Source organism: Sphingomonas sp. NBWT7, from assembly GCF_014217605.1.
In the GTDB taxonomy this organism is placed as follows: Bacteria; Pseudomonadota; Alphaproteobacteria; order Sphingomonadales; family Sphingomonadaceae; genus Sphingomonas.
The window spans coordinates 1237608-1350911 of the sequence record NZ_CP043639.1; the positions used below are offsets into that span (position 1 = coordinate 1237608).

The window sequence follows — 113304 nt, forward strand, 5'->3', positions numbered from 1 at the left end:
TACCGCGTCTTGGCGGAGAACGACACGCCGATGATCCGCGGCTCGTTGTAAACCGCGGCGTTGTAGTTCTCGATCACGCCCTTCAGGTTGCGCTCGTTCGTCACGTTGCGGGCGAAGGCGGCGATCTCGTAACGGTCGTCGGGATCAGTGAAGCCCGCTTTCAGCCCAAGCTCGAAATTGCCGTCGGCATAGAATTCGCGCGTCCGGTAGAGAACGAAATTGGTGTAGCCCTGCGCGTTGAAGTCGGTCGACACGAAGAAGTTGCCGCGGTCGACGACGGGAATGTCGTAGCGGATACCGGCATTCAGCTGCCACTTGGGCGCGTTGGGCAGCGGGTTGCCGTCGACCTGCGCGAGCACCGCCGGCGCGCCGAAGATCGTCCGGTTCACGGTAGGATCGAGCACGGTGCAGGTGACGCGGCCGTTGAGCGCGCAGACCTGCGCGAAGACGCGATCGTCCTTGATCTTGGTCTTCAGTACGTTGCCGCCGAGCGAGAAGCTGATGTTGCGGATCGGCCGCCACTCGATCTCGCCCTCGACGCCCCAAGCGTCCGCCTTGTCGGCGTTGAACAGCACGCCGTTGCCGTCGGCGTCGTTGCCGTTGAGCTGGATGTCGTCGACGCGCCAATGGAACGCCGCGGCGTTGATGCGCAGGTTGCGCGTCGGCTCGCTCTTGAAGCCGAGCTCGTACGACATGATCGTCTCCGAATCGGCGGTGGTGAAGGCGCTGCCAAACACCGCCGAGCGGCCCTGGATCGTCGGCCCGCGGAAACCGCGCGCGACGCGCGCGTAGACGTTCACCTCGGGCATCACCTGGTACAGCGCCGACAGATCCCAGCTCGGCTCCTTGCCGACTAGGCGCACGTCGCGGTCCGCGCCGGCCGGGAAGTTCACCGTCGCACCCGTCATCGCCGGCTTCACCAGCGTCGTGCGCTTGCGATCCTCGGTATAGCGCGCGCCCGCCGTCAGCGTCAGCTGGTCGGTCACCGCATAGCTCGCCTGACCGAACACCGCCCACGACGTGTTGACGTCGCGCAGCCGCACCCAATTGTCGGGATTGTTGGTATTGGGGTTGGTCGCGACGAACGGCGCGGTCAGGAAGAAGCGCCGCTGGTAGAATTCGGTCGTGTCGCGATTGTCGAAATAGAAGCCGCCGACCTGCCACTTGAACGCGGTATTGCCGCTGCTGGCGAGGCGCAGTTCCTGCGTCCACTGGTCAAGATCGCGAATATTGCCCTGGCTCTGGCCATAGCCGTTGGGCACGCCGTTGAACGGGAACGCCACTGCCGCGCCGCCGTCGGTATCGCCGCGGCTATACCCCTCGGTCGTCTCGTAGCCGGTGATCGACGTCAGCGTCACGCCGCCGAAATCCCACGCGACGTTGGCCGATGCGCCGTAGGTCGTATAGCCCTGCGGGTTGTTCATCGCCTCGTCCTGGTTGGTGACAGAGCGCGGCTTGGTCGGGTTGTTGCTGCCCAGCGGCAACGCGCCGCGATAAAAGACGGTCGAGGTGCCGTCGTAATCACGCGCGTGGCCCGACAGGTTGATCGACAGCGTCTCGGTCGGCGTGAACAGCAGCTGGAGCCGCGCGTTGCGATCCTCGAAGCCGCCCATCACGTCCTTGCCGCCGCGCGTCCCGTCGAAGCTTGCGCCGGCGTAGAGGCTGCTGATCCAGTCGTCGCGCCGCTGGTACAGGCCCGAGACGCGGAACGCGACTCTGTCCGCCACGATCGGCCCACCGACGCCGGCGTCGGCCGATACGGTGTTGTACGTGCCCCACGAAACCGAGCCGCGCGCCTGGAAGTCCATCGACGGGCGCACCGTGTCGAACTTGACGATGCCTGCGGTGGTGTTGCGCCCGAACAGCGAGCCCTGCGGCCCGCGCAGCACCTCGACCTGCGCGACGTCATAGACCGGGTTCGACTTCAGCACGACATGCTCGAGCACGATATCGTCCTGAATGATCGAAACCGGCTGCGAGGCGCCGAGGTAAAAATCGACGTTGCCGAGGCCGCGGATGTAGAAGCGCGGGAAGATGCGCCCGGTGGTCGTCTCGGCGTACAGCCCCGGCACGCGCCCGGCGAGCGCCAGGATGCCCTCGCCGCCCGACTGGATGTCGCGCAGCGTGTCGCCGCGCACCGCGCTCAGCGAGATCGGCACCGACTGCTGGTTCGCCTCGCGGCGCTCCGCGGTGACGACGATGTCGTCGAGCCCGTCGGAGGTGCCCGCCGTCTCACCGCCCTGGCTCGCCTGTGCCGGATCGGCAGGACCGGATGCCTGCGCGCCCGCAAGCGTCGGCAGCGCGAGCATCGCGGTTGCGGAAAGAAGCAGAGCACGGCGAGCGATCGTCAGCGACACGGTATAACCCTCTTTGAAAGTGAAACGCTGGCGGGGCGCGTGCCGCCGTTGCACCGGGGCTCTCCTGCCCCGGCTCGGCGAATCGATTGCTGGATGACCCCCGCCATCTCCCGCCCCCGCTGCTAGGCGAAGATTGCGACGGGTTTGTGACGCAATGTGTCTGATCGCCCGATACGCGGTCCGTTTCGTTGCGCTGCAATAGCTGCTAACGGCGCGCGCATGCTTACGATCAACGGCATCACCGTGCGCCTAGGCGGGCGCGCGATCCTCGACGGCGCGTCGGCCTCGCTGCCGCCGGGCAGCCGCGTCGGGCTGATCGGCCGCAATGGCGCGGGCAAGTCGACGATGGTTAAGGTCATCGCCGGCCAGATCGAGCCCGACGGCGGGTCGATCGACATGCCGCGCGGCGCGCGCATCGGCTATATCGCGCAGGAGGCGCCGGCTGGCGATGCGACCCCGTTCGACACCGTGCTCGCCGCGGATACCGAACGCGCGCGCCTGATGGAGCAGAGCGAGACCGAGGCAGATCCCGAAAAGCTCGGCGACATCTACGAGCGACTGATCGCGATCGACGCCTATACCGCGCCCGCCCGCGCGTCGCAGATCCTACTCGGCCTCGGGTTCGACGACGACGCGCAGAACCGTCCGCTCGACAGTTTCTCGGGCGGCTGGAAGATGCGCGTCGCGCTTGCCGCGCTACTGTTTTCGCAGCCCGATCTGCTGCTGCTCGACGAACCGTCGAACCACCTCGATCTCGAAGCGGTAATGTGGCTGGAGGATTTCCTGCGTGCGTACCGGGCGACGATCGTCGTCGTCAGCCACGAGCGTGATTTCCTCAACAACGTCGTCGATCACATCCTGCACCTGCAGGGCGGCAAGACGACGCTCTACGCCGGCGGCTATGATTCGTTCGAGCGCCAGCGCGCCGAGCGGATGGCGCAGCTCGCCGCCGCCAAGGCGAACCAGGACGCGCAGCGCGCCAAGCTGCAGGACTACGTCGCGCGCAACTCGGCGCGCGCATCGACCGCCAAGCAGGCGCAGAGCCGCGCCAAGATGCTCGCCAAGATGCAGCCGATCGCGGAGCTCGCCAACGATCCCACGCTGTCGTTCGGCTTTCCCGATCCCGAACCGCTGCGCCCGCCGCTCGTCACGCTGGATCACGCCAGCGTCGGCTACGGCGACACGCCGATCCTGCGCAAGCTCAACCTGCGAATGGATCCCGACGATCGCATCGCGCTGCTCGGCCGCAACGGCAACGGCAAGACGACGTTCGCGCGGCTGATCGCGGCGCAGCTCACTCCGATGGAAGGCGGCATGGCGGCGACCGGCCGGATGCGCGTCGGCTATTTCACGCAATATCAGGTCGAGGAGCTCGAGGCGGACGATACCCCGCTCGCGCACATGACGCGGGTGATGAAGGGCGCCACCCCCGCCGCAGTGCGCGCGCAGCTCGGCCGCTTCGGCTTCTCGGGCGATCGCGCGACCGCCAAGGTCGGCAAAATGTCGGGCGGGGAGAAGGCGCGGCTCGCGCTCGCGCTAATCACGCGCGAGGCGCCGCACCTCCTGATCCTCGACGAGCCGACCAACCACCTCGACGTCGACGCGCGCGAGGCGCTGGTCCAGGCGCTCAACGACTATAAGGGCGCGGTGCTGATCGTCAGCCACGATCGCCACATGGTCGAGCTGACCGCCGATCGCCTGGTGCTGGTCGACGACGGCACGGCGCGCGAGTTCGACGGCAGCCTCGACGATTATGTCGCGCTGGTCCTCGCCAAGGAGCCGAAGGGCGAAGGCAAGGCGGCACGCAAGGAAGCCGCCAAGGATCGCAAGGCCGCCGCCGAGAAGCGCGAGAGCGAGAAGGCGTGGCGCAAGGTCGCCAAGGAGATGGAGGGTGAGATTGCCTCGCTCAACGCCGATCGCTCGGCGATCGAGCGCGCGATGTTCGATCCCGCCAGCGCCAGCGGCGCGCTCGCCAAGCTGGCGATGGGTGATCTCATGAAGCGCCGCTCTGCGCTGACCGAGCGGATCGAGGCCGCCGAGGCGCGCTGGCTGGAGGCGACCGCAGCGCTCGAGGAAGCCTGAAGGCGCGCCGCCCGGCTGCCGCCGGGCGCTCGTCTTCAGAACGCCATCGCGAGCCGCTGCATCATCTGCCGCGCCGGGCTTTCCTCCGGCGTGCCGACCACCTGCGCCGCGTCGAGCCGGGCGACGCGGCGGTGGAGGTCGATGCTCGCGGCGACCATCATGCGCGCCTGCTCGGGCAGCTCGCGCACCGACGTCGCCTCCGACACCGGCTGCTCGCCCAGCCGCCGCGACGGATCGAGCGCATCGCGCGGCCTAAGCTCGCCCGCGAGCACCGCGCGCTGCGTCAGCAGCCAGGCGATGACGTGCATCAGCCGCGTGGTGACCTTGAGCGATTCGCAGCTGAACGTCACCCGCGCCATCGGCGCCAGCGCCTCGCGCTCGACGCGCCCGCCCTCATCAAAATAGCCGCGCGCATCGTCCGCGAGCACCATCGCCTCGACATATAAGGCGTCGATCAGGCGGCGGTGAACCGGCGAGTCTGCGAGCGGGCGCACGGGCATGGCCATCGTGTTACACGCTTCCCCGATCGGCGCGACGGGTGCAAAACGGCGCGGCGACGATGCCGCGTCCCAAAGCGATACTCACGCGATGATGTCCGGGATCAAATGATCCTCTAGCGCAGCGATCTCGTCGCGCAGCCGCAGCTTGCGCTTCTTCAGCCGGGCAAGCTGCATCTGGTCGCCCGCCGCCTCGCCGGCCAGCGCGGCGATCGCCGAATCGAGATCGCGATGCTCTAGTCGCAGCGCAGCGAGCCGCGCGATGATCTGACTGTCGTCCACCGATGCTCCCCCGCAGCCCCGTCCGAGCCCTCCCGGAGCCCCCCGAAACCACCCGTTCTGGCTACGCCCGCCCATAGCAGAACGGCGCATCCCGCAAGGCGAAAAGTCGTTCCGCCTGCAAGACGTCTGGCCCGATCATCGATCGGCCGCAGCACGCCGGATTTCGATGGGGACTTTTGCGTCCGGGCGTGTTGTACTCCCTATCCCCGCAACAGGCACACGGAGACATCTGTTATGCAGACCGCGCATCTTTCGGCACTCGAAGCCAAGCATGCCGTGCTCGATCAGCGCATCGCGGCCGAGAATCACCGGCCGCATCCCGACGACCTGCTGATCGCGGACCTCAAGAAGCAGAAGCTGCGCCTGAAGGAGGAGATCGCCGCGGCGCACTGATCGCGCACGGCGATACGGGGCCGGCACGGATCACGCCGTGCCGGGCCCGACCGCCGATCGACGCATCAGCCGATCTGCCGCGCCACCGCCTTGCGCGTCGCGGCGCCGTACGGCGGCTTTAACCCCGCGAGCTTGGCGACGTCGATCCGCGCCTGCTTGTACACCGCCTTGGCGTGGCTGAACGTGCGAAAGCCGTCGTAGCCGTGATAGGCGCCCATGCCCGACGGCCCGACCCCGCCGAACGGCAGATCTTCCATCGATACGTGGAACACGACGTCGTCGAGCGTCACCCCGCCCGATATCGTCCGGTCGAGCACGCGGCGCCGCTCGCCTTCGTCGCTGCCGAAATAATACAGGCCCAGCGGCCGATCGCGCCGGTTGACCTCTGCGATCGCGCCGTCGATCCCGTCGTAGCGCCGCACCGGCAGCACCGGGCCGAAGATCTCCTCCTGCATCAGCGTCATGTCATCGGTCACGTCGCGCACGATGTGCAGCGGCATCTTGCGGCTGTTGGTGCTGCCGAAATCCTCGTTCGCGGGATTAACCACTTCGACCCGCGCACCCTTCGCCCGCGCATCTTCGATCCAGTCGTTCAGCCGCTGGAAATGCCGGTCGTTGACGACGCTGGTATAGTCGGGGTTGGCGAGCAGCGTCGGATACATCGCGCTCGCGGCCGCCTTCAGTCCGTCGACCACCGCCTCTTCCTGATCCGACGGCACGAGGACATAGTCAGGCGCAAGGCAGATCTGCCCGGCGTTGAGCATCTTGCCGATCGCGACGCGTTCGCTGGTCTGCTTCACGTCGGCGCCCTTGCCGACGATCACCGGCGATTTGCCGCCGAGTTCGAGCGTCACCGGCGTCAGATTGTCCGCGGCCGCGTGCAGGATGTGGCGCCCGATCCCGGTCGCGCCGGTGAACAGAAGATGGTCGAACGGCAGCGCGGCGAACGCCTGCCCAACCTCCGGCCCGCCCGAGACGAAGACGAGTTCGGCGGGATCGAAATAGCGCCCGACGATCTCCTCGAACAGCGCCGCCGTCACCGGCGTGTACTCGCTGGTCTTCACCATCGCGCGGTTGCCGGCCGCGAACACGCCCGCTAGCGGTGACATGACGAGGTTGACCGGGAAGTTCCACGGCGCGATCACGCCGATCACGCCCTTGGGCTGATACTCGACCCACGCCTTTGCGCCGAGCAGCCCGAGCGGGAACTGCACCGTTCTTTTCTCCGTCCGCGACCATCGATCGAGGTTCTTCAGCGCGTGCTCGATCGGGCCGATCGACCCGGCGATATCGGTCACCATCGACTGCTCACGGCTGCGATGGCCGAAATCCTCGCTCAGCGCGTCGCAGAAGCGGTCGGCATGGTCGCGGATCATCGCGGCGGCGCGTTTCAGCCGATCCTTGCGCACCGACAATGGCTCCGGGAGCGCCGCCATGAAGCTCTCGCGCTGCGCCGCCAACATATCCATCATGCCACCCACTCCCCTCGTGTTCGTCGTCCTGCTCAGGCCGCGCAGCCGATCAGCCCCGCGACCGGCAGGACAATCGTGTCCTTGCCCGTCCGATCGATCCGCAGCGTACCGGCGTCGATCACCGCGCCCTGCGTCACGTCGCGTCGCGTCGCGATCGTCAGGTCGAGCGTCGCGACCACCTCGCCGCCGCGATACTCGGTCGTCGTGCCGAAGCCGAAACCCGCCGCGCCGCGCTGCGTCGCCAGCGCGAAGCTCGTCGGCTTGCCGTCGAGCGCGAGCTGCAGCGATCCCGCCGCGGCGCTCGCCATCGCGACCAGTGAGCGCGTCGTCCCCGTGCTGAATAGATAGGCCGCGCACCCGCTTGCCGGCAGCGCTTGGCGCGGCAGCGCGGCGATCGGCAGGCCGTCGATCGACGCGGGCGGCTTGGGCGGCTCGGCAACCGCCAGTGCGAGGATGAACGCGATCATGCCACCAACCCTATCATCAGCAGTAGCGCCGGGTAAGCCGCCAGCGCGAGGTACGCGCCGAACGGCACCGCGTCGTCCCGCGTCACCGCCCGCCCCGTCGCTGCGCGCCACGCGACGATCCCGAGCCCGATCAGCGCCGCGAAGAGCAGCACCGGCGGCAGCGTCCGCCAGCCGAGCCACAAGCCTATGCCGCCGAACAATTTAGGGTCTGCGCCGCCCAATCCTTCCTGCCCGCGCAGCCGCCGATAGGCGAAGCCGATCGCCCACAGCGCACCGAAGCCCGCCGCGCCGCCCACCAATCGCTCACCCAACGTCGGCGGCAGGATCGTCGCGGAAAGAACGCCACTGATCGCGATCGCGCCGGTCAGCACGTCGGGTATCCACAGCTCGGTCGCATCGAGTGCGACGACGAGCGCCAACAACCAGCCAATCCCAGCCACCGCCAACCCTGCCGGACCGGGCACCACCAAGCTGGCGAGCGCACCGACCACCGCGCACCCGAGCTCGATCTGCCAATGCAGGCGCGAGATTTGCGCGCCGCAGCACGCTGCCCTGCCGCGCAGCAGCACGCCGCTGACCAATGGTATCAGATGCTGCGGTGCAACCGACTGGCCGCACGCATCGCACAGCGATCGACCGCGGAGCGCGGAGCGGCCCTTTGGCCAGCGCACCGCGACCGTGGCGAGGAAACTGCCGACGATCGCACCCAGGAAACCTAAAACGACGGGCCAGAAGAGGTCAGACACCCGTCTTTCGTATCAGATAGCGGTACACGCCGAACAGGTTGATCGCGAACAGCACGACGTTCTGCGTCCCCAGCGCCCAGTCCCCGGTCAGCGCCGCGCCGCTGATCCAGCAGATCGACGATCCGACGAACAGGACGAAGCCCCACCCCGTCACGCGCCGCCCGAAATCGAGCGAGACCATGAACGCGGCGATCATGCCGCTGATCGAAGCGCTCCATTTCAGCACGTCGGTGAGGCTGTCCATGCGCTCATCTAGACAAAGCCGCCGCCTTTGTAATTACGCCGCATCAGTCTTACACTCGGACCATCAGATTTTTGCGGAGCAGCATTGCAATGGCCACCGATCCCGTCGTGATCCTATCGTACGCGCGCACCCCGATGGGCGGCATGCAGGGCGCACTCGCCGACGTCTCCGCCACCGATCTGGGCGCGACGGCGGTCAAGGCGGCGGTCGAGCGGGCGGGCGTCGACGGCGGCGATATCGAGCGGATCTACATGGGCTGCGTGCTGCCCGCCGGGCTCGGTCAGGCGCCGGCGCGTCAGGCGGCGATCAAGGCCGGACTGCCCAAATCGGTACAGGCGACGACGGTCAACAAGGTGTGCGGCTCGGGCATGCAAACCGTCATCATGGGCGCCGAGGCGCTCGCCGCCGGGTCCGTCGACGTCGTTGTCGCCGGGGGCATGGAAAGCATGACCAACGCGCCGTACATTCTCAAGAAGCACCGCTCGGGCGCGCGGATCGGCCACGATACCGCCTACGACCACATGTTCCTCGACGGGCTCGAGGACGCGTACGAGGCCGGCCGCGCGATGGGCACCTTCGCGCAGGATACCGCCAACGACTATCAGCTGACGCGGCAGGCGCAGGACGATTACTCGATCGAATCGCTGCGTCGTGCGCAGTCCGCGATCGCGTCGGGCGCGTTCGCGGGAGAGATCGTCCCAGTTACCGTCGCAACGCGCAAGGGCGACGTGGTGGTCGACACCGACGAGCAGCCCGGCCGCGGCATGCCCGACAAGATCCCGACGCTGAAGCCGGCGTTCGCCAAGGACGGCACCATCACCGCTGCGACCAGCTCGTCGATCTCCGACGGCGCCGCCGCGCTGGTACTGACGCGTGCCAGCGTCGCTGAAGCGAAGGGGCAGACGCCCGTCGCGCGGATCGTCGCACACGCCGCGCACGCGCAGGAGCCCGCCGCCTTCACCACCGCCCCGGTCGGCGCGATCGAGAAGCTGCTGAAAAAGGCCGGCTGGACGATCGACGAGGTCGACCTGTTCGAGATCAACGAGGCGTTCGCGTGCGTCGCGATGTTCGCGATGCGCGATCTCGGCATCCCGCACGACAAGATCAACGTCCACGGCGGCGCGACCGCGCTCGGGCACCCGATCGGCGCGTCGGGCGCGCGGATCATCACCACGCTCGTCGCCGCGCTGAAGACGCACGGCAAGAAGCGCGGCGTCGCCAGCTTGTGCATTGGCGGCGGCGAGGCGACGGCGGTCGCGATCGAGTTGGTCTGAGCAATTGAGCAAGGATCACGCCGAGGAGGATCACGACCTTCAGGTCGCGCTCGTCCGCTACCAGCAATGGGCGGCGGAGAGCGGCGAGCGTGCCGTCGTCGTACTCGAAGGACGCGACACGGCGGGCAAGGACGGCACGATCCGCACCCTCACCCGCCATCTCGCGGTGCGCCAAACGCGCGTCATTGCGCTGCCCAAGCCGAGCGAGCACGAGCGGACGCAATGGTATTTCCAGCGCTACGTCGCGCATCTGCCCTCGGCGGGCGAGCTCGTGATCTTCAACCGCAGCTGGTACAATCGTGCCGGTGTCGAGGTGGTCAACGGCTTCTCGACGCCCGAGCAGCAGGAACGCTTCCTTGAGGACGTGCCCGGGTTCGAGGCGATGCTGGTCGGCGACGGCATCAGGCTCGTGAAGCTGTGGCTCGACATTTCGCGGGGCGAGCAGGCCGATCGGCTCGCGTCGCGGCGTGACGATCCGCTCAAGGCGCTCAAGATCTCCGCGCTCGATGCCGTCGCGCAGGACAAGTGGGACGACTACACCGTCGCGCGTGACACGATGCTGACGCGGACGAGCACGCCGCAGGCGCCGTGGGTGTGCGTGCGCGCCGATCACAAGAAGCGCGCGCGACGTGCGATCATTCAGCACCTGCTTCGCGAGCTTGCCCCCGCCAAGGTCAGCGGTGAGGTCGCCGCACCCGAACGCGATACGCTGTTCGCGTTCGAGGCGAGTGCGATCGGCGACGGCCGGCTGGAGCGCTGATCCCAGCCGGCACCGCCCAGCGCAACTTTCGCTACCTCTCCGCCGATGGCCGAGCCATAATGCGTTCCAAAGATAGGAACGGAGAGGCAGGATGACACTCGAGTCGCAGGCGGTGCACGGCGCGCCCGACATGACGCTGGATTTCGATCCGACAGCGCTCAAGGCCAAGTATCTCGCCGAGCGCGACAAGCGGCTACGCACTGACGCGAACGAGCAGTATGTCGAGATGAAGGGCAAGTTCGCCCATTATCTCGAAGACCCTTATCTCGAACAGCCGATCGATCGCGCGCCGCTGGCGGACGAGAAGGACGTCGTGGTGATCGGCGGCGGGTTCGGCGGGCTGCTCGCCGGTGCCAAACTGCGCGAGGCGGGCATCGCCGACGTGCGCATCATCGAGAAGGGCGGCGAGTTCGGCGGCACCTGGTATTGGAACCGCTATCCCGGCGCGGCGTGCGATATCGAGAGCTACGTTTATCTGCCGCTGCTCGAACAGACGGGTTTCGTGCCCGAGCGCAAGTACAGCCAGGGCCCCGAAATCCGCGCCTATTCGCGGCGCATCGCGGAAACGTACGACCTTTATCGCGACGTGCTGTTCCAGACCGAAGTCACCGACATGCGCTGGGACGAGGACAGCCGCCGCTGGACGATCTCGACCAACCGCGGCGATGCGATCTGCGCGCGCTTCGTCGTCATGGCCAACGGCCCGCTGCACCGCCCGAAGCTTCCGGGCATTCCGGGCATCGAGCAGTTCGAGGGCCACACCTTCCACACCAGCCGCTGGGACTACGACTATACCGGCGGCGACCAGAACGGCGGGCTCGACCGGCTGGGCGACAAGGTGGTCGGCATCATCGGCACCGGGGCGACCGCGGTGCAGTGCGTGCCGCACCTCGGCGCGGCGGCGAAGGAGTTGCTCGTCTTCCAGCGCACGCCCTCCTCGATCGACGTGCGCGGCGATCGACCGACCGATCCGCGATGGGCGCAGGCGCTCACCCCCGGCTGGCACCAGCACCGAATGGAGAATTTCAACACGCTCGTCTCGGGCGGTTGGGCCGAGGAGGATCTGGTCAACGACGGGTGGACCGACATCATCCGCAACCTCGGCATGATCGCGCGGATGAAGGCGGCGCGCAGCGGGGCGCAGAACCCCGACGAGCTCGTCCAGCTCGCCGATTTCCAGAAGATGGAATCGATCCGTGCGCGCGTCGACGAGGTCGTCACCGACAAGGCGACCGCCGACGCGCTCAAGCCGTGGTACAACCAGTTCTGCAAGCGCCCCTGCTTCCACGACGATTACCTGCCGACGTTCAATCGACCCAACGTGTCGCTGGTCGACACGGGCGGTCAGGGCGTCGAGCGGATCACGCGCGACGGCGTCGTCGTCGCGGGCAAGGAGTACAAGCTCGACTGCCTGATCTTCGCGACCGGCTTCGAGGTCGGGACGAGCTATGCGCGGCGGGCGGGCTACGACGTCCACGGCATCGGCGGTCGGACGCTCGAGGAGAAGTGGGCCGAAGGCGGCAAGACGCTGCACGGGATGACCGTGAACGGCTTTCCCAACATGTTCATCTTCTCGGTCGTCCAGTCGGGCTTCACCGCCAATTATCCGCACGCGCTGCTCGAGCAGGCGGGCCATGCCGCACACATCATCGGCCACGCCCTCGCCACACAGAAGTCGCGCGTCGAGCCGACCGAGGAAGCCGAGGAGGCGTGGACGCAGGAGATCCTCTCCGCCGTGCTCGATCGCCGCAAGTTCCTCGAGGATTGCACGCCGGGCTATTACAACGGCGAGGGGCAGCTGAGCCCCAAGGCGGCGAGCTTTTCGAGCTACGGCAAGGGCCCCAATGCCTTCTTCGCGACGATCAAGGCGTGGCGCGAGGCGGGCGACATGAAGGGGCTGACGCTGGCCTGAGCCTGCCCTGCCCGCCATCGCATTCCGCCACAGCCTGCCGTTCGCCCTTCCGTGTCGACATTGCTCGACACGGGGCGTGCGGTTGTGAACAAGGCACCACTGATCAAAGGAGCGACCATGACCGATCTGCCCGCCACCCACCGCCGCCTCGTATCCACCGTGACGAAGGACGGCCAGGCTCGCCTGTCGATCCAGGACGTGCCGCTGCCCGTCCCCGGCGACGACGAGGTGCTCGTCCGGGTCGAGGCAACGCCGATCAACCCGTCCGATCTCGCCGTGCTGCTCGCGCTCACCGATCCGGCGGGCTACACCCGGCAGGACGACGGCACCACCGCCGCCCCGCTCGCCCCCGCGGTGCAGCGCGCGCTGTCGGCGCGTGCGGGGATCGACCTTCCCGTGGGTAACGAAGGCGCCGGCACCGTCGTCGCGGCGGGCGCGTCCGACGCCGCGCAGGCGCTGCTCGGCAAGACCGTCGCGCTCGCCGGCGGCGGCTTCTACGCGCAATATCGCAAGGTGCCCGCCGCCGCGTGCATGATCGTGCCCGAGGGGACGAGCGCGGAGGAAGGCGCCTCGTCCTACGTCAATCCGCTGACCGCGCTCGGCATGGTCGGCACGATGAAGCGCGAGGGCTATTCGGGCCTCGTCCACACCGCCGCCGCGTCGAACCTCGGGCAGATGCTCGTCAAGCTATGCGCCGCGGATGGCGTGCCGCTGGTCAACATCGTGCGCAGCGACGCGCAGGCGCAGATCCTGCGCGATCTCGGCGCCGAGCATGTCGTCGACATGACGGCGGACGATTTCATGGCCAAGCTGATCGATGCGATCGCGGCAACGGGCGCGTATCTCGCGTTCGACGCAGTCGGCGGTGGCAAGCTCGCCGGCCAGATTCTCGCGGCGATGGAGCAGGCGGCGCTGCGCACGCAGAAGGCCGACGGCCCCTACGGCTCGCGCCAGATGAAGCAGGTCTATGTCTATGGCGGCCTCTCGACCGCGCCGACCGAACTGACGCGCAGCTTCGGCATGCGCTGGCGGATGGGCGGCTGGCTGCTGACCTATTTCCTTGAGGATATCGGGGCGGCCGAAGCCGCGGGGCTGCGCGACCGCGTCGCGCGCGAACTCAAGACGACGTTCGCCAGCAAATACACGCAGCGCATCACGCTCGACCAGGCGATCGATCCCGCGATCATCGCCGCCTATGGCAAGCGTGCGACGGGCGAGAAGTATCTCATCACCCCGCAGGCGTGACCTGATCCGGGCCGGGGATCAGCGATAGCGTTCCTCGGCCCACGGATCGCCGCGCATGTGATAGCCGTTGACCTCCCAGAAGCCTGGACGGTCGGCGCCGATGAACTCGATGCCGCTAATCCACTTGGCGCTTTTCCAGAAATAAAGGTGCGGGATCACCGCCCGCGCCGGCCCGCCATGGTCGCGCGTGATCGGCTTGCCTGACCAGCGATGCGCGATCAACGCGTCGGCCGCGGCAAAGTCGGCGAGCGGCACGTTGGTGGTATAGCCATCCGAGCCGTGCAGCATGACGAACCGCGCCTCGTCGCGCGGCTCGACGAGGTCGATCAGGTCGCGCGTGGTGACGCCAACCCATTCGTTGTCGTAGCGCGACCATGTCGTGACGCAGTGAATGTCGGACACGACATGCGCCTGCGGCAAGGCGAGAAACGCCGCCCAGTCGAGCGTCACCGGACGCGCAACCATCCCCTTGATGGACAAACGCCAGCGCTCGATCGGCACGTCGGGCTTGCGCCCGAGATCGAGGATCGGCCAGTCCTTCACCAGATGCTGACCCGGCGGCAGACGATCATCGCCGGTGCGCGCGGGCGCGTCGGTGATGAACTTGCGCTCGCTCGCCCAGCGCTGCTTCGATCGCGTCAGTTTGCTGTCCGCCGGCGGCGTTTCGTCGACCATTGCTCGTCCTCGTCCCCATCGCTTTGTCTTGCCGCGTCGTCGTGCCGCGCCGCCAGCGTACCAAGCAATCCGGCGATGATCCATTTGCGGGTCACATGCGTTAGGCTCGCGGGGCGGTCTGCATGTCGGCGGATCACGGCCGGAAGCCAGAAGGAAAGCACGTGACCGACGAGAGCGAAACCGTTCATTATTCCGGCTCGGCCGGCGGCTGGGGATCGATGCGCGGCATGGTGGAGACGTTCGCGCGCGAACGCCCCCGCCCCGCTGTGCTCGACACGCTCCGGCGCCAGAACAAGCCCGGCGGGTTCATGTGCGTATCGTGCGCTTGGGGCAAACCGGCCAAGCCTCACTCCTTCGAATTCTGCGAGAATGGCGCCAAGGCGACACTGTGGGAGAATACCACCAAGCGCTGCACGCCGGAGTTCTTCGCCAGGCACACCATCACCGAGCTCAAGCAATGGCGCGACTATGATCTCGAACAGGAAGGGCGGCTAACCCATCCGATGCGCTACGATCCGGCGAGCGACCGCTACGTCGAATGCAGCTGGGACGAGGCGTTCACCGCGATCGGCGCGGAGCTGAAAGCGCTTGATCCCAAGTCGACCGTCTTCTACGCCTCGGGCCGCGCCAGCCTCGAGACGAGCTACCTCTGGGCGCTCTACGCCCGCATGTACGGGCACAACAACCTGCCCGACAGTTCGAACATGTGCCACGAGACGACGTCCGTCGGGCTGAAAAAGGTGATCGGCTCGCCCGTCGGCACCTGCGTGCTCGACGATTTCGAGCTGTGCGACGCGATCTTCTTCTTCGGGCACAACACCGGCACCAACGCGCCGCGTCTGCTCCATCCGCTCCAGGAAGCGGTGAAGCGCGGGTGCAAGATCGTCACCTTCAACCCGATCCGTGAGACGGGGCTCGAGCGGTTCAAGAACCCGCAGAGCCCGGTCGAGATGCTGACGCCCAAGCACACCGACATTTCGTCGCTGTACCTGCAGGTCAAGACCGGCGGCGATATCGCGGCGATCACCGGCATGGTGAAGCATGTCCTCGCGGTGGAGGAACGCAGCTGGCGCGAAGAGAAGCGCCACATCCTCGACGTGGATTTCATCGCGCAGCACACCGCCGGCTTCGAAGCGGTCAAAGAGCATGCCGACGCGCTGTCGTGGGACGAGATCGAGCGCGAGAGCGGCCTCGCACGCGCGGACATCGAGCAGGCGGCGGACGTCTATATCGCCGCGCCACGCACCATCTTCATGTACGGCATGGGGCTGACGCAGCACGTCCACGGGTTCGAGAACCTCGCGACGCTTGTCAATTTCGCGCTGCTCAAGGGCAATATCGGGCGCGACGGCGCGGGCGTCTCGCCGATCCGCGGCCATTCCAACGTCCAGGGTCAGCGCACCGTCGGCATCTCGGAAAAGCCCGAGCTCGTCCCGCTCGACAAGTTCGCCGAACAGTTCGGCTTTGAGCCGCCGCGTGACGAAGGAATGAACACCGTCGCGGCGTGCGAGAAGATCCTCTCGGGCGAGGTCAAGGCGTTCCTCAGCCTCGGCGGCAACTTCGTCCGCGCGATCCCGGAGACGGAGAAGATGGAGGCGGCGTGGACGCGGATGCGCCTCACCGTCCAGATCGCGACTAAGCTCAACCGCAGCCACCTCATCAACGGCGAGGTCGCCTACCTCCTTCCCTGCCTCGGCCGGTCGGAGCAGGATATGCAGGTGACGGGCGCGCAAGCGGTGACGATGGAGGATTCGCTGTCGTGCATTCACGGCTCGCTCGGCAACATCACGCCGGCGAGCGAGCATCTGAAATCCGAGATGGCAATCGTCTGCGGGCTCGCCAAGGCGACGCTGCCGCCCAATCCCAAGGCGAAGTGGGACGATTGGACCGCCGACTACGGCATCGTGCGCGATCTGATCGAAGAGACGTATCCTGAGCAGTTCCGCGACTTCAACGCGCGTGTCTTCACCCCCGGCGGCTTCTATCGCGGCAATTCGGCGCGCGAGCGCATATGGAAGACCGAGAGCGGCAAGGCGGATTTCACCGTTCCCAAGACGCTGTCGGCGATGGGCGTCGGCGATGCGCCGGGGCGCTGGCGACTGATGACGTTGCGCTCGAACGATCAATTCAACACCACGATCTACGGCTTCTCCGATCGCCTGCGCGGGATCGAGGGGACGCGCGACGTCGTGCTGATGAACCCGGAGGATATCGCCGCCGCGGGTCTAGCCGAGGGGCAGACGGTGACGCTCGCAAGCGACGCGGAGGATGGCGAGACGCGGCAGGTCGGCGGGCTCGTCATCACGCCCTATCTGCTGCCGCGCGGCTGCATCGGTGCTTATTATCCCGAAACCAACCCGCTGATGCCGCTCTGGTACCACGACGAGGAATCAAAGACTCCCGCCGCGAAGGGCGTCCCCGTCCGCATCATCGCCTGACGATAAGGCGCGCGCGGCCAGTCTGTGCCGCGTGCGTCGCCGCGGCCGATACGAGCAACGGGCAGGCTGGCGCGAATTCGGCGTCAAAGGCGGTCGGCAACTCAAACCCTTAGCTGCCCGACCAGCTGGCCGATCGCGCGCGGCCGTCCCCTGCATCGATTATCGCCACGCCTTCTTCTGAGCCTTCAAAGCGACGACAAGGCGCAACAACCTTTGTTCGGCGGGGCCCGCTGCGGCCGACCAGTAACATGCGGCATGACTCAAGAAGTGATCGCGGTAGGGCATTAGACGCCTCACCGGACGTTTCGATACGCGCCTTACCCGATCTGCTCCGGCGCTGGGTGTTCTGCGACAACGGGCGGCGTCGCCTGCACATGGATCGTAACGGATCGCGTCCAACCGCAACGCTCGGCACCGGACCACCTTCGGCGTGCTGCGCCAAGCCACCGATCCACCGGTCGCATTTCCCGCAGTCCTTTTACGTACTACCGCCTTCCAAGCTCGCCCCCTCTTTTGCGCCCGGCGGCCTCCGCGGGAACACCGGCGTCGGACGTCGGTTGATCAATTCGACCGCCTGCCGCCCGGGCGCCAAGGAGATTCCCCGATGAACGAAGCTGTTACGCTCGAGCGCGCGGCCGCGGCCCAGGTCGCGGCGACGCCCATCGGCACGGTACCCGTCACGCTCACGATCAACGATACCAGGCGCGAGTTGACGATCGAGCCGTGGGTCACGCTGCTCGATCTGCTGCGCGACACGCTCGATCTCACCGGCAGCAAGAAGGGGTGCGATCATGGCCAGTGCGGCGCGTGCACCGTGCTGGTCGACGGCAACCGGATAAATGCCTGCCTGAAGCTCGCGGTAACGCTCGACGGCAGCAGCATCACGACGATCGAGGGCCTGGCGGATGGCGGTGAGCTGCACCCGCTGCAGCAGGCGTTCATCGATCACGATGCCTTCCAGTGTGGCTATTGCACGCCCGGCCAGATCTGCTCGGGAGTCGCGCTGATCAAGGAAGGACGCGCTACGACGCGGGAAGAAGTACGCGAGCAGATGAGCGGCAACATCTGCCGCTGCGGCGCCTACACCAATATCGCCGACGCGGTGCTCGACGTTCTCGGCAAGGGTGATGCACGATGATCCGCTTCGACTACAAGCGCCCCGACGCCGTCGACGCGGCGGTCGCGGCGGGCAGCGAACGCAACGCCGCCTTCCTCGCCGGCGGTACCAATCTCGTCGATCTGATGAAGGAGAATGTTGCGCGGCCGCTCGAGGTCGTCGACATCAATCGCCTGCCGCTGGGTGATATCACGGAGATCGATGGTGGCGGGCTGCGTCTCGGCGCGCTCGCGACGAACAACGACACCGCATACCACCCGATCGTCCAGCAGCATTATCCGCTGCTCGCGTCCGCGATCCTCGCCGGCGCCTCGCCGCAGCTGCGCAACGCGGCCACCAACGGCGGCAACATCAACCAGCGCACGCGCTGCTATTATTTCTACGACGTCGACACGCCGTGCACCAAGCGCAACCGCGAGGAGCGTTGCGGCGCGATCGGCGGCGTCAACAGAATCCACGCGATCCTCGGCGCGTCGGACAAGTGCATCGCCACCCACCCATCGGACATGGCCGTTGCGCTTGCCGCGCTCGACGCCGAGGTGCGCGTCACCGGGATCGGCGGCGAGCGGGTCATTCCGATCGGCGAATATCACCGGCTGCCCGGCGACGAGCCGTGGCGCGACAATACGCTCAAGCCCGGCGAACTCGTTACCGCGATCGATCTGCCGGCCGAGCATTTCACCACCAACTACACCTATCTCAAGTTGCGCGATCGGCTGTCTTACGCCTTCGCAATCGTTTCAGTCGCGGTCGCGATGCGGCTCGAGGAAGGCAAGATCGCCGATGTGCGCGTCGCGCTCGGGGGCGTTGCGCACAAGCCGTGGCGCAATGCACCGGCGGAGGATCTGCTGATCGGCGAAGCACCCGGCGTCGAGGCGTTTGCGACCGCCGCGCGCGCGATCACCGAGGGCGCGGTCGGTCAGGGCGACAATGACTTTAAGATCCCGCTCGCCCGCAAGGCGATCGTCCGCGCGCTCGGTCAGGCCGCCGCGGGCACGCCGCAATCGCAGACCGACAAGCGCATCGCCTGAGGAGCCGACCCATGAACGCACCAGCAAAGATCGGCACCAAGATCGGCATCGGTACACCGCTCAGCCGCGTCGATGGCCCCGACAAGGTAACCGGCCGCGCCAAATATGCCGCCGAATATCACATTTCCGGCCTGCTCTACGGCGTGGCTGTCGTCAGCCGCATCGCGCGCGGCCGGATCACCGCGGTCGGGGAGGACGAAGCACGCAGCGTGCCCGGCGTCGTCGATATCGTCACGCACGAAAATCGCCCCAAGCAGGCGTGGCTCGATCGCAGCTGGCGCGATGAGCTGAGCATCCCCGGCGATCCGTTCCGTGCCTTCGCCGACGAGACGATCCAGTTTGCCGGCCAGCCCGTCGCGCTGGTTGTTGCCGAGACATTCGAGGCGGCGCGCTTCGCTGCCAGCCTCGTACGCGTCAGCTACGAGGAAGAGCCGCACAACATCGATTTCGAGGCGTCGCTCGCCAAGCGGTTTCTCCCCTCGAAGCTCAATCGTCGCAATACCTTCCACCCGCCGAAGAACCGCGGCGACGCCGACGAGGCCTATGCGTCGGCGCCGAAGCGCACCGAAGGGCGCTATCACCTGGCACCCGAGCATCACAATCCGATGGAGATGCACGCCAGCACCGTCGAATGGCACGGTGACGGCACGATCACCGTCTACGACAAGGTGCAGGGATCGCAGAATACGCAGGCCTATCTCGCCAGTGCGTTCAAGCTCGGCGAAAAGAACGTCCGCGTCGTCAACGCCTATGTCGGCGGCGGCTTCGGGTCGGGGCTGCGCCCACAATGGCAGGTGCAGCTCGCGACGATGGCCGCGATCCATCTCGAACGCTCGGTGCGCGTCGTGATGACGCGCCAGCAGATGTTCACCCACGGCCATCGTCCCGAGTGCGTCTACGACATCAAGCTCGGCGCCGAGGACGGTGGTCAGCTCACCGCGATGATCAATTCGGCCACCACCTCCACCTCGCGGTTCGAGAACAATATGGAGGATATCGTCACCTGGGGCATGATGAACTACGCGTGCCCCAACGCCAGCGGCGAATATGCGATCGCCCCGCGCGACACCTATACCTCGGCGGACATGCGCGCGCCCGGCGCTGCGACAGGCATGGCGCTGTTCGAGATCGCGATCGACGAAATGGCCTATGAAGCCGGCGTCGATCCGCTCGAGATGCGCCTCGTCAACTATTCCGACATTGATGCGATGAACGAAACGCCGTTCACGTCAAAAGCACTGCGCGAGGCGTATCACGAGGGCGCGGCGCGCTTCGGCTGGGACAAGCGCTCGCCCAAGCCGCGCTCCATGAAGGAAGGGCGCGAGCTGATCGGCTGGGGCGTCGCCACCGGCATGTGGGACGCGCAATTCACCAAGCACAGTGCATCGGCGAAGCTGACGCCCGACGGCAAGCTCGTCGTATCGTGCGCCACGTCGGACATCGGCACCGGCACGTACACGATGATGACGCAGGTCGCCGCCGACACACTCGGGATCCCAATCGGTGACATCACCGCGAAGCTCGGCGACAGCGATCTGCCCGCCGCCCCGGTGCAGGGCGGCTCGTGGGTCGCGGCGTCAGCCGGCGCGGCAGTGCAGCTCGCCTGCCAGGGGGTCGCGAAGAAGCTCCTCGACGCGGCGGACAAGCTCGACGGCAAGCCGCTGCATGGCGCCAATTCGATCGAGGATCTGATCTTCGAGGACGGCCGCGTCGGACTGAAGAATGATATCCACAGCAACGTCGGCATCACCGAGATCATGCAGGCGGCCGGGCTGGACGCGATAGAGGTGGAGGAAACGGCAAAACCCGGCCTCTCCGACATGGCATCGATGATGCGCAAGTCGCGCAACACGCACAGCGCGGTATTCGTCGAGGTGCGTGTCGATGAGGAACTCGATCAGGTTCGCGTGACGCGCGTCGTCAACGCGGTTGCGGCGGGCAGGATCATCAACCCAAAGACGGCGCGCAGCCAGATCCTGGGCGGCGTCGTGATGGGGATCGGCATGGCGCTGCACGAGGAGACGCTGGCCGACACGACGCTCGGCAAGTGGATGAACCACAATCTTGCCGAATATCACGTGCCCGCACACGCCGACATCGCGGACATCGACGTCATCTTCGTCAAGGAAGTCGACGAAGAGGTGTCACCGCTCGGCGTCAAGGGATTGGGCGAGATCGGCATCGTCGGCACAGCCGCCGCGGTCGCCAATGCCATCTATCACGCGACGGGCAAGCGCGTCCGCTCGCTGCCCGTCACGATCGACAAACTGCTCGCACTCGACTGATCGCCCCGCCCCGGCGCGCCTCGACGCGCCGGGCGGCAGCTGCCAGCATCAGCGCTGCGCCGCAGTCCAGTCGGCGAGCTTCTTTTCGAGCACCGGCATCGGCAGCGCGCCGGTATCGAGCACTGCCGCATGGAAGGCGCGCGGATCGAAGCGCGCCGCCAGCGTGTCGCGTGCCTGCTTCTTCAGCCGCAGGATCGTCAGCTGCCCGATCTTGTACGCTAGCGCTTGCCCGGGGATGGCGATGTAGCGCTCGACCTCGGCGGTCGCGTCGCTCTCGGGCATCGGCGAATTGTCGAGCATGTAGCGGATTGCCTGATCGCGGCCCCACCCCTTCGCGTGCAGCCCGGTATCGACCACCAGCCGCATCGCACGCAGCATTTCGTCGCTCAGCCCGCCCATCCGCTGGTACGGATCGGTCTCGACGCCGAGCTCGGGATAGAGCGACTCGGCGTACAGCGCCCAGCCCTCGACGAACGCGGTGTTGCCACCGAAGCGCATGAACGCGGGTAGGCTCTCGTTCTCCTGCGCCAGGCTGATCTGGAAGTGATGCCCGGGCACCGCCTCGTGCAGGTACAGCGTCTCCATCCCCCACAGGTAACGGTTCGGCAGGTCGTAGGTGTTGTAGTAGAACACGCCCGGTCGCGATCCGTCGGGCGTACCCGACTGGTACGATCCCGCCGCGTCGGTCTTCTCCTTGAACGGCGGCACCGCGCGGATCTCGAGCGGCGTCTTGGGGATCAGCGCGAACTGCTCGCGCACCCGCGCGTCGACGCGCTTGCCGATCGCCTGATAGCCGGCGGCGACTTCCGCGGCGGTTTTGGGCTGGAAGCGCTTGTCGGTGCGCAGGTAGGTGAAGAATTCGGGCAGCGTGCCCTTGAAGCCGGCGCGCGTCTTCTGCGCCTCCATCTCGCCCAGGATGCGCTTCACCTCCGATAGGCCGAGCTGGTGCACCTCCTCCGCCTTCAGCGGCAGCGTCGTGCTCGCCTCGATCGCGTAATCGTACAGCGCCGCCCCGCCCGGCAGCGCCGAAAGCCCCACCGTGTCGCGCGCCTTGGGCAGATATTCGGTTTGCAGGAAATCGCGCAAGCGGCGGTGTGCCGGATCGAGCACGTCGCGCACCTGCGCCGCATAGGCCTTGGTCAGCCGCGTGCGATCCGCCGCGGGCACGGCATCGGGGAACTTCAGCACCGGCGCGTAGAACAGCGACTTTTCAACTGGCTCCGCGAGCAGATGATCGAGCTGCCCAACGACGTTGCGCACGACCAGCTTGGGCGCGGTGATGCCCTGCGCCATGCCCTCGCGCGCGCGCGCGATCATACGATCGACGACTCGGCCGTATTCGACGTTACGCTTCAGGTTGTTGTCATAGTCCGCCACCGTCTTGAACGGTGCCGCGCCCTGCCCCGAAGCAAATTCGGGATAGAAGGTCTGGAACCCCTGGAAGTGGTTGATCGGCAGCAGGTCCGCGATCCGCTTGATCGTGGGCGCATAGCCGCGCAGCTCGCGCTCGTTGTCGGTCTTGAACACGTCATAGGCGATCTGGTCGACGGGCGACAGCTTCGCGCGGTCGATCGTGCCAAGGGCGGCGAGATTGTCGACCAGCGCCTGCCGCTCGGCCGCGTCATATTCGGGCGTCAGATACGGGCTCAGCCGGTCGGCATAGCGCAGGTCGCCGCGGAAGATCGCGTTGAGCGGATTGCGCTTCAGCGACGCTTCGTCGCTGTCGGCGAAGATCTTGCGCAGCTTCGCGCCTTCCGCGTTCGTCGGCGCGGCCGGCTTGGCGGCGGTCGGCGCCTGCGCGCCGGAGGCGGGAACGGTGAGGGTCAGCGCGGGCACGGACAGAAGCAGAGCGATGGCGAGACGCAAGTGGGCACCCTTTCGATCGATGGATGCGCCGCCCTACGCGATCGTGCGCCGTGCTGGCAATCGAGTGCCTTACAAATATGACACACCCGCCGCCTCATTCGGCGGCAAGCAGCCCCTCGTCGACATCGGGCTCGTCCTCCGCGTCCGCGCCGTCGTCGAGCATCGCTTCGTCCGCGGCGAACGCCGCCGCATCCGCCGCAGTGATGCCGAAGCGTGCAGCGACATCGGGCGCGAAGCGTAGCAGATCGGGCCGCAGCCGCAGCAGGCTCAAATCCTTCGACTTGCCCTCCAGCATGACGTCGAAGAACAGCCCCTCCGCCATCCGCATGAAGGTCGCGAACTCGAACGGGTTGGTGAAGTCGGCATGCCCGGTCCAGATCGGCGGGCGCAGCACGGTCTTGATCCGCGCCGCCGCCTTGACCGGTGCCTTCAGGATCTCGTCGCTCTTGCGCGCCTTGCCGGCCTTCGCCGCCGCGCGCTGCTTGGGCGTGATCTTCTGCTTCACCTCGCGCAACTCGGTGCGCGGCGACGAGAAGTGAATCTTGGGCCGCACCCCCGCCGGCCACGTCGCCAGGAACCGCTCGAGCGTGTCACGCATGTCGAGCCGTTCCTGGTTGAGGCACCAGAAATGCTGGTAATCGAACACCAGCCGCACGCCCGTACGCTCGTGGATCCACAATGCGTCGGCGGCGGAGAAGCGGATATCGTCATTCTCCAGCACCAGCCGCCGCCGCACGTGCTCGGGGCACTGCTCCCACCCCTCGATCCAACGCGCGCGGCTCGCCGCATGATCGTCGTACACCCCGCCGACATGGGTGATCATCACCGCCTCGTCATCGAGCTCCATTCGGTCGAGCATCTCCGCCTGGCTCGACAGATCCCAGATGCTCTTGCGCGTCAGCTCCGGATTGGGCGCATTGAGCAGCACGTACTGCGAAGGGTGGAACGACAGGCGGATGTCGTACTCCTTCGCCTTGGCGCCGAACGCGCGCAGCTCGGCGTCGCTCTCCGCCACCATGTTGTGGAACTGCGGCATGTCGGGGTGCGTCGCATAGGGCGCGATGTCCGACGACAGGCGATACATGTCGAGCTTCTCGGCCTTGAGGTAATCGAGCACCGCGTCGAGCAGCGCGAGCGAACATTTGAGGTGCGGGTTCTTCTGCCAGCGGCGCGTGTCCTGCGATTTTAGATCGGGCCGACCCATCACCTTCACTGGGAAGCCCAGGCGGAGCGGGCGGCTGTCGTCGGTCATCGGGGGGCACCTTGCGTTTGCGATCGCTGGCAAAACGTTCCGCTGACGTCCGGGCTCCCTAGCGCCGGCGCAGCCATTGCCCGATGCGGAAGTGCTAGTGCTAATAACGACGATTGCGACGTACCTCCTCGCGCTCGCCCTATCCCGCCGCCACGGCACGCGGTTCGTGCGACGAAATCGATCGCCGCGAGTTAACCGCCTCGACTGCCAAGGGGGAAGCCGTCGTGAACGATCGTCATCGCTACCTGTTTGCCGTGGATCAGGCGTGAGCCACTTTGCCGACCGGCTCCAGCCCGGCGCCTCCTACCCGCTCGGCGCCACTTTCGACGGCCTAGGCGTCAACTTCGCCGTCTTCTCCGCCAACGCCGACGCGATCGAGCTGTGCCTGTTCGACCCCGCGGGCAAGCGCGAGCTCCAGCGCTTCTGGCTGCCCGAATGCACCGACGAGGTGTTCCACGGCTACCTCCCCGACGTCGAACCAGGCCTCGTCTACGGCTATCGCGCGCACGGCCGCTACGAACCGGAGGCCGGCCACCGCTTCAATCCCAACAAGCTGCTGCTCGATCCCTATGCCCGCAAGCTGCAGGGCCAAATCAAATGGACCGACGCGCTCCACGGCTACCGCATCGGCCACCGCCGCGAAGACCTCTCTTTCGACAAGCGCGACAGCGCCCCCGCCATGCCCAAGAGCGTGGTGGTCGATGATCACTGGGACTGGTCGCGCGATCGCCGCCCCAATACGCCATGGTCCGAAACCGTCATCTACGAGGCGCATACCAAGGGCCTCACCAAGCTGATGGAGGAAGTGCCCGCGCGCGAACGCGGCACCTATGCCGCGCTCGGCCACCCCGCGGTGATCCGTCACCTCCAGCGCATCGGCGTCACCGCGATCGAATTGCTCCCGATCCAGGCCTTCACGCAGGACCGCTTTCTGCAGGAAAAAGGCCTGCGTAATTACTGGGGCTACAACACGCTCGGCTTCTTCGCCCCAGAACAGGCATATATGGCGAGCGCGCACCAGGACGAGCTGCGCCGCGCCGTCCACCGCCTCCACAAGGCCGGCATCGAAGTCATCATGGACGTGGTCTACAACCACACCTGCGAAGGCTCAGAGAAAGGACCTACCCTATCCTGGCGCGGTCTAGACAACGCCAGTTACTACCGCCTCGTCGCCGATAAGCCGCGCTACACGATCAACGACACCGGCACCGGTAACACGCTCAACATGAGCAAAGCGCGCGTGATCCAGATGGTCGCGGACAGCTTGCGCTATTGGGCGACCAGCTTCGGCATCGACGGCTTCCGCTTCGATCTCGGCCTGACGCTCGGCCGTGAGGCGACCGGCTTCGACCCCGGCGCCGCCTTCTTCGATGTCGTCCGCCAGGATCCCGTCTTGAGCCAGCTCAAGCTGATCTCCGAGCCATGGGATGTCGGCCCCGGCGGCTACCAACTCGGCAACTTCCCGCCCGGCTTCGCCGAGTGGAACGACAAATATCGCGACACCGTGCGCAGCTATTGGAAGGGCGCCCCCGGCACGCGCGGCGATCTCGCCGCGCGCCTCGCCGGCTCGGGCGACCTCTTCGACCGCCGCGCGCGTCGCCCGTGGGCCAGCGTCAATTTCCTCGTCGCGCACGACGGCTTCACCCTCGCCGACACGGTGATGTACGAGGACCGCCACAACGAGGCCAATGGCGAGGACAATCGCGACGGCCACGACAACAACCATTCGCGCAACTGGGGCGCCGAAGGCCCGACCGACGATCCCGCGATCAACGACGCGCGCGGCCGCGTGATGCGATCGATGATGACCACGCTGCTCGCGTCGCTCGGCACGCCGATGCTCGTCGCCGGCGACGAGTTCGGCCGCACGCAGGGCGGCAACAACAACGCCTATTGCCAGGACAACGAGATCAGCTGGCTCGACTGGCGGGCCGCCGCCTCCCCCGAGGCCCAGCAGCAGATCGACTTCACCGCGCGCCTGACCGAGCTGCGCCGCCGCTACCCCGTGCTGCGCGCGGCGACCTTCCTCTACGGTCAGAATTCTCCCGGCCACGGCGTCAACGACGTCGAATGGTGGGACGAGCGCGGGCAACGCCTAAGCGACGAGGATTGGCAGAACCCCGAGGGCCGCGCGCTGATGATGCGCCGCGCGACGCGCACCGAGGACGGCGAGGTTGAGGCCGTTTCGCTGCTGCTGAACGCCAGCGAGGCCCCGATCACCTTCCGCCTCCCCGCCCCCGAAACCCACCGCCGCGTCCTGATCGACAGCGCCAAGCCCGATCAGGGCGAGGTCGAGATCGGCAACGAGTACGAAGTCGCCCCGCAAGGCGCCGTCCTGCTTACCTGGACGAATTCGTGGGAAGCGTGAACAGCTGGGGTCCCGAACCGCTCGCCGACGGCACCACCCGCTTCCGCCTCTGGGCGCCGGATGTGGAAGCGGTGACGATTGAGATTGGCACGACCGAGCAGGATGCCCCCTCCCCGTTCGTACTAAGCCTGTCGAAGCACGTGCCCTCACCCGAAACCGAGGATGTGGAAGCGCCCTTCGACAAGCTCGGGGCGAACGGAGGATCTGCTGCCCTCGCTTCCACCGAGAACGGCTGGTGGCACATCACCCTGCCGGTCGGCGCGGGCACCCGCTACCGCTTCCGTATCGGCGACACCCCGGTTCCCGATCCCGCCTCACACCGCCAGTGGGGCGGCGTCCACGGCTGGAGCATCGTCCCCGACCACGCCTACCACTGGCGCACCGAAGACTGGCGCGGCCGCCCGTGGCACGAGATGGTCATCATGGAGCTCCACGCCGGCACGCTTGGCGGCTTCAGCGGCGTCACCGCGCGCCTGCCTGCCATCGCAGCGCTCGGCGTCACCGCGTTCGAACTCATGCCGATCAACGCCTTCGGTGGCGACCGCGGCTGGGGCTATGATGGCGTGCTCCCCTATGCCGTCCACGAGGCATACGGCTCCCCCGACGAGCTACGCGCGCTGATCGACGCCGCGCACGAACTCGGCCTCAGCGTCTTCCTCGACGTGGTGTACAATCACTTCGGCCCCGACGGTAACTACCTCGGCCTCTACGCCGACCGCTTCTTCCACCGCGACGTCGCAACCCCCTGGGGCGGCGCGGTCGCAGTCGACGAGCCCCCCATCGCCCGCTTCTTCATCGACAACGCCCTGATGTGGCTACGCGACTACCGCTTCGACGGCCTGCGCTTCGACGCCGTCCACGCAATCGACAACTCCGTGTTCCTCGACACGATGGCCTCCGAAATCCGCGACGCGCTTCCTGATCGACACACCCATCTCGTCCTCGAAAACGAGGCGAACGACGCCGCCCGCCTCCGCCCCGATGCGTACGACGCACAATGGAACGACGACTTCCACAACGTTCTTCACGTCCTGCTCACCGGTGAGACCAACGCCTATTACGGCGACTTCGCCGACCGCCCTGCCGAGCGCCTCGCGCGCTGCCTCTCCGAAGGCTTCATCTACCAGGGCGACCCCTCGCCCAACCACGATGGCAAGCCCCGCGGCACCCCAAGCGCACACCTGCCGCCGACGCGCTTTGTCAGCTTCCTCCAGAACCACGACCAGATCGGCAACCGCGCACTTGGCGAGCGCCTCACCCGCCTCACCGATCCTGCCAAGCTTCGCGCCGCCACCGCGCTGCTTCTGCTGAGCCCGCAGATCCCACTGCTCTTCATGGGCGAGGAGGACGGCAGCGAGACGCCGTTCCTCTTCTTCACCGACTTCCACGACGATCTCGCCGACGCGGTTCGCGAAGGCCGTCGCCGCGAATTCGCCAAGTTTCCCGCCTTCGCCGACGAAAAGGCGCGCGAGACGATCCCCGACCCGAACGACCTCGCGACGTTCGATCGTTCCCGCCCGCTGCCCGGCGCCGACGCGGAAAGCTGGCGCGCGCTCTATCGCGACTTACTCGCAATCCGCCGAGATAGGATCGTCCCACATCTTGGCGACGTGCGTGCGATCGGAGCGCAAGCGACCGGCGATGCATCGGTCGTCGCGCGCTGGCGCCTGGGTAACGGCGCTTGCCTGGGTATCGCGATCGACCTGTCCGACACGCCGACGCTGCACGCGATTCAGGGCGAACCGATCTACACCGACGGCGCGCGCTTCGCCGCCTGGCTCGGATCGTGACCGCCCCCGCCGACGCTGCGCAGGCGGTCGGCCTGCAACGCGACTGGACCGATGCGAAGGGCCACGCCCATCGCGTCGACGATGAAGTCTTGGAAGCGATCGCCGCCTGTCTCGATCCGACCCCGCCCGACCAGCCCTTCCTATCCGCCGACGCGGGCGACGCCATCGCACTGCCAGCGTGGGCATCGGGCAAGGCGGTCCTGTGCCTCGAAGCGGGATCGACGCGCGAGCTGACGATCGAAAACGGATCGATGCCGCCGATCGTCGAGACCGGCTACCATCGCCTTGAGATCGCCGGCCGAACGGTGACCCTTGCGATCGCCCCCACCCACTGCCCGCAACCGCCCGGTCACGGCTGGGGCGTGGCGATACAGATCCCCTCGCTTCGCGGCGCCGCGCAAACCGCGTTCGGCGATTTCGGCGCCCTCTGCGAGGCGGCATCGGCCTTCGCGGACGTCGGCGCATCGGCGGTGGCGATCAGCCCGACGCACGCGATCCTCACGCACGGCAGCGGTGCGTACAGCCCCTATTCGCCCTCCTCGCGCCTGTTCCACAACACGCTGTTCGCCAACGCGGCACGCCTCGGTGCCGCTCTGCGCGTCGATCACGTCGATCCGCTGATCGACTGGCACCGCGCCATTCCCGATCGACTGGCCGATCTGCGCCGCGCGTTCGACATGCGGTCCGACGCCGTTCGCACGGCGGTCGAAACCTATCGCGCGCCGCGCGCGACGCCACTCGATCGACACGCGCTATTCGAGGCGCTGCATGCACATTTCGGCGGCGGCTGGCGCGACTGGCCGATAGCCTATCACGATCCTGCCGGCCCGGCGGTCTCCGACTTCGCCGCCAGCCACCGCGACGCAATCGACTTTCACGTTTTCCTGCAGTGGCTCGCCGACGACAGCCTCGCCGGGGCGCAGCGGCGCGCGCGATCAGGCATGCCGATCGGTCTCGTCGCCGATCTCGCCGTCGGCATGATCACCGACGGCGGCCACGCCTGGTCTCGCCGCGACGAATTGCTGTCGGGGCTGACGATCGGCGCGCCGCCCGATCCACTCGGGCCGCAGGGGCAGAATTGGGGCATCACCGCGCTCGATCCCTTCGCGCTCGGGCGCACGGGTTTCGCCCCCTTCATCGAGACGATCCGCGCTACGCTCGCGCACGCCGGCGGGATCCGTATCGATCACGCGCTCGGGCTCGATCGCCTATGGGTCATTCCCGAAGGCGCGACGGCGGCGCAAGGCGCCTATCTCACCATGCCCGGGGCGCATCTGAAGCGCATCGTCGCGATCGAGGCGCAGCGCGCGAATGCAATCGTCATCGCCGAGGATCTCGGTACGGTTCCGCCCGGCTTTCGCACGGATCTCGCCCGGCGCGGGATGCTCGGCATGCGCGTCCTGCCGTTCGAGCGGGACGAGGAGGGCCATTTCGTCCCGCCGCGCCGATGGGACGCCGATGCCGTCGCAATGACCGGGACGCACGATACGCCGACGCTCGCCGGCTGGTGGAGTGGCCGCGACATCGAATGGCGCCGCACGCTCGGACACGACGTACCCGCGGACGCCGAAGCGGCGCGGCAGGCCGAACGCATCGATCTTTGCGCCAGGCTCGACCTGCCCGTTCAGGGCGCCGACGACGCCGCGCCGATCGACGCGATCCTAAGCAGTGTGGCACAGGCGCCCGCACCGCTCGCGATCGTCCCACTCGAGGACCTGCTCGGCCTCGTCGAACAGCCCAACATTCCCGGCACGGTCACCGAACACCCCAATTGGCGCCGCCGCATGCCGGCGCCAACCGCCACGCTGCTCGACGATCCATCCGTCGCCGCACGCGTCGCGCGGCTCACCAGCGAGAGACCCGGATGATCCCGCGCGCCACCTACCGCCTGCAATTTCACGCCGGCTTCACCTTCGCGGATGCCGAGGCTATCGTGCCCTATCTCGATCGGCTCGGGATCAGCCACATCTACGCCTCGCCCGTCACCACGGCAGCGCCGGGCTCGACGCACGGGTACGACGTCGTCGATCCGACGACGATCAACCCGGAACTCGGCGGCGAAGACGGCTTCCGCCGCTTGGTCGCCGCGCTGCGCGCCCGCGGCATGGGAATCGTCATCGATATCGTGCCCAATCACATGGGGGTGGCCGGCGATACCAACGCCTGGTGGCGCGACGTCCTGCGGCGCGGCAAGGCGAGCGACTTCGCCGACGTGTTCGACATCGACTGGTCGCGCCCGATCATGCTGCCGATACTCGGCACGTCGTTGGACGAGGCGCTCGAGCAAGGCGCGATCGGCGTGGCGCAGCACGCCGGGCGCTGGTCGATTACCGCCTACGACGAACACCGGTTCCCGATCCGTGACGAGGATCAGGACGGCGCGGCGCAGCTACCGATCGCGACGCTACTCGCACGGCAGCATTATCGCCTAGCCTGGTGGCGCGCAGCGAACGACGAACTCAACTGGCGCCGCTTCTTCGCGATCAACGAATTGGCCGGCGTGCGCGTCGAGGATCCAGCCGTGTTCGCGCGCACGCACGCGCTATACTTCCGGCTGCACGACGAGGGGCTGATCGACGGCGTGCGCATCGACCACGTCGACGGGCTGACCGACCCGGCGGGCTATTGCCGCTTGCTCCGCGAGCGCCTCGGCCCCGAAGCGTGGATCATCGTTGAGAAAATCCTCGCGCCCGAAGAGCAGCTCGCGCGCGACTGGGGCATCGACGGGACGAGCGGCTACGACTTCATGGAACAGGTCACCGCGCTGATCCACGATCCTGCCGGCGCCGCGCCGCTCGGCGATCTGTGGCGGGACGTCAGCGGCCGTCCGGACGAGCTCGCCCCCCAGGAGCTGCTGGCGCGGCAGCAACTGCTCGCCTGGCAGTTCAGCGGCCAGCTGGAAGGCTGCACCGACGCGTTCGCAAGCCTCGCGCATAGCGCCGCCGCCACCGACGGCCTCACGCGGCAGATGCTTCGCCGCGCGATCGAACGCTTGCTGTGGGTGTTTCCGGTCTATCGCACCTACGGTACCGGCGACGCCGCACCGGCGGGCGATGCCTCGATCCGCGCCACCGTGCGTCGCCGCGTCGCACCGCACATTCCGCCGGGCGAAGCGATGGTCGTAGATCACATCCTCGAATGGCTCGCCAGCACCGGTCCCGGCGATCGTGGCCTCGCGGCCGAGGCGGTCCGCCGCTTTCAGCAACTCTCCGCACCGATTGCCGCCAAGGCGCTCGAGGATACGGCATTCTATCGCTACGGCCGCTTGCTGTCGCGCAACGATGTCGGGTTCGACGCCGTGCGCATGAGCCTGCCCGTCGCCGAGTTCCACGCGATCATGGCGGATCGCGCGGCGCACTGGCTCAAAGCGATGCTGACCACCGCCACGCACGATCACAAGCGCGGCGAGGATAGTCGCGCCCGGCTCGCCGCGCTGAGTGCGAAGCCCGAACAGTGGCGTGCCGCCGTCGAGCAGTGGGAAAGGATCGCCGCGCCGTTCCCCGACGGCGTCGATCGCGGTGATCGCTACATGCTGTTCCAGGCGCTGCTCGGCGCCTGGCCGGCTGGCGAGCCCGACGCTAGCTTCGCCGATCGGATCGCCGCGTGGCAGACCAAGGCGCTGCGCGAAGCCAAGCTGCGCTCGTCGTGGGAAGCGCCCGATACCGAATACGAGGATCGCTGCAACAATCTCTGCGCGACGCTTATCGCTACGCCCGCGTTCGTTGCGGCAGTGGAAGCCTTCCTCAAGGAAATCGACTCGATCGCGCGCCGCAACATGCTGGTGACTACAGCGCTGCGGTGCGTCGTGCCGGGCGTTCCCGATCTCTATCAGGGGACCGAACTCGGCGACTTCAGCCTGGTCGATCCCGACAATCGGGCACCGGTCGATTATCAGCGCTGCGCCGCGGCGATCGCTGCGCCGCCCGAGAAGATGCGGCTGATCCTCGCGCTGCTCGATCTGCGCCGGGCTTATCAGCCGCTGTTCGCGCACGGCACGTACGAGCCCGCAACGATCAACGACGACAGCCGGATCGTGGCGTTCGAACGCCACCACGATGGAACAACACTGCGCTTCGCCGCGAAACTCGGCGACCATTCACCGAGCACCCGGATCGCCTTTCCGTCCACCCGCGAAGAGAAAGCGGCGACGCTCTTCACGGATGGCCCGGTCTGGTTCGAGGTTGTTTCCGCCTAAAGGAGCCAGTCGAACGCCTGCCGCACCCTTGCCGCGCCGCGCCCGCGAAAGATGTCGCCGTGCGCGAAGACGACGGTTTCCGGCTCGGTCGCGATTGCGGCGCTGATTGCCGCCACGGCCTCCCCGCGATTGAGCAGCAGGGCCGCGCGGGCGTGAAGCGCGCAGGTGCCGCGCGTCGCCAGCGTCGCGCGCATCACCGCCGCCGCCGCGGGGCGTAGCTTGCCGGGATCGAGGTTCTCGATCAGGTCGGTCAGCACCAGCGTCCGGCTGGCGGCGTGGAAGAACCACGCTTCCTCGAAGCCCGCGCCGCCGCGCACCAGCCCCTGGCGTATCTCGTCCGCCCAATCCGCGGGCGCCGCCTCGCCGAGCTCGGCGTCGATCCGTAGGCCGGCGTCGCGCACCGCGCGCCGGTCTCGCAAGCCCGGCACAGCCCAGCACGTCGCCGACGGATAGGCGCGCTGCCATTCCTCGAGATACGCCCAGTGCGCGATCGTCGGCGCAACGATATGACGCACCGTCCCGATCGCATCGAGTGCGGCGCCGAGTGCCGCGGTATGCCGTGTCGGCGAATGGAGGATCAGGCTGCCGTCGCGCAGCCGCATCACCGTCATGCGCACAGGCAATTTGAACCCCAGCGCGCTGATCGGCCCGCTGTCGACGATCCATATATCGTCGCCGAGCGACTTGGGCGTGTCGAGCGGCGGGTAGACGATCGCCGCGTCGTCACGCGCCGCGCCGCGCGTTAAAAACAGCGCGCCGCCGATCAATCCCAGCGCCGCGCCCGCACCCAGCAGCGTTGCTCGCTCGTTCGCCCGTTCCTTCATCAGACGCGTTCCCTTCTGTCCGGCGTTATTCGGAAGAGCCCGCATTGGGCTGCTCGCCCGTCTTCTCCTCACCCAGGCGGCCGCTGCCATGATAGGCGCGCTCGGACTGGCCGCCGTCGAACCCGCCCGGCTTCTTGCCGCTGTGTGGGTTGGGATAGGCGCCGCCCTGGCTTTCGCCCTCGGCCTTCGGCTTGCGCGACTCCTGCGGATCGGCCGCGTCGCTCGTTCCCGCACCATCGGCCTGCATCGGCTGCTTATCGGTCATCGTCTCTCTCCATGCATGCGCTAGCTCAACGCCCCGCCGCCGCGTTCGTGCCGTACCGTCGCCGCCGCATCGACGGTCGGCGAAGCGCTAATCGAAACTCTTCGGTTCGATCCGCGGCCTTGCGGCGTGCCGCGCGAGCACCGAGCTTCCCTGCAACTGATCATCGCATGGGAATGTGCGTCATGAAGAAGATCGGCTTTCTGTCGTTCGGCCATTGGTCGTCCTCCCCGCATTCGGCGACGCGCTCTGCGGCGGACGTGCTGCTGCAATCGATCGACCTCGCGGTCGCCGCGGAGGAACTTGGCGTCGACGGCGCCTATTTTCGCGTGCACCATTTCGCGCAGCAGCTCGCGTCGCCCTTTCCGCTGCTCGCCGCGGTCGGCTCGCGGACGAAGCGGATCGAGATCGGCACCGGCGTCATCGACATGCGATACGAGAATCCGTTCTACATGGCGGAGGATGCGGGCGCCGCGGACCTGATCGGCGGCGGACGGCTGCAGCTGGGGCTAAGCCGCGGCTCGCCCGAGCAGGTCATCGATGGCTGGCGCCATTTCGGCTACGCACCGGCGGAGGGTGAGAGCGATGCCGACATGGGCCGACGCCATGCCGAGGTGTTTCTGGAACTCCTGGATGGCAAAGGCTTCGCGCGCGCCAATCCGCGGCCTATGTTCCCCAATCCGCCGGGGCTCCTGCGGCTCGAGCCGCATTCGCCGGGCTTGCGCGAGCGGATCTGGTGGGGCTCCGCCTCGAACGCGACCGCCGTGTGGGCGGCGCAGATGGGTATGAACCTGCAGAGTTCGACGCTGAAGGCCGACGAGACGGGCGAGCCGTTCCACGTCCAGCAGGCGCGGCAGATCCGCGCCTATCGCAAAGCCTGGAAGGACGCCGGGCACACCCGAACGCCGCGCGTGTCGGTATCGCGGTCGATCTTCGCACTGGTCGACGATCGCGACCGGGCCTATTTCGGGCGCGGCGCGGACAGCGACCAGATCGGCGTGATCGACAATATGCGCGCCGTCTTCGGCCGCAGCTACGCCAACGGGCCCGATCGCCTGGTCGAGCAGCTGCGCGGCGACGAGGCAATCGCCGAGGCCGACACGCTACTCGTCACCGTTCCCAACCAGCTTGGGGTGGCGTACAACACGCACGTGCTCGAGGCGCTCATGACGCATGTCGCCCCAGCACTGGGCTGGACGGACACGCGCCTCGCCGCCTGATCGGAGATGCTCGCCGCCGGGCGCCCTATGCGCGCCCGGCGATCGATCAGGCCTTCGGCGTGCTCAGATGCGCGCTGAGGTGCTTGTTCATCTCGAACATGCTGACCGACTTCTTGCCGAAGATCTTCGCCAGCTTGTCGTCGCCGTTGATCTGCCGCCGATCCTTGGCATCCTGCAGGTCGTGCTTCTTGATATAGTCCCACACCTTTTTCACGACTTCGCTGCGCGGAAGATCGCCCTTGCCGACGATCTCGGCGAGATCGGCGGAGGGCGTGACCGGCGCGGTGATCCCGCCGCGCGCGCCGCCAGCGGACTTGCCGGTTGCCTTGACCTTCTTTTCCGCCGCCGCGGTCTCGTCCTTGCCGCGCTTCTCTGCCGAACGTGCCATTTTTCTCTCCGGTCCTGCCCGCCCGATTCCGGGCGCAGCGAGTGGTGGGCGCGATTGTGTCGTATGAAAAGCGAAACATCGCAAGGCGCAACGCATTGGCTCGTCCGCCAAACACGCGGCAGACGCCGCCGTTGCGGTTCTGTCACTGGGCCCAGATGACGCACGGGCGGTCGGCGGCTTGCAGTTCGCGCGCCCGGCGCTAGGACGGTGCCGCGCCGTTCGACGGCGCATCAAGGCGTGCCGGTACCGGGAACGCAGTGCGCATGCCTCGGCATGCAATTCTGCGGCTGACCCTGCAACTGTGAGCGGCGAGTGCGATGTGCAGGCGGGATGGCATCACTCCGCAGTCACTGGATCGATCGGTTCACCCGAACCGGTCGTCTGGGAAGGCGCAGATCGCGCGGTGATCCGCGAGCCAGGAGACCGCCCGGCGCGCGTCGCTCTTGTTCGGTTCATGGGATTGGGCGGGCGCGAAGCTCTTCGACTGAGCGACGAATATGCGGCCGGGGCCGCACCGGTGACCGTTAGCGGCGCGAACGCGCGCGCCGCTTCGATCGTCCGGCCGTTCGCGCGGACGCCCCGGCATGGTCGCTCGACGCGTGGAGCCTGCCTGATGACCCTCCCCCGTACCTCCGATGCCGGCATCGCCTGGCCCCTAGCGCTTGCCGCTGCCGCCGTGCTCGGCACGCTGGCGATCGCCTGCATGATGCCGTTCGTCGCGCTTGCGGTCGCGGCCGCCCTGTCGATGTCGCGCGCGCGCGCGGCGGTGACGATCTCCGGCATCTGGGCGACCAACCAACTTATCGGCTTCGGACTGCTCAGCTATCCCTTGACCGGCTACGCGCTGTCGTGGGGCGGCGCGCTGCTTGGCGCCAGCCTCGGTGCGATGCTGCTCGCAGCCCGGCTGTCGCAGAAACCTCGCTCGCATGGCTACGCGCTGCCGCTGGTCTTCCTCGCCGCCTTCGCCGCCTTCGAAGTCGCCCTATTGGGCTTCGCACTCGTCGTCGGCGGGACCGAGACGTTCACGCCGACGATCGTGCTCCAGCTGCTCACCAACGACGTGCTGTGGTTTGCAGGGCTGTTCGCGCTCCACGTCGTGCTCACTCGCGCGGCGCCGCGCGTGTTCGGCCCGGGCCTCGCACTGCGGGCGGCGTGATGGCCGCGCCGCGCGTCGTCTCGCTGCTGCCCAGCGCGACCGAGATCGCGGTCGCCGTCGGCATGGAGCATGAAATCGTCGGACGCTCGCACGAGTGCGATTTCCCGCCGTTCATCAAGGCGCTGCCGATCTGCACCGCGACCAAGCTCGAAAAGGGTCTGACGTCGCTGCAGATCGACGATTGCGTGCAGGAAATCGTGCGCCAGGGCCTGTCGGTCTACGAAGTCGACGCCGCGCTGCTGAAATCGCTGCGCCCCGACGTCATCCTGACACAGTCGCAATGCGCCGTTTGCGCGGTCACGCCGCGCGATCTCGAGGAAGCGCTGTCGTCCTGGATCGGCACGCCGCCGACGCTGCTGTCGCTTGCGCCCGACAATCTCGACGACGTCTGGGGTGATCTGCGCCGCGTCGGTGAGGCAGTCGGCGCGCCGGCCGCCGCTGAAGCTTCGATCACCGCCCTTCAGGCGCGGCTCGACACGCTGCGCTCGCGGGCGGCAAAGCGCGCGCATCGCCCGACGATCGCCGCGATCGAGTGGATCGATCCGCTGATGGCGGCGGGAAACTGGGTGCCCCAACTGATTCAGATCGCCGGCGGGGAGCCGCTGTTTGCGACGCCCGGCCAGCATTCGCCATGGCTCGAATGGGACGCGCTGGTCGCCGCCGATCCCGACATGATCGTGCTGATGCCGTGCGGCTTCCAGATCCCGCAGACGATGGCCGATCTTGCCCCGCTCACCGCGCGGGACGGGTGGAATCGGCTCGCCGCGGTGCGCGCCGGCCGCGTGTTCGTTGCCGACGGCCACCATTTCTTCAATCGCCCCGGCCCGCGGCTCGTCGAATCCGCCGCGATCATCGCCGAGACGATCGATGCCGGACGGGGCGTCGATGCCGGCGCGGGGTGGCGGAGACTGTGACGGCGCGCCCCGCCCCTTAAGCGTCACCCGATCAACGCGTCGAGATCGAGCCGATAGAAGCGCGCTGCCGCCCCGGCGAAGAGTTCGCGTTTCTCCGCCGCGCTCGCGCCCGCCGCGATACGCTTGAACGCGTTCCACAGCGTCGCATAATCCGCGCCCCAGCGATCGACCGGAAAGTTGCTCTCGAACATCGCGCGTTCGGCACCGAACGCCTCGATGCACGTCTCGACATACGGGCGGAACAGCTCGGCGAGTATGTCGGACGTCGGTCGCGCGTCGGGTCCGAGATCGCCCAGCGCGCAGAACGGCATCGCCAGCCCACCGAGCTTGACCGTCACATTGGGGCATTGCGCAAGATCGCGGATCGCCGCCGCCCAGCCATCGAAGCGCTCGCGCTGCCGCCCGTCGTAGCTGCCGAGCCCGAGCGGCGTGCCGACGTGGTCGAGCACGATCGGCTGGTCCGGGAACGCACGGGCCAGCGCCGCGACCTCGCCGATCTGCGGCTCGAGCACCCACGCGTCGAACGTCAGGCCAAGCGGCCCAAGCTGGGCGAAGCCGGCGCGGAACGTCGCGTCGGCGTAGAGCCCGGCCGGCGCATGGCCGAGCGGACCTAGCACCGTCGGATCGGCATCCCACGCACCGATATGGCGTATCCCGCGAAACCGCCCGTTGCCCGCCGCGATCTCCGCCTCCAGCACCGCGGTGACGGTGTCGCCAAGCATCAGATCGGCCTGTCCCACGATCCCGGCGCAGGCGCGAAACGGCCCGTAGATCCCGCTCGCCGACTGCGCCGCGACGCCGTTGACGAACTCCACCTCGCCCACCGGCTTCAGTTCCGCCGGCCCATTGGCGCGATAGAAGGCACCGCATTGCAGGAACACGGTGGCGAAGACGTTGTGCCCGCTCGCGCGGCAATCGGCGTAGAGTTCGTCGAATAGATAACGCGGCGACTGGCGCGATATCCGCCCGAACGGATGCGCGATCTCGGGCATCCGCGGCAGCATCGGCTGGAAATCCCACAAATGGTGGTGCGGATCGATGATCGGCAGATCCGGCTCGATGATCGGCTCGGCGTCGCGCATGCTGCCCTCTCCTTGTCCTGTCGTTGTTTGGCAGCAGCGTGCCGCACACCGTCGGTGAATTCGATGCCCGCTGCTTTACGCTACGTCACTGCCCGGCCATACCGGCACAAGAACGACGAACGAGCATGGAGAGTGATGATGGGCGATCTGGTCACCCGCGACGATCGAGACGGCTGGGCGCTACTGACGCTCAACCGCCCCGACAAGCTCAACGCGCTGACCGTGGGCGTCTTTCGCGAACTTCGCGCGCATGTCGTCGATCTTAAAACCGATAAGTCGGTCGTTTGCGTCGTCCTGCGCGGGGCGGGCAAATGCTTTTCCGCCGGACACGATCTCGCCGATATCGCGAGCGGCGAGGACGTGCCGTCGCGCGGCTGGCATAGCGAGACGCTGCGGTTCCTGGAGAAGCTGCCGATGCCGGTGATCGCCGCCGTCCACGGCCACTGCTACACCGGCGCGCTCGAAGTCGCGCTCGCGTGCGACTTCATCGTTGCCGCGGACAATGCGCGCTTCGGCGACACGCACGCCAAATGGGCGCTGACCCCGATCTGGGGAATGAGCCAGCGGCTGCCACGACGGGTCGGCGTCGCCACCGCCAAGCGGCTGATGTTCACTGCCGACATGATCGATGCGGCCGAGGCGCACCGTATTGGGCTCGCCGAGCAGGTCGTCCCGCTCGACCGGTTCGATGACGAGATCGCCGCGCTCGCCGGCCGCATCGCCGCCAATTCTGCGTTCAGCCACGCTGCCAACAAGCGGCTGCTCGACGTCACCGACGGCCAGGTGCTCGACGCCGGGCTGCAATATGAGGTGCTCGAGAACGAGGGCGTCGGGCCCGACATGCGCGATCGCATCGCCGCCTTCACCGGCAAGTCGGCGAAGGCCTGATCGCTCGCGTTGCCGGCTTTGTCGCCCGGCGATGGAACGCGGCGTTCACCCGCGCTTTGAACCGGTAACGGCGCGCGGCCGCCTGCCGCGGCGCCTTCTCGGCACAAGGACGGCGCGGCAGATGGCAGAACAGGGTGGCGGCCGGGCTGTGCCGAGCGGACGGATGGCACGCTTCGGGCGCTTCGGGCGGCTGGCTGGCGGCGTCGCCGGCGGCATGCTCGCGGAAGGGACGCGCCGCATTGCCGCCGGCGAGCGTCCGCGCATGGGCGATCTGCTGCTGACGCCGGGCAACGCCGCGCGCGTTGCCGATCAGCTGGCACATTTGCGCGGCGCGGCGATGAAGCTTGGGCAGATGATCTCGATGGACGCGGGCGACCTGCTCCCGCCCGAACTCACCGCAATTCTCGCCCGGCTACGCGACAATGCGCACCACATGCCGCCGCCGCAGCTTGATCGCGTGCTGGTGCAGGAATGGGGCCGCGACTGGCGCCGGCGTTTCCGCCACTTCCAGGCGCATCCGATCGCTGCCGCCTCGATCGGGCAGGTGCATCGCGCGGACCTTCCCGACGGCCGCACGATCGCGATCAAGGTGCAATATCCCGGCGTCGCGGAGAGCATCGACGCCGACGTCGACAATGTCGCGACGCTGCTGCGCGTGTCGGGCCTGCTCCCGCGCGAGCTCGACGTCGCGACGCTGCTCGTCGAAGCCAAGCGCCAGCTGCACGAGGAAGCCGATTACCTGCGCGAGCGCGAGATGCTCGAGCGGTATCGCGCGCGGATCGGCGACGATCCCGCCTATGTCGTCCCGGCCGCCGTTCCCGAACTCAGCACCGCGCGCGTGCTGGCGATGGAGTTCGTCGCCGGCAGCCCGATCGAGACGCTGGAGGACGCTCCGCAGGAAGTGCGCGATCGCGCCGCCACCGCGCTGGTCACCCTCGTCCTGCGCGAGTTGTTCGGCTGGGGCCTGATGCAGACCGATCCCAATTTCGCCAACTATCGCTGGCAGACGGATACGGGCCGCCTCGTCCTGCTCGATTTCGGTGCCGCTCGCCCGGTCCAGCCGCGGACGCAGGCGGGCTATCACCGTCTGCTAATGGCGGGACTCGACGAGAATGCGGCCGAGATTCGCACCGCGGCGATCGAAGCGGGCTTCCTCGGCGACGCTGCCGCCGATCGCCACGCCGCGATCGTCGCGCGGATGATCGACGTTATCGTCGCCGAACTCCACCGTCCCGGCCCGTTCGATTTCGGCGACCGCGCCTTCGTCCAGGTACTGCGCGAGGAGGCCATGGCGATGGCGCAGGATCGCAGCACCTGGCATCTGCCACCGATCGACACGCTGTTCGTCCAGCGCAAGGTTAGCGGCACTGCGCTGCTGTGCGCGCGGCTGAAGGCCAAGGTCGACCTGCGCGGCCTGATCGGTGCGCATCGCGACGCGATTTTCGACTGACCGCGCGCGTGTCTCGGAACGCTTGCCCCGGGCGCGCGTCGTCCCGGCTACACCTTCAAAAGGCAGAACGATGGCGATCTTCAACAAGGACATGGTCGAGCTCGCGACCCGCAACACACTGTGGCAGAAGGAAGTGTATCGCGATCGCAAGGTTCAGATCGTACTGATGAGTATCCCCGCCGGTGAAGAGATCGGCGCCGAGACGCACCCCGCCGACCAAACGACCTTCATCGTGTCAGGCGAAGCCAAGGTCGTCATCGACGGCCACACGACGACAGCGGGGGCGAACCACCTCGTCGTCGTGCCGAAGGGCGCGGAGCACAATATCGTCAACAAGGGCAGCGGTGAGCTGAAACTGTTCTCGGTCTACGCTCCGCCGGCCGAACCGGAAGGCGCGGCATTCAAGACGAAGGCGGAAGCGGAGGAGGCCGAGAAAGGCGTGATTGCCAAGGCGGCCGACAAGGTGAAGGAAGCTCTGCGCGACTGATCCATTTCGGGTCGGACGCTGCGCCTCTGCTTTCAGTAGGTTGCAGCGTCGACCACGCATCAGGCCAAGCGCTAGTCGCATTGTCACGGCTTCCCCCCTCCGCTACGTTTCGGCAATGATTGACGGCATGATCCCCTTCCGTGAGGCGGCTCGCCGTCCGGGCGCGAACAGCGCGGCGACCTGGCCGGCTCGGGGCGAGCCCAACCGCCTCGAGCCTGAATGCTGGCCCGTGCTGCGCCCCAGCTTCACCGTTGCGAAGGGCGCAACCGTGTTCACGATGGGCAGCTGCTTCGCACGCAACATCGAGACGCATCTCGACCGGCTCGGCTTCGCCGTCCCCGCCGTCACGCTGACGCGGTCGAACAGCGCGCTGACCGCAGCCTACGGCGCGGAGATCTTCAACAAATATACGCCCACCTCGATCGCGCAGGAGCTCGAATGGGCACGTACGATCTATGATCGTGACGACACGCTGACCGAGCAGGACGTGATGCCCCTGCTGCTGCAACTGGCCGAGGATCGCTACGTCGATCTGCACGCGCGCGCCGATCCCGGCTTTGGCCTGCCGTTCGACGAACAGATGGCACGGCGCCGGCTGATCTATTCGTGGCTACGCACCGCGTTCGACTGCGATCTCGCCGTCGTCACGCTCGGGCTGATCGAGACATGGTGGGATACACGCGTCGACCAGTCGATCGAGATGCACCCGCGCGTGCTGCGCCATCCGGACGCGAAGCATTTTGGTTTCAAGCCGCTCGATTACGCGCGCGCATTGTCGGCGACGCGTCAGGCGCTCAGCGTTCTGCTCCGCAATCCGCGTACCAAGGTGCTCATCACCACCTCCCCGGTGCCGCTGGAAACCACCTTTACCACCGACGACGTCATCGTCGCCAACATGATGTCGAAAAGCGTTCTGCGCGCGGTGGCAGGCACGGTTACGCAGGACAATGATCGCGTCGATTATTTCCCGTCGTACGAGAGCGTGATGCTCACCAAACAGGCGTCGGTATGGATGAACGACCTCATCCATATCGAACAGGCGTTCGTGGGCCGCATCATGGCGCGCGTCGTCGAGGCCTATGTCGTCGACGCGGCGACCAGCCAGTACGAGCAGGCGATGGCGTTCAGCACCGCGGTGATGGGCGGCGCGATCGACGATGCAGCGCCGCTCTATCAGGGACTGCGCGATGGCCCCGCCGATCCGACGCTGCACGGATTGCCGCTCGACCTCGCCCATTATGAAATCGCCACCGGGGATACCGAGACCGCACGGAAGCGCCTGTGCACGCTGCACGGTTCGGGTGCGGAAACGGCAGAGGGATTTCGCTTCGCCTGGCTGCTCCAGTCGGTCGGCGAGGATGCCGCGGCGGAAGAGCAGCGGGAGCGTGCCTTCGCGCAGATCGCCGGCAATTGGGCGATGCTCGAGGCGGTGATGGTGCAGATGCAGCGTCAGGGCCGCGATGATGAACACCGCCGCCTGATGCAGAAGGCCGAGACGACCTTCGTCGCCAATCCCGACGTCCTGGCGCGGCTCGCGCTATTCTATCGCGATCGCGGTGAGGAAGCCGAACACCAGCGGCTGCTGCAGGCCGCGGCGCTGGCCGGCGGGACGCCCGAGCAGATCACCTATTACGCGCAGCAGTTTCTCGGTGCCGGCGATCACGATGCGGCGCACGCGATCGTCTCGCTGCTCAAGTCGCCGGAACAATCCCCCGAAGCATCGCGGCAACTCGCCACGATCGCGTCCACTCGGCAGCGCTTCGACGAGGCGGCGGCGCATCTAAAGCGGCGCCTCGACGTGGCGCCGGACGACGTGATCGCGCTCGGCATGTACGCCGTCGCATTGAGCCAGGCGGGACGCGAGGTCGAGGCGCTCGTGGCCGGGCGGCGCGCGCTGTCGCTGGATTCCGGCGATTCGCGCATTCCCGATCTTGTCGCGCGGTTGGAAGCGCGCGGCGACGATTTGCGCGCGTGACGCGCACCGATCGAATATCGGCCAGGAACGACGGTTGGATTATGGTTTTAATATATGCGCTTGCCCGCCGATCATCATTGCATCTCCGCATAGCAACAAAACGATATGAACAATGCGATTGCGAACGACTTGCAATAGCACCGATGCCTGGCTAGTCCGCGTCTCGACCCTTGGGGGGAGTAGAGACGTTGTTGACGATTTTCGGGCTGCTAGCATCGGCAGCCGCCATTACCACCGCACCCGCAGAAGCCGCTGAACCGCAGACCGTTGCCGATATCGTCGTCACCGGACAGCGAACCGAAGGTAACGACGATTATACGATCCGCGGCGAGACGACCGCGACGCGCCTCAACCTGACGCAGCGCGAGACGCCGCAGTCGATCAGCGTCGTCACGCGCGCCCAGATCGAGGACTTCCAGCTGAACGACGTCAACACGCTGCTGACGACCGTGCCGGGCGTCAACGTCCAGGCGAACGAGACCGATCGCGTCTATTTCTCGGCGCGCGGCTTCGACATCCAGACGTTCCAGATCGACGGCATCGGCGTGCCCTTCGCCTTCGGCATCCAGACCGGGTCGATCGACACCGCCTTCTACGATCATATCGAGGTGGTGCGCGGCGCCCCCGGCCTGCTCTCGTCGACCGGTAACCCGTCGGCAGTGGTCAACTTCATCCGCAAGCGCCCGACGCGCGACACGCAGGTGCGCGCCTCGGCGCAATACGGTTCGTTCGACAACGTCCGGCTAGAGGCGGACGTCAGCGTGCCGTTGACCAGCGACGGCAGCGTCCGCGCGCGCGCGGTGGGCGCTTTCACCGATACTGACAGCCATCTCGACCGCTACGGCCTGCGCCGTTGGGTCGGCTACGGCATCGTCGAGGCCGATATCGGGCCAAGCACCGTCGTCAGCGCGGGCTACGGCCATCAAGATCACCAGAGCCGCGGCGCGATGTGGGGCGCACTGCCGCTCAACTACACCGACGGCACGCGGATCGACTATGATCGCTCGGCCAATGTCGCGCCCGACTGGTCGAACTGGAACATCATCGATCGGCAGATCTTCGGCGACATCACGCACCGCTTCGACAATGGCTGGATCGCGCGGTTCAGCGCGGTCCGCCGCGCGACGAGCGAGGCCGACGAGCTGTTCTACGTCTACGATGCGCCCGTTCGCGGCGCACCGGGCGGCATCGACCTGCGCGATCCGGCGAATCCGTTCGATGATCTTGGCATTAAAGCCTATCCCGGCGCCTTTCGCGCGCAGACGCGCAACCTGACGATGGAAGGCTATATCACCGGCCCGGTGACACTGTTCGGTCGCCAGCATGACGTGAACATCGGCGTCAACCGCAGCGCGCAGGATTACAAGCAGTCGTCGAGCTACGACAATGCACTGATCGGCCAGCTGCTGCCCTTCCCCGATCTGCTCGACGGCAATTTCCCGAAGCCGAACTTCCCGACCGAATTCTCAACCGCCTATGCATCAAGCCAGAACACGCAGACGCGGCGCCAGACGGTCTATGGCCTCGTCCGGCTAAACCTCGCCGATCCGCTCAAGGTGATGCTCGGCGGCAACGTCACCCACGCCGTCAGCAAGGGCTTTTCCTACGGCGTCGACACCAATTTCGACAACACGCGCTTCCTGCCGTTCGCCGGCGCGACGTTCGACGTGACGCCGAACCTCAGCCTGTACGCAAGCTATGCCACGATCTTCAATCCGCAGACGGCGATCGGCGCGGACTTCCGCATCCTCGATCCGATCCGCGGCAACAATCTCGAAGCCGGTATAAAGGGCGAATGGTTCGACGGGCGGCTCAACGCCACCGTCGCGCTGTTCCGCACGCGGCAGGACAACACTGCGGAGGCGATCGACTTCGTCGGCGGCCGCACGATCTCGCGCGGCGTCGACGCGCGCTCCGAAGGCATTGAGATCGAGGTCGGCGGGCAGCTCGCGCCCGGGCTGCAAGCGACCGGCGGTTATACGCTGATGCGGATCGAGGATGAGAATGGCGACGCCGCTCGCCTGTTCGTGCCGCGCAACACCGGCCGACTGAATGTCAGCTACTCGCCCCCCGCCCTGCCACAGCTGAAGCTCGGCGCCTCTGGCCAGTATCAGAGCCGCATCTTCACGCCGACGCGGACGGCGCGCCAGGGCAGCTACGCGCTGCTCGATCTGCTCGCCCGCTACGAACTGACCCCAAATGTCGCCGCAGGTATCAACGTACGCAACGTCACCAACGCCAAATATCTGACCGCGGTGAACTTCGACGGCGGCTATTTCGGCGCGCCCCGCACGGTGCTTGGCACGATCAGCGTGCGCTTCGGGCCCGGCATCGGCTTCTGACGTGATCGCCGCCCCGCTCCTCGTCATCGTCGCCGCGACGCTGCTGATCCGCGCCGGATGGAGCGGGCGGCGCAGCCTCGGCGTCGTCGGCTGGGCGCTCGGCGGCGTCGCGCTCTGCTGGCTGGCTTGGGCGGACGGCGCGTGGGGCATCGCGCTCGGCACCGTCGCCGGGATTGTCGTCGCACTCGCGCTCATTTTCTACGCCGGCACCACTGCCCCCGCCCGCACGCGCCGCGCGCCGCGCGAGGCGCCCGCGATAGCGCTGCCGCGCAACGGTGGCGATCTCAGTCGCCGCGTCGCCGTCTTCCTCCTGGTCGTGCCGGTCGCATTCGTCGCCGCGCAGTGGTGCGCCTATGGTGCCCAGGCGCTTGCCCGGCGCGCAGGGAGCGGGGAAGCGGACGCGATCGTCCTCACGCTTTTCCTGCAGCCGATGATCTGGAGCGCGCTGATGGTATGGCAGATGACCCGGCCCGGCCCGGTACAGATGATCGCCCCCGTAGCCCTGACCGCGCTGTCCGGCACGCTGCTCTGGCTCGTCGCATGAGCGGGCCGCCGCGTCAGACGCTGGTGCAACGCGCGTTGGGCGGCCATGCCGCACTCGGCCTGCTCGCGGGCGCGCTGATCTACATCATCGCGCTGACCGGCTCGATCATTGTCATCCACGATCGCTGGCAACGGTGGGAAGAGCCCAGTGTCGTGGAGAGCGCGGTCCTCTCGCCGACCGCGGCGCAGGCGGCGATGACGGCGGTGGTCGCGGGCGAAGCCGGCAAGCCGCCCACGACGCACCTCTATATCCGCATGCCGACGCCCGATCTGCCCCGCGCCGTCGTCACCACCGATCACGCCGCCTGGTACGTCGACGGCGCCGGCCGCATCGTCGCGCCCGAAGCGCACAGCTGGACCGAATTCCTCATCGGGCTGCACGAGTATCTGCACCTCCCGATGACATGGGGCATGATTCTCGTCGGGGCGCTTGGCGTGGCGCTGGCCGCGCTCGTCGTCACCGGCGTGCTCGCGCACCCGCGCATCGTGCGCGACGCCTTTCTGCTGCGCACGCGCCATGATCCGCAGATCGCGCGCGCCGATTGGCACAACAGGCTGGGCGTGTGGACGCTGCCCTTCGCGCTCGCCGTGACGCTGACGGGGGCCTTTATCGGGCTCGGCAGTGTCGGGGTCAGCGCATTGGCGCGCGGCTATACCGGGGGCGACCTCGAAAAGGTCTACGCGCGCGTGTTCGGCGACGAGCCGGCGCCGAATGCGGCGCGCGGGTCGCTGCCGAACGTCGCGGCGGCGCTGCATGCGGTGCATGATCGCGTGCCGCAGGCGACACCGACCTACGTCATCGTTCACGATCCCGGCACGCGCGGGCAGCACGTTCAGGTGATTGCCGAGCATCCCCGGCGACTGATCTACGGCGAGACCTATCGTTTCGACGGCGAAGGCCGCTGGCATGGGCCGGTCGGTCTGTCCGACGGCGCGCTGGGGCAGCAGGCCGCCGCGTCCGCCTACAATCTTCATTTCGGCAACTATGCCGGCCTGCCGGTCGAGATCGCCTATATCCTGCTCGGCTTAGCGCTGTGCATCGTCACCGCGACGGGAACCACCTTGTGGCTCGGCAAGCGCCGCCGCCGCGGGCATGGCAGCCACCGGCTCGAGGCGAGCTGGACAGTGATCGTCTGGGGTACGCCGCTGGGGCTGATCCTCGCCTATTGGCTGCGCGCGACAGTCGGCCCGCAGGCACCGCTCGTCACCTGCTTCTGGCTGTTCCTCGCCGCGCTGCTGCTTGCCGCCGGCGTGCGGCCCGCGCTCATCGCGGCGCTGCACCTGCGTACAGTGACGGTCGGTGCGCTCGGTGTGACTGCACTCGGCCACGCCGCCGCGACCTATCCCGGCCCGACTGCAAACTTCGCGCTCGACGCCGCGATCCTGGCGATGGCGGGGCTGATCTGGGCAGTGGGTCGTCGCTCGTCGGCTGCGGCGACGGTGGCGGGTGCTGAGCGAACGCGGATGGCCGCCGCGCAGCACTGAAGCGTGCAGGTCAGCCGCGCGACGTGCCGGGATAGGTCCTCTGCTGCGCCCATTCGGCGATGCCGAGCCGTTTGGGTAGGGTCCGCAGCACGGCCTCTAGTGCTGCACCCTCGCCGTCCCGACACCCGCCGGCGGCGTGGATCACGTGCCTTGCACCAGCGGCACCGGTCCACGTCACGTCGTACGACGCCTGATCGCATACCTTCACCCGGCACGCGACCTCGCGCTGTTCCTCGGCTCGCGGTCGAAATCGGGCAAGCTCGGCAGCGATGGCACGGTAGACCGCTGCATCGATCTTCCGACGGCGCTCGCCCAGCGCCGCCGTATGCCGTGCGTCGTCGAACACCACCTCGCCATTCGCGGCCATGCTGACGGTATAGACCAGGCAGAAGCCGAAACATGGCCCAACCGAAACCGTGATCGTCTCCGCGGTCCTGGTCGCGGAATGCGGCGCGGGAAGATTGCCCGCGCATCCCGCCAGCACCGCGCTCATCGCAAGCAGCAACCGTCGGATCATCGCGCATACTCGCGAAGGTCGGCAGGCAGTTGCGCGATCGGACAGTAGCGGAAGGTCGAGGCCGACGCGCCGCGACGCAGCGTGAAGGTCGTCGCATCGCGTACCGTCACCACCTGCCGCTCGCTCGATCGCGGCGCAGGCCCGGCGCCGGCATCGATGCAACTTTGCGACACGCTGTACCGATTGCCCCTGCGCGACAGCATCGTGACGCGGCAAGCTCGCGAATGGGCGCCGCTGATCCCCCGACCGTCGTAGCGCCGGATCGATGCATTGGGCGGCGCGGCACAGCCGGTCCCCTGCTCGACATAGATCCCCGGTGTCAGCCGATAGACCCCGCGCGGCTCGGGCGAGCGGGTTACCTGCGCTGCCGCCGAGATCGTTACGCCCAGCCCGCACAGCGCGGCCAACCACTTCACACGAACAGCCACCTGATCGCCTTCCTCACCGTGCTTCGCCGCATCTCGCTAAACGGCCTAAGCTGAACCGGCGCTGCGATGTCGCTGTCCAACGCCCGCCCGGCGCACAGTACGGCCCCTGTACGCCCGGCATTCGGCCATGATATGTTCCGCCGATGATCGTTCCGGCCGACGCGCCCGCCTTCTCACCCGATCCCGCCGTGCCCGATTTCGTGGTCGTCGACGTGGAGACCGCCTGCGCGCGCGTCAGCAGCATCTGCCAGATCGGCATCGTCGGCTTTCGCGCCGGCCGGGAGCTGTTCGCGTACGAATCGCTCGTCGATCCGTGTGACGAATTCTCGCCCTTCAACACGCGGATCCACGGCCTGTGCGAGGATCACGTGATGAACCAGCCGACCTTTGCCGGCATTCATGCCGCGGTCGACGGCCACCTCGGTGGTCGCGTCACCGTTGCGCACTCACTGTTCGACAAGAGCGCGCTCGCAGCGGCGTGCCGCGCGCACGAGAAGCCCGCGATCGAGGCGACGTGGCTCGACAGCGTGCGCGTCGCACAGCGCGCCTGGCCCGATCTGCCGAGCCACCGTCTGAGCGCGCTCGCCAAGTTCCTTGGCCTGCGCCACAAGCACCACGACGCGCTTAGCGACGCGCGCGCGGCGGGCATGGTGATCGTCCGCGCAATCGAACATACCGGCATCGACCTTGCAGCATGGCTCAAGCCCGCCGCCACCCGCGCCGCCCCCGTGCCCCGGCCCGCCGCCGACGGCCCACTGAAGGGTGAGCGGATCGCCCTGCTCGGCGCCAAACGCAACGGCACCTTGGCGCAGGCACTCGCGCAGGCCGGCGCCCGCGTCGTCGCCTCGGTCGGCCCGACGACCACGATGCTCGTCGTTGCGAACGACCAACCCTACGGCCGCTTCTTCCACGCCAGCCCCGCCCACCGACGGGCGGACGAGCTTCGCGCTGCCGGCTCTCCGATCGCGATCGTGCGCGAAGACGATCTGCTACAGCGTATCGCCTTGACCGCGGCGTCGACCGACGAGGCGTGCGCCAGCGCGTGATGCCGCCGGCGACACCGCTGCGCAATCGCACTTGCCTAGTGCGCGGACGATGGCCACCCCTGAGCAACGTAGCTCATTCGCAACGAGGCTTCTTCCGTGACCCATATCGCCAAGATCATGCTGCTCGGGTCGGGGGAACTCGGCCGCGAATTCACCATCTCGGCCAAGCGCCTCGGTGCCTATGTCGTGGCGTGCGACAGCTACGCGCACGCCCCGGCGATGCAGATGGCCGACGAGGCCGACGTCTTCTCGATGCTCGATCCCGATCTGCTGCGCGCCGCGATCGCCCGCCATCGCCCCGACTATATTGTTCCCGAGGTTGAGGCGATCCGCACCGAGATCCTCGCCGAAGTCGAGGCGCAAGGCATCACCGTCGTGCCTTCGGCCCGCGCCACGCAGATGACGATGAACCGCGATGCGATCCGCGACGTCGCCGCGCGCGATCTGGGCCTCGTCACGTCGCGCTACGACTATGCGGAGAGCCTGGCCGAAGCACGCGCGGCTGCTGCGACGGTGGGCTTCCCGTGCGTCGTCAAACCCGTGATGTCCTCGTCGGGCAAGGGCCAGAGCATGGTCCGTGACGCGGACGGGCTCGACCGCGCCTGGACCTACGCGGTCGACAACATGCGCGGCGACCGGCGACGGGTCATCGTCGAGCAGTTCGTCGACTTCGATTACGAGATCACGCTACTGACGGTGCGAACGCGCGTCGGCGTGTGCTTCTGCCCGCCGATCGGTCACCGCCAGGAACGCGGCGACTATCGCGAATCGTGGCAGCCCGCCGCGATGTCCGCCACGGCGCTCGCCAACGCGCAGGACATGGCGCGCCGCGTCGTCGACGATCTCGGCGGCTACGGACTGTTCGGGGTCGAGTTCTTCGTTGCCGGCGACCGCGTCATCTTCTCCGAACTTTCGCCGCGCCCGCACGACACTGGTATGGTGACGCTGATCTCGCAGACGTTGAGCGAGTTCGAGTTGCACGCGCGCGCGATCCTCGGCCTGCCGATTCCCGACGTAACCGTGGTCGGCCCCGCCGCCTCCGCCGTGATCCTCGCCGATCGCGACGCGACGCGCTTCAGCTATCGCGGGCTGGCCGATGCACTGGCGACAGAGGCGCAGGCGGTCGACGTCCGGCTGTTCGGCAAGCCGACGACGCGGCCCTATCGTCGGATGGGTGTCGCACTCGCGCGCGCTGCCGATGTCGACGAGGCACGTGCCGCCGCGCGCACCGCCGCCGACGCGATCGTCATAGATTACGAGTGAACTGCCGCGCGGCGTTTGCCGCGGGCAAAGAAAAAGGGGCGGCTTTCGCCACCCCTGTATCCTCCACCGCTTCCGAAGAAGAATGGCGCGCCCGGAACGATTCGAACGTCCGACCCTCAGATTCGTAGTCTGATGCTCTATCCAGCTGAGCTACGGGCGCCCGGTGGAGGCGCGCTAATATAAGCGGGTTCGGGTTTGCGCAAGGGCGTTGCGCCACTCTTTTTCGCTTCGTAAGCATCACGGCATGTCACCGCATCGCACGCTCCTGCCCCTGATGCTCGGCGTCGCGCTTGCCGGGTGCAGCGCGACGGGCCGATCCTATCCCCCCCTGCTTCCCCGCGCGGCAGAGCAGCAGAGCTTTGCGGAGCCGACAGCGCCGCCTCCGGTGCCCGCAGCGCCCGATCCCGCGCTCGACACCCGGATCGCCGCGACCAGCGCTACCCTCGCCGCGCGCGTCAAGGCGTTCGATGCCGCGAGCGCAACCGCGCGGCAGAAGGTGGCCTCCGCCGGGCGCGCGCCGGCTGGCAGCGAATCGTGGCTCGATGCGCAGGTGACCTTGGCTGAACTCGATTCGCTCCGCTCGGCGACGCTCGAGGTAGTCACCGATCTCGAGACGATCGCCGGCGAGCGTGCGGCCGATCTCGCGGCGCCTTATGCGCCCTTGGAGACGACGATCGCACAAGCCCGCGCTGCGGCGGCGAAACAGGCGGCGACGATCGCCGAGCTACAGGGTCGGCTGTCGCCCGCCTGACTATTTCGGCGCTACCCCACGGGGCGAAGTGCACCGCCACTAAGATACATCGCGGTGATCGTGATCTCGGTCACGCCGCGCCCAACAGTGACTGCGGTAACCTTGGGCGACGGCTTGCGACCGAACACAAAATCGAGCAGCGTCACGCGCGGATTGCCCGATGCGCCACCCCCATCGCTTCGATCGGTGTTGCCATTACCGTTCACGTCGTGCCGCAGATCGACGGCGTAGCTGCCCGGCGCCGGCACCGGCATGCAAATGCGGATCGGGCCTGCCGAGGGCGTCGGCACTTCGACACGATCGAGCCACGTCTTCTTTTCGAACCACTTGGCGGGCGCCCCGCCGAAGGTACGTACGCGGATCGCGCCGGTACGGCTCTTGAGCCCAACCACGGTAACAAGGATCGCCGAGCCACCGCCCGAGCAGCGCGCCGCGTGCGGGCCAAGAACCGCGCCGCCCTGCGCCGCTGACGGCGTCGCCATGAGAAGGGCGGTACCAAAAGCAAGCGCGCTATAGAACGAACCGTGATGGAATGACGTCATCAGGCCAACGTCGCATCAACTCATGGCACCAACGTGGCATAGCCGCGTCAACGGCATGAAATGTCGCGCATTGTTTGAATTGGTGGGCGCTGACGGGTTCGAACCGCCGACCTACTCGGTGTAAACGAGCCGCTCTACCAGCTGAGCTAAGCGCCCCCTTGCGGGAGAAGCGGCGGTGTAGCGTGGTTTGCGCGCGGCACAAGACCGATCGTCAGACCAGCGGCAGCCCCATCGCGCGCAGGGACGCGATATAGCGGCGCATGCCCTCCAACCCGCGCGGGGTCAGGAACATGAAGGCACGGCGGCGATCGAACGGGTCCGGTTCACGACGGAAGATGCCCGCGTCGGTCATGCGCGCGATCCAGCGCAGCGCCGTCGTCGGCGCCACCGCGGCCGCGATGCACAGGCTGGATACCGACACCTGCGCGCGCTCGAGATGCGCTGCATACAGGTCGAGCATCATGTCCCAGCCGGGATCCTCGAACAGCCCCGGCCCGAGATGGCGATCGCGCTGCCGGCGCGCCCGAACGATCTGGCGGATCTCGCTGGACGAACCGGCATCTTCCGCCGCCGAGGCGAAATCGTCACTGCGATCGATCGGCGCCGCCCCGGATGCCGCCCCGCGCGTCGACAATCGAGCGAGCACCTCGGCGATTCGCGCCACTTCGGCGTTCAGCCGCGCAAGTCGCGCCGCCTCGTTCTCGCGCACGGTCTCGCCCAGGCTGAAGCGGTCCGACAGGCCGCAGGCCGCGATCGCTGCGATCCAGTCCAAAGCTGATGGATCGCACACGATTTCGTACCGCGCGGCGGCGAGCGACGCGGCGACGACGTCGATTCGCGCCATGTCCGTGCCGATAACCAGCGGCAACCCGCGCCCTGCGGCCTCATGATCGATCGCCGGAAGAATGTCGGCGAGCGTATCCTCGGCTACTCCGCAGGCGTTAAGCACCACCACCGGTACGGCCGACAAGGTCTGCAAACGATCAAGCGCGTCGTTCCACGATACGCCCGGCAGCACACGGCCCCCGGCCTGCGCGATCACCGCCGATACGGTATCAGCGGCATCGTCGCTGCCGACGATCAGTGCGTCGAACCGTCGTCCCGCGTCGGACCCATAGTCCCAATTGGTTCCCAGCATATCCCACCCTGAACCGGATCAGAACATGTCGTCTGACCCATTGAGGCCATGCAATGATCAACCTCCGGAACGGCGCCGCGTATCCGCGTTTCGGCCGTAAAACCTCCGCTTCGGATGATTCACATTAGTCGATCGCCTTAACGATTTCCTCGACCATTTTCTTGGCGTCGGCCAGCAGCATCATCGTGTTGTCCATGTAGAAGACGTCGTTGTCGACACCGGCGTAGCCGACGCCGCCCATCGATCGCTTCACGAACAGCACCGTTTTCGCTTTCTCTACGTCGAGGATCGGCATGCCGTAGATCGGCGACGTCTTGTCGGTCTTCGCCGCCGGATTGGTCACGTCGTTCGCCCCGATCACGAACGCGACGTCGGTCTGCGCGAATTCCGAATTGATGTCCTCCAGTTCGAACACCTCATCGTACGGCACGTTGGCCTCGGCCAGCAGCACGTTCATGTGGCCGGGCATGCGGCCGGCGACCGGGTGAATCGCGTATTTCACGCGCACGCCGGCCTCCTTCAGCTTGTCCGCCATCTCGCGCAGGACGTGCTGCGCCTGCGCCACCGCCATGCCGTATCCTGGCACGATGATGACCTGTTCGGCCTGCGTCATCAGGAACGCGGCGTCCTCCGCCGAGCCGCGCTTCCACGGGCGTTGCTCCTTCGCCGCGCCGTCACCGCTGCCGCCGCTCTCCGCACCGAAGCCGCCCGCGATCACGCTGATGAAGCTGCGGTTCATCGCGCGGCACATGATGTAACTGAGGATCGCGCCTGAAGAGCCGACGAGCGCGCCGGTGATGATCATCGCGCTGTTGTGCAGCGTGAAGCCCATCGCCGCCGCCGCCCAGCCCGAATAGCTGTTGAGCATGCTGACGACGACCGGCATGTCCGCGCCGCCGATCGGCACGATCAGCAGGAAACCGATCGCGAACGACAGCGCGACGACGATCCAGAAGTTGGCGGGCGCCTCGGTCAGCCAGAAGGCGAAGGCGAAATAGGCGATCATCAGCGCGACACCGAGATTGATCGCGTGACGCATCGGCAGCAGGATCGGCGCGCCGCCCATGTTGCCGTTGAGCTTGAGGAACGCGATCACCGACCCGGAAAAGGTGATTGCGCCGATCGCGACACCCAGGATCATCTCGACCCGGCTGACGGGATGGATCGTCGCGAACGGCTGGCCGATCAGCGGGGTAACGACGTCGGCGATCCCGAAGGCGACCGGGTTGAGATAGGCGGCGACCGCCACGAGCACCGCGGCGAGCCCGACGAGGCTGTGGAAGGCGGCGACGAGCTGCGGCATCGCCGTCATCGCGATGCGCCTTGCGGTGACGATCCCGATGATCGCGCCAACCCCGATCGCCGCCAGGATCTCGATCACCGCCAGCGTGTCAACGCGCTGCAGCAGTGCGGCGTAGTCATAGCCGCCCACCTCGCCCAGCGCGACGACCGGCATCGTCGGCACATGCGTCAGCAGCGTCGTCACCACTGCGATCGTCATGCCGATCATTCCGTAGCGATTGCCGCGCTGGCTGGATGCCGGGCTCGACAGCCCGCGCAGTGCGAGGATGAAGCAGACCCCCGCCACAAGGTAGGCGAGCGCCGCCCAGGGATTGTCCGCGACCTGTTCCACTACCCTCGATCCCCCCGCTTCATGTGCGTCCGGCGGCGCCCGCCGCCGGTATGCCGATCAGTGCTTCGCAGCCGCCGGCCGCTCCTTCTTCTTGTACATCGCGAGCATGCGCTGCGTGACGGCGAAACCGCCGAAGATGTTGATGCTGGCGAGCACGACGCCCAGCAGCCCCAGCCATTTGGCGCTCGGGCTGCCGCTCGCCGCCGCGGCGATTAGCGCGCCGACGATGATGACGGAGGAGATCGCATTGGTCACCGCCATCAGCGGCGTGTGGAGTGCCGGCGTCACCGACCAGACGACGAAATAGCCGACGAAGCACGCCAATACGAAGATCGACAGGATCGCGATGAAGCTCAACTTCCCCTCCTCACCCGGAACGCACGATACGATGGTCGAGATCGCGGCGCGCCTGTTCGAAACGTTTCACTGCTGCCCGCACCGGATCTCAGCGGTGCCGAGCATATGCATCAGACGCCCAGCAGCCGTTCGTTGACGACCTTGCCGCCCTGCGTCAGTCGCACCGCGTCGCCGATTTCCGCATCGAGCACCGGCCGCCCGGCCTCCTTGTTCCAGAAGGCGGACAGGAAGTTGAACAGGTTGCGCGCGAACAGCGCCGAGGCATCCGCCGCGAGTCGTGAGGGCACGTTGCGATGCCCGACGATCTTGACGCCATGCCGCTCGACCACTTGGCCAGCGACCGCACCCTCGACGTTGCCGCCCTGCTCGACGGCGAGGTCGACGATCACGCTGCCCGCGCGCATCGTCGCGATCTGCGCATCGCTGATCAGCCGCGGCGCGGGGCGGCCGGGGATCAGCGCGGTGGTGATGACGATGTCCTGCTTGGCGATGTGCGCCGACACCAGTTCGGCCTGCGCCGCCTGATATTCGGCGCTCATCTCGGTCGCGTAACCGCCCGAGCCTTCGCCCTCGATGCCCTTCACATTCTCGACGAAGATCGGCTTGGCGCCGAGCGACTGGATCTGCTCCTTGGTCGCGGATCGAACGTCGGTTGCCGACACTTGCGCGCCGAGCCGCCGCGCGGTGGCGATCGCCTGCAGCCCAGCGACGCCCACGCCCATCACGAAGACCTTGGCGGCGGAGACTGTGCCGGCCGCGGTCATCATCATCGGAAAGGCGCGGCCATATTCGCCCGCCGCGTCGAGCACTGCCTTGTACCCCGACAGGTTCGACTGCGACGACAGGATGTCCATCGATTGCGCGCGGGTGATGCGCGGCATGAATTCCATCGCCAGCGCCTCGATCCCCGCCGCGGCATAGCCGTCGACGCGCGCGCGTTCACCAAAGGGGTTAAGCCCGGCGACGAGCCACGCGCCCGGCTTCATGCCGGCGAGCGACGCAGGCTCGGGGCCCTGCACGCCGAGCACGATATCCGCGCCCGCCAACACCGCGGCACGATCGGCCACCGTCGCGCCGGCATCGGCATAGGCCTGATCGGTGATCGACGCCGCAGCGCCGGCGCCCGTCTCGACGGCCAGATCGGCACCGAGCGATGTGAACTTCTTCACCGTCTCCGGTGTCGCCGCCACCCGCCGTTCGCCGTCCGCCCCCTCCTTGAGGACAGCGATCTTCATGGTCAGGCGATCAGCCAGACCACGAAGGCGGCGACGATGACGCAGGCGACCGTGCCCCACTTCATCAGCCCCATGACGCCCTCGTAGGTCGCGGCATGCGCCTTGATGTCGTTGGACTGCGCACCGTGATCGGCCATGGTCACCCTCTTGTTGTACTCTGGTCTGCCACGCTCTTATCCGGGGCCCCTGCCCGTCTCAACCCTGCTTAAGCGAGCTTTTACTTCAGCGTCCTAAAGCCGGTCGAATGAGGCGGGACGACAGATGACGCGCAACGGCCAGCGCATGCTGATGCTGATCGACGACGAGCCCGCGCAGCGGCGGCTGGTGGCGGCGCTTGCCGCGCGCGGCGGCTGGCGCACGCTATTCGCCGGCGATTCCGATACGGCGATCGCGATGCTCGGCACGCAGGACGGGATGCAGCTCGATGCGATCCTGTTCGATCACTGGGGCGAGGACGACGACGCCTCGGCACTGATCGCGGAGCTGCGCGCGCGCCGGCCTGCGCTGCCGATCCTGGTGCTCACCGCCAACGGCTCCGTCAGCCATGCAGTCAACGCGATGCGCGCGGGCGCGACCGATTTCCTAGTCAAGCCGCTCGCGCCGGAACGGATGCTGCGCGCGCTCGACGCCGCGGTTGCCGGCACGCAGGCGGGCGAGCTGCGGCCGCTGACGGAGAAAATTCCGGCGATGCTCGGTTTCGACGAGATCGTCGGCTCGGCACCGCAGTTTCGCGCCGCACTCGCGATCGCGGCGAAGGCGGCGCGCGCGCGCGTTGCCGTGCTGATCGAAGGCGAGAGCGGCGTCGGCAAGGAAGTCGTCGCGGAGGCGGTGCACGCCGCCAGCCCGCGCGCGAAGAAGCCGATGGTCACCGTCAATTGCGGCGCGCTGCCGGCGAATCAGATCGAGAGCGAGTTGTTCGGCCACGAGCCAGGCGCGTTCACCGGCGCGTTCGAGCGCAAGATCGGCAAGTTCGTCGACGCCGATGGCGGCACGATCTTCCTCGACGAGATCGGCGAGATGCCGCTCGAGGCGCAGCAGCGGCTGCTGCGCGTGCTGCAAGCAGGCGAGATCCATCCGCTCGGCGCGCGGCACCCGCGCGAGGTCGACGTGCGGATCATCGCGGCCACCAACAAGCGGCTTGCCGACGAGGTGGAGGCGGGCACGTTCCGCGAGGACCTCTACTATCGGCTCAACCTGGTGCAGGTGCCGATCCCGCCGTTGCGCGAGCGCGCGCAGGACATTCCGGCGCTGGCCCGCCACCTGCTGGCGCGGATCGCGCAGCAGCCGGGGCTCAAGGAACTCGGCATCACCGACGACGCGCTGGCGCTGCTCGTTGACTATGACTGGCCCGGCAACGTGCGCCAGCTGCAAAACGCGCTCTTCCGCGCCGCGGTGTTGTGCGAGGGTGATGCGCTGACCCGCACCGACTTCCCCCAGATCGCGACCTACAGCGCGCGCCGCAGCCGCACCCCGCAACCGCAGCAGATGGCGACATCGGGCGGCGTCACGCTGTTCCGCGCCGACGGCAATCTGCGCGCGCTCGAAGAGATCGAGGCCGACGTCATCCGTCTCGCCATCGGCCATTACCGCGGCCGCATGACCGAAGTGGCGCGGCGGCTGGGGATCGGGCGCTCGACGCTCTACCGCAAGCTCAGCGAGCTCGGCATCGAGAACGCCGCCTGACTAGTCGATCTGCGCGATCCATTCCGGCAGCTCGGCAAGGCTAGTGAGCTGGCGGAACCGCGCGGCGTCGACCGGCGGCGGCGCAGCCTCGTGGCTCCAGCCGCCGTCCTGCGGCACATAGGCGGCCCACGCCCCGGCAGCGAGCGCGGGCAGCACGTCCGACCGCATCGAATCGCCTGCCATCACCGCCCGCTGCGGCGCGACGCCGTAGTGCGCGAACAGCCGCGCGAAGGTGGCCGGCTGCTTGTCGCTGACGATCTCGATGCCGGCGAAGCGCTCGCCGAGCCCGGACGCGGCGAGCTTCATCTCCTGGTGCAGCAGATCGCCCTTGGTCACCAGCACCAGCCGCCCGAGCGCTGCGAGCCGATCGAGCGTGTCCTCGATCCCGTCGAGTAGTTCCACCGGATGCGCCAACAGCGTCCGCCCGGCATCGAGGATCTCGCGCACCGCCGTTGCGGGCAGTGCCGCACCGCCGAGCTCAAGCGCGGTCTCGATCATCGACAGCGTGAAGCTCTTCGCGCCGTAGCCGTACAGCGGCAGGTTGCGCACCTCGACCTCGGCGAGCGTATCGCGCGCGATCCCGGCCGCCGCGAAGGGTACCAGCATCGCGACGAACGCTTCCTCGGCCGCGGCGAAGAAGCGCATGTTATGCCACAAAGTATCGTCGGCATCGAGGCAGATGAGATCGATCGGCATGCCCGCCGATTAGCCGCCCGCCGGATGCGGCGAAAGCACGGCCTGCACTTGACGGGAACGTAAACCGTACTTACTGACATATCTGTCAATAAGGAGCAGTATCGATGGCCGCCAAGCTTCCCCCCTTCCCCGGCACGACGGGCAAGCGCGACTGGCGCACCGCGTTCGACGCGATCAAGAAGCTGCTGAACAACGGCGACGATACGGTGCAGGTGTTCCGCATCATGCGCGCGCTCAACACCGGCAGCACCGAATGGGGCTACGCCAAGCTGCTCGAGACCGAGAACGGCGGCCGCATCGCGCTGGAGCAGGCCAATCTCGCCGAGCGTTTTTCCGATCGGTCGTGGGTGGATACTTTCGCGCCCGGCACCGTCGGCGCGGCCTATCGCGACTTCCTCGACAGCACGGGCTATTCGGCCGATGGCCTCGTCGAGGTCAGCAAGGTCGGCAACGACAATGCCGAGATCGAGCATCCCTACGCCTGGTTCGGCCGCCGCACGCGCGATATGCACGATATCTGGCACGTGCTGACCGGCTACAAGGCGGACGAAAGCCTGGGCGAGGCGGCGCTGGTCGCGTTCAGCTACGCGCAGGTCGGCGGGCTCGGCTGGGCATTCATCGGCAGCGCGGCGGCGCTCAAGAGCTTCGGCGTCACCAAGAACACGCTCTTCGCACGCGCGGTCGCCGAAGGGTTCAAGCGCGGCAAGCAGGCGAAGTGGCTCGCCGGCGAGGACGTGCTGCAGTTGATGCACGAGCCGCTCGGCGCCGCGCGCAAGCGCCTCGGCCTGACCGAGCCGGTGATGTACAAGCGGGCACAGCGCGAGCTGGGTGAGGAAATGGCCTCGTACCTCAGCGCGCGTCGCGAAGCAGCGGCGGAGCCCGAGCGGCTCGCCGCCTGACATCGCCGCGGCGCCGCCTGATCTGCTCGGGCGGCGCCGGCGGATTGCCTATTGCGCGCGCGCCCGCCACATGCCGGCCGGATGCTCCGCCGGCTCGTTCTCACCGATACGCGCAATCACGCGGCGCTCGCGCTCGAGCCGGGCGCCGGCTTCGTCGTCCTGACCGGTCCGAACGGCGCGGGCAAGACGAACGTACTGGAGGCGGTGTCGCTGCTGTCGCCAGGTCGCGGGCTGCGTCGCGCGATGTTGGGCGACGTCGCGCGCCGTGATGGACCGGGCGGCTTCGGCATTGCCGCCACGCTCGATGATACGACGCAGATCGCCACCGGCACGCTCGGGTTCGCGCCCGAGCGCCGGGTCGTACGGATCAATGGCGCGACCGCCGCGGCGAATGCCCTCGCGGAATGGCTTTCGATCTTGTGGCTCACGCCGGCGATGGACCGGCTGTTCGTCGAGCCCGCAGGCGAGCGCCGCCGGTTCCTCGATCGCCTTACGCTCGCACTCGCGCCGTCTCACGCGCATGAAGCGACGCGCTACGACGCGGCGATGCGCGCGCGTAACAAGCTGCTCGCCGACGATGCGCCCGATCGCGATTGGCTGTCGGCGCTCGAGGTGCAGATGGCGCAGCACGGCGCCGCGATCGATGCCGCGCGCCGCGAGACCGTGGCGGCCGTTTCGACGCGGCTTGCCGACCAGGCCGCCGCCGATTTCCCGCGCGCGACGCTCGCGCTTGATGGCTGGACGGGTGACGAGGCGGCGCTGCTCCATGCTCTGCGCGAGGGCCGCGCGCGCGACGCCGCGGCGGGCCGCACGCTCACCGGCCCGCACCGCGCCGATCTCGTCGTCACGCATCGCGACAAGGCGATCCCCGCCGCTCAGGCATCGACCGGGGAGCAAAAGGCACTGCTGCTCGGCATCGTTCTTGCCCACGCCGATCTGGTCGGCACGCGGCGCGGGCAGCCGCCGATCCTGCTGCTCGACGAGATCGCCGCGCATCTCGATCCGGCCCGCCGCGCGGCGCTGTTCGCGCGCTTGGCCGGCCACGCGCAGGTGTGGATGACGGGCACGGAGCCGCAGTTGTTCGACGCGATCGACGCGGACGCGACGCGCATCGCGCTCGGCTGAACGCCGGCTGTCGATCGGTCTCAGCCAGGGTTCAAGCACGGGCGCGCAGTGACGCCATCGTAGCGGGGGCTACGATGGAGGAATGTGATGCGTACCCTTATCCTCGCCACTCTTGGTTTCGCCGCCATGGCGGGCGCCGCACCGGCCGATGCGCAGCGCAGCTGGGACTGGACCGGCGGGCGGCCCGGCAGCGGCGCGTGGCGCCTGGTCGGTCCCGGCGTGCCGATGCTGATCCCCGAGCTACGCGGCACCATCCGCGGCCGGGCGTTCGTGATGCGCAATTTCGATCTCAATGGCGACCGCGTGATCGGCCGGCGCGAGGCAGCGCTCGCCAACCGCACCTTTATCGAGATCGCGGGCGCCGATCGGCCGCGCTTCAACTGGGACCGTCGCGACACGACCTATGTGGTCGCCGTCGAGGAACCGGCGCGCGGCGCGATCGGCTGGGATCGCCGCGCGATGCGCGACTATGGCTTCCGCCAGACGCCGCGCGGCGCGACGATGACGCTGAGCGAGCAGGTGCTGTTCGATACCGACAGTGCGACGCTGCGCCCCGGCGCGATCGCACGGCTGCGCCCACTCGCCGCCTATCTGCGCGCCAATCCGGGCGTGCGCGTCGCGATCGACGGCCACACCGATTCGCGCGCGTCGGACGCGTACAACAAGTCGCTGTCGCTGCGCCGCGCGGATGCGGTGCGCGGCGCATTCGACGAGCTCGGCGTCACCCGCGCGCGCTTCTCGGTCGAGGGGTTCGGCGAGCGCCAGCCTGTCGCCAGCAACGCGACGCCGCAGGGCAGGCAGCGCAATCGCCGCGTCGAGGTGACGCTGCTCGGCCAGCGCGCCGACCGTCTGACGGCCGAATGACGCATCACCGGCGTCCGCCCCGCCCGTCGAGGGGTGGACGCCGGCCCGCGCGGCGCTACGGTCGCGTGATGGAGAGCAATCGAGATCGACCGGCAGCAGCCGGCGAGTGGGCGCGCGGTTGGCCGGTGGTGGCCGCCGCAATGATCGGTATCGGCTTCGGGCCTGGCCTGTTCCAGAATTTGTCGAGTCTGTTCGTCGTCGGTCCGATCGCCGAGTTCGGCTGGAGCCGCGGCGATATCGCTACCTCCGCCGGCCTGGGGCTGCTCGGCGGGCTGCTGGTGCCGTTCCTCGGCCGCCTCGTCGATCGCTGGGGCGCGCGGCTGATGATCGTACTTGGGATGTCGCTGCTCGCACTCGTATACGCCGGTCTGTCGGCGATGTCGGGGCCATTGTGGCAGTATCAGGCGCTGGTCTTCGGTCTCGCCCTCGCCGTCCCCGGCACCAGCGCGATCGTCTACGGAAAGCTCATCGCGCTCAGGTTCGAGAAGCACCGTGGCATGGCGCTCGGCATCGCGACGTCGGGCATTTCGATCACCTCGCTCGCGCTGGCGCCCGTGCTTGGCCTCGTCATCACCAGCTACGGCTGGCGGATCGGATTTCTGACGCTGTGCGCGATCGTCGGCGCCGCGGCCCTGCCCGCGGTGTTGCTCCTCCTGCGCGGCGTACCCGCCGGCCCTACCCGGCCCGACCCCGACGACGCACGCGCCGCAATCCCGGTCGAAGGCATGACCGGCGCCGAGACGCGGCGGGACGGCCGCTACTGGCGGCTCGGCCTGTGCGGCGCGCTCATCAACGTCGCGAGCGTCGGGCTTGTCACCTCGCTGGTGCCGTTCGGCGTCGATCGCGGGCTGAGCGCGGCCGAGGCAGCGCTCTTGGTGACGAGCTTCGCCGCCAGCCAGGTCATAGGCCGCCTCGTCATGGGCGCGCTGGTCGATCGCTTCCCACCGCGCGTTACCGCCGCAGTCTTCGCGGCGATCTCCTGCCTCGCGTTCGTCGCGCTGCAACTGCCGCAGCCCGGGCTCGCGCTGCTTCTCACGCTCGTGTTCTTCGCCGGGTTGATGAACGGTGCGGAGCACGATCTCCTCCCCTTCCTCACCGCGCGCCTGTTCGGCATCCGCGCCTATGGGGAGGTCTATGGCCTGCTCATCATGATCTCGCTGATCGGCACGGCGAGCGGCATCACCGCGTTCGGCCGGCTCCATGATGCGACGGGCGGCTACGACGTCGCGCTCGTCGTCGCGGCGGTCGCGTTGGGGATGACGGCGCTTCTCTTCCTCACGCTACGCGAACGCCCATTGCCGCACGTCCAGGCCGCCGCAATGCCCGCCTGACGCCGGTCTGCGCACCGCCATTTCGCTTTCGTTGCGGCGCCGCAATGCCTATATGCTCGCTATGGCTGAACAGCAGAATTCCAACGATTACGGCGCCTCCTCGATCAAGGTGCTGAAGGGCCTCGACGCCGTCCGCAAGCGTCCGGGCATGTATATCGGCGACACCGACGACGGCTCGGGCCTGCACCACATGGTGTTCGAGGTGTCGGACAATGCGATCGACGAGGCGCTTGCCGGCCATTGCGACCGGATCGACATTACGCTCAACGCCGACGGATCGGTCAGCGTCACCGACAACGGGCGCGGCATTCCCACCGGCATCCATCCCGAAGAGGGTGTGTCCGCCGCCGAAGTCATCATGACGCAGCTGCACGCCGGCGGTAAGTTCGAGAATACGTCGGACGACAATGCCTACAAGGTGTCGGGCGGGCTGCACGGCGTCGGCGTCTCGGTGGTCAACGCGCTGTCCGAATGGCTCGATCTCACGATCTGGCGCGACGGGCAGGAACATTACATGCGCTTCGCGCACGGCGATGCCGTCGAACCGCTCAAGGTCGTCGGCCAGGCGGAAGGCATGAAGGGCACGCGCGTCACCTTCCTGCCCTCGCCCGCCACCTTCAAGATCACCGAGTTCGACTTCGACAAGCTCGAGCATCGCTACCGCGAGCTCGCCTTCCTCAACTCGGGCGTTCGCCTGTTCCTCACCGACGCGCGGCACGAGGAGCCCAAGACGGTTGAACTCTATTACGAGGGCGGCATCGCGGCGTTCGTGAAGTGGCTCGATCGCACCAAGGCGGCGCTGTTCCCGGAGCCGATTGCCATTTCCGGCCATCGCGACGACATCGGCATCGACGTCGCGCTGGAGTGGAACGACAGCTATTACGAGAACGTCCTGTGCTTCACCAACAACATCCCGCAGCGTGACGGCGGGACGCACCTCGCCGCCTTCCGCTCGGCGCTGACGCGTACGCTCAACAATTATGCCGAGAAGTCGGGCATCCTGAAGAAGGAGAAGGTCAGCCTGACGGGCGACGATATGCGCGAGGGGCTGACCGCGATCGTCTCGGTCAAACTGCCCGATCCGAAATTCTCGTCGCAGACCAAGGACAAGCTCGTCTCTAGCGAGGTGCGCCAGCCGCTCGAGAGCCTGCTCGCCGACAAGATGGCCGACTGGCTCGAGGAGAATCCGCAGAACGCGCGCCAGATCATCCAGAAGGTGATCGACGCCGCCGCCGCGCGCGAAGCGGCGAAGAAGGCGCGCGAGGCGAGCCGCAAGTCGGTAATGGGCATCGCCTCGCTGCCCGGCAAGCTCGCCGACTGCCAGGAGAAGGATCCGGCGAAGTCCGAACTGTTCCTCGTCGAGGGCGATTCGGCCGGCGGCTCGGCCAAGCAGGGCCGCGACCGGCACTTCCAGGCGATCCTCCCGCTGCGCGGCAAGATCCTCAACGTCGAGCGCGCGCGCTTCGATCGCATGCTCGGTTCGAAGGAGATCGGCACGCTGATTCAGGCGATGGGCACCGGCATCGGGCGCGACGATTTCAAGCTCGAGAAGTTGCGCTACCACAAGATCGTCATCATGACCGACGCCGACGTCGATGGTGCGCATATCCGCACGCTGCTGCTCACCTTCTTCTATCGCCAGATGCCCGAAATCATCGAAAAGGGGCACCTCTTCATCGCCCAGCCGCCGCTCTACAAGGCGACGCGCGGTCGCTCCGAGGTATACCTGAAGGACGAGAAGGCGCTCGAGGATTATCTCGTCGACGCCGGCGTCACCGCGACCGCGCTCGACGGGATCGGCTCTGGCGAGCCGCTAAAGCATCTCGTCGATCACGCCCGCCGCATGCGCACGCTGATGCGCTACGCCCCGCGGCGCTATGATCCGACGATCATCGAGGGGCTCGCGCTCGGCGGCGCGCTCGATCCCGAGATCGACCGGACAGCACGCGCCGCCCGTCTCGCCGAAATCACGCGCCGCCTCGATCAGGGCGATGCCGACGCCCGCTGGTCGGCGACGATGACCGACGAGGGCGGCTTCCATTTCGAGCGCGTCTGGCGCGGCGTCACCGATCATCACGTGATCGAAGCGGCGTTCGTCGCGTCGGCGGAGGCGCGCAAGCTGCACGCCGTGGCATCGGAACAGGCCGATACCTACGCGCACGCCTCGAAGCTGGTGCCGCTCAAGTCGGCCGCAACCGACGCTGCCGCTGATGAGGAAGAGGGCGTTACCATCGGCAAGGGCGAGACGCTCGTCGCGCGCCCGACGCAGCTGCTTGACGCGGTGCTCGGCATCGGGCGCAAGGGGCTGTCGATCCAGCGCTACAAGGGCCTCGGCGAGATGAACGCCGAGCAGCTGTGGGAGACGACGCTTGATCCGACCAACCGCACGATGCTGCGCGTCGCAATCGATCAGGCCGACGTCGCCGACGAGATTTTCACGCGCCTGATGGGCGACATCGTCGAGCCGCGGCGCGAGTTCATCCAGGACAATGCGCTGAGTGTCGCCAACCTCGACGTCTGATCCGGCACAGCGCGCGGACGGCCTGGACGACGTCGCGCGCCGTACCCTGAACTTTTACATGAGCGGTTTGCCATGATCCTCTCTCCCGGCGCGGTCGGCTATGCCGGATGGCGCGCCATCTATCACGGTGCCACGCCGCGCCTCGATCCCGCCTGCCACCCGACGATCGCCGAGAGCGCCGCGGCGGTCGCGCGGATCGTCGCGCACGGCGCGCCGGTCTACGGCATCAATACCGGCTTCGGTAAGCTCGCCAGCGTGCGCATCCATGCCGAGGATCTGGCGACGCTCCAGCGCAACATCGTGCTCAGCCACGCCGCCGGCGTCGGCGATCCGATGCCGGTTCCCATCGCCCGGCTGATGATGGCGCTGAAGCTCGCCAGTCTCGCGCAGGGCGCGTCGGGTGTCCGTCCGGAAACGATCGCGCTGCTCGAAGCGATGCTCGCGAAAGGGCTAACGCCGCTCGTTCCTGCGCAGGGTTCGGTCGGCGCGAGCGGCGATCTCGCCCCGCTCGCGCATATGGCCGCAACGATGATCGGCGTCGGCGAGATGATCGTCGACGGCGTGGTCGTTCCCGCCGACCGAGCGCTCGAGCATGCCGGCCTCGCCGCGCTGTCGCTTGGCCCCAAGGAAGGGCTGGCGCTGCTCAACGGCACGCAGTTCAGTACGGCCTACGCGCTCGCGGCGCTGTTCGAAGCCGAGCGGCTGTACCGGTCGGCGCTGGTCACCGGGATCGTCGCGACCGAGGCGGCGAAGGGATCGGACGCGCCGTTCGATCCACGGATCCACGCGCTGCGCCGCCACCGCGGCCAGATCGACACCGCCGACGCGCTGCGCCGGTTGATGGAAGGCTCGGCGATCCGTGCCAGCCACCGGATCGACGATGCGCGCGTGCAGGATCCCTATTGCCTACGCTGCCAGCCGCAGGTGATGGGCGCCGTGCTCGATCTCCTCCGGCAGGCGGCGGCAACGCTCGTCACCGAGGCGAACGGTGTCAGCGACAATCCGCTGATCTTCCCGGGGGTGGGCGGCGCCGACGAAGCACTGTCAGGCGGCAACTTTCACGCGGAGCCGGTCGCATTCGCCGCCGACATGATCGCGCTCGCCCTGTGCGAGATCGGCAGCCTTGCCGAGCGCCGCATTGCGATGCTCGTCGATCCGGCGCTGTCCGGCCTCCCCGCCTTTCTCACGGCGAAGCCGGGGCTCAATTCTGGTTTCATGATCCCGCAGGTCACCGCCGCCGCGCTCGTCAGCGAGAACAAGCAACGCGCCTATCCTGCCAGCGTCGATTCGATCCCGACCTCCGCCAATCAGGAGGATCACGTGTCGATGGCCGCGCACGGCGCGCGCCGCCTCATGCCGATGGCCGCCAACGTCGACGCGATCCTCGGGATCGAGTTGCTCGCCGCCGCGCAGGGCTGCGACTTTCACGCGCCGCTCACGTCGAGCGCACCGGTCGAGGCGGTCCGCGCCGCGCTGCGCCAACGCGTACCGACCCTGGTCGACGACCGCCACATGGCACCCGACATGGCCGCCGCGACCGACCTCGTTGCCACCGGCGCCTTGGTGGCGCTCGCTGGCGTGCTACCCGGACTCGACGAAATCAACTTTGAGAGCGCTACCTCGGCGCTGCATCGTTAGCCGATTTCATCGGGTCGGTCGGAACGATGGCAGGTAACCGCGATCGGCCATGGCAGGATATGACAATCCTGATAGCCTTTGCTCAGAACATTCACGCCAACTGGTAAGCAATTGACGCTCGAGGTCTTTCACAATCATCGTTACCGTCCGGTGGCAAATCGGCGTCTGAACGGCCACCATGACACGATGGTTATCGATTAAGCATCGGGCCGACACATCCCGACTGCTGATGCAACATAGTGTTCGCTCACTGCGGGCGTAGGTGCAGCAGCGCTTCCAGTTTCGACGGCCGGCAAACGCTATCCGGGAGGCGCAGTACGGCGCCGCCCGGATCGGCAGGTGGTTACGGCATCAGCACGCCGTCGACGACATGGATGACGCCGTTGGACTGCTTCACGTCGGCGACCGTGACGTGGCTCATGCCACCCTTGGCGTCGGTCAGCATAATACGATTGCCCATCATCGAAGCCGTCAGCGGCTCGCCCTGCACCGTCGTCAGCGTCGCCTTGCCGTTGCCGGCCTTGATCGCCTTGGCGAGATCCTTCGACGTCATCGTGCCCGAGACGACGTGATAGGTCAGGATATTCGTCAGCTGCGCCTTGTTTTCCGGCTTCACCAGCGTATCGACGGTGCCCGCGGGAAGCTTGGCGAAGGCCGCGTTGGTCGGCGCGAACACGGTGAACGGGCCTGGGCCGGACAGCGTCTCGGCGAGTCCCGCCGCCTTCACGGCGGTAACCAGCGTCGTATGGTCCTTCGACTGCGCCGTATTCTCGACGATCGTCTTGGTGGGATACATCGCCGCGCCGCCGACCATCGGGTTCTTCGGCGCCGCGAGCGCGGGGCCGGCGGCCAGCAGGGCGGCGGCCGCGATCGCGCCGCGCAGATTGAACTTCGTCATCGGGTTTTCCTCGTTACTCACGCCGAGAGTTGCGACGCTGAAGCGAGATACGTTCGAAACGGCCATTTAGCGGCGCGGGCGAAAAATTAATTTGTCAAGGTTCGGTGCGCTGGTAGCGCTGCAGGAAAGCGGCACCGAGGTTGGCAATCTTACTACGCCCGCAACGTGCATGCCCCCCGCCCGGCACAAACCGCCAGAATAGTCGAGACCGCTAGCGCGCCCGCTCGTCCCGCGGCTAGGTTGCGTCAGAACAGACAGGAGAGACGACCATGCCCTATGCCCCCTTCGATCTGACCGGCAAGGTCGCGCTGATCACCGGCGGGAATGGTGGCATCGGCATCGGCATGGCCGATGCGCTGGCGCAGGCCGGGGCGGCGGTGGTCGTCTGGGGCAACAATCCGGCGAAGAATGCGGCGGCGGAAGCGCGTCTGTCCGCGCACGGCGGGCGCGTCCACGTCGAGCGCGTCGAAGTGTCGGACGAAGCCGCGGTCGACGCGGCGGTCGATCGCGCCGCCGAGATGTTTGGCCGGCTCGATTTCGTCGCGGCGAACGCCGGTGTGGGCGAAGGTGCGCCGTCGTTCCACGAGATGACGACCGATCTGTGGCGGCGGGTACTTGCGGTGAACCTCGACGGCGTGTTCTGGACGCTGCGCGCCGCTGCCCGCCACATGGTGGCACGCGCGGAGAAAGGTGATCACGGCGGCTCGCTGCTCGCGACATCGTCTACCTCGGCGATCCACGGTGCGCCGCGCAACCAAGCCTATGCCGCGACCAAGGGCGCGCTGCTGCCAATGGTGCGCGGGCTCGCGGTCGAATATGCCCGGTACGAGATCCGCGCCAACGCCGTCCTCCCCGGCTGGATCGCGACCGACATGACCGCGCGTGCGCAGGGCAACGAGAAGTTCAACGACAAGGTAATCGGCCGCGTGCCGATGCGCCGCTGGGGCGAGCCGGAGGATTTCGGCGGGCTCGCGGTTTATCTTGCGTCCGACGCGTCGCGCTTCCACACCGGTGATACGTTCACGGTCGACGGCGGTTACACGATCTTCTGACGGCCGTCGCCAGAGGTGGCGGGCGTCGACGGCATCGCCTACATGGCCGCGCATGACTGAGATCACCGTCGCTGCGCTGCAGCTCGCCTTCTCCGCCGACATCAATGTTAACATCGCCAACGTCTCCCGCCTGGTGCGTGAGGCCGCGGCGCGGGGCGCGCAGGTGATCCTTCCCCCCGAATTGTTCGAGGGGGAATATTTCTGCCGCGTCGAGGACGAAGGGCTGTTCGCCAATGCCAAGCCGACCGCCCAGCACAAGGCAGTGCGCGCGATGCAGGCGCTGGCGGCCGAGCTCAAGGTGCATATCCCGACGAGCTTCTTCGAGGCCGACGGGCCGCATCACTACAACAGCCTCGCGATGATAGACCCGGACGGCCGTATCCAGGGCGTCTATCGCAAGAGCCACATTCCCGATGGTCCGGGCTATGAGGAGAAATTCTATTTCCGTCCCGGCAACACCGGGTTCAAGGTGTGGGATGGCCCGACCGCCGCAGATAAGGCGAAGCTTGGCGTCGGCATCTGCTGGGATCAATGGTATCCCGAGACCGCGCGGGCGATGATGCTGATGGGCGCCGAGGTGCTGTTCTATCCGACCGCGATCGGCAGCGAGCCGCACGACACGTCGCTCGACACCGCACGGCTGTGGCGGCGCGCAATGGTCGGCCATGCCGTTTCGAACGTGGTGCCGGTGGTGGCGGCGAACCGGGTCGGCGTGGAGCACGGCCAGACGTTCTACGGCACCAGCTTCATCTGCGACGAACGCGGCGACATGCTGGCGGAGCTCGGGCGCGATGAAGAGGGCGTCATTACCGCGACGCTCGATCTCGATCGGGTCAAGCGCCACCGCGCCGCTTTCGGCTTCTTCCGCGATCGACGCCCCGAACTCTACGGTCGACTGGTGGCGGATATCTGAAGGCACTGGCACACCCTTAAAATGACATTGGGCGTCCACCCTCAGAATATAGGACCTAAAGCGGGAGCAATCCAGCTTCACGAAGCTGGCTACGATCCCATCCCGTAGCCACAGGAGCAATCCCCTCTTTGCGCATCAGCCCGCGGACCTTCTGCGGGGCGACCCCGAGGTTCCAGGCGATCTCGCCGGGCCAGGCGATCCGGCGGGCCAGTGCCTCGACCGAGCTGCGGCATGCCCGACCCTTACAGTCGGCGCCGTGACCGAACGCGTCGGCGACCTGGACCAGGTCGCTCGGCTTGATGTTCAGCATCTCGGCCGCGTCCCGCTGGCTGAGAAGCTGCGACAGTCCGCCCGGCAGCTTGCGGAGCTCAACTGGCGCGCGCCGGAACGGGCCCAGGTCGTTCGGACGGACCAGGACGTCGCCGAGATCGCCGGCGGAGCGGGTCATCCAGAACGGGATAGATCCGCCGATCATCGCCGCCAGGATCGTCGACCAGGGCTTCGGGCCGCCGCCGATGCGGTCGGCCGCCAGCAGGAGCGGCCTGCAACCGGCAGGCGCGGTGCCCGCGATCGCGATCGCGGGAATGCGGGACATGAGGTGCGCGACGCTGCCCGCCCGAATGCGCATCTCGTCAGTGGCGATCCGGGCGACGAAGTGGTCCTCGACCTCGAGAAGTCCGTCGAGGCAGAGCTGCTCGACCCCGTAGACGGGCAGGCGGATGCCATGCGCGACCGAGCGCGCGGTCGTGGCTCCCTGGACGATCGCGGCCAGTCCGTCGATGTAGTCGGCGTCATACTGGATGAGCTGCCGCTTTGCCGGGGCGGAGATGTGGCGTGCGACGAGATCGGGGTGCGCCTTGAACTTCGCCATCTGCAGGTGGTCGAAACCGAGCCGCCGACGGACTTCGGTGTAAAGGTAGTAGCGCTTGGTGGTGACGAGACCGTGCGACGCGTATCGCGCGATGTTGGGGAGCGCCTGCTCGATGAGCGCGGGGACGCCGGGGTAGGCGAACCTTCCGATCAGGAAGCGCAGGCGGGTCCGCAGCTTCGCGATGGCCTCGATGTCGTTTCCTAGGCCGTAGTCCGCTTCGCGGACCCAGTCCTGAAGACCGAACGGGAAGGTTCGGAGGAATCCGGCGCCGACAGCCGCGCTCTCCGCGAGGCCCTCGTCCGTCATGGCGGATAGCGAAAAGCGGGAGGGCGGCTTTGGGGTCGCGCCCGTGGCGATAGTGCCAAGCTGCAGCGCCAGATTGACGAGCCCTTGCGGGTCTACCGTCCTGAGGGGGTCCGGCAGGGCTGACCAGGCTTTCGCGACAGAGGCGGCATCGGGTGAAGAAAGGCTGCCGAAGAGGCGATAGCCCTCCGCGAGCCTTTCGGGCAGATGCCGAGCGTCCGAAGGGGGCACTACCTCGCCGCAGTGGTCGCAGCACCCGATACCTTGCGCGAAGCGCCAGCCCAGCTTGATGTCGCAGCTGGGACAGGTGTCGACAAGCCGTTCAAGCGACTCGGTGCAGTATGGCAGCAGCAGGTTCATCCAGTGCAAGCGGTGGTAGTTGCGCTTGAGCAACGAACTGGGACCGATGCGCCTGCGGTCGAGTTCCAGCAATGCCCGGGGGATGACGAGCGTCCCGAATTTCGCATGCACGCTGGATTTGCCGCTGGGTTCGTCGACGCGGATGCCGGCGCGGCCAGCCAGCGCGGCGGGATCGCACCGGATGACGTAGGCGAGGCGTTCAAGTTCGGCGGGCGTGGCAAGCTGCGCGAGGCCGGTGTTGCGCAGCGAGACGGCCGCGGCCTCGAATACCGGCTTCGTCACGACGAGGACGTGCTGCCGGACGCCGCGCGCGATGGCGCCCGGGATGCTCTCGTCGTCGTAGAGGTCGACCGGGAAGCGCAGGCGGCGGCCGCTCGTGCCTTCAGGCGGCATCAACTTCGGCCTCCTCTGCCGCGATCTGCTGGACGGGCACGTATTGGATCGAGAACGGGTCGTGGTCGACCCAGTCGAGCCCGATGGCGAAGCTGCGCACCGCGTTGCTCAGGTCATAGGCTTCCATCGTCACGGCGGCCCGCGCGAGCGCCTTCGGGAGGGCGACCTCGATGATGCGCGCCGCGCGCCCGATGTGACCGCCGGACGCGGTGATCAGGGCGGTGAGGACGTCCGGTTCGGGCAGGCAGGTGGGTGCGGCGATAGCGCCGCGCCACCTGAGTTCCTTGTCGTATTCGACGCAGAACTTGTGGAACTGCCGTCGATCCGCGACTCTTCCCATGTTCAGGGGCTTGAGCTCGAGCGGATCGCCGAGGCGCGCCGCGAACTGCTGGTTGAGCTTGAAGAACACCTCCGAAGTCTCGTCCCCTATGAAGAAGAGCGGCACGACGCCGCGGTCGAGGAAGCCCTGCAGCTTTTTCGTCACGTCGGTGGCGTCGGCCGTGAAGAAGGTGCCGTCGTCCAGGTCGCCGTCGGCGAGCACGCGTTCGGGCTTGGTGACGAGGCGCTGAACCTCGTCGACGACGACGAGTTCGACGCCGAGCTTTGCGGTCCACTCCTCTACCCGCTGCTCGACGATCTTTACGTTGTCGGTGGACTTGCCCTTGATCTTCTCGGCCATTTCGGCGGTGACGCGCAGGCCCACTGCGCCCGGCTGGTCGAGGAAGTCGTCGGCGAGACGGTTGAGGATCTCCTGGTATAGCATCTTGAGCGACATGCGGGTGTCGATCGTGATGTGGATCACGCGGAAGGGGTTGTGCTGCTCGCCGGCGGCGATCGCCTCCTGCTCGAGTTCGGCGATGAGCCGTTCGACTATTGCGCTCTTGCCGGCCTGGCTGAACTGGCTGAGGCGCCGGCCCGGGATGGCGGTGCCCCTGCGCTTCCGCAGCTTCTTACAGAGGCGCATGTATTGGCGGATCGCCAGGAGGATCGCCCGCTGGCGGTCGGTATCGACCCACATCTCCGCGACGATCGCCTCCGCCTTCTCGGAGCGCGCCTGGGCCGCGGCGTCCCCGAGATCCGGCTTGGCGCGGCCGGTGACGCGCGCGGGTTTCCTGTAGACGGGGGTCATGGCCGTGTCCGTGGTGGTGCTGGGCATCAGTCGTCCTCCACTTCGTCATCGTCTTCGGCGGTGCCGGCCGCGAAATCCCAAGACACGTTGGCCGCGCCCAGGATGGCCTCGTCGTCGCCGAGCTCGCGGGCGACGTCGCGCGAGGGGTCGGAGCGCAGGTCGTGTCCGCCCTCCCCTACGTCGACCTCGTCACGGGGCTGCGGCGGCGCCTTGGGGACATCGTCGCGCTTGGCGTTGTCGATGCGCGTCGGGATGCGGAGTTCGGGCACCTGGGCGCAGCCGGGGTTGGCGGCGCGCTTGCCGGACAGGCGCATCTCCTCCTCCGCCAGCAGCTCGACCGGCTGCTCGCGCTCGCGGAACGACTTGCCGGACAGCGTCCGCTGCTGGTCGTTAAGGTGCTTCGCCTTGTTGCGCAGCCTGTCCTGCTTCGTGGCGCCCTTCCGCGAGGCGAGCGCCTTCTGGTAGATCCTGTGTTCCCAGCGGCTCAGACCGCCCGTGTAGCCGGGGTCGGTCGACCACATGTAGAAGTATTCCTCGTTCGCCTCGTCGTAGACCTCGATCATGTCGATGTCGTCGTCCCAGACGCGGGGGATCACCTCGATGCGGGCGGTGCCGGTCAGGCGTTTGCCAAAGGGTGTTCGGTGGTGGTTCGAGCTGAGCGCCTTGCCGACGCCCGCGCGGTTGAAGCGGTAGTGGACGTTGTCGTAGATCAGGCCGTTGGTGGTCAGCACGCACGGCTTGTCCGGCACGCTGGCGAGGCTCCGCATGACCTCCTTCGGATCGGTCAGGCGCATCCCGCCGGAACGTATGTGCGCGAGCATGATGTCGTTCGGCGAGCGATTGCCGAGCGACGTCTTCTGCGTGCTGTTCCAGCGCCGTCGCAGCTGCTCGACGAGGTCGACGTATTGGGCGCGGGTGACCTCGGTCGCGGCGATCGGGTCGTAGCGGATGGCGTGCCGGACCTGAGGTCCGAGGATTCGGCCCGGGATCATCGCCAGCGCGGCCTTCACATACTTGTGGTAGTTCTCGAGCTTGGACTTGGCATCGTGGTGATACGCCTCGGCGAGCTCCACCGTGCTGAGGATCTTGACGGCGCCGGGCACCATGCGCGGAGAGATGAGCGTGCGGTCCCGGTCGATCATGACGTCCGACGGCAGGCCGTAGATCATGGCCAGCTCTGGGTTCTCGGCGATCTCCTCTGGGGTCATGGGCGGCGGCATCATCACGCCGCGCAGCGAACGCAGGCCCCATTGCGGCCGGTAGTTGCCGGCGAACGTCGGGTGCGGTGCGACCCACTGCGAGAAGGAGTCCATCGTGATGACCGACCGCATCTTCGCCGCCGGGATCCTGAGGTCCTCCGAGTAGTGGACGCTGTGCTCCCATTCGACCCCGTCCATATACATGCGCTCGAAGGGGCGTTCGACCGCGACCGGCTCCCCGCTCGCCGAGAACTTGCGGTCCGCAGCTGGCGCGCCGTAGCGGGAGGCGTAGGTCGAGTGGCACTCGAGGCTGTTGATGCGGGTGCGCACGCACTCAGAAGACGGCGGGTTCTCGCTGAGGTATGGGATGCCCATCTCCTTCAGCTCGTCCCAGTCGGCGACGACCATCGCGGCGGCGTCCTCCTTGTGGGCGAGCCGGCCGTTGAGGCTGTCCGGGCGCCAATACCGCATCGCCCACTTGTGGACGAGCCGGTCCTCGATGTCAGGCAGCTGGCTCTCGCCTTTCTCGCGGCCGGCGGTGCTGACGAGCGCGCCGATACGGCCACCATGCAGCTTGAGCTTGCGCATCCAGCGCAGGAGCGAGCGGGGCTGCGGCCGCTTCCCGCCGAGGTTGTTCGCCTTGATCCAGGTCAGGGCATCGTCCTCGGTTTTCTTAATGCCCGCCCTGATCGCGGCATCCGCCCAGTCGTAGCGCCAGCCGGACTTGGGATCGAGGGACTCGTACGCGGGCCGGTCGAGCGTGAGGTTGGTCTCGTTCCGGTCGGTGACGTGCGCGTTGTAGTCGGGATCGACGACGACGCCTGCACGGAACTGCTCGATGATCCAGCCGACGGTGATTAGGCCGAGGACGGCGTCGCGTCCCAGCGGCACCGTGACGATCTCCTCCTTGCCGTCGATGTAGCGGAAGAGCAGGACGCCGTCGCCGCGGCTCTCCTCGAAGCGCATCTTGCGCTTGCCGAACTTCAGGATGTGCCCCTCGGGCAACCAGAACGGGATGTTCACGGGCTTCTCCTCAGGCCGGGACGTGGCGGGCGAGGAAGGCGCGCAGGGCCCCCCTCTTGGCGGGGGGCGGGATGGTGACGGGCGTGTCGGGCATCGGCGGCGCGGTGAGCGGCATCGAGACGAGCCGGTCGAACATCATGGCGCGGGCGATGTCGAGTGACAGCCGGGGGTGTTCGCCGATCGCGGCGATGACGCCGCATAGCGACGTGGTGCCACCCGAGGCGAGGATCGCCGTCCGGACGCGGGCAGCGTGCGCTTCATCGTATTCGGTGCGGCGAGCGTCGAAGATGTCCTTGACGACGCGGCGCTCCAGTGCGGTCGGCAAGCCGCCGGCGACGCGGCGTTCGAGACGTGCGCCGTGCTCCGCGAGATATTCCTCGGCGAAGTCCAGCCGCTCGTCGAGTTCGGGATCGGCGAAATAATCCTCGCACGCCTTGTCCTCGCCGAACACGACGGTGCCGTCCTGCAGTTCCACGCCCCAGTCGAGGGTCATCCAGTTCAGGCGGCCGTCCACCGTCGTCCACTTGATGCGGACGGGCTGGTATTGGATGTCGGTCCTGACCGGATCGACCTCGTCCCTCCGGAACCCGAAGGTCTCGTGCGGACCTTCGAAATACTGGTCGCGCCCGGCCTTCTCGCTGAACGCGGCGGTCATCGACTGGAAGGACGCGTAGCGGAAGTTGATGCGCACCGCGCCGAGCCCGCGGTCGGCGACCAGCCGCGTGCCTTGCCGGTCGGGACGCTCCATCGGGCGGGGCTGGCCCGCGTCGCGCCGGTCGCGGCGGGGCGGCGACCACGCGGGCCGGGGCTGCGGCCGGAACGGCAGGATCTCCATTGGGTGCCGGAGGCGGATGCCGGGTGGCAGCGCCAGCGCCACGGCCGGCACGGGTCGGGCGCCAGCCGCCGGGTCGGGCGCCGCTGCGTCGACCGGAATGCCTGCCGTGGACGACGAGCCCGTCCGACCGGATATGCCTGCGCTGCCGCGACCCTGGCGCCGCCGCACCGGAGGCGCCCCCTCTGCGTTGGCGACGCCGGTCGACGCGGACGCGTCGGCCGGGCCGGCCTGCCCCGCGGCCCGCTTGCGTTTCGCATGGTTCAACGGAGGGCGCCCTTCCGGGCGGCTTGCAATTGGTGGATCATACTGCTTCCCCGTTCGGAGAGAGCGTGCGTCGGCGTTCCGCCGACCGCGGGCACGGTCTCGGTCAACCGGGCCTGCGAACCCGGATGGGGACGCGGCATCGCGTCCCGTTTTCGGGATCGGCCGCCCGCGATGCAGGCGACCGCGGTCGGCGCTAGGTGGTATCGCCTCCGATGTGCATCCGACCGACCCCCTCGTGGGGCACGGTGGCCCCACAGGGGGTGGTGACGCCACTGGACCCGTGGACCACCTTGTGGCGGAGGTCGGCCTCATCGTGGGTGAGGCTGTCGACGCGCCGGGCGCGGCGGTCAGCCGGCCTGCCGGTGTCGTCGGGCAGCGAGCCGCGCACAACGCGCGCATGGCCGCCGACGTCGACGTGGTGGCGCGCTGCGGTATCGTCGGCGGCGCGAGGCAGGTGGTTCTTCTCCATGGTGGCTCCTCTCGGGCTCGGGCGCCCGCGACCTGTTGCTATCGGTGGGTGAGTGGAGGCGTCAGCCGTCGGTTGTTCCGCCGCGCTGGTCGAAGGCGTCGGCCGCGATCGGCACCTCGGCCATCCGGTCTGGCCGGCCGACGAGGAAGTTCGGCGGCGCGGCCTCGGTCGGGTTGCGCCTGTTGGCGCGGCGGAAGCTCCGGCCGGTGAGCGGGACGAAGTGATGGTATAGATGTCCGCGCGAGAGGCTCGCCCGTCCTCTGGCGGTGACATGTCCCGCGGCGATGCGGCTGACGGCGTTGCGGGACTTGCGGTGGGACTTCATCGGACGGGTTTCCTTGCTGGCGGCGTGGTTGGAAGGTGGGGCGTAGGGCCCGAGGCTCAGCGTTCGCGGAAGGCGATGCCGGTCGGAGCGACGATCGCGGCGGTCATGCCGCGGCTGGCTCCCACGCCGACCCACGGGTCGGCCTCCGTGCTGGGACGTAGGTGCCCAGCGGGTGGCCGGAGCGAGCGCGGGCCGTAGCGGTCGCTGTATGCGCCCGAGGGTGCCTTCCTCTTGAAGTGGCGGCGGGTGCGGCGATGGTTCTTCATTCCATTTTCTCCTCTGCAGTGGGGGACGTCCGATAGTGGCGTCGATCGGTGGATGGTGGTGGCCGGCGTGGTCAGTTGCCCGCCGCGGTCGCTTCCGGTCGACGGCTCCATCGCGGATGCCGCTCCTTGCGGGGCAGCGCTCACGATCCGGGCGTCGGGCTGCGGCGGCGCGCGGGGCCGATGACCTGCCGGCGGCCGAGGCGATGGCGACGCCGCCCGGCATGCTTCGCCTGCGCTGCCATCGCCCTGCGCATCAACATCGTCACCAGAGTCTCGATCTCGGTCGCTTCCATCGTCATTCCCCACTTTCCACGGTGAATTGAATAACGGCTAGATGGCGATGGATGTCGGATCGCGCAACAGCTTTTTTATTCATATCCCCGTGGAAACTGGTAGCGTTGCTGCGTTAAGCATTGTAGGCCGCAGGGATGGGCGAATTCGGGAAGCCAGGATTAGGGACGAATGGTCGCGCCGAGGGTCGGGCCAGGGCGGCGGGAAAGGAGCGCGGAGGCTCCGGGACCGGCGAATCGGGCGCGCTCTCGGCCGAATCGGGCGTGGCCGATGCGCCGGTCGACCTGGAGACGCTGCTGATGCGCCCGCCGACCGAGGAAGAGGCGCGGTCCTGGGCTGTCCTGTCGCCTGCGCTGCGCACGCGGGCGGTAGACCGCATCACCTTGCTGCGGCGGTGGTGGGGCGAGCGCGACGGGCTGACCGCGAAGGAGGCGGCCGCGATGGCGGGCGTCATCCCCAACCGCTTCTACCAGATGGCCGCCGCGTGGAAGCGGGCGCCGGGCCTGGCGGCGGTGGGCGCCTTCGCGGGAACGCCGGCGCCGCGATCCCCCCGCATCCATCCCCTGGTCAATGCCTCCCTGCAGGCCAATGTCGTGAAGGTCGTGGCCGACGGCGGCGGCAAGTCGGTCGAGGCGATGCGCCGCCGTCTGGAGGAGCTTGTCGCGGCCGATCTGCGCGCGCGTCAGTTGGCCGAGACCGGATCGTCCGGCGCCGGACCGGCGATCCCGTCGCCCACCGTCGTGCGCGCCGTCATCACCCGCGAGCTGAACCGCGTCGGCGAGGCTCAGCTGCTCGGCGAGTCGATCGCGATGGACTGCTGCCCGACCGCGATGCGCTCGCCGACGGGCGAGCCGTGGGCGTTGTTCGCGATCATCGACCGCGGCACGCTGCGCATCCTCGGCACGTCCGTGGGATCGCTCGACGACAGCGTCGAGGGCTACTCGCTCGCCGCCAGGCGCGCGCTGGTCGCGCTCGCCCCGGTCGGGCCGAGCCTTGGCCCCTGGGCCCGCCGGACCCGGCGCGTGGACATGGTGGTCGGCCGGGACGAGGCCGCATGCGATGCGCTGATCGCGCGCTATGGGAATGTCGAGGGCGCGATCGAGTTCAAGGCGGTGACGCGGCCGCGGCGGTTCGGCTCGATGCTTCGGCGGTATGTGGGGGAGCGCATGGGCCGGGTGGACTTGAGGCCCGGCTGGGCGACTGCGGCGCCTCCGATGGCGGACGGGGACCCGGCGTTCGCCAGGTGGGATGCCTGGGAGCGCACGGACTTCGAGGCGCAGGCGTGGAACGAGGCGAAGGTGATCGAGCGCGCTGCCAAGGGCCATGACCGTCCGCCGGACGAACTGGTGGCGCTGATCCGTCTGCTGGTCGGCGACGGTCAGATCGATCCGGGCACGCTGCGCTAGCCGCGCCTCGCGGCGTTGTGCGCCGCGACCGCCAGATCGACGGCCGTGACGGCGTCGTCCGGCGACAACGGCCTCCACGGTCCCGCCTTCCGCGCCGCATGGCTGCGGTGTCGTATCGGGATGCTGTCGATATAGCTGCCGAGCGTGGTCGACAGCAGCGTGGATCGGCGGACCACCTGTATGCGCGCGTCCCGCGCGCCCGCGCACGGGACATCGGTCGTCACCGAGTCTGCATGCCCGTCGCGAGCGACGGCGCCGGCGAGCGTGGCGACCACGGTCACCCGCCGATGATGCTCCGCGACGATCTGTGCCACTAGCGGGCGCGCCGCGGCGACCACGTCGCCGTCGATCACGAGGCGATGCCCGACGATGACGCCGCCCGGACGCTCCACCGCCAGGACGAGTTCGGGTGTCGCGACCGTTCCGTCGCCGGCCATGACCGGCAGCAGGCACTCGACGACGGCGACCGCGACGTCGTCGACCGGTCCGGCCGCAGCGCCCGACTGCGCCTGGCGCGCCCGCATCATGGCCTTGTGCACAAGCCCGGATGATGGCGGCGCGATGCCGGCGGCGGCACACACGGAGCGCACCTCGGCGCGCACGTCGGTGAAGCGCGCTTCCGTGCCCCGCCGCCCGATCACCCGGTCCATGATGGCCCGGGCGTCGTCCGCGACCGGGCGCGCGCCGTGCTGGTCACGCGTGTCGCCGCGGCGACCGTTGTGGCCGCTGACGAGTCGGGCGTCGCGGTGCTTCTTCCATGCCGACACGAGCCGGTAGAAGTGGGAGACGGTGACCCCCATCCGCGCCGCGGCCGCAAGCGCCTCGCTGCGGGGGTGGCGGCCGTTCGCGCACCATGCGCGCAGGATCGCGACGCGTTCGCGGGTATCGGCCCAGTGCAGCGGATCGATCCCCGTCAGATCGACGTCGGCCGAGACGGCTTCGTGCCCGGCCAACAGCGTGGCGCGCGCGTCCGCGCGCCGGGACGCGAGGCGTCCTTCTTCGATGTCGCTCATCTCGTTTTTCCCTTCAGGATGGTTTCACCGAAGCCGCTCCGGCCGTCGGATTTTGCGCCGCTGCAGCCGCCGCCGGCGGAGAGGAGGGATTGCCTGCTGCGCTAAGCGGCGTGGCCGCTCGCATCCCCTTCCCTGCGCGGGTCGGTAGGTAGGGATTGCTTCACCACCGACGGGCTATCCTCCCGACGATGAGCAGGATCGCCGTCGCAGGCCCGAGGGGCGCATGAACCGGCTGCTAACGCATGCCGTCGGCCCGGTGCCGGTCGACGGACTGACTGCATTCGCCGAGCCACGGTTCGGCGGCGTCGGCGCGGTGCTGCCGTTCGCCGTATGGGGTCAGGCTGGCGCACGCTGGTCCGACATGGCGTTGGGCGTGCTGACGCGCGACGTCGGGAGCGCGTCCCGCGTCGCGAGCGCGAGGGCCGATGCCTTGGACACCGTCGAGCGCTGGTGCCTCATGGCGCCGCGCCGATGCGCGTTGCCGGTCAGGGGCTACCGCTGGTCCGCTCACTCCGACTGGATCGAGGTCGGGCCGCTCTGGGCGCCATGCATCTCCGAGGACGATCGCCGGCTGGGCGCTGGCGCCGTGGTGATCGCCGATCCCGCGGCCGACCATCGCGCGCCGGTGCTCATGGACGTCCGCGAGATCGGGATCTGGCTGACCGCGCCGCTCTGGGAAGCGATGGCGCTCGTCCGCGGCAGTCGGGCCGCCGCCTGACTACTGCTCGGGCGGGATCTCCCGTCCTTCTAGGCACGTGACCGCAAGGGACATCACGCGCCCGCGGTGAAAATCAATGGGTGGCGGGATTCCGGTCCAGCGTCACCATGCCGCCGAGTTCGGCGAGCGTCATGGTGGCGTCGATGGTATGCTCGCCGTCGCGGCCGAGCACCAGGATGGGCAACGCCACCTTCCGACCGTCCGGGAAGGTCGCGATAAGCGGATCGGGCCGGAACAGCCCGACGTCGTCGGTCCAGCCGTCGTGCGTGTCGGTTAGCTCGAACGCGTCCCAGGTGATGCTCGAATGGCTTTCCCAGTCGGGGGCGACGTCGAGTTCGCTGATCCCCTTGTCGTCGATCCACAATGCCCGCACGGTCACCTCCACCGCCGGGCCTATCGTCGGATCGTTAAAGAACCGGCACTCGCCAGTTGGCGGCGCGAAGGGCGATGGAATGCGACCAGGACCACGGCCATCGTCAGTATCACTGCCGACGAGGCGGCGGACGGCGGGGGATGGTCGCGCCGATCGCTGACTCCGGCCGACTGCCGCGCTCTTCCGGGCGTCATGTCGGCGCGCACGGCGCCGCTGGATCGGTTCGGGTTGCTCGCGCGCGCAGGTCACCGCACAAGTGGGCTGACACATCGTCTGCGGAGCGGTGGGATTCTCGAAGGGGTGGTGGATGGACGGAGCGGATGGACTGATGGCGGACGGCGCCTCGACCGCGGCAGGTGGAGCCCCCCACGCCGACAGCGGCTTCACCCTCGTCCGCAGCGGCGACCACGGGACGCAGCAGCTGGACTGGGACAAGGGTCCCGAGCATGTGCGCAAGGCGCTGGGCGAGGCGCTCGGCGCGCGCAACGTCGCGTTCCTGCTGGGCGCGGGCTGCTCGTCGATGATGAAGGACGGCACCGAGCGCGGCATCGCCACGATGGCGCCGTTGGCGGCGGAGTTCTGCGGTGCGGCCGGCGCCGCCGCGGGCGGCCCCGCTTGGGCGCTCGACGCATCCGACCTGTCATGCCTGGCGGGGCACGGCCTCACCCTGGCCGGCGACTACACGCGCAACCTGGAACGGCTGATGGAGACGCTGCATGCGCTCCGGTTCGTGCTGTCGCGGAGCGACGACGCCGGGGACGTGGACGAGGTCGCGACGATCGACGGCATGATCGCCAAGATCCAGGCGTTCCTGTGGGAGCGGTGCACGGCCGGGGCCTTCGCCAGCGGCGACGACCAGGTGCTCGGCCTCTACGAATCCTTCTACCGCCGCTTGGTGCTGCGCGACCGCTCGCTGCCCCGGCCCTGGATCTTCACGACGAACTACGACCTGTTCAGCGAACGGGCGATGGACCGTCTGGGGCTGCCATACGCGAACGGGTTCTCAGGCGTCGTCGAGCGCCGCTTCAATCCGGCGACGTTCAGATACGCTCTCGCCGAGCAGCTCGACATCTCGAACCGCAAGTGGTCGGCGGTCGACGGATTCGTGTACCTGTGTAAGCTGCACGGCTCGATCAGCTGGACGGAGGACGACCACGGGCTCTTCCCGATCCGCGAGACCTGGCCCCAGACCGCGCCTTCGAAGGTCATGATCTTCCCAACGCCGGCGAAGCAGAACTCGAGCCTCGGGTCGCCGTATTCCGACCTGTTCCGCGAGTTCCAGTCGCGCATCGTCCGAGAGCAGAGCGTCCTGATCACCATGGGCTACGCCTTCGGCGACGAGCACCTGAACAACATTATCTACCAGGCGCTGACGATCCCGACCTTCAGGCTCATCGTCTTCGCCGATCCGGGTTCGGGCGGCGACATCGCCAAGCTGCGTGCGCTGGCCGATCCGCGCATCTGGATCATCGGCGGGTCGGGGCCGCCCGACGGCGCACCCGCCCATTACTTCAGCACCATCGTCGAGCACCTGCTGCCGCGACGCCCGTCCGACAGGATCGACGACGCGGTGAAGCTGGTGCTCCAGACCATGGCCGCCGGCTCGGCCGCCGCCGCGGTGCCGACCGATGACGACTGACGATAGGCGCCGCGCCATCGGCTCGGTCGTCGCGGTCGCGGCCGACAGGTTCGTCATCGAGATGCATGGCGGCACGGACAGCTTCACCGTGGTCGGCTTCGACGACGTGCATTACGTCGCCCGCCTGGGATCGTTCGTCATGATCCCGGCTCAGGCCGAGTATGTGGTGGCCGAGATCGTGGGGCTTCGCGAGCGCGACGCCGGCGCCGGTGGCGAGATGGACAAGGCCGGCTCGGCCAAGTTCCTGGACGTCGTGCCCGTGGGCATGCTGCCCGTGGAGGGCGGCAGGTTCCGCTTCGGCGTCTCCGTTTTCCCCTCCCTCTACGCTGATGCCCTCTACGCCCTGGACAAGGAGCTGGACCGCATCTTCGACACGAGCCCGGCGTCGGAAAGGTCGTCGGGTCCCGACGGCGGCGACTGCGTGCCGGCCGAGGCGACCCGTCTGCGCATCCTGGAGATCGGACAGTCGGTCGTCTTCGAGGATTACCGGGTCAAGGTCCGCATCGACGAGTTCTTCGGAGGTCATGCAGCGGTGCTGGGCAACACCGGAAGCGGCAAGTCGTGCACGGTCGCGTCGATCCTGCAGGAGCTGTTCGACAAGCCCGACGAGCACCATGCCAGGGGCGCGACCTTCGTCGCGCTCGACGTAAACGGCGAATACCACCAGGCGTTCGGCAGGCTGGCCGCGGCAGGCGTGATCGGCGTGGATCGGCTGGTGCTCGACGGCACGGCCGCCGCCGACCGGTTCAGGATCCCGCACTGGTTCCTGGACCTGTCGGAATGGGAACTGCTGCTTCAGGCGAGCGAGCGCACGCAGGTGCCGATCCTGCGCATGGCGCTTGGCCTGGCGACGCTGTTCGGGGGCGCGGCCGACGGACAGCTGAACGACATCCGCAACCACATCCTCGCCAAGTGCATCACCCAGATCCTGTCCGACGAGAGCCCGCCCGGTGCCAAGGAGACGCGGATCCTCGGCATCCTGCAGCGCTTCAGGACCGCCGAGATCAATTCGGGCACGATCGGGGCAATGGTGCACACGAATTACGGCAACATGGCCAATATCGAGGACGCGTTCGCGTATCTCGTCGGCGAAGATGGCGATGGCGGCTATGTCATCGACGACTTCAAGCTGCCCGACTATTCCAACAGTCCGTTCGACTTTGAGACGCTGGGTGACGCGATCGACCTGGCGCTGCTCTACGAGGAGGCGCACGGCAACCGCCAGATCCGCGACTATTGCTCGCAGATGGTCACGCGCTTCAAGGCGCTGCTGGAGCGCGAGGATTACGCCTTCCTGCGCCACCCGGCGGCGGGCGCGACGAGGGACACCGGGCCGTTCCTAGCGCGGCTGCTGGGCCTGGGCGCTCAGAACGGCTGCCATGTGAAGGCGTCGCAGGTCGTGATCATCGACATGAACGCGGTCGAGGATGAGGTCGTGGAACTCGTCAGCGCGGTGGTCGCGCGCATGGTATTCAGGCTGCTGCGGCGCGCCGACCCCCGCAGCCGCTTTCCCGTCCACCTGCTGCTGGAGGAGGCGCACCGCTACATCTCGTCCACGCCGTCCCGCTATGCGCTGGACGCCGGCCGGGTGTTCGAGCGGATCGCGAAGGAGGGCCGCAAGTATGGCCTGTTCCTGCTGGTGGCGTCGCAACGGCCGAGCGAGCTGTCGAAGACCGTGCTGTCGCAATGCTCGAACTTCGTCGTGCACCGCATCCAGAACCCCGACGACCTTTCGCAGATCAGGCAGATGTCGCCGTCGATATCGGACGGCGTGCTGCGCCGGTTGCCGACGCTGCCCAAGCAGCACGCGCTCGTGTTCGGCAACTCGGTCAACCTGCCGACCACCTTCAAGGTCCGGAGCGCCGATCCGCTGCCGGCAAGCGACGACGCGAAGATCGTCGACTTGTGGTTCCACGAGGCCGGACGCAAGGCGGGCATCACGCTCTCGCCTGCGCCTGCAGACCTGGCGGATGAAGGGGAACAACCGTTCCCGTAACGCTCCGCCTGCAGGATGTGGGTGCTCGCTTGACCCTCCGGAGGCTTGATGCCCAAGCGGTCTAGACGGCGCTGACGAGCGAGCGGAGGTTTGACACGATCACCTTCGCCAGTTCGCCCGGCACCATGCCCTTGAGGGTGGCTAGCTCCCCGACCGTGTCGATCACCGACGGCGGCCGCGCCGGCGCTCCGTCCATCTCGACGAACGGGCCGTCGGTTTCCGTCAAAAGACGGTCGAGCGGCAGGCCCGCCACTAGTTCGCGATGCTTGTCCGATCGTAGCATCTCGCGATTGATTGAGAAGTAGCAGCCCATAGCCGCGGCGCGGCGCGCCTCGGCGGGCGTTCCGGTGAACCAGTGGAGAATGACGCGCCCACGATCCTGCGGCAGCGCGGCCTCGATGTGGCCGAGCACCTTCGGCACCGAGCGCACGCTGTGAACCGTCAGGATCTTCCCGCCCTGCTCGGCGCAGGCGCGCAGGATGCGTTCGAAGACCCGCTCCTGTTCCGGGAAGCTGCGGTAGAAGCGCGGCCCCGCGTCTAGTCCGATCTCGCCGACGTAGCGCGCGTCCGGCAGCAATGCCTCGAACAGCGGCAGCTCCCCGGCGCGTTCCGCCACCAGCTGCGGATGCAGCCCGAGCGCCACGCGGACGTGCTGCGACCGGGACGCCAGCTCCCGGTTGCGCTTCCAGGCCTTGGGCGTGGTGGTGACGGCCAGCGTCGCGACCCGTTCCCGGTCGCATTCGGCGATCACCGCGGCGTGGTCCCGATACAGGTCCAGGTGGCAGTGGAAGTCGACCCAGCGCGGCGGCGGACGGGTGGTTGCGGTGGTCATGAAGGTTTGGCTTGCACACCTTGGAGTAGGCGCCCGACCTCTTGCAGGCCAGCGATATAGACCGCCTCATAGTCGGTCAGCTTGCTGGGATGATCCGTCAGCGGACCCGGACGATGGATGTCGAATGCCGCGCGTGCCGGTTTCTTGGCCAGTCGCGAGAGCGCCAACTGGAAGGAGCGCACGTGCTCGCCCTCTGCGCGATTGGTGTCCAGCACGCGCCCATGCAGGCTCGGGATCTGATATTCGGTATCGTCGGTGCCCCAGCCTTCCTTGATCGCGGCGCGCCGTATCAGACACGGCACGCAGTGCCCGCAATGCTTGGGCTGGCGATCCGCCTCGTTGAGTGCCCAGCGCGCCTTGGCCGGCGACGAGCACGACATCGTGTTCTTGGCCTCCCGCTGGAGGAAGCCCACGTCCGCGCAGCCTTTCGCCATCTGCCCCTTCGTCTGGAACGCGTAGGGGTTGTGGAGGGTCACGTTCAGCCCCAGCCCTCGCATCAGTTCCTCGAAGCGCGCCATGTAGAACGGGTGCGTCGTCCGCGTGCTGAGGGCGCCCAGCCGCAGCGGATCGAGTGGCACGTTGAGCGAGATGAGGCCGTTCTCGGGAACATGGACAACCGCCTGTCCACCGACTGCATCCGCCGTCATCGCGGCGAGGGCGAAGAACAGGAAGGAGCGACCCCGCAGCGTGTTCTCGACCGAGAAGTCGTCGACGACGTCGTTCGGGAAGCCGACCCGCGCGCGGATGTGATGGATGGTCGCGCTCGGGAAGCGCCGCTTCAGCGCCTCGCCGCAATAGGTCTGGTGCTTGCTCGTGATGCCGTCCCAGTAGTGGCTGACGAGCAGCGGGGACTCGCCGGCCGCGAGCAGGTCGATGGCGCCGATGAAACTGTCGAGGCCGCCCGAGAACAGGCAGACGCTCGACGGCGTCGCGGTGCGCAGCTTAGTTGGCGGTGCGGCCAGCACGGGCACCGACGCGATCCGGGGGCGGAACCGCACACCCCAGTGGTCGCCGGTCAGGAAGTTCAGCGTCGTCATGATCAATGGTGCGAGACCGGTCCAAAGCGCGGGATCGTGGACCGGGAGGTGCAAGTCGATCTCGCGCGTCCAGGCGTCCTGGGCGTCGGCATCCCGCGAGATGCGCGTGTCGGCGGCGGTGATCGCGGCGGCCAGCAGCGCCAGATCGACCGCTGCCTCGCTCGGGCTAAGCCCGACGTCGCGGAGCTGGTCGAGCGCCTGCCCCAGGCCGTAGCCAACGTGTCCGAAGCCATCGATGAACGATATCTCGGTGACGTGCGTGTCCGCCCGCGTCGGAGTGATCGGCGCGGTATCGGCGGTTCCGAGGCGGCCGACGATGCTGTGGTGCCTCATGCTGCGGCCTCGCCTGCTGCGGCGACCAGCTCGAACGCCGCCTCGTATATCTGGTTCACGACGACCTCGATGTCGCGGTCCGACATCCGCTCGACGCCGTCCAGACGCCCGGCGAGCTGCCCACGCGTGCAGCCGGTAACGAAGTCGTGGAGCTGGGCCTGCGCGTTCTCGACGGCCGCCACGCTGTCGGGCAGCGTCACGCCGCGGCCGCCCAGGTCGGCCATGACCCGCCCCTCGATTGAGCGGGCGACGAAGTCGAAGAAGAACTCGCCCATCTGCTCGGGGGTGAGCGTATCGAAGCTGCCCACGCCGGCCTCGGCCATGTCGCCGATGGTCTCCAGCATGGCCTGCCGTGCGATCGCCTCGTCCACCGCCCCGCCGGGTGGGCACACGAACTCGAGCAGGCCGACGAACACCTCGGCGGCCGGCCGGCCCGCGAGTCCTGCCAGGTTTAGCTGACGGAGAGCTTCGGCGGGACCGATCGTAGCGAAATCCCGCACGACGCCGAGCAGGCGCGCACCGGCGGCGCGCGAGGATCCCATCCGCCTTGCCGCCCTGCCGGCGCCGCCCGTGCCGTTCCGCACGTAGCTGGACAGCGCGCTGCCGAGCGCGCTGCTGCTTCCGGTGCGAGCGAAGCGGGAGAAGCTGCCGCGAGCGCCGCCGAGGCCGCCCGCTGCGCTGGTGTCTGGACGCGGCGCTGGCGCCTGGGGCTGCTTCGGTGCGGGCGCGCCCGGCTGCCCCGGACCTGCGGGCTGACCCGGTGTGCCCGGCGCAGGAGCCGCTGGCGCTGGTGCGACGCCGGGTGCCGGGTCATCGACCCAGGAAGGGACCAGACCGCTGGACGGACCGCCGTAGCCTTTCGAGGTGCCCACGGCTCAGTTTCGCCGGAACTGCGACACCGCCCTGGCGGTGGCCTGGAGGGTGGCGTTGTCCGTCTGTTCGGCCCAACCCTGGACTAGGATCTGGAACTCGCCCGACATGGCGGCGTCGGGGAAGCATGTGCCCCAGCTCGACACGGCCCACGCGCCGACCTTCGTAACCGGAAGCTCGCGCAGGAAGTCGAGCAGCCTTCGCTGCAGGGCGGGGTGCAGCTCGACCACCTTGATCAGTCCGTCGATGCCCTTCGGCTTCGAGGTGAAGCTGTCCTCCTGAAGGACGCGTCCGCGAATGGCCTCGAACACCTCCTCGGGTTCGGGGCCGGTCAGCTTGCCCACCTGATCCGACGCGCCCCGCACCATCAGCGTCGGGCCCATCAGCTTGTCGACTAGATCCTCAAGATGACTGGCGGCGACCAGGCCGCCGAGCGAGCTGCGCTTGTCGCGCGTTACGAAGACGTAGGGGCGCAGGTCTTGGTCGGCGAGCGCGGGGTCGATCGCCGCCCAAATCTTCGCCCAATCGTTCTTCATCCACTCCTCGGCCTCGGTAGGCAGCGGCGGCGGCGCCGGCCTAGCCGCCTTACGCGAGCCCCGGGCGGCAGGCTTGTCGTCCTCGTCGGCCTGGCCAACCGGCTCGCGCACCGCGGCCTCGAACCGGGCCAGCGCGTCCGGCTTCCCGTCTGGTGCATTTGCCGCGAGCCTGGCCAGCTGCTCGTAGAAGTCGGGATAGAAGCGTTCGGCGAGCATGATTTTGGCCAGCACCGGCCGCTGCACGTCCGCCCCGAATCCGCGCTCGTCGGCGATCGCATGCCGCAGCATCATCGAGTTCAGGAAGCGCTTGATCTGGCGCGGATTGCCACGGGTGCCTTCGCTGAGGATCTTCGTGACGTGGGCGCTGATCACCAGCGCCTGGTCGACGTCCGGGGGAACGGTTCCGCCAAGGGCCGTCTCCACCGTTTTCCTGTCCAGGCCTCTGCTCTTCCAAGGTCGCTTCATGTCCTCGCGGGCCGCCGCGAGCAGCGCGAGGAAACCGGGGTCGGTCGAGCCGAGCGCGTTCTCGGCCATCAGCAGCGTGATGTAGACGCGCGTCTCGGCAAGCCCCAGCGCGGGGATGCGGAATGGCACCTGGATCAGCTTCTCGAGATAGTTGCGCGCGTAGCTGACGGGTCCCGAGCTCGGCGGCAGGTCCGGAAAGTGCTCGCGCACGGCGTATTCGATCATCAGCTCGTCGGCCCCGATCACGAAGGCGGTGCGGTCGACAAACAGGAACAGTCGGATCGCCTCCAGCGTGGCGATCGCCGTCTTGGGTAGGCAGCGGTCGAGATCGTCGACGATGACGACGAGCTGGTCGATGTCGGCGGCGTCCAGCAGCTCCTCGAATTCCTTTCGGAACGCGTGAATGTGCTCGGGCAGGTTGTCGGAGTCTTTGGGCGCTTCCTTCAGAAAGTCGCCCGCCTTGCCGGCGAGCTCCAGCACGTCGGCCTTCGAGACATGGTCCTGAGGCTTGGCGACGAACGCGGTCGCCATGTCGTAGAGCCCCTTCACCTGGTCGAGCGTAGGGATGCCGGTGGTGGCCGTGAACGCGAAGCCGCCCGCCTTGCGGGCGAGCTTCAACCAGTCGACGCGCTTCAGCACCTTCTTCGCCGCGTCGGCGACCTTGGTCGAGTTCGGGCGCGCGCGTCTCAATTCGTCGACGATCGTCTCGATGACGACGGTCTTGGCGTCCTCGAACCCTTCGAAAGTCCAGCCGTTGAACCAGAGGCACAGGACACGATCGTCCTTTGCGAAGGCGCCCTCGAGCATCTTCAATACGCTGGACTTGCCCGCGCCCCAGTCGCCATGCACGCCGATCGTGACGGGCGACTCCGGAGTCTTGCGGATGAGTTTCACCACCGTTTTCGCGATGGCTTCATAGTAGAGGAGATCGGTGGCCGTCTCCTGATCGTTCAAGAACATTTCAGCACCCCGAGCTTCGCGCTGGTGAAGCCCCCTCTTCTTGCGCGATGAAGCATCATTGCGCCCGTGACCGCAATGGGATCGTGATCGACTGCCGACTTAATGATCCACAATGGCTCGAAAGGCGGTAGGAGGTTGCTGAAGCCGATATCGTCGCCGGGGATTTCGTTGTGACGGTTGGTCCGTTCGGGTAGGATTGCGCCATGTTCGGATTCCGACCCCTCCGCATGGTGGCGATGGCGCTCATCTGCGTCATGCTCGTCGTGCGTTCGGGTCCTGCCTGTGCTGGGATGCTGCAGCCTGCCCGAGCCATCGCTGAAGCCGGCGGTCGCACCGGCACGGACTGCCACGGCATGGCTGGCGACCATGAACGAGATAAGGGCGGTCCCGACAAGAACGCCCAGGCAACCTGTGGCGCCGCCTGCGTAGCCGTGCCGCCAACCACCTCTTCGCCGATCGCTTCGACATCGATGTCCTCGGCGGAACCCGATGCTCGTCCACTTGTGATGTCCGGGCTGAGTCTGGCGCCCGTCCCACCCCCTCCTCGAGCGTGAGCCGCTGATCTGCGCACACGAACATCGAATTGGAGGAAGAGTTCACATGAAGACGTTGAAGATCATCGGTGCCGCGCTGGCGCTGACCATCTCGGGTGCGGCCGCTGCCGCCACCGCAGACTGCTGCAAGGACATGGCCTGCTGCAAGGAAGGCTCGGACTGCTGCAAGGAGAAGGACGGCAAGAAGTCGGACTGCTGCCATGACATGAAGAAGGGCGGCGATCATGCCGGCCACGACATGTCGGGCACGCCCAAGAAGTAGTGGGCGGCGGGGACGGCGGAAGCCGTCCCCGCGCTTTCATGCCGCGCGCAGGTGCCGGTGCTGCCCGGCGCAGCGGTGGGTCTCGACGGTGACGTGGACCAGCTCCTCGTGGATGGTCACCCGGGCCGCGTATTCAGCTGGCGACACCGGCTCGTCGGCCACGAGCGACACGATCGCGGCGAATTTGCCGGGTCCGACCTGCCAGACGTGCAGGTCCGTTATGACGGCGTCGCCGTCCTCGATCCCCTCCCGTATCTCCTGCTCGAGCCCCGGGTTGGCGCTCGCGTCGACCAGCACCCGCCCCGTGTCGCGGAGCAGCCCCCACGACCAGCGGGCGATGACGACCGCGCCGACGACGCCCATAGCCGCGTCCGCCCAGCTCCACCCCAGGTAGCGGCCGGCGATCAGCGCGACGATGGCGAGAACCGATGTCAGGGCGTCGGCCAGGACGTGGAAGTAGGCCGAGCGGAGGTTGTTGTCGCGGTGGGCGTGTCCGTGCGCGTGCTGGTCGTGACCATGATGGTCATGGGCGTGCGAGTGACCGTGGTGGTCGGCACCCAGCAGCCACGCGCTGACGAGGTTCACCGCGAGCCCAAGGACTGCGATCCACAGCGCTTCCGCATAGGCGATCGTCGGGGTCTCGAAGAGACGCGCGACCGACTCCGCACCGATCCCAAGCGCTATCAGCGCCAGGACCAGCGCGCTCGCGAAGCCGGCGAGCTCGCCGACCTTGCCGGTCCCGAAGGTGAACCGAGGATCGGACGCGTGACGGCGGGCGTAGCCGTAGGCTAGCGCCGCGACGCCCAGCGCGCCCGCGTGGGTCGCCATGTGAAAACCGTCGGCGAGGAGCGCCATCGAGCCGGTGAGCCAGCCGGCGACGATCTCGACCACCATCATCGCGGCGGTCAGCCCGACGACGTAGCGCGTCCTCCTCTCGTTGGCCGCGTGAGCGTCCCCCAGGAAGACGTGGTGGTGCGCATGCTCGCTGCGCGCATCGTGATGCATGATTCAGCCTCCGTGGCGCGCGAAGACGCGGCGCCCCGCCGGGCCGAAGGCGACCACGTCGTAGGGCTGCGCCTTCACGCCCGGCATCTCCATGCCGGGCGACCCCATCGGCATGCCCGCCACGGCGAGGCCGCTCACCCCCTTGGGTCGCGTGGCGAGCGCGCGCTTCATGTCGGCGATGGGAACATGCCCCTCGAACGTCATGCCGTCGATCACGGCGGTGTGGCAGGACGCGAGATCGGCCGGGACGCCACGCGCCTTCATGAAGGCCGGTCGCTTGGCGTCGTCGACGACCCTTGCGGCGCGACCGAACTGCGACTTCACCTGCCGCACCCACTTCTCGCAGCACGGGCAGCCCGGGTCGCGGTGCATGAGGACGGGATCGGCGGCGATGGCGGCCACGGGGATCGCGCATGCGAACGCGGCGGAGACCAGGTGCGGGAGCTTCATGTCGGACTCCAAGTTTGCGCCCCCCGGTCCCGCGGGATCGCGGGGGGCGTGATGCCTGCCTATTGCGCCCGCTTGCCGTGCGCGCGCAACCAGGCGTTCAGCTCGGCGACCTCCTTCTGCTGCATGGCGACGGTCTTGGTCGCCATCTGCCGCACCTTCTGGTCGCGTGTCTGCCGGATGACCATCTGGGACATCTCGATGCCGCCCCGGTGGTGTTCGATCATCTTCCGGACCCAGGTCTCCGTCGAGTCGGTGCCGACGGCGGCCATCATCCTCTCGTGCATCCGCATCTCGGCCGGCGGATATGGATTGGCAGGCGTCGCCTGCATTATCATTCCGCCCGGTTGGCGGTGACCCGCATGGCCGCTCTGCTGCGCGACGGCGGTGCCGCCCGCGATGGCGGCGAGGGCGATGGCGCTCAGGACTGCTTTTCTCACACGAACTCTCCAGTTGCCCCGCTCGCCCACCATACGCAGGAGCGCCGGCTACCCCTCCGCCCTGCGGCGCCTTTTTCTCGGCCAGCGCACATACAGCAGGATGGTCCCGGCGATCGCGAGCAGCAGCCCGCCGGCCGCGAAGGCCTTGAGCCAGGGCGTGTTGAAGTCCTCGTGTTCGCTCCAGTCCATGATGTGGAGCGCCCAGAAGAAGTCGTAGAACCGCCAGGTTCCGGTGCGGACCGCCGCGATGCGCCCGGCGTCGTCGACATAGACCCGCGTCTCCTCGCTGTCGGCGAAGGTGGCCTGCCACGCCGGCACCCGCCCCTTATACTCGGTGCCTCCGGTCGTGACGCGGGCGACCTGAACGCTGGGCCTGGGCCGGCCCTTGTAGGCGGCCGACGCGATACGGCCCGCGGTCGCCGCGTCGATGGCGGGCATCCGCGCCCCCGTGGCCGCATCGTGGAGCCGCAGCTCGCCCGATGCCGTCTCCAACTCGACGACCGGCCGTCCGAGCAGCAGGCGATGCCGCGCGCTCCGCAGCGGCGTGCCCGCCGCGATCCGGTCGAGCGGCGCGTAGGCCTGCGCGGGCAGGACGCCCCCAGCATCGCGCTCGACCAGGTGCTCGCCGCGCACGCGCTCGATCGGCAGCAGGCTCATGACCAGCCCGCTGGTAAACCACAACAGCAGCTGGATGCCGATCACCAGCGCCAGCCACCGGTGGAGCCGGCTCGCGCCGATGTGCAGCCGCATCCTCGTGATTCGCATCGTCCCCCTCGCTTCCGGACGCCCTATTGGCGGGCGAGCATGCCCTTCATCTGGTCGATTTCCTGCTGCTGCGACCGGATGATGTCCTGGCACAGCGACTCCAGCTCGGGGTCGCGCAGCGAAGCCTCGCGGCACATCAGGACCGCGCCCGAATGGTGCGGTATCATCGAGCGCAGGAAGGCGGTGTCGCCGATCGTGGTCTGGGTGCGGATCAGCGCGAAGCTCGCGACGAACACGACCGCCGACCCGATGAGCAGGGTGGCGTTGGCGCGCTTCGACGGGAACATGTGCGGCATGGCGACGATCATCAGCACGACCATCGGCGTGACCATCATGAGCGCCATGTAGAGCATGTTCAGGTTGTTGAAGAAGCTCGACAGGCGGTCGATCATCACGAACATCACGAAATACATGATGACGCCGCCCACGATCGTCTGGACCGCGAGGTTCACGTAAGGGTTCTTCATGTCGTCACTCCCTGTTGCCCCGCTCTCCCCTCCGCTCAGAACCAAGCGCGGATCCCCGCGACGAGGCTGAAGCCGCCGCTGCCTTCGCCCGCCGCGCGGCTGTATCGGGCGGTGTCGCCGAACCTGCGTTCCCATGACGCGCCGACGTAGGGCGCGAACTCGCGACTGATCTCGTAGCGGAGGCGCAGCCCGGCCTCGGCGTCGGTCACGCCGGATCCCAGGCCGCTGGACGGCACGTCCTGCGCCGACAGGTTGAGCTCGACGCGCGGCTGCAGCACGAGCCGCTGGGTGATGCGCTGGTCGTAATAGCCTTCCAGGCGCCCGAGCACGTCGCCCTTGTCGGACAGGAACAGCGCGCCCTCGACGTCGAACCAGTATGGCGCGAGGCCCTCGAAGCCGATCGTGGCATAGGTGCGGTCCGGACCGGGCGCGAAGTCCTGGCGGACGCCGGCCTGTAGGTTGAAGTAGGGTCCGACCGCGCGGCTGTAGAGCGCCTGCACCTCGCCTTCCGCGTCCTCGCGGAATGTGCCCTCGCCCTCGCTCTTGATGGTCAGCCGGTTGATGTCGCCGCCATACCAGAACTCGCCGTCCCACCTGTAGCCGTCGCGGCCGCCGCGGAACTGCACCTCGGCGAGGTTCAGCATCAGCTGCGAGAACGACATGCCGCCATGCTCGCTGCGCAGCGTGGCGCGCGCAGGCTGCATCGCCTCGCGACCCCAGACCCTGTCGGCGTAGTTCGGATCGGGCGCTTGGGGTGCCGGCGCGTTCCCAGCCGGAAGTGCCGTGCCGCCGGTCCCCATTCCGGGCGACGGCTTCGCACTCGGCGACGCTTGCGGAACGCAGTGGCCCATCGCCGCATGTTCGGGCGGACAGTTCGGACTGGTAGTCGCGGCCGCCGGTGCGGCAGGTTGCGCTGGGGACTTCGGGGTGCAGTGCCCCATCGCGGCGTGTTCGGGCGGGCACGACGGATCGGCCGCGCCGGCCGATGGCCGCGCGGGCGGCGGGGCCGTGGCGGGCGCGGTCGGCGCCGCCCGTGTCGTGGGCGTGCAATGGCCCATGGCGGCGTGCTCGGGCGGACAGGCGGCATCCGTCGAGCCGGCCGCCGCGGCCGTGGAGCGTCGGGCCTCGGATCGCGCCGCGGGCTTCGGGGCCTTGGGTGCGGGCGCCTTGTCGGCAGCCCTTCGCGGCGTCGCCTTGGGCTTCGCCGCAGTCGCGGGCATCGTCATGCCGGGCATGTGCTGCGAATGGTCCATCGTCTGTGCGGCGGCGGGTGCGCCCGACGCGAGCGCCATCGCGCCGGCGGCGGCGAGGATCAGATTCTTCATGCCGCGTCTCCCCCGCGCGGCCGGACCGAGACGACCTGCATCATGCCGGCATGCATGTGGTAGAGCATGTGGCAGTGGAACGCCCAGTCGCCGACCGCGTCGGTGGTGACGTCGAACGTGGCCGTCCCGCCCGGCTGGACTTGGATCGTGTGCTTGCGCGGCGCGTATTCGCCATGGCCCGTGACGAGTTCGAAGAAGTGGCCGTGCAGGTGGATCGGGTGGCCCATCATCGTGTCGTTGACCAGCGTGACCCGGACGCGCTCGTCCTTCAGGAACGGGATCGGCTTCCTCACCTCGTTCAGCTTCTCGCCGTCGAAGGCCCACATGTAGCGTTCCATGTTGCCGGTGAGGTGGATGCGCATCGCGCGGTCGGGCGCGCGCACGTCCGGATTGCGGTCGACCGCCATCAGGTCCGTGTAGACAAGCACCTTGTGGCCGACGTCCTCCAGCCCCTGGCCGGGCTCGCCCATGCGATCGACCGGCATCGGCGAGATTGTCTGGACGGTCGGCGTCTTCTTGACCTCGGGCGCTACCGAGAAGTCGCGCATCGAGTGCTTTATCGCGCCCGAGCCATGGTCCATGCCTGCATGCCGGCCGGCGGCCGCGGGCGAAGGCGTCCCGGCCGCTGACGCGGGCGTGCAGTGGCCCATCGCGGCGTGCTCGGGCAGACACGCGGCCGCGGTGGGAGCTGCGGTTGCGCCCTGGCCCATGGCGGAATGGTCCATCCCCGCCATCGCGCCGCCGGAAGCGGCCGCGCCGTGATCCATCCCGGCCATCGAGGCACCGGAACCGTGGTCCATGCCGCCCATGTCGCCCATGCCCATGTCCTTCATGTCGGCGAGCGGGCGTCGGCGCAGCGGCGGGACGGCGGCGGCCATGCCCTCGCGCGGCGCGAGCGTGGCGCGCGCCATTCCCGACCGGTCGACGCTCTCGCCGACGATCGTGTAGGCTCGGTCGTCGGTGGGCTGGACGATGACGTCATAGGTTTCGGCGACCGCGATCTGCATCTCGTCGATTGCGACCGGGCGGACCGGCAGGCCGTCGGCCTGGACGACGGTCATCTTCAGGCCGGGGATGCGGAAGTTGAAGGTCGTCATGGCCGAGGCGTTGATGATCCGCAGCCGCACGCGCTCGCCGGGCCGGAACAGGCCGGTCCAGTTGTCGCGGGGGCCGTGGCCGTTGACGAGATAGGTGTAGGTGCTGCCGGTCACGTCGGAGACGTCGGTGGGGTCCATCCGCATCGCGCCCCATTCGCGTCGCTCCTTCGCGGACTGGTCCTTGCCGGCTAGCATGCCGGCGAGCGTCTGCTTCTGGTAGTTGAAGTAGCCGCCCTGCTGCTTCAGCTTTTTGAAGATGACATGGGGGTGCATCCGGCTGTGGTCGGAGAGCACGATCACGTGCTCGCGGTCCGATCGGATCGGGTCGACGCCCATGGGATCGATCACGATTGGGCCATAGTGTCCGAGCTGCTCCTGCAGGCCCGAATGGCTGTGATACCAGTATGTCCCCGACTGCACGATCGGGAACTCGTAGGTGAAGGTCGATCGCGGCTTGATGCCGGGGAAGCTGACGCCGGGCACGCCGTCCATGTGGAACGGCAGGATCAGGCCGTGCCAGTGGATCGAGCTGTCCTCGTCGAGCGCGTTCTCGACGTGCAGGCGGACGTTCTGGCCCTCGCGCAGTCGGATGAGCGGGGCCGGGACCGTGCCGTTGATCCCGATGGCGTGGCTCTCGCGCCCGTCGATGGTCATCATTTGGTGCGCGATGCGCAGGGTGATGTCCTCGCCCGACACGGTCGGCAGCGGCCTCACGATCCCTGCGGAAACCGACTGCGCCCACGCGGGCACCCAGGCTGAAAGGGCCAGCCCGCCGCCTGCTAGCGTGGCGCCGCGCAGCAGGCGTCGACGGTCGATGGTGGCGTTCATGCGCGTTTCGTGTCCCGGTTCGGCGGAGGATGTACTTGCTTGTTACGCAGCGCCGAGCGACGCCCCTCGTCACTATCGGCTCATCGGCCGATCAGTTCGGCCAGGCGGGCGCGGGCCCGTCTGATGCGCGTCTCGACCGCCTTCTCGCTTATCGCGAGAATGGATGCCGCGTCGGCTTGGCTGAGGCCCTCGACCGCGCATAGGACAAGCGGCTCTCGCTGTGTCGCTGGCAGCTGCGCAATCGCGCGGGACAAGCGCTCTACTTCGGCTCGATCCGCCGCTTCCGCATCCGGGAGAGGACGGTCGTCTGCGTGCAGGTCGGCGATCTCGTCGAGAGAAGTGGCCAGACCGAAGAGTCGCCGCACGGTTCTGCGCCGGCCCCAGTCGCGGCACTTATTGAGCGCGATGCGCGCGAGCCACGCCGACATGGGTCGGTCGGGGTCGAAGCGGCCGAGCGCGCCATAGGCGGACACGAACGTCTCCTGCACGAGGTCGAGCGCTTCGTCCGGATCGGCGACGTTGGCGAGGATGAGGCGGTAGACGCGCTGGCGGTGCCTGCGCATGATCTCGGCGAAGGCTTCGTCGTCACCCGCGGCCGATCGGCCGGCGAGATCGCCGTCGGTCAGGGACGCGAGATCGGGTTTCACCTGGCGCCGGTGGTCAGCGACTTCGTGACCGCGCGGTCGAACGCCGCCTGCTGCTCAGGACGCAGCACCTCGCGCATCGCGAACACGTGGCTGAGCGTGGCCTTCTGCAGCTCGCCCATGGCGCGATGCGACGCGTCCACCGCTGCGGCCACCTTCGGGCCGTTCCCGTGCTCGGCCTCGATGGCCGTGGCGAGCCGCGCGTTATCCGCGCGCAGCTCGGCTTCCAGCGACTGGCGCTTGCCGGCAAACTCGCGCTCGAGCTGCTCGATCCTGGCTTCCTGTGCGGCGTCGAGCTTGAGGTCGTGGTGCAGCAGGGCGTGCAGTTCGGACGTCTGCGCATGCCGCCCAGGGATGATCACGCGGCCGACGAACACGCCGCCGATCGCGGCCAGGAAGGCGACGACCGCGACCAGCGCGGTCCAGCGTCCCCGCGTCATCGGTCGGCGAGCAGCAGCGTGGACGGGGCGAGCGGACCCGCCACGCCGAAGGGATCGATCGGCGCGGCGCTCGCGGACGATGCCGCAGGGCCTGCGGTCATCGTGCCGAGCACGATCGCGCCGATCGCGGCGAATGCGACGGCGCCCATGCCAGTGCGCGCGCTGGTCCGGTTGGCCCGCACCCGGTGGAATACCGCCGCGTCGATCGAGCCCAGTCCGGGATGCTCGTCGTCGGCGACCCGACGGAGCGCGGCATCGAGATCGAAGTCCATCTGGTTCTCCATTTTCATCTAATACGGGTTCGTTGCTAGCAGCCCTCGCTGACGCGCGCAGTCAGGAAGCGCGATGCCGCCGCGAGGGGGCGAGCCGCGGCACGCGTATTCGTCCATGATCCCCTGATTTCACGATGGAGTCGAAGATGCGTTTCCAAGCCGTAGCCGCCGCTGCCGCCCTCTTGGCGATCGCGGCACCCGCCATGGCCCACCCCAAGCTGGTGTCGGCCAACCCCGCGCCGAACGCCACGGTCGCGCCGACGGCGCGGGTCCAGGTGACGTTTTCCGAGGCGCTGCTGCCTAAGCTGTCGGGCGCGGACATCGTCATGACGGGCATGCCCGGGATGGACTCGCACCCGCCGATGAAGATGCCCGGGAAGGTCGGCGTCAGCCCCGACCGCAAGACGATGATCATCACGCTGGCCAAGCCTTTGCCCAAGGGCACCTACCGGCTCGACTGGCACGGGGTGTCGGCCGACACGCACCGGGTGAAGGGCAGCTACGCCTTCAAGGTCGCCTGACGGTGGACTGGGCGGGCGTCGCCGTCCGGTTCGCGCTCTACGTCGACCTGATGCTCGCATGCGGCCTGGCAGCCTTCACGCTGACCGCGCCGACAGGGGCCGCGCGGAAAATGCCGCTGCGCACGTTGGTCGTCGCCTGCGGCTGCCTTGGTCTCTTCCTTTCCGCCGGCGGCCTGCTCGTCATGACGGCCGCCATGGCCGGCACGACCCTGACGGAGATCGACCGCGAGACGTTGACGATGGTCGTGGACGAGACGCCCTACGGCGCCGCCTGGACGATCCGAATGGTCGCACTAGTCCTGGCGGTCGGATCGGCGACGACCATCCGCGGAGAATCGTCCCGAGCGCCCATTGCGGCATCGGCGGCCGCCTTCGCGCTTGCGGTCGCCACGCTTGCTTGGGGCGGTCACGGCGCGATGAGCGAAGGCGCGATCGGCATCCTGCACCTTGGCGTGGACATCGCGCACCTGCTGGCTGCGGCCGTCTGGATGGGGTCGCTCCTGGGCCTCCTCCTGCTCGTCGCCAGACCGGCGGCGAGGATCGACGCCGGGCATCTCGATCTGTCCTGGCGCGCGCTTCACGGCTTTTCGCGCACGGGCATGGCGGCGGTTGCGATCATCGTCCTTACTGGCGTCGTGAACGGCTGGCTGATCGTGGGTCCGAACGGCCTGCCCAGCCTGCCCTCCACGCTTTACGGGCAGCTGCTGCTGGCCAAGCTGGGCGCGTTCGCCGCCATGGTGGCGCTGGCCTCTTTGAACCGGTTCCGACTGACGCCAGCCCTTCGTTCCGCCGCGTCGTCCGGTGCAGCGACGCGGGAGCTGGGCGCGTTGCGGGCGAGCCTGGCGTTCGAGGCCACGCTGGGGATCGCGATCCTGGCGCTCGTCGCATGGCTCGGCACGCTGGAGCCGGGCGCAGCGACAGGCTGACGCCTAGGGCGGCGCGGCGACCGCCCGCAGACGTCACATCCCACCCGTGCCGATCAGCATCCAGACGGCCATCGCGATCATGCCGAGGTTCTCAGTGAGCGAGACGAAGCCGAGCGGCACGTTGGACGAGCCGCCGACGCATGCGCACTTAAGATCGCGCCGGTCGATGTAGACCGCCTTGAAGACCGAGACGGCACCGACCGTGCCGATGAACAGCGCGATCGGGATGGAGAGCCAGTCCAGTGCCCCGGCCACCATGAGGACGCCGGCCAGGCCCTCGGCGAACGGATAGACGTAGCCGTAGGGGACCCAGCGCTTGGCGAGCAGGTCGTAGTTGAGGAACATCGTCGAGAACTTCTCGACGTCCTGCAGCTTGAGCAGAGCCAGGATGGCCATGCTGAAGCCGCCGAACCACTGCAGCGCGTGGAGCGTGAACGGGCTGCCGAAGGCGGCATGGCTCGCCGCCAGTGCGAGCAGCGCGGTCATGGCGAAGAGTGCGATGACCGGACGGTAGCTGGTGGCGCCGGGTTCGGCGACGTGCATCCCGAAGTGACGCCGCAGGTCGTCGTAGCCGCCGATGCGCTCGCCGCCAATGAACACCTGCGGCGTCGTCTTCACGCCATGCTCAGTCTTGAAGGCGTCGGTCTCGGCGCGGGTGATGAGGTGATGGTCCTCGACCTCGAAGCCCTTGCGCCGGAGCAGGTCCAGCGCCTTGAGCCCGTAGGGACAGGTGTGTTCAGGCATCACCATGCGGTGAAGGACGGCGGTGGGACGGGTCGACACGGGTGCGCTCCTGGTTTGCGGTTCAACGGCACCCGGCCCATATGGGGTCCGTAGTATGGTCCGGAGTCAAGAGCCGATGTCGAGGATGACGATCGCGAGGCTGGCGGAGGCCGGCGGAGTGGGCGTGGAGACCGTGCGATACTACCAGCGGCGCGGTCTTCTGAGCGAGCCCGAGCGGCCGGGCGGCGGCGGGTTCCGCAGCTATGGCGAGCCCGACGTCCGTCGACTGCGCTTTATCCGCTCGGCGCAGGCTGCGGGTTTCACGCTGGAGGAGATCGGCGAACTGCTCAACCTGGACGCGATCGACGACAGGGCGCGGGCTCGTGAGCTGGCACGCTCGCGGGTGGCTGCGCTCGATGCCCGGATCGCGGAACTCCAGGGCGCCCGTGCGGCGCTGGCGCGGCTGGCCGACGCCTGCGCCGGCGGCTCCGCCGGAGCCTGCCCGATCATCACCGCCTTCGAGCCCTGATCACCCACGCCGCGGAAAAGACCGCCACGGCCGCTGCGACGGCGTGAGGGTGAGCCCCAGCACCTGCGCCCGTCCACGAAGCCCGTCGATCGTCCTTCCCATCTCCCGGGCGATCTGCGCCGTCTGCTGACGGGCGTTGAGACGAGCGCGGAGTTCGGCGTCGTCTTCGTCCGTCCACCGGCGCGGTGCCCGCCGCGCCGCCGGCGCCTCCTCGTCGTCAGCTGTGGAGATGTTCGCTCTCCTCGCACGCCTCGCCCGGTCCCTCGGTTTGGATCGTCGCGTGCTCGATGCCGAACCGCTCGTCGACGAGCTCTGCCACCGCCTTGCGGACGGTGTCGGCATCGGCGCCGGGTGCCAGCGTGACGTGCATGGTGCAGCTGACGTCGTCGTTGGACATCGACCAGACGTGCAGGTCGTGGAGCCCCGCGACGCCGGGGACGGCCGATACCGCCGCGCGCACCTCCACCAGCCGCAGGCCCGAAGGCACGCCCTCGAGCAGCACGTTCGTCGTGTCGCGCAGCAGCACCCAGGTCCGCGGCAGCACCCACAGGCCGATCGCCACGGCGACGATCGGGTCGATCCACGTCCAGCCGGTGAACTTGATGGCGAGCGCGCCGATGATGACGCCGACCGACCCGATCATGTCCGCCCACACCTCGAGATAGGCGCCCTTGACGTTGAAGCTGCCGTCCTTGCCCGCGGTGAGCAGCCGCATCGAGATCAGGTTCACGACGAGACCGATCGCCGCGACGATCAGCATGCCCCACGACTGCACCGGCTCGGGATCGGTGAACCGTTGGACCGCCTCGACGAACACGTAGATCGCGATGCCGAACAGCAGGATCGCGTTGAATGCGGCGGCCAGGATCTCGAAGCGTCGGTATCCGAAGGTGCGCCGGTCGTCCGGCGGGCGCTGCCCGATCCGGATGGCCATCAGCGCGATCACCAGCGCGGCTACGTCGGTGAGCATGTGTGCCGCGTCGGACAGCAGCGCGAGGCTGTTGAAGACGAAGCCACCGACGACCTCGGCCACCAGGTAGGTTGACGTGAGCGCGAGCGCCCAGCCGAGCATCTTCGCGTTCGCACCGGCGGTGTGGTCGTGGGAATGGCCCCCGGGGCCGTGGTCATGCGCCATGCGTCTGGGCTCCATCGATGCCGGTGGTTTCGGAAGTCGGTGCGGTCTCGATCCGCCGCTGGCCGAAGCGGGCGTATAGTGTCGGCAGCACGAACAGCGTCAGCAGCGTGGCCGAGATCAGCCCGCCGATGACGACCGTCGCCAGCGGCTTCTGGACCTCCGCGCCGGCACCGTGCCCGAGCGCCATCGGCACGAAGCCGAGCGACGCGACGAGCGCCGTCATCGCCACCGGCCGCAGGCGTGCCAGCGCGCCCTCGCGGGCGGCTGCCGCCCGGTCGAGGCCCCGCGCCAGCAGGTCCTGGATCGCGGACAGCATCACCAGTCCGTTGAGCACCGCGACGCCGGACAGCGCGATGAAGCCGACAGCCGCCGAGATCGAGAACGGCATACCCCGGAGCAGTAGTGCGAGGATGCCCCCGACCAGGGCCAGCGGCACGCCGGTGAACACGATCAGCGCGTCGCGGACCGAGCCGAGCGCCCCGTAGAGCAGCAGCATGATGACCGCGAAGCAGATCGGCACCACGACCATCAGCCGGTCACGCGCCGACGCCAGGTTCTCGAACTGGCCGCCCCATTCGAGGTATGTGCCCGGCGGCAGCTTCACCCGGGCGGCGATCGCCGCCTGCGCGTCCGCCACGACGCCTGCGACGTCCCGGCCGCGCACGTTCGCCTGCACGACGACGCGGCGCTTCCCGTTCTCGCGGCTGATCTGGTTTGGGCCGTCGACGATCTCGATGTTGGCCACGGTGGAGAGCGGCACGAACCCGCCCTCGGCCGTGGGCACGGGCACCTGCGCGATCGCGGTGAGATCGGAGCGTGCCGACTCCGGCAGGCGGATCACGACCGGGAACCGCCGGTCCCCCTCGAAGATCATGCCGGCCTCGCGACCGCCGATCGCGGCGGCGACCGTGTCCTGCACGTCGCCTGCGGTCACCCCGACCCGCGACATCGCGGTGCGGTTCGGCCGGATGTCGAGCATCGGCAGGCCCTCGGTCTGCTCGACGCGCACGTCCGTCGCGCCCTGCGTCCGGCGCAGCACGCCCGCAATCGCCTCGGCGGTCGCGTTCATCTGCGCGAAGTCGTCGCCGAACACCTTAACCGCGACATCGCCGCGCACGCCTGCGATGAGCTCGTTGAAGCGCATTTGGATGGGCTGGGTGATCTCGTAGTTGTTGCCCGGCAGGGTCGAGAGGCGCTTCTCGAGCCGCTCGACGAACTCGGCCTTGCCGAGGTTCGGGTCTGGCCACTGCTCCCTCGGCTTCAGGATCACGAAGGTGTCGGTGATGTTCGCCGGCATCGGATCGGACGCGATCTCCGACGTGCCGGTCCGCGAGAACGCGAACTGGACCTCCGGCTCTTTGGCGATCGCCTTCTCGACCTGCGCCTGCATCGCCTGGCTCTGGTCGACCGACGTTCCGGGTATGCGGATCGCCTGGACCAGCACGTTGCCCTCGTCGAGCTGCGGCAGGAACTCCTGACCGAGCGTCGTGAAGGCGACGGCCGACAGCGCGAGCGCGCCGAGGGCGATGCCGAGCGTGGCGTTCGGGCGGCGCAGCGCGGTGTCGAGGCCCGGCTCGTAGCGCCGGCGGAGCGCCGAGATGATCCGGCCCTCCTTTTCCTCCACCCGCTTGCTCAGCCAGATCGCGATCGCGGCCGGCACGAAGGTCAGCGACAGGACGAACGCGAAGACCAGCGCGATGATCACCGTCAGCGCCATCGGCTCGAACATCTTGCCCTCGACGCCCGTGAAGGTGAGCAGCGGCGCGTAGACGAGGATGATGATCGCCTGCCCGTAGACGGACGGGCGGATCATCTCGCGGGCGGACGCTGCGACGATGGCGAGCCGCTCCTTGAGCGGCAGCGCATCGCGGCGCCCGTGCTGCGCCTCGGCCAGTCGCCGCAGCGAGTTCTCGACGATGATCACGGCGCCGTCGACGATCAGGCCGAAGTCGAGCGCCCCCAGGCTCATCAGGTTGGCGGACACGCCGGCCTGCAGCATGCCGATGCTGGTCAGCAGCATGGTGATGGGGATAACCATCGCCGCGATCAGCGCCGCGCGGAAGTTGCCCAGCAGCGCGAACAGCACGACGATGACGAGCAGCGCGCCCTCGGCGAGGTTGCGCGCCACGGTGGCGATGGTCGAGTTGACCAGGTCGGTGCGGTTGAGCACCGGCTTGACCACCACGTCGACGGGCAGCGACGGCCCGATCTCCTCCAGGCGCTCCGACACGCCGGTGGAGACTGTGCGGCTGTTCTCGCCGATCCGCATGACCGCGGTGCCGACGACCACCTCGCGCCCGTTCTCGGACGCGGAGCCCATCCGCAGGCCCTGACCGGTCCTGACCTCCGCCACCTGGCTCAGCACGATCGCCACGCCCTCGCGGGTGGCGATCACCGTCCGGGCGAGCTCGTCGGCCGTGCGCACGCGGCCGTCGGCGCGGACCGACAGTCCCTCGCCGTTGCGGTTTACGACTCCCGCGCCGGCGCTGGTGTTGTTGCGCTCGAGCGCCGTGGCGAGGTCCTGCAGCGTGATCTTCATCGCGGCCATGCGCTGGACGTCGGGGACGACGAGGTATTCCTTGGTGTAGCCGCCCAGCGAGTCGATGCCGGCGAGGCCGGCGGTGCCCTTCAGCTGCGGCGCAACGATCCAGTCCTGCACGGTGCGCAGGTAGGTCGCCTTGTCCGCCTCGCTGACCAGGTGGTCGCCCTCGGGGCTGATGTAGCTGCCGTCCGGCTGGAGCCCGGGCTCGCCGCTCTTGTGGTTGACCTTGTCGAGCTCGCGGTATTCGACGGTCCACATGAAGATGTCGCCGAGGCCGGTGGCGATCGGGCCCATCTCGGGGTTCACGCCCTCGGGCAGGTCGTCCTCGGCCGTGCGAAGGCGCTCGGACACCTGCTGGCGCGCGAAGTAGATGTCGGTGCCCTCGTCGAAAACGGCGGTGACCTGGGCGAAGCCGTTGCGGCTGAGCGAGCGGGTGTATTCGAGGCCGGGGATACCGGCGAGCGCGGTCTCGACCGTGAACGCGACCTGCTTCTCGACCTGGTCGGGCGAAAGCGCGGGTGCGACGACGTTGATCTGAACCTGGTTGTTGGTGATATCGGGAACGGCGTCGATCGGCAGCCGCTGGAGCGCGATCATGCCGGCGATGGCGGCGATGGCGGTGAGCAGCAGGACGAACCAGCGCCGCTCCACCGAGAAGGTGACGATGCGGGCGATCATGGGTCAGTCCTCGTGCTCGGCTTCGCCCTTTCCGAGCTCGGCCTTGAGGGTGAAGGAGTTGGTGGACGCGATGCGTTCGCCACCGTTGAGACCGACCGTGACGACGACTTGGCCGCCGTTGCGCCGGCCGAGCGTCACCGGCACGGCCTTGAAGCCGGTGGCGGTGCGCACGAAGACGTGCGGCTTGTCCTCGATCATCTGGACGGCCGCCGACGGCACCGCGACGGTCCGGTCGCCGCCTGCCGGCACGATGATCGACGCGTTGATGGTCTCGCCCACGCGCCAGGTGTTGCCGCCGTTGTCGAGGGTCGCGATGACCGGCACCAGCCGGGTGGTTTCATCAAGGACCGGCGACACGAACGTGACCCGTGCCGCCTGCCGGCGCCCGGGGCCCGTGACTTCGACCTGGGCGCCGGGCTGCACGCGTCCGGCGTCGGCCGGGAGCAGCGACATGGCCACAGAGACCTTCGATAGGTTGGCGATGCGGAACAGCTCCGCGTCGGCGGCGACCGTCTGGCCGAGCGTCGCCGACCGGGCGATGACCTGCCCCGAGATGGGCGAGCGCACGGTGACGCGGTTGAGGGCCCCGCCGCCGCCGCCGGTCGCGGCGAGCTGCTGCTGGGCGAGGCGAAGCGCGATGTTGGCCTCGGTCGCGGCGGTGCGGGCGGCGATCAGGTCCTGCTCGGGCGAGACGCGCTCGGCGAACAGGCGCTGCTCGCGGCGGAGGTTCGACTGTGCCAGCGCCGCGCGGGCGCGCGCCGCCTCGATCTCGCCCTTCAGCGATGCGGCCTCGCGGCTCTCGATCACGGCGAGCACGTCGCCGCGCCCGACGGATTGGCCGAGGTTCCTGGTCAGCGAGACGAGCCGCCCGCCGATCGCGGCGGAGGCGACCTGCACGCCCTGCGGATCGCCTTCGATGGTGGCGCTCACCTCGATGGCGCCGGCGACGCCCCCCACCGTCGGCCGGACGACCTCTATGCCCGCTTCGGTGATCTGCTGCTGGGTGAGCGTGACCACGCCTTCCTCGGTGTGGCCTTCCTCGGCCGCGTGCTCGTTGGCGGTGTTCTCGGCCGGCGCATCTGTGCCGCCGCCACAGCCGGCGAGCGCCAGCGCTAGGGTCGCAGGGACAAGCGCCCGCAGGATCGTCTTCTTCATGGCTGGACTTCCGTGTCTAGGGGCGCGCGGGCGGTGAGCCGCTCCAGGCGCGCCTGTGCGTCGTGGTATGCGGCGAGCGCGTCGATCGCGACGGCGCGGGTCTGGGCGAGCGTGCGCTCGGCCTCGAGCAGGTCGAGCTGCCCGAACTTGCCCTCGCGGTAGCCGATCCGGGCGATGCGCGCGGCCTCCTGCGCCGCGGCGAGGGCAGGCCCCGTCGCCGTGCGCGCGTTCGCCTCCGCGTTGGCGAGGTCTGTCTCGGCGTCGGCGATCGCCTGCTGCACGTCCAGCAGGGCGACGCGTCGCAGCGCCTCGGCCTGGTCCTTCTGGGCCCGGGCGACATCGATGCCCGCGCGGCCGTTGTTGAACAGCGGGATCGGCAGGCTGACGCCGAACACCGCCGCGATGTCGTTGGTCGCCTCCAGCCGGCGTGCGCCCGCGCTGAGCGTCAGGTCGGGGATCCGCTGACTGCGCGCGAGCCGCACCTGAGCGTTGGCGGTCGCGACCTCGGCCTCGGCCATGGCGAGCGCGAGCGTTCCCTCCGGGCTGGCGGCGAGCCTCGGGCCGACGTCGGCCATGACCCGGTCGAACCAGCCGAGGTCGAGGGCGCTGGGATCGCGCCCGACGAGACGGGCGAGGTTGCCCCGCGCAAGCGTCACGGCCCGCTCGGCCTGCGCCAGCGCCGTGTCCGCGTTGATGCGGGCGACCTCGGCGCGCTGCTCCTCAAGCGGCGACGCGCGGCCGGCGCGCACCCGCACGTTGGCGGCCCGCAGGCCCTCGTCGGCGATGCGGCGCTGGTCGCCCGCGACCAGCACGCGGCGTTCCGCAGCGGCCGCCGCGTTGTAGGCCTGGATCACGCGGAGCCGCAGGTCTGCGCGTGCCACCGTCACGGCCAGCCGCGCGCGTGCGGTCTGCGTGTCGGCCACGGCGATCCGCGCGGAACGCTTGCCGCCCAGCTCCAGCGGCAGGGACATGCCGACGGTCGTCTCGGCGCCACGGATGCCGCTGTAGGCGCCCGTGCCGACGATGTTCTCGACCTCGACGTTGACCGACGGGTTGGGCCTCAGCCCGGCGGAGCGGCGCTGCGCCTCGGCGGCCCTGACCCCGGCGTCGGCCGCGCCGATGCCGGGCGCGTTCGCGCCGGCTAGTTCGAGCGCCTGTTCGAGCGTGAGCCCGTCCTGCGCGGTGGCCGGCGGACTGGTCTGCGCCTGCGCGGACGATGCGCAGACGGATGCGGCCAGCGTGGCCGCGATGATGCGATGCATGGATTGCTCCTGACATGGGGACGGACCGCCGTTGCCGGCGGCGCGGCGCACGTCAGGCGATCGGCGGTCTCAGTGCGGAATCGACCTGGACCATGGTGAGTTCGGCGCTCTCGCCGGTCATGTGTTCGCGGGTGCTCGTCGGCGGGGCGGCGTGCGCGACCCGTTCGAGGGGCGCCGCGACGTGGTGGCCGTGGCAGCCACCGTGGTGGTGGGGATACCCCTTCTCGGAATCGGCAGGGACCTGGTCGGCGTCGCCGTCGACGTGACCGGCGACTCCTGAGGCCTCGACGCCGGGGATGCACATCTGTTCGTTCGCGTGCGCGGTCACGCTTAGCCCCATGGAGGCAAGGAGCGCGAGGCCCATCAGGAAGCGCAGCATGCGTGACACGATGGACCGCATAGCACCGTCGGACGGACGTGTCAGCGGCGGAGCGATCACGGCTTTGGCTCCGCATCGATCGCGGCACGCAGGTCTGCGGGGATCGGCATGGGCTGGAAGGCGCTGACGTTGGAACGCCCCGTGTTGCCGACGGGTATCCGCCCGGTCAGCGAGCCGATCGGCGCGAGTGCAAGCCGCAGTGTCTGCCCGGCGATTTCGCGCAGGTCGCCCAATCGGATTGCATATCCGAGCATGGCCCAGTGCACGCGCAGATGCAGGGGAAGATTAGGCTGTGACAGTATGTGGGCGCGCTCGAGCGCCCACCACGCGGCGCCGGTGTCCCCGATGGCAGCTGAAGCGTCGTGTCGCTCCAGTTCCTGCCCGATGAGTTCGCGAAGTGTCGCCCAGGTGCGGTCCGGCATCACGCTGCTCCCCTCTGTAGGACATGATCCCGGCGGCCGCCGCTCAGCTCGGAGCGCGCCTGCCGGATGATCTGGATGCCGCCGGTGATGCCCAGCGCGGCCATGATCCCGGCGACGATGAGGTCGGGCCAGGCGGTGCCGGTTCCGAACACGCCGGCTGCGGCGAGCACGACCGCGACGTTGCCGATTGCGTCGTTGCGTGAGCAGATCCAGACCGAGCGCATGTTCGCGTCGCCCGTGCGGTAGCGGTAGAGCATCAGCGCGACGGCGGCGTTGGCGACGAGCGCCGCGACCCCCACGACGCCCATGACCTCGGCCTCGGGAGTGCCGCCGTGCCAGACCGCCCACGCTGTCGTGGCAAGCACGTACATGCCGAGCAGCGCCAGCGTGCCGCCCTTCAGCAGGGCCGCCCGGGCCCGCCAGGCCAGCGCCATGCCCGCGACGCCGAGGCTGATCGCGTAATTCGCGGCGTCCCCTAGGAAGTCGAGCGCGTCCGCTTGCAGCGCCTTCGAGCCGCCCGCGACGCCCGCCGCCATCTCGGCGACGAACATGGTCGCGTTCACGGCGAGGGCGATCCACAGCGCGCGGCGCCAGGAAGGGCTGTTGTTGGGGTCGGGATTCCCCGACGCGCAGCTGCTGCAGGCCATTTCCACCTCGTGCGACTCGACGTGGATGGGTATATGGACCCTGTAGCAACTAGAGACTCAAGGGGTTTTAGTGGCCGACCTGACGATCGGACGACTGGCGGCCGCGACCGGCGTGAAGGTGGAGACGATCCGCTATTACGAGCGGGCGGGCCTGATCGCGCCGCCAGCCAGGACGGGCGGCAACTACCGGTCCTATTCGACAGGCGATCTCGACAGGCTGCGCTTCATCCGGAAGACACGCGACCTGGGCTTCACGCTCGAGGAGATCAGGGCGATGCTGGACCTCGCCCGTCAGCGCGATCGGTCGTGTGACACGATCGACGCGATCGCGTCGAAGCACCTGGCCGACGTGGACCGCAAGATCGCCGATCTGCGCGGTCTGCGCCGCGAGCTCTCAGCCATCATCTCGAACTGCGCGGGCGGCACGGTCGGCGACTGCCGCATCCTGGAGGCGTTCGGCGACGACGCGAAAAGCGGGGATACCAAATGAGTTCGGGGCTGGAACTGAAGGATGCGTCAGCCCCGCCTTCGCTCGACGGGCTCGAGCGCGAGGAGCGCGTCGAGGCCATGGTGGAGTGGTTCCTCGACAACTTCGAGGATCCGGCCGAGCATACCCCGCACGAAAGCGCAGAGGGTGGGTATCAATACATCTGGGGCGGACCATACGACGCGCTGGACCAGATCAGCTCGACCTTCCCGGAGGCCGAGCAGGACGAGATCGAGGAGGCGGTCGACGAGGTCCAATCGGACGGCATCTATGACTGGGCCCCGTCGGACGGCCGCATCCAGCCCGACGATTACGACGAACCGGATGAGGGGCTGGAGTTGGGCGGAGGTCCGGCATCCGCCTCGCTGAGCGATCAGCTGGAGGCGCTCGGCGGACAGCTCGACCGCATCGAGGGCCATGTCGCGGCGCTGCTCAAGCTGCGCGACGATGATGAGACCGGCGCGGCCGGGATCGGCCACAATCGGCCGCCCGAGGATTTGGACGGCGTGATCGACCTGGCAGCGGTCCAGGAAAGCATCGAGGAGGTCCGGACGGAGCTGGCGAAGCCCGACCGCGAGAACGACGCCGATGCCGAGAAGCTGGCGCTGGCCGAGACGCGCTTCCGCCGATTCCTGTCGTGGGTGAGGCAGCAGGTCGCGGAAGCGCCCGGCAATCTCGTCAAGGGGGCCGTGGCAGCTGCGGGCGGGCTGATGTTCAATTACGCCGTGCAGCATCAGCAGGATCTGATCAGGGCACTCGAACCCGCCGTCGCGACGGTTGGCTCATGGATGATGGCGGTGCAGGCCTGGTTCTGACCTGACGGCGGGTCGACCGGCGGCCGGCACGCCGCCGGTCGCCCGGCCAGGCGACGTCAGGACCTTCCACAAGCCCGTCAGTCAGGTGGATGCTCCCGGTCCGCCCGAATATATTCCAGCTATATTCGGGATCTTTTTGGTCAGCTGCTCGAGATCGCGATGGCGGAATGGTCGGGCACCTCCGTCGTGACGCGTCCAGCCGCCTTCCTCTCCGAATAACGGTCGACCAGCTGTTCCGAGTGCGGTCGCATCAGCACCGTGAAGCGCACCAGCTCCTCCATCACGTCGACGATGCGGTCGTAATAGCTGGAGGGACGCATCCGGCCGGTCTCGTCGAACTCCTTGTAGGCCATCGCGACCGACGACTGGTTGGGAATGGTGAACATCCGCATCCAGCGGCCGAGCAGACGCAACGTGTTGACCGCGTTGAACGACTGCGACCCGCCGGAGACCTGCATGACCGCGAGCGTGCGTCCCTGCGTCGGCCGCATCCCCTTCATCTCGAGCGGCAGGTGGTCGATCTGCGCCTTCATGATGCCGGTGATCTGGCCATGCCGCTCCGGGCTGCACCAGACCATCCCTTCCGACCACAGCGCGTGCTCGCGAAGTTCGTGGACGGCGGGATGGTCGTCGCCCGCGATCTGATCCGGCAGCGGCAGGTCGGACGGGTCGAAGATACGCGTCTCGGCACCGAACAGCTCGAGGAGGCGCGCCGCCTCCTCGGTGGCCAAGCGGGAGAAGGACCGCTGGCGCAGCGATCCGTATAGCAGCAGGATGCGCGGCGGCGGTTGGTCGTCGCCGAGGCCGACTGCGGGCCGCGGCAGGACAAACGATGGGTCCAGCGCCGGCAGCACGTCGACGTCGTGGACCTGGCGCAGGCGGCTCATGCGATTTCCTTGACGAGGTAGGCGGCGCTGCCGGGGCACAGGGATGAGAACTGGGCGGTGGCGGCGATCGGGGCGGGCGCGTCGGCGCGGCTGGCCGGCCGGTATCCCCGCGCGCGGAAGAAGTCCGCGACGGTGTTAGTCAACAGATGCAGCCGCTCGACCCCATCACGGCGGGCGAGCGCCTCGACACGCGCCACGAGCAGGCCGCCATGGCCCTGCCGCTTGCGGCTGGGCAGCACCACGAGCGAGCGTAGCAGCCGGTCGGCACCGTCGCCTTCCAGCCCGACGAAGCCGATCGGCCCCTGTTCGTCGGACAGCCCGAAGAACGCGCGGCCGGGCCGATCGAGGTCGTCGGTGGGCAGTCCGGCGGCGTCGAGCGCCAGGCGGAGCACGTCGTGGGCTCCGCTCGCCAGCGGAGCGAAGGTCGTGCGGCTCATGCGGGCACACCCTCATACCAGCGCCGCGTGCGCTTCACGATCGCGACCACGCTCAGCATCACGGGCACCTCGACCAGCGCGGCGCCGCTCTTCAGGCCGAACAGCGAGATCGCCGCCGCCACCGCGAGCTCGAAGAAGTTGGACGCTCCGATCAGCGCGGCCGGCGCCGCGACGCACCACGCCACGCCGAGCCGGCGGGACAGCCAGTATGCGATGCCGGCGTTGAGGTAGACCTGGATGAGGATCGGAACCGCGATCAGCGCGATGACGAGGGGCTGGGCCACGATCTGCTCGCCCTGGAAGCCGAAGAGCAGGACCAGGGTGGCGAGCAGCGCGACGAGCGAGGCCGGGCCGAGCGTGCCGAGCAGCCGGTCCAGTGCGGCCTGACCTCCGCCTCCGAGTAGCGCCCGGCGGATGACCTGCGCGACGATCACCGGCACGACGATGTAGAGCACGACGGAGAGCAGAAGCGTGTCCCAGGGGACGGTCACCGAGGCGACGCCGAGCAGCAGCGCGACAAGCGGCGCGAACAGGAACACCATCAGCAGGTCGTTCAGCGCCACTTGGCTGAGCGTGTAGGTCGGTTCGCCCCCGCACAGGTTCGACCAGACGAACACCATGGCCGTGCACGGCGCCGCGGCCAGGAGGATCAGGCCGGCGATGTAGGCCTGGATCTCCCCCGCCGGCAGCAGCGGCGCGAACAGCCAGCCGAGGAACACGGTGCCGAGCGCCGCCATCGAGAACGGCTTGACCGCCCAGTTCACGAACAGCGTAACGCCGACGCCCTTCCAATGCTGACGGACCGAGCCGAGCGCGCCGAAGTCGATCTTGAGCAGCATGGGGACGATCATCAGCCAGATCAGTGCGGCGACCACGAGGTTCACGCGCGCGACCTCGGCCGAGGCGATCGCGGCGAAGACGCCGGGCGCCGCCTGGCCGAGCGCTATTCCCGCGACGATGCACAGCGCGACCCAGACCGACAGATATCGTTCGAAGGTGCCCATCAGCCCAGC

106 protein-coding genes, 2 tRNA genes and 1 riboswitch (2 of these 109 running past the window's edge) are annotated in these 113304 nt (G+C 68.1%); of the genes, 46 read left to right on the plus strand and 62 right to left on the minus strand.

Going from position 1 to position 113304, the window contains the following annotated elements; all coding sequences use genetic code 11:
* Positions 1-2309, minus strand: the 5' portion of a protein-coding gene (locus tag F1C10_RS06255; protein WP_185210110.1) for a TonB-dependent receptor. Its footprint begins 1 nt before the window's first position; only the first 2309 of its 2310 coding nucleotides appear in the window; its start codon is at positions 2307-2309; only part of the stop codon is in view: it crosses the left edge, with 2 bases visible at positions 1-2.
* 267 nt (positions 2310-2576) lie between these two features.
* On the opposite strand from F1C10_RS06255, the gene F1C10_RS06260 reads away from it, so the two are divergent.
* Positions 2577-4439 carry an ABC-F family ATP-binding cassette domain-containing protein gene (locus F1C10_RS06260; protein WP_185209658.1) on the plus strand — a complete coding sequence of 621 codons (1863 nt, stop codon included), beginning with the start codon at positions 2577-2579 and terminating at the stop codon, positions 4437-4439.
* Positions 4440-4474: 35 nt separating this feature from the next.
* Here F1C10_RS06260 and F1C10_RS06265 read toward each other — a convergent pair whose 3' ends face one another.
* Together F1C10_RS06265 and F1C10_RS06270 are read right to left on the minus strand one after the other, a co-directional pair.
* Complete coding sequence (locus F1C10_RS06265) at positions 4475-4939, minus strand: DUF1465 family protein (RefSeq protein WP_185210111.1); 465 nt, start codon at positions 4937-4939, stop codon at positions 4475-4477.
* A gap of 81 nt (positions 4940-5020) precedes the next feature.
* Positions 5021-5218, minus strand: coding sequence for a DUF465 domain-containing protein (locus F1C10_RS06270; protein ID WP_256926699.1), 198 nt, complete (start codon positions 5216-5218; stop codon positions 5021-5023).
* 234 nt (positions 5219-5452) lie between these two features.
* On the opposite strand from F1C10_RS06270, the gene F1C10_RS06275 reads away from it, so the two are divergent.
* Positions 5453-5611: a YdcH family protein gene (locus F1C10_RS06275; protein WP_085810342.1), complete on the plus strand. Its 159-nt coding sequence runs from the start codon at positions 5453-5455 to the stop codon at positions 5609-5611.
* A gap of 65 nt (positions 5612-5676) precedes the next feature.
* On the opposite strand, the gene F1C10_RS06280 is transcribed toward F1C10_RS06275, so the two are convergent.
* The 4 genes from F1C10_RS06280 to F1C10_RS06295 are packed head-to-tail and all read right to left on the minus strand — an operon-like array spanning position 5677 to position 8540.
* Positions 5677-7083: a coniferyl aldehyde dehydrogenase gene (locus F1C10_RS06280; RefSeq protein ID WP_374939370.1), complete on the minus strand. Its 1407-nt coding sequence runs from the start codon at positions 7081-7083 to the stop codon at positions 5677-5679.
* Positions 7084-7115: 32 nt separating this feature from the next.
* Positions 7116-7550 carry a hypothetical protein gene (locus tag F1C10_RS06285; protein WP_185209659.1) on the minus strand — a complete coding sequence of 145 codons (435 nt, stop codon included), beginning with the start codon at positions 7548-7550 and terminating at the stop codon, positions 7116-7118.
* Positions 7547-8296, minus strand: a complete 750-nt coding sequence (locus tag F1C10_RS06290; RefSeq protein ID WP_185209660.1) for an A24 family peptidase — start codon at positions 8294-8296, stop codon at positions 7547-7549. Before F1C10_RS06290 ends, F1C10_RS06285 begins: the two co-directional genes overlap by 4 nt.
* A complete protein-coding gene (locus F1C10_RS06295; protein WP_258043106.1) occupies positions 8289-8540 on the minus strand; it encodes a hypothetical protein in 252 nt (83 codons plus the stop codon). The genes F1C10_RS06290 and F1C10_RS06295 overlap by 8 nt, the downstream gene beginning before the upstream one ends.
* 89 nt (positions 8541-8629) lie before the next feature.
* On the opposite strand from F1C10_RS06295, the gene F1C10_RS06300 reads away from it, so the two are divergent.
* From F1C10_RS06300 to F1C10_RS06315, 4 genes are all read left to right on the plus strand, one after another.
* Entirely contained in the window at positions 8630-9814 is a 1185-nt protein-coding gene (locus tag F1C10_RS06300) for an acetyl-CoA C-acyltransferase (protein ID WP_185209661.1), read from the plus strand.
* Positions 9815-9818: 4 nt separating this feature from the next.
* The gene (gene ppk2 / locus F1C10_RS06305; RefSeq protein ID WP_185209662.1) at positions 9819-10574 is read left to right on the plus strand and encodes a polyphosphate kinase 2; all 756 of its coding nucleotides are present in this window, start codon (positions 9819-9821) and stop codon (positions 10572-10574) included.
* 91 nt (positions 10575-10665) lie between these two features.
* Entirely contained in the window at positions 10666-12486 is a 1821-nt protein-coding gene (locus F1C10_RS06310; protein WP_258043107.1) for an NAD(P)/FAD-dependent oxidoreductase, read from the plus strand.
* 117 nt (positions 12487-12603) lie between these two features.
* On the plus strand, positions 12604-13731 hold the full coding sequence (locus F1C10_RS06315; protein ID WP_185209663.1) for a zinc-binding dehydrogenase: 1128 nt from the start codon (positions 12604-12606) through the stop codon (positions 13729-13731).
* A gap of 18 nt (positions 13732-13749) precedes the next feature.
* On the opposite strand, the gene F1C10_RS06320 is transcribed toward F1C10_RS06315, so the two are convergent.
* A complete protein-coding gene (locus tag F1C10_RS06320; protein ID WP_185209664.1) occupies positions 13750-14406 on the minus strand; it encodes a sulfite oxidase-like oxidoreductase in 657 nt (218 codons plus the stop codon).
* A gap of 122 nt (positions 14407-14528) precedes the next feature.
* On the opposite strand from F1C10_RS06320, the gene F1C10_RS06325 reads away from it, so the two are divergent.
* The 4 genes from F1C10_RS06325 (at position 14529) to F1C10_RS06340 (ending at position 21277) form a co-directional block, all read left to right on the plus strand.
* The gene (locus tag F1C10_RS06325) at positions 14529-16844 is read left to right on the plus strand and encodes an FdhF/YdeP family oxidoreductase (RefSeq protein ID WP_185209665.1); all 2316 of its coding nucleotides are present in this window, start codon (positions 14529-14531) and stop codon (positions 16842-16844) included.
* Positions 16845-17448: 604 nt separating this feature from the next.
* A complete protein-coding gene (locus F1C10_RS06330; RefSeq protein ID WP_185209666.1) occupies positions 17449-17982 on the plus strand; it encodes a (2Fe-2S)-binding protein in 534 nt (177 codons plus the stop codon).
* A complete protein-coding gene (locus F1C10_RS06335) occupies positions 17979-18992 on the plus strand; it encodes a xanthine dehydrogenase family protein subunit M (RefSeq protein ID WP_185209667.1) in 1014 nt (337 codons plus the stop codon). The genes F1C10_RS06330 and F1C10_RS06335 overlap by 4 nt, the downstream gene beginning before the upstream one ends.
* An 11-nt stretch (positions 18993-19003) precedes the next feature.
* Entirely contained in the window at positions 19004-21277 is a 2274-nt protein-coding gene (locus F1C10_RS06340; RefSeq protein WP_185209668.1) for a xanthine dehydrogenase family protein molybdopterin-binding subunit, read from the plus strand.
* A gap of 48 nt (positions 21278-21325) precedes the next feature.
* On the opposite strand, the gene F1C10_RS06345 is transcribed toward F1C10_RS06340, so the two are convergent.
* Positions 21326-23113, minus strand: a complete 1788-nt coding sequence (locus F1C10_RS06345) for a DUF885 family protein (protein ID WP_258043108.1) — start codon at positions 23111-23113, stop codon at positions 21326-21328.
* A gap of 124 nt (positions 23114-23237) precedes the next feature.
* The gene (gene uvsE, locus F1C10_RS06350; RefSeq protein ID WP_185209669.1) at positions 23238-24395 is read right to left on the minus strand and encodes a UV DNA damage repair endonuclease UvsE; all 1158 of its coding nucleotides are present in this window, start codon (positions 24393-24395) and stop codon (positions 23238-23240) included.
* 265 nt (positions 24396-24660) lie between these two features.
* Between uvsE and glgX the strand changes: the two genes are divergently transcribed.
* The 4 genes from glgX to treY are packed head-to-tail and all read left to right on the plus strand — an operon-like array spanning position 24661 to position 32748.
* Positions 24661-26763 (plus strand): glycogen debranching protein GlgX, encoded by a 2103-nt coding sequence (gene glgX / locus F1C10_RS06355; RefSeq protein WP_185209670.1) that lies wholly within the window; start codon positions 24661-24663, stop codon positions 26761-26763.
* The gene (gene treZ, locus F1C10_RS06360) at positions 26760-28553 is read left to right on the plus strand and encodes a malto-oligosyltrehalose trehalohydrolase (protein ID WP_258043109.1); all 1794 of its coding nucleotides are present in this window, start codon (positions 26760-26762) and stop codon (positions 28551-28553) included. Before glgX ends, treZ begins: the two co-directional genes overlap by 4 nt.
* Positions 28550-30421 (plus strand): 4-alpha-glucanotransferase, encoded by a 1872-nt coding sequence (gene malQ / locus F1C10_RS06365; protein ID WP_258043110.1) that lies wholly within the window; start codon positions 28550-28552, stop codon positions 30419-30421. Before treZ ends, malQ begins: the two co-directional genes overlap by 4 nt.
* On the plus strand, positions 30418-32748 hold the full coding sequence (gene treY, locus F1C10_RS06370; protein ID WP_185209671.1) for a malto-oligosyltrehalose synthase: 2331 nt from the start codon (positions 30418-30420) through the stop codon (positions 32746-32748). Before malQ ends, treY begins: the two co-directional genes overlap by 4 nt.
* Here treY and F1C10_RS06375 read toward each other — a convergent pair.
* A complete protein-coding gene (locus F1C10_RS06375) occupies positions 32745-33359 on the minus strand; it encodes a DUF4336 domain-containing protein (protein WP_374939371.1) in 615 nt (204 codons plus the stop codon). The genes treY and F1C10_RS06375 overlap by 4 nt on opposite strands.
* Positions 33360-33597: 238 nt before the next feature.
* Entirely contained in the window at positions 33598-33837 is a 240-nt protein-coding gene (locus F1C10_RS06380) for a hypothetical protein (protein WP_185209673.1), read from the minus strand.
* Between the two features lie 182 nt (positions 33838-34019).
* Here F1C10_RS06380 and F1C10_RS06385 point away from each other — a divergent pair, with 182 nt between their 5' ends.
* Positions 34020-35054 carry an LLM class flavin-dependent oxidoreductase gene (locus F1C10_RS06385; RefSeq protein WP_185209674.1) on the plus strand — a complete coding sequence of 345 codons (1035 nt, stop codon included), beginning with the start codon at positions 34020-34022 and terminating at the stop codon, positions 35052-35054.
* 46 nt (positions 35055-35100) lie between these two features.
* On the opposite strand, the gene F1C10_RS06390 is transcribed toward F1C10_RS06385, so the two are convergent.
* Entirely contained in the window at positions 35101-35442 is a 342-nt protein-coding gene (locus tag F1C10_RS06390) for an SWIB/MDM2 domain-containing protein (RefSeq protein WP_185209675.1), read from the minus strand.
* Between the two features lie 245 nt (positions 35443-35687).
* Positions 35688-35868: riboswitch (cobalamin riboswitch) on the plus strand.
* Positions 35869-36055: 187 nt separating this feature from the next.
* Between F1C10_RS06390 and F1C10_RS06395 the strand changes: the two genes are divergently transcribed.
* Together F1C10_RS06395 and F1C10_RS06400 are read left to right on the plus strand one after the other, a co-directional pair.
* Positions 36056-36598 (plus strand): hypothetical protein, encoded by a 543-nt coding sequence (locus tag F1C10_RS06395; protein WP_185209676.1) that lies wholly within the window; start codon positions 36056-36058, stop codon positions 36596-36598.
* Positions 36598-37512 (plus strand): ABC transporter substrate-binding protein, encoded by a 915-nt coding sequence (locus F1C10_RS06400; RefSeq protein WP_185209677.1) that lies wholly within the window; start codon positions 36598-36600, stop codon positions 37510-37512. Before F1C10_RS06395 ends, F1C10_RS06400 begins: the two co-directional genes overlap by 1 nt.
* A 23-nt stretch (positions 37513-37535) precedes the next feature.
* Here the strand turns inward: F1C10_RS06400 and F1C10_RS06405 are convergent, their stop codons facing one another.
* Positions 37536-38594 (minus strand): amidohydrolase, encoded by a 1059-nt coding sequence (locus F1C10_RS06405; protein ID WP_185209678.1) that lies wholly within the window; start codon positions 38592-38594, stop codon positions 37536-37538.
* 138 nt (positions 38595-38732) lie between these two features.
* Here F1C10_RS06405 and F1C10_RS06410 point away from each other — a divergent pair, with 138 nt between their 5' ends.
* The 7 genes from F1C10_RS06410 to F1C10_RS06440 all read left to right on the plus strand — a co-directional run bounded on the left by F1C10_RS06410 (position 38733) and on the right by F1C10_RS06440 (position 47764).
* Positions 38733-39482 carry an enoyl-CoA hydratase/isomerase family protein gene (locus F1C10_RS06410; protein ID WP_185209679.1) on the plus strand — a complete coding sequence of 250 codons (750 nt, stop codon included), beginning with the start codon at positions 38733-38735 and terminating at the stop codon, positions 39480-39482.
* A 121-nt stretch (positions 39483-39603) separates the two neighbouring features.
* Positions 39604-40932, plus strand: a complete 1329-nt coding sequence (locus F1C10_RS06415) for an AarF/ABC1/UbiB kinase family protein (RefSeq protein ID WP_219729794.1) — start codon at positions 39604-39606, stop codon at positions 40930-40932.
* A gap of 70 nt (positions 40933-41002) precedes the next feature.
* A complete protein-coding gene (locus F1C10_RS06420) occupies positions 41003-41419 on the plus strand; it encodes a cupin domain-containing protein (protein WP_185209681.1) in 417 nt (138 codons plus the stop codon).
* A 127-nt stretch (positions 41420-41546) separates the two neighbouring features.
* Entirely contained in the window at positions 41547-43394 is a 1848-nt protein-coding gene (locus F1C10_RS06425) for a GSCFA domain-containing protein (RefSeq protein ID WP_185209682.1), read from the plus strand.
* 188 nt (positions 43395-43582) lie between these two features.
* Entirely contained in the window at positions 43583-45736 is a 2154-nt protein-coding gene (locus F1C10_RS06430; protein ID WP_185209683.1) for a TonB-dependent siderophore receptor, read from the plus strand.
* Position 45737: 1 nt separating this feature from the next.
* Entirely contained in the window at positions 45738-46280 is a 543-nt protein-coding gene (locus F1C10_RS06435) for a hypothetical protein (RefSeq protein WP_185209684.1), read from the plus strand.
* Positions 46277-47764, plus strand: coding sequence for a PepSY domain-containing protein (locus F1C10_RS06440; protein WP_185209685.1), 1488 nt, complete (start codon positions 46277-46279; stop codon positions 47762-47764). Before F1C10_RS06435 ends, F1C10_RS06440 begins: the two co-directional genes overlap by 4 nt.
* A gap of 10 nt (positions 47765-47774) precedes the next feature.
* On the opposite strand, the gene F1C10_RS06445 is transcribed toward F1C10_RS06440, so the two are convergent.
* Both F1C10_RS06445 and F1C10_RS06450 read right to left on the minus strand, forming a co-directional pair.
* Positions 47775-48281, minus strand: a complete 507-nt coding sequence (locus F1C10_RS06445) for a DUF6438 domain-containing protein (protein WP_185209686.1) — start codon at positions 48279-48281, stop codon at positions 47775-47777.
* Entirely contained in the window at positions 48278-48697 is a 420-nt protein-coding gene (locus F1C10_RS06450; RefSeq protein ID WP_185209687.1) for a hypothetical protein, read from the minus strand. The genes F1C10_RS06445 and F1C10_RS06450 overlap by 4 nt, the downstream gene beginning before the upstream one ends.
* Before the next feature lie 155 nt (positions 48698-48852).
* Between F1C10_RS06450 and F1C10_RS06455 the strand changes: the two genes are divergently transcribed.
* Both F1C10_RS06455 and purT read left to right on the plus strand, forming a co-directional pair.
* Entirely contained in the window at positions 48853-49755 is a 903-nt protein-coding gene (locus tag F1C10_RS06455; protein WP_185209688.1) for an exonuclease domain-containing protein, read from the plus strand.
* Between the two features lie 96 nt (positions 49756-49851).
* Complete coding sequence (gene purT / locus F1C10_RS06460) at positions 49852-51018, plus strand: formate-dependent phosphoribosylglycinamide formyltransferase (RefSeq protein WP_185209689.1); 1167 nt, start codon at positions 49852-49854, stop codon at positions 51016-51018.
* Positions 51019-51101: 83 nt separating this feature from the next.
* Here the strand turns inward: purT and F1C10_RS06465 are convergent.
* A tRNA-Arg gene (locus F1C10_RS06465) sits at positions 51102-51178 on the minus strand.
* Between the two features lie 84 nt (positions 51179-51262).
* Between F1C10_RS06465 and F1C10_RS06470 the strand changes: the two genes are divergently transcribed.
* The gene (locus F1C10_RS06470; RefSeq protein WP_185209690.1) at positions 51263-51769 is read left to right on the plus strand and encodes a hypothetical protein; all 507 of its coding nucleotides are present in this window, start codon (positions 51263-51265) and stop codon (positions 51767-51769) included.
* 11 nt (positions 51770-51780) lie between these two features.
* Here F1C10_RS06470 and F1C10_RS06475 read toward each other — a convergent pair whose 3' ends face one another.
* The 7 genes from F1C10_RS06475 to F1C10_RS06505 form a co-directional block, all read right to left on the minus strand.
* The gene (locus tag F1C10_RS06475) at positions 51781-52251 is read right to left on the minus strand and encodes a DUF2141 domain-containing protein (protein WP_185209691.1); all 471 of its coding nucleotides are present in this window, start codon (positions 52249-52251) and stop codon (positions 51781-51783) included.
* A gap of 140 nt (positions 52252-52391) precedes the next feature.
* Positions 52392-52467: transfer RNA gene (locus F1C10_RS06480), tRNA-Val, on the minus strand.
* A 55-nt stretch (positions 52468-52522) separates the two neighbouring features.
* Positions 52523-53449, minus strand: coding sequence for a hypothetical protein (locus F1C10_RS06485; protein WP_185209692.1), 927 nt, complete (start codon positions 53447-53449; stop codon positions 52523-52525).
* Between the two features lie 124 nt (positions 53450-53573).
* Positions 53574-55082, minus strand: a complete 1509-nt coding sequence (locus F1C10_RS06490; protein WP_185209693.1) for an NAD(P)(+) transhydrogenase (Re/Si-specific) subunit beta — start codon at positions 55080-55082, stop codon at positions 53574-53576.
* A 57-nt stretch (positions 55083-55139) separates the two neighbouring features.
* Positions 55140-55439 carry an NAD(P) transhydrogenase subunit alpha gene (locus tag F1C10_RS06495; RefSeq protein WP_185209694.1) on the minus strand — a complete coding sequence of 100 codons (300 nt, stop codon included), beginning with the start codon at positions 55437-55439 and terminating at the stop codon, positions 55140-55142.
* Positions 55440-55549: 110 nt separating this feature from the next.
* Positions 55550-56674, minus strand: a complete 1125-nt coding sequence (locus tag F1C10_RS06500; protein WP_185209695.1) for a Re/Si-specific NAD(P)(+) transhydrogenase subunit alpha — start codon at positions 56672-56674, stop codon at positions 55550-55552.
* A gap of 2 nt (positions 56675-56676) precedes the next feature.
* A complete protein-coding gene (locus tag F1C10_RS06505; protein ID WP_085810382.1) occupies positions 56677-56811 on the minus strand; it encodes an aa3-type cytochrome c oxidase subunit IV in 135 nt (44 codons plus the stop codon).
* A gap of 124 nt (positions 56812-56935) precedes the next feature.
* Between F1C10_RS06505 and F1C10_RS06510 the strand changes: the two genes are divergently transcribed.
* Positions 56936-58357 (plus strand): sigma-54 dependent transcriptional regulator, encoded by a 1422-nt coding sequence (locus tag F1C10_RS06510; RefSeq protein WP_185209696.1) that lies wholly within the window; start codon positions 56936-56938, stop codon positions 58355-58357.
* Here F1C10_RS06510 and F1C10_RS06515 read toward each other — a convergent pair whose 3' ends face one another.
* Positions 58358-59053: an HAD family hydrolase gene (locus F1C10_RS06515; protein ID WP_185209697.1), complete on the minus strand. Its 696-nt coding sequence runs from the start codon at positions 59051-59053 to the stop codon at positions 58358-58360.
* A gap of 104 nt (positions 59054-59157) precedes the next feature.
* On the opposite strand from F1C10_RS06515, the gene F1C10_RS06520 reads away from it, so the two are divergent.
* The 6 genes from F1C10_RS06520 (at position 59158) to hutH (ending at position 67431) form a co-directional block, all read left to right on the plus strand.
* Entirely contained in the window at positions 59158-59952 is a 795-nt protein-coding gene (locus tag F1C10_RS06520; protein WP_185209698.1) for a Coq4 family protein, read from the plus strand.
* A gap of 81 nt (positions 59953-60033) precedes the next feature.
* A complete protein-coding gene (gene recF / locus F1C10_RS06525) occupies positions 60034-61077 on the plus strand; it encodes a DNA replication/repair protein RecF (RefSeq protein WP_185209699.1) in 1044 nt (347 codons plus the stop codon).
* Positions 61078-61164: 87 nt separating this feature from the next.
* Positions 61165-61941 (plus strand): OmpA family protein, encoded by a 777-nt coding sequence (locus F1C10_RS06530; protein WP_185209700.1) that lies wholly within the window; start codon positions 61165-61167, stop codon positions 61939-61941.
* Between the two features lie 68 nt (positions 61942-62009).
* The gene (locus F1C10_RS06535) at positions 62010-63272 is read left to right on the plus strand and encodes an MFS transporter (protein ID WP_185209701.1); all 1263 of its coding nucleotides are present in this window, start codon (positions 62010-62012) and stop codon (positions 63270-63272) included.
* A 61-nt stretch (positions 63273-63333) separates the two neighbouring features.
* On the plus strand, positions 63334-65793 hold the full coding sequence (gyrB, locus tag F1C10_RS06540) for a DNA topoisomerase (ATP-hydrolyzing) subunit B (protein ID WP_185209702.1): 2460 nt from the start codon (positions 63334-63336) through the stop codon (positions 65791-65793).
* A 72-nt stretch (positions 65794-65865) separates the two neighbouring features.
* Entirely contained in the window at positions 65866-67431 is a 1566-nt protein-coding gene (gene hutH / locus F1C10_RS06545; protein ID WP_185209703.1) for a histidine ammonia-lyase, read from the plus strand.
* Positions 67432-67774: 343 nt separating this feature from the next.
* On the opposite strand, the gene F1C10_RS06550 is transcribed toward hutH, so the two are convergent.
* Positions 67775-68329, minus strand: coding sequence for a fasciclin domain-containing protein (locus tag F1C10_RS06550; RefSeq protein ID WP_185209704.1), 555 nt, complete (start codon positions 68327-68329; stop codon positions 67775-67777).
* Between the two features lie 269 nt (positions 68330-68598).
* Between F1C10_RS06550 and F1C10_RS06555 the strand changes: the two genes are divergently transcribed.
* Together F1C10_RS06555 and aguB are read left to right on the plus strand one after the other, a co-directional pair.
* A complete protein-coding gene (locus F1C10_RS06555) occupies positions 68599-69381 on the plus strand; it encodes an SDR family NAD(P)-dependent oxidoreductase (protein ID WP_185209705.1) in 783 nt (260 codons plus the stop codon).
* Positions 69382-69433: 52 nt separating this feature from the next.
* Positions 69434-70294 carry an N-carbamoylputrescine amidase gene (gene aguB, locus F1C10_RS06560; protein WP_185209706.1) on the plus strand — a complete coding sequence of 287 codons (861 nt, stop codon included), beginning with the start codon at positions 69434-69436 and terminating at the stop codon, positions 70292-70294.
* 55 nt (positions 70295-70349) lie between these two features.
* On the opposite strand, the gene F1C10_RS06565 is transcribed toward aguB, so the two are convergent.
* From F1C10_RS06565 to F1C10_RS06595, 8 genes are all read right to left on the minus strand, one after another.
* Positions 70350-72224, minus strand: a complete 1875-nt coding sequence (locus tag F1C10_RS06565) for a hypothetical protein (RefSeq protein WP_219729795.1) — start codon at positions 72222-72224, stop codon at positions 70350-70352.
* On the minus strand, positions 72211-73377 hold the full coding sequence (locus F1C10_RS06570) for a TniB family NTP-binding protein (RefSeq protein WP_185209708.1): 1167 nt from the start codon (positions 73375-73377) through the stop codon (positions 72211-72213). Before F1C10_RS06570 ends, F1C10_RS06565 begins: the two co-directional genes overlap by 14 nt.
* Positions 73377-75572 carry a hypothetical protein gene (locus F1C10_RS06575; protein WP_185209709.1) on the minus strand — a complete coding sequence of 732 codons (2196 nt, stop codon included), beginning with the start codon at positions 75570-75572 and terminating at the stop codon, positions 73377-73379. The genes F1C10_RS06570 and F1C10_RS06575 overlap by 1 nt, the downstream gene beginning before the upstream one ends.
* 10 nt (positions 75573-75582) lie before the next feature.
* A complete protein-coding gene (locus tag F1C10_RS06580; protein ID WP_185209710.1) occupies positions 75583-76671 on the minus strand; it encodes a hypothetical protein in 1089 nt (362 codons plus the stop codon).
* A gap of 193 nt (positions 76672-76864) precedes the next feature.
* Complete coding sequence (locus F1C10_RS06585) at positions 76865-77140, minus strand: hypothetical protein (RefSeq protein WP_185209711.1); 276 nt, start codon at positions 77138-77140, stop codon at positions 76865-76867.
* A 61-nt stretch (positions 77141-77201) separates the two neighbouring features.
* The gene (locus F1C10_RS06590; RefSeq protein ID WP_185209712.1) at positions 77202-77465 is read right to left on the minus strand and encodes a hypothetical protein; all 264 of its coding nucleotides are present in this window, start codon (positions 77463-77465) and stop codon (positions 77202-77204) included.
* A gap of 56 nt (positions 77466-77521) precedes the next feature.
* Complete coding sequence (locus F1C10_RS16555; RefSeq protein WP_219729796.1) at positions 77522-77731, minus strand: hypothetical protein; 210 nt, start codon at positions 77729-77731, stop codon at positions 77522-77524.
* Between the two features lie 140 nt (positions 77732-77871).
* A complete protein-coding gene (locus F1C10_RS06595; protein WP_185209713.1) occupies positions 77872-78024 on the minus strand; it encodes a hypothetical protein in 153 nt (50 codons plus the stop codon).
* A gap of 261 nt (positions 78025-78285) precedes the next feature.
* Between F1C10_RS06595 and F1C10_RS06600 the strand changes: the two genes are divergently transcribed.
* Positions 78286-79428: a hypothetical protein gene (locus F1C10_RS06600; protein ID WP_185209714.1), complete on the plus strand. Its 1143-nt coding sequence runs from the start codon at positions 78286-78288 to the stop codon at positions 79426-79428.
* On the opposite strand, the gene F1C10_RS06605 is transcribed toward F1C10_RS06600, so the two are convergent.
* A complete protein-coding gene (locus tag F1C10_RS06605) occupies positions 79425-80441 on the minus strand; it encodes a hypothetical protein (RefSeq protein ID WP_185209715.1) in 1017 nt (338 codons plus the stop codon). The two genes, F1C10_RS06600 and F1C10_RS06605, sit on opposite strands and share 4 nt — an antisense overlap.
* Before the next feature lie 223 nt (positions 80442-80664).
* Here F1C10_RS06605 and F1C10_RS06610 point away from each other — a divergent pair, with 223 nt between their 5' ends.
* Positions 80665-81159, plus strand: a complete 495-nt coding sequence (locus F1C10_RS06610) for a hypothetical protein (RefSeq protein ID WP_185209716.1) — start codon at positions 80665-80667, stop codon at positions 81157-81159.
* Positions 81160-81232: 73 nt separating this feature from the next.
* Here F1C10_RS06610 and F1C10_RS06615 read toward each other — a convergent pair whose 3' ends face one another.
* Positions 81233-81544 carry a hypothetical protein gene (locus F1C10_RS06615; protein WP_185209717.1) on the minus strand — a complete coding sequence of 104 codons (312 nt, stop codon included), beginning with the start codon at positions 81542-81544 and terminating at the stop codon, positions 81233-81235.
* Positions 81545-81860: 316 nt separating this feature from the next.
* Here F1C10_RS06615 and F1C10_RS06620 point away from each other — a divergent pair, with 316 nt between their 5' ends.
* Both F1C10_RS06620 and F1C10_RS06625 read left to right on the plus strand, forming a co-directional pair.
* A complete protein-coding gene (locus F1C10_RS06620) occupies positions 81861-83171 on the plus strand; it encodes an SIR2 family protein (protein WP_185209718.1) in 1311 nt (436 codons plus the stop codon).
* On the plus strand, positions 83161-85167 hold the full coding sequence (locus F1C10_RS06625; RefSeq protein ID WP_185209719.1) for an ATP-binding protein: 2007 nt from the start codon (positions 83161-83163) through the stop codon (positions 85165-85167). Before F1C10_RS06620 ends, F1C10_RS06625 begins: the two co-directional genes overlap by 11 nt.
* Positions 85168-85228: 61 nt before the next feature.
* Here F1C10_RS06625 and qatD read toward each other — a convergent pair whose 3' ends face one another.
* From qatD to qatA, 4 genes are all read right to left on the minus strand, one after another.
* Positions 85229-85999: a Qat anti-phage system TatD family nuclease QatD gene (gene qatD, locus F1C10_RS06630; RefSeq protein ID WP_185209720.1), complete on the minus strand. Its 771-nt coding sequence runs from the start codon at positions 85997-85999 to the stop codon at positions 85229-85231.
* On the minus strand, positions 85996-87369 hold the full coding sequence (qatC, locus tag F1C10_RS06635; protein ID WP_185209721.1) for a Qat anti-phage system QueC-like protein QatC: 1374 nt from the start codon (positions 87367-87369) through the stop codon (positions 85996-85998). The genes qatD and qatC overlap by 4 nt, the downstream gene beginning before the upstream one ends.
* A complete protein-coding gene (gene qatB / locus F1C10_RS06640) occupies positions 87366-87911 on the minus strand; it encodes a Qat anti-phage system associated protein QatB (protein WP_219729797.1) in 546 nt (181 codons plus the stop codon). The genes qatC and qatB overlap by 4 nt, the downstream gene beginning before the upstream one ends.
* A gap of 333 nt (positions 87912-88244) precedes the next feature.
* Positions 88245-90200, minus strand: a complete 1956-nt coding sequence (qatA, locus tag F1C10_RS06645; RefSeq protein ID WP_185209723.1) for a Qat anti-phage system ATPase QatA — start codon at positions 90198-90200, stop codon at positions 88245-88247.
* Between the two features lie 600 nt (positions 90201-90800).
* On the opposite strand from qatA, the gene F1C10_RS06650 reads away from it, so the two are divergent.
* Positions 90801-91016 (plus strand): hypothetical protein, encoded by a 216-nt coding sequence (locus tag F1C10_RS06650; protein WP_185209724.1) that lies wholly within the window; start codon positions 90801-90803, stop codon positions 91014-91016.
* Between the two features lie 36 nt (positions 91017-91052).
* Here F1C10_RS06650 and dmeF read toward each other — a convergent pair whose 3' ends face one another.
* The 10 genes from dmeF to F1C10_RS06700 all read right to left on the minus strand — a co-directional run bounded on the left by dmeF (position 91053) and on the right by F1C10_RS06700 (position 98746).
* Positions 91053-92021 carry a CDF family Co(II)/Ni(II) efflux transporter DmeF gene (gene dmeF / locus F1C10_RS06655; RefSeq protein ID WP_185209725.1) on the minus strand — a complete coding sequence of 323 codons (969 nt, stop codon included), beginning with the start codon at positions 92019-92021 and terminating at the stop codon, positions 91053-91055.
* Positions 92022-92024: 3 nt separating this feature from the next.
* Positions 92025-92471: a DUF411 domain-containing protein gene (locus F1C10_RS06660; RefSeq protein WP_185209726.1), complete on the minus strand. Its 447-nt coding sequence runs from the start codon at positions 92469-92471 to the stop codon at positions 92025-92027.
* A gap of 59 nt (positions 92472-92530) precedes the next feature.
* Positions 92531-92908 carry a DUF305 domain-containing protein gene (locus F1C10_RS06665; protein WP_258043114.1) on the minus strand — a complete coding sequence of 126 codons (378 nt, stop codon included), beginning with the start codon at positions 92906-92908 and terminating at the stop codon, positions 92531-92533.
* Positions 92909-92956: 48 nt separating this feature from the next.
* Entirely contained in the window at positions 92957-93658 is a 702-nt protein-coding gene (locus F1C10_RS06670; RefSeq protein WP_185209728.1) for a PepSY domain-containing protein, read from the minus strand.
* Positions 93659-93696: 38 nt separating this feature from the next.
* Positions 93697-94140: a DUF305 domain-containing protein gene (locus F1C10_RS06675; RefSeq protein WP_185209729.1), complete on the minus strand. Its 444-nt coding sequence runs from the start codon at positions 94138-94140 to the stop codon at positions 93697-93699.
* A gap of 35 nt (positions 94141-94175) precedes the next feature.
* The gene (locus F1C10_RS06680; RefSeq protein WP_185209730.1) at positions 94176-95465 is read right to left on the minus strand and encodes a copper resistance protein B; all 1290 of its coding nucleotides are present in this window, start codon (positions 95463-95465) and stop codon (positions 94176-94178) included.
* Positions 95462-97390 (minus strand): copper resistance system multicopper oxidase, encoded by a 1929-nt coding sequence (locus F1C10_RS06685; RefSeq protein ID WP_185209731.1) that lies wholly within the window; start codon positions 97388-97390, stop codon positions 95462-95464. The genes F1C10_RS06680 and F1C10_RS06685 overlap by 4 nt, the downstream gene beginning before the upstream one ends.
* 80 nt (positions 97391-97470) lie before the next feature.
* On the minus strand, positions 97471-98037 hold the full coding sequence (locus F1C10_RS06690) for an RNA polymerase sigma factor (protein ID WP_185209732.1): 567 nt from the start codon (positions 98035-98037) through the stop codon (positions 97471-97473).
* The gene (locus F1C10_RS06695) at positions 98034-98474 is read right to left on the minus strand and encodes a periplasmic heavy metal sensor (RefSeq protein ID WP_185209733.1); all 441 of its coding nucleotides are present in this window, start codon (positions 98472-98474) and stop codon (positions 98034-98036) included. Before F1C10_RS06695 ends, F1C10_RS06690 begins: the two co-directional genes overlap by 4 nt.
* Positions 98471-98746 carry a hypothetical protein gene (locus tag F1C10_RS06700; protein WP_185209734.1) on the minus strand — a complete coding sequence of 92 codons (276 nt, stop codon included), beginning with the start codon at positions 98744-98746 and terminating at the stop codon, positions 98471-98473. The genes F1C10_RS06695 and F1C10_RS06700 overlap by 4 nt, the downstream gene beginning before the upstream one ends.
* Before the next feature lie 146 nt (positions 98747-98892).
* Here F1C10_RS06700 and copC point away from each other — a divergent pair, with 146 nt between their 5' ends.
* Entirely contained in the window at positions 98893-99267 is a 375-nt protein-coding gene (gene copC, locus F1C10_RS06705) for a copper homeostasis periplasmic binding protein CopC (protein ID WP_185209735.1), read from the plus strand.
* Between the two features lie 2 nt (positions 99268-99269).
* Complete coding sequence (gene copD / locus F1C10_RS06710) at positions 99270-100193, plus strand: copper homeostasis membrane protein CopD (protein ID WP_258043115.1); 924 nt, start codon at positions 99270-99272, stop codon at positions 100191-100193.
* Between the two features lie 33 nt (positions 100194-100226).
* On the opposite strand, the gene F1C10_RS06715 is transcribed toward copD, so the two are convergent.
* Positions 100227-100943 carry a MauE/DoxX family redox-associated membrane protein gene (locus tag F1C10_RS06715; RefSeq protein WP_185210120.1) on the minus strand — a complete coding sequence of 239 codons (717 nt, stop codon included), beginning with the start codon at positions 100941-100943 and terminating at the stop codon, positions 100227-100229.
* A gap of 109 nt (positions 100944-101052) precedes the next feature.
* Here F1C10_RS06715 and F1C10_RS06720 point away from each other — a divergent pair, with 109 nt between their 5' ends.
* Positions 101053-101445, plus strand: coding sequence for a MerR family transcriptional regulator (locus F1C10_RS06720; RefSeq protein WP_185209736.1), 393 nt, complete (start codon positions 101053-101055; stop codon positions 101443-101445).
* A 217-nt stretch (positions 101446-101662) separates the two neighbouring features.
* On the opposite strand, the gene F1C10_RS06725 is transcribed toward F1C10_RS06720, so the two are convergent.
* Genes F1C10_RS06725 through F1C10_RS06755 form a run of 7 tightly spaced genes read right to left on the minus strand, consistent with a single transcriptional unit; the run spans position 101663 to position 109665 of the window.
* Positions 101663-102580: a cation diffusion facilitator family transporter gene (locus tag F1C10_RS06725; RefSeq protein ID WP_185209737.1), complete on the minus strand. Its 918-nt coding sequence runs from the start codon at positions 102578-102580 to the stop codon at positions 101663-101665.
* Positions 102570-105800, minus strand: a complete 3231-nt coding sequence (locus tag F1C10_RS06730; RefSeq protein ID WP_185209738.1) for an efflux RND transporter permease subunit — start codon at positions 105798-105800, stop codon at positions 102570-102572. The genes F1C10_RS06725 and F1C10_RS06730 overlap by 11 nt, the downstream gene beginning before the upstream one ends.
* A 3-nt stretch (positions 105801-105803) precedes the next feature.
* Entirely contained in the window at positions 105804-106955 is a 1152-nt protein-coding gene (locus F1C10_RS06735; protein WP_185209739.1) for an efflux RND transporter periplasmic adaptor subunit, read from the minus strand.
* The gene (locus F1C10_RS06740; protein ID WP_185209740.1) at positions 106952-108217 is read right to left on the minus strand and encodes a TolC family protein; all 1266 of its coding nucleotides are present in this window, start codon (positions 108215-108217) and stop codon (positions 106952-106954) included. Before F1C10_RS06740 ends, F1C10_RS06735 begins: the two co-directional genes overlap by 4 nt.
* Positions 108218-108269: 52 nt before the next feature.
* Entirely contained in the window at positions 108270-108596 is a 327-nt protein-coding gene (locus F1C10_RS06745) for a hypothetical protein (protein WP_185209741.1), read from the minus strand.
* A 56-nt stretch (positions 108597-108652) separates the two neighbouring features.
* Entirely contained in the window at positions 108653-109018 is a 366-nt protein-coding gene (locus F1C10_RS06750) for a DUF3703 domain-containing protein (RefSeq protein WP_185209742.1), read from the minus strand.
* Positions 109018-109665 carry a cation transporter gene (locus F1C10_RS06755; protein WP_185209743.1) on the minus strand — a complete coding sequence of 216 codons (648 nt, stop codon included), beginning with the start codon at positions 109663-109665 and terminating at the stop codon, positions 109018-109020. Before F1C10_RS06755 ends, F1C10_RS06750 begins: the two co-directional genes overlap by 1 nt.
* Positions 109666-109735: 70 nt before the next feature.
* Here F1C10_RS06755 and F1C10_RS06760 point away from each other — a divergent pair, with 70 nt between their 5' ends.
* Complete coding sequence (locus tag F1C10_RS06760) at positions 109736-110155, plus strand: helix-turn-helix domain-containing protein (protein ID WP_185209744.1); 420 nt, start codon at positions 109736-109738, stop codon at positions 110153-110155.
* Positions 110152-110967 (plus strand): hypothetical protein, encoded by an 816-nt coding sequence (locus F1C10_RS06765; protein ID WP_185209745.1) that lies wholly within the window; start codon positions 110152-110154, stop codon positions 110965-110967. Before F1C10_RS06760 ends, F1C10_RS06765 begins: the two co-directional genes overlap by 4 nt.
* A gap of 140 nt (positions 110968-111107) precedes the next feature.
* On the opposite strand, the gene arsH is transcribed toward F1C10_RS06765, so the two are convergent.
* The 4 genes in view from arsH to arsC are tightly spaced (each overlapping or abutting the next) and all read right to left on the minus strand, a layout consistent with a single transcriptional unit that may run on beyond the window.
* A complete protein-coding gene (arsH, locus tag F1C10_RS06770) occupies positions 111108-111854 on the minus strand; it encodes an arsenical resistance protein ArsH (RefSeq protein ID WP_185209746.1) in 747 nt (248 codons plus the stop codon).
* Positions 111851-112291 (minus strand): arsenic resistance N-acetyltransferase ArsN2, encoded by a 441-nt coding sequence (arsN2, locus tag F1C10_RS06775; protein WP_185209747.1) that lies wholly within the window; start codon positions 112289-112291, stop codon positions 111851-111853. The genes arsH and arsN2 overlap by 4 nt, the downstream gene beginning before the upstream one ends.
* Entirely contained in the window at positions 112288-113295 is a 1008-nt protein-coding gene (gene arsB / locus F1C10_RS06780; RefSeq protein WP_185209748.1) for an ACR3 family arsenite efflux transporter, read from the minus strand. Before arsB ends, arsN2 begins: the two co-directional genes overlap by 4 nt.
* Positions 113295-113304 carry the 3' end of an arsenate reductase (glutaredoxin) gene (gene arsC / locus F1C10_RS06785; RefSeq protein WP_185209749.1) on the minus strand. The gene runs 419 nt beyond the window's last position, so 10 of the gene's 429 nt are visible here — the last part of the coding sequence; its start codon lies beyond the right edge, outside the window; its stop codon occupies positions 113295-113297. Before arsC ends, arsB begins: the two co-directional genes overlap by 1 nt.

Excerpts from the sequence above, each read along its gene's own strand:
- F1C10_RS06555 (WP_185209705.1), top strand. The coding sequence starts at position 68,599 with ATGCCCTATGCCCCCTTCGATCTGACCGGCAAGGTCGCGCTGATCACC.
- F1C10_RS06660 (WP_185209726.1), bottom strand. The coding sequence starts at position 92,471 with ATGAAGCTCCCGCACCTGGTCTCCGCCGCGTTCGCATGCGCGATCCCC.
- F1C10_RS06325 (WP_185209665.1), top strand. The coding sequence starts at position 14,529 with ATGTCGGCGGATCACGGCCGGAAGCCAGAAGGAAAGCACGTGACCGAC.
- F1C10_RS06380 (WP_185209673.1), bottom strand. The coding sequence starts at position 33,837 with ATGACCGATAAGCAGCCGATGCAGGCCGATGGTGCGGGAACGAGCGAC.
- F1C10_RS06260 (WP_185209658.1), top strand. The coding sequence starts at position 2,577 with ATGCTTACGATCAACGGCATCACCGTGCGCCTAGGCGGGCGCGCGATC.
- aguB (WP_185209706.1), top strand. The coding sequence starts at position 69,434 with ATGACTGAGATCACCGTCGCTGCGCTGCAGCTCGCCTTCTCCGCCGAC.
- F1C10_RS06275 (WP_085810342.1), top strand. The coding sequence starts at position 5,453 with ATGCAGACCGCGCATCTTTCGGCACTCGAAGCCAAGCATGCCGTGCTC.
- F1C10_RS06455 (WP_185209688.1), top strand. The coding sequence starts at position 48,853 with ATGATCGTTCCGGCCGACGCGCCCGCCTTCTCACCCGATCCCGCCGTG.
- F1C10_RS06750 (WP_185209742.1), bottom strand. The coding sequence starts at position 109,018 with ATGCCGGACCGCACCTGGGCGACACTTCGCGAACTCATCGGGCAGGAA.
- F1C10_RS06415 (WP_219729794.1), top strand. The coding sequence starts at position 39,604 with ATGGCAGAACAGGGTGGCGGCCGGGCTGTGCCGAGCGGACGGATGGCA.
- F1C10_RS06395 (WP_185209676.1), top strand. The coding sequence starts at position 36,056 with ATGACCCTCCCCCGTACCTCCGATGCCGGCATCGCCTGGCCCCTAGCG.
- uvsE (WP_185209669.1), bottom strand. The coding sequence starts at position 24,395 with ATGACCGACGACAGCCGCCCGCTCCGCCTGGGCTTCCCAGTGAAGGTG.
- F1C10_RS06475 (WP_185209691.1), bottom strand. The coding sequence starts at position 52,251 with ATGGCGACGCCGTCAGCGGCGCAGGGCGGCGCGGTTCTTGGCCCGCAC.
- F1C10_RS06520 (WP_185209698.1), top strand. The coding sequence starts at position 59,158 with ATGGCCGCCAAGCTTCCCCCCTTCCCCGGCACGACGGGCAAGCGCGAC.
- F1C10_RS06335 (WP_185209667.1), top strand. The coding sequence starts at position 17,979 with ATGATCCGCTTCGACTACAAGCGCCCCGACGCCGTCGACGCGGCGGTC.
- F1C10_RS06445 (WP_185209686.1), bottom strand. The coding sequence starts at position 48,281 with ATGATCCGACGGTTGCTGCTTGCGATGAGCGCGGTGCTGGCGGGATGC.
- F1C10_RS06745 (WP_185209741.1), bottom strand. The coding sequence starts at position 108,596 with ATGCTGCGCTTCCTGATGGGCCTCGCGCTCCTTGCCTCCATGGGGCTA.
- dmeF (WP_185209725.1), bottom strand. The coding sequence starts at position 92,021 with ATGCATCACGATGCGCGCAGCGAGCATGCGCACCACCACGTCTTCCTG.
- F1C10_RS06595 (WP_185209713.1), bottom strand. The coding sequence starts at position 78,024 with ATGGAAGCGACCGAGATCGAGACTCTGGTGACGATGTTGATGCGCAGG.
- F1C10_RS06570 (WP_185209708.1), bottom strand. The coding sequence starts at position 73,377 with ATGCCCAGCACCACCACGGACACGGCCATGACCCCCGTCTACAGGAAA.
- F1C10_RS06340 (WP_185209668.1), top strand. The coding sequence starts at position 19,004 with ATGAACGCACCAGCAAAGATCGGCACCAAGATCGGCATCGGTACACCG.
- F1C10_RS06670 (WP_185209728.1), bottom strand. The coding sequence starts at position 93,658 with ATGCGGCTGCACATCGGCGCGAGCCGGCTCCACCGGTGGCTGGCGCTG.
- F1C10_RS06715 (WP_185210120.1), bottom strand. The coding sequence starts at position 100,943 with ATGGTGATGCCTGAACACACCTGTCCCTACGGGCTCAAGGCGCTGGAC.
- treY (WP_185209671.1), top strand. The coding sequence starts at position 30,418 with ATGATCCCGCGCGCCACCTACCGCCTGCAATTTCACGCCGGCTTCACC.
- F1C10_RS06440 (WP_185209685.1), top strand. The coding sequence starts at position 46,277 with ATGAGCGGGCCGCCGCGTCAGACGCTGGTGCAACGCGCGTTGGGCGGC.
- F1C10_RS06400 (WP_185209677.1), top strand. The coding sequence starts at position 36,598 with ATGGCCGCGCCGCGCGTCGTCTCGCTGCTGCCCAGCGCGACCGAGATC.
- F1C10_RS06680 (WP_185209730.1), bottom strand. The coding sequence starts at position 95,465 with ATGAAGAATCTGATCCTCGCCGCCGCCGGCGCGATGGCGCTCGCGTCG.
- copC (WP_185209735.1), top strand. The coding sequence starts at position 98,893 with ATGCGTTTCCAAGCCGTAGCCGCCGCTGCCGCCCTCTTGGCGATCGCG.
- F1C10_RS06740 (WP_185209740.1), bottom strand. The coding sequence starts at position 108,217 with ATGCATCGCATCATCGCGGCCACGCTGGCCGCATCCGTCTGCGCATCG.
- qatA (WP_185209723.1), bottom strand. The coding sequence starts at position 90,200 with ATGTTCTTGAACGATCAGGAGACGGCCACCGATCTCCTCTACTATGAA.
- F1C10_RS06500 (WP_185209695.1), bottom strand. The coding sequence starts at position 56,674 with ATGAAGATCGCTGTCCTCAAGGAGGGGGCGGACGGCGAACGGCGGGTG.
- F1C10_RS06425 (WP_185209682.1), top strand. The coding sequence starts at position 41,547 with ATGATCCCCTTCCGTGAGGCGGCTCGCCGTCCGGGCGCGAACAGCGCG.
- F1C10_RS06280 (WP_374939370.1), bottom strand. The coding sequence starts at position 7,083 with ATGATGGATATGTTGGCGGCGCAGCGCGAGAGCTTCATGGCGGCGCTC.
- F1C10_RS06505 (WP_085810382.1), bottom strand. The coding sequence starts at position 56,811 with ATGGCCGATCACGGTGCGCAGTCCAACGACATCAAGGCGCATGCCGCG.
- recF (WP_185209699.1), top strand. The coding sequence starts at position 60,034 with ATGCTCCGCCGGCTCGTTCTCACCGATACGCGCAATCACGCGGCGCTC.
- arsB (WP_185209748.1), bottom strand. The coding sequence starts at position 113,295 with ATGGGCACCTTCGAACGATATCTGTCGGTCTGGGTCGCGCTGTGCATC.
- F1C10_RS06585 (WP_185209711.1), bottom strand. The coding sequence starts at position 77,140 with ATGGAGAAGAACCACCTGCCTCGCGCCGCCGACGATACCGCAGCGCGC.
- F1C10_RS06390 (WP_185209675.1), bottom strand. The coding sequence starts at position 35,442 with ATGGCACGTTCGGCAGAGAAGCGCGGCAAGGACGAGACCGCGGCGGCG.
- F1C10_RS06765 (WP_185209745.1), top strand. The coding sequence starts at position 110,152 with ATGAGTTCGGGGCTGGAACTGAAGGATGCGTCAGCCCCGCCTTCGCTC.
- F1C10_RS06310 (WP_258043107.1), top strand. The coding sequence starts at position 10,666 with ATGACACTCGAGTCGCAGGCGGTGCACGGCGCGCCCGACATGACGCTG.
- F1C10_RS06675 (WP_185209729.1), bottom strand. The coding sequence starts at position 94,140 with ATGAAGAACCCTTACGTGAACCTCGCGGTCCAGACGATCGTGGGCGGC.
- F1C10_RS06315 (WP_185209663.1), top strand. The coding sequence starts at position 12,604 with ATGACCGATCTGCCCGCCACCCACCGCCGCCTCGTATCCACCGTGACG.
- arsH (WP_185209746.1), bottom strand. The coding sequence starts at position 111,854 with ATGAGCCGCCTGCGCCAGGTCCACGACGTCGACGTGCTGCCGGCGCTG.
- F1C10_RS06720 (WP_185209736.1), top strand. The coding sequence starts at position 101,053 with ATGTCGAGGATGACGATCGCGAGGCTGGCGGAGGCCGGCGGAGTGGGC.
- F1C10_RS06385 (WP_185209674.1), top strand. The coding sequence starts at position 34,020 with ATGAAGAAGATCGGCTTTCTGTCGTTCGGCCATTGGTCGTCCTCCCCG.
- F1C10_RS06485 (WP_185209692.1), bottom strand. The coding sequence starts at position 53,449 with ATGCTGGGAACCAATTGGGACTATGGGTCCGACGCGGGACGACGGTTC.
- F1C10_RS06620 (WP_185209718.1), top strand. The coding sequence starts at position 81,861 with ATGGCGGACGGCGCCTCGACCGCGGCAGGTGGAGCCCCCCACGCCGAC.
- F1C10_RS06330 (WP_185209666.1), top strand. The coding sequence starts at position 17,449 with ATGAACGAAGCTGTTACGCTCGAGCGCGCGGCCGCGGCCCAGGTCGCG.
- F1C10_RS06700 (WP_185209734.1), bottom strand. The coding sequence starts at position 98,746 with ATGGACTTCGATCTCGATGCCGCGCTCCGTCGGGTCGCCGACGACGAG.
- F1C10_RS06320 (WP_185209664.1), bottom strand. The coding sequence starts at position 14,406 with ATGGTCGACGAAACGCCGCCGGCGGACAGCAAACTGACGCGATCGAAG.
- F1C10_RS06610 (WP_185209716.1), top strand. The coding sequence starts at position 80,665 with ATGAACCGGCTGCTAACGCATGCCGTCGGCCCGGTGCCGGTCGACGGA.
- F1C10_RS06410 (WP_185209679.1), top strand. The coding sequence starts at position 38,733 with ATGGGCGATCTGGTCACCCGCGACGATCGAGACGGCTGGGCGCTACTG.
- F1C10_RS06375 (WP_374939371.1), bottom strand. The coding sequence starts at position 33,359 with ATGACGGTGATGCGGCTGCGCGACGGCAGCCTGATCCTCCATTCGCCG.
- F1C10_RS16555 (WP_219729796.1), bottom strand. The coding sequence starts at position 77,731 with ATGAAGAACCATCGCCGCACCCGCCGCCACTTCAAGAGGAAGGCACCC.
- qatC (WP_185209721.1), bottom strand. The coding sequence starts at position 87,369 with ATGAGGCACCACAGCATCGTCGGCCGCCTCGGAACCGCCGATACCGCG.
- F1C10_RS06550 (WP_185209704.1), bottom strand. The coding sequence starts at position 68,329 with ATGACGAAGTTCAATCTGCGCGGCGCGATCGCGGCCGCCGCCCTGCTG.
- gyrB (WP_185209702.1), top strand. The coding sequence starts at position 63,334 with ATGGCTGAACAGCAGAATTCCAACGATTACGGCGCCTCCTCGATCAAG.
- F1C10_RS06295 (WP_258043106.1), bottom strand. The coding sequence starts at position 8,540 with ATGGACAGCCTCACCGACGTGCTGAAATGGAGCGCTTCGATCAGCGGC.
- F1C10_RS06535 (WP_185209701.1), top strand. The coding sequence starts at position 62,010 with ATGGAGAGCAATCGAGATCGACCGGCAGCAGCCGGCGAGTGGGCGCGC.
- F1C10_RS06650 (WP_185209724.1), top strand. The coding sequence starts at position 90,801 with ATGAAGACGTTGAAGATCATCGGTGCCGCGCTGGCGCTGACCATCTCG.
- arsN2 (WP_185209747.1), bottom strand. The coding sequence starts at position 112,291 with ATGAGCCGCACGACCTTCGCTCCGCTGGCGAGCGGAGCCCACGACGTG.
- F1C10_RS06695 (WP_185209733.1), bottom strand. The coding sequence starts at position 98,474 with ATGACGCGGGGACGCTGGACCGCGCTGGTCGCGGTCGTCGCCTTCCTG.
- F1C10_RS06605 (WP_185209715.1), bottom strand. The coding sequence starts at position 80,441 with ATGAGCGACATCGAAGAAGGACGCCTCGCGTCCCGGCGCGCGGACGCG.
- F1C10_RS06730 (WP_185209738.1), bottom strand. The coding sequence starts at position 105,800 with ATGATCGCCCGCATCGTCACCTTCTCGGTGGAGCGGCGCTGGTTCGTC.
- F1C10_RS06510 (WP_185209696.1), top strand. The coding sequence starts at position 56,936 with ATGACGCGCAACGGCCAGCGCATGCTGATGCTGATCGACGACGAGCCC.
- F1C10_RS06725 (WP_185209737.1), bottom strand. The coding sequence starts at position 102,580 with ATGGCGCATGACCACGGCCCCGGGGGCCATTCCCACGACCACACCGCC.
- F1C10_RS06420 (WP_185209681.1), top strand. The coding sequence starts at position 41,003 with ATGGCGATCTTCAACAAGGACATGGTCGAGCTCGCGACCCGCAACACA.
- F1C10_RS06405 (WP_185209678.1), bottom strand. The coding sequence starts at position 38,594 with ATGCGCGACGCCGAGCCGATCATCGAGCCGGATCTGCCGATCATCGAT.
- F1C10_RS06300 (WP_185209661.1), top strand. The coding sequence starts at position 8,630 with ATGGCCACCGATCCCGTCGTGATCCTATCGTACGCGCGCACCCCGATG.
- F1C10_RS06755 (WP_185209743.1), bottom strand. The coding sequence starts at position 109,665 with ATGGCCTGCAGCAGCTGCGCGTCGGGGAATCCCGACCCCAACAACAGC.
- F1C10_RS06590 (WP_185209712.1), bottom strand. The coding sequence starts at position 77,465 with ATGAAGTCCCACCGCAAGTCCCGCAACGCCGTCAGCCGCATCGCCGCG.
- F1C10_RS06285 (WP_185209659.1), bottom strand. The coding sequence starts at position 7,550 with ATGATCGCGTTCATCCTCGCACTGGCGGTTGCCGAGCCGCCCAAGCCG.
- qatD (WP_185209720.1), bottom strand. The coding sequence starts at position 85,999 with ATGACCACCGCAACCACCCGTCCGCCGCCGCGCTGGGTCGACTTCCAC.
- F1C10_RS06625 (WP_185209719.1), top strand. The coding sequence starts at position 83,161 with ATGACGACTGACGATAGGCGCCGCGCCATCGGCTCGGTCGTCGCGGTC.
- F1C10_RS06515 (WP_185209697.1), bottom strand. The coding sequence starts at position 59,053 with ATGCCGATCGATCTCATCTGCCTCGATGCCGACGATACTTTGTGGCAT.
- F1C10_RS06470 (WP_185209690.1), top strand. The coding sequence starts at position 51,263 with ATGTCACCGCATCGCACGCTCCTGCCCCTGATGCTCGGCGTCGCGCTT.
- hutH (WP_185209703.1), top strand. The coding sequence starts at position 65,866 with ATGATCCTCTCTCCCGGCGCGGTCGGCTATGCCGGATGGCGCGCCATC.
- F1C10_RS06685 (WP_185209731.1), bottom strand. The coding sequence starts at position 97,390 with ATGAACGCCACCATCGACCGTCGACGCCTGCTGCGCGGCGCCACGCTA.
- F1C10_RS06530 (WP_185209700.1), top strand. The coding sequence starts at position 61,165 with ATGCGTACCCTTATCCTCGCCACTCTTGGTTTCGCCGCCATGGCGGGC.
- qatB (WP_219729797.1), bottom strand. The coding sequence starts at position 87,911 with ATGGGATCCTCGCGCGCCGCCGGTGCGCGCCTGCTCGGCGTCGTGCGG.
- F1C10_RS06735 (WP_185209739.1), bottom strand. The coding sequence starts at position 106,955 with ATGAAGAAGACGATCCTGCGGGCGCTTGTCCCTGCGACCCTAGCGCTG.
- F1C10_RS06265 (WP_185210111.1), bottom strand. The coding sequence starts at position 4,939 with ATGCCCGTGCGCCCGCTCGCAGACTCGCCGGTTCACCGCCGCCTGATC.